This is a genomic window from Nocardioides cavernae (assembly GCF_016907475.1).
GTDB lineage: Bacteria > Actinomycetota > Actinomycetes > Propionibacteriales > Nocardioidaceae > Nocardioides > Nocardioides cavernae.
Genome location: NZ_JAFBCA010000001.1, coordinates 1645727 through 1760604, shown reverse-complemented (window position 1 = coordinate 1760604; position 114878 = coordinate 1645727). Strand labels below are relative to the sequence as shown.

Below are 114878 nucleotides of genomic sequence, written 5' to 3'. Positions count from 1 at the left end.
GTGCTGGTCGGCTCCACGGAGAAGAGCACCGAGCTGTTCGACACCGTGCAGCTCGCGTCGGCCGACGTGACGTGCACGAAGTCGACACCTCCCGATGCGGCCTCCCACTGGCCCACGCCGTCGTTCATCGCGGCCACGACGTTCGCCTTGTCGGCGCCGAAGCGGTCGCTCACGCAGTAGGTGAGTGCCCCCGCCTGGCTCGCCGACCACACGTCGTCGGCGCCGCCGACCGTGTTGACCACCAGCGAGGTCGAGCCCGAGTCCTGCTTCCTGACCATCGAGTCGTAGTAGTCGCGCAGCTTCTTCGTCGACGAGATCGTCTCGTCCCCGTTGACGACGTACTGGCCGCCGACGTCCTGGAAGGTCGCGGCGCGGAACTCCTGGAAGGTCGGTATGTCGTCCTGCGCAAGGACAGCGTTCGCACCTGGCTGCACCGAGAGGGCCAGGGCTGCTGCCCCGATCGTGGCGGTGGCGAGCCGGCTGGTCCTGCTGTTCAACATCGATTCACTTCTTCCGGTTGGGTACGGATTGGCCTGTCCAACCAACCCCGTCGGCACCGGGAGGGGGAAGGTTCGGGCAGGGTCAGGTGTCTGCACTGCATGAACCTGCAGAAGTCGCCCGGCTGCCGCGAGACGACGCGCGACTGCACAAGTCCGCGGACGTCCGGCGCCTCGGGGCGACCTGCAAGACTCCTGCCCATGACTGACGTGGGGGGTACGCCGGTGCTGCGCGAGCCGGCCAACCGGGTCTCGCCGCAGGCGATCCCGTTCTGGACCGTGTCGGCTCTGGTCGGCGACGCCGTGCTCGTGGTCGGCGCCGCGCTCGTCTGGTGGCTGGTCCCGGGCGTCCCGGGCTGGGCCGGTCTGCTGGTGCTCCTGCTCGCGCTCGTCGCGGTGGCACACGTGGTGCTGATGCCCCGGATCCGCTACCGGGTGCACCGGTGGGAGGTCACCGACACGGCGGTCCACACCCGTGAGGGGTGGATCGGCCGGCAGACCCGCATCGCCCCCATCAGCCGGGTGCAGACGGTCGACTCCCGCCAGGGCGCGGTGATGCGGCTGTTCGGGCTCGCCTCGATCACGGTCACGACCGCCTCGGCTGCCGGACCGATCACCGTCGACTGCCTCGACGCCGACACCGCCCGGCACGTGGTCGCACGGCTGACCGCCATCACCGCGGCCACCGAGGACGACGCCACGTGATCCCCGAGCCCGGCGAGGGCTTCGTCCGGCTCAGCCCGCTCAAGCTGCTGCTCGATCCCGTGAAGGCCGTCGCGCAGTTCGTCGTGCCCCTGGTCATCGCGCTGGTCGGGATCAGCCGGAGCGACACGAAGTTCTGGCCAATCATCTTCCCGCTCGTCGTGCTGGGCCCCCTCGTCCTCGGCGCGCTGCCGTGGCTGACCACCCACTACCGCCTGACCGGCACCCAGATCCAGGTGCGCAGCGGCATCCTCAACAAGAAGACCTCGACCGCGCCGCTGGACCGCGTGCGCAGCGTCGACCTCGAGGCGTCCCTGCTCCACCGCATCCTCGGCCTGCAGAAGGTGCAGATCGGCACGGGGGTCGACGACGACCGCATCACGCTCGACGCCCTCGCCGCTGCCGACGCCCAGGCACTGCGTACGACGCTGCTGACGCGGCGCGCCGTCGCGGAGCAGCAGGCCGCTCCGGCAGCCGTGGGCCAGAACGACGACCTGTCGTTCGACCAGCCCGACCAGCCCATTGCGCCGCCCCCTCCCCCGGCCGCACCGGCGGTGCCGCTCGCGAACATCGACTGGTCCTGGCTGCGCTTCGCACCCTTCAGCCTCGGCCGGCTGGTGCTGCTGTTCGGCGGGCTCGGGGTGCTGTCGCAGTTCGCCGACGACCTCCCGATCTGGAACGAGGAGACGGCCACCTCGGCGTGGCAGTGGCTCACCCAGTTCGCCGTCGCCGCCATCGTGCTCGTGCTCTCCGTCAGCGCGCTGGCCCTGTGGCTGGTGGTCTCCGTCGCCGGCTACGTCCTGCAGTGGTGGGGCTTCCGGCTCGTGCGCGAGCACGGTTCGCTCCACCTCACCTCCGGGCTGGTGACGACGCGGTCCATCTCGGTGGAGGAGGCCAAGGTCCGTGGCGTCGAGATGACCGAGCCGGTGCTCCTGCGACTCGTCGGTGGCGCCGAGCTCTCCACGCTGGCCACCGGCGTCGAGGACGGCGTCACGCAGGTGCTGCCGCCGTGCCCCCGCGGGGTCGCCGTCGCGGTCGGCGAGGCCGTCCTCGAACGTCCCGGCCCGCTGACCGGCCGCCTCGTGGAGCACGGCCCGAAGGCCCGGCGCCGCGCGTGGTTCCGCCAGCTCCGCAACGCGCTCGACGTCATCGTGCTGCTCGCGGTCGCCTGGTGGTGGTTCGACCTCACCTGGTGGTGGCTCGCCGTCATCGGTGCCGCGCTCCTCGCCCTCGGCGCGGCGGCGGGCGAGGCGTCGTACCGCCACCTCGGTCACGACCTCGCCGGCGACCACCTCGTCGCCGGGGGCGGCACCTTCGCCCGCATCCGCACCGTGCTCGAGACCGACGGCATCATCGGCTGGGTCGTCTCGCAGTCGTGGTGGCAGCGCCGCGTCGGGCTCGTCGACCTGACGGCCACGACGGCCGCGGGCACCGAGCGGGTGCTGGTGCGCGACGTACGCCTCGACGTGGCCGTGGCGCTGGCCGACCGGGCGACGCCCGGGCTGCTGACCGACTTCGTGGACCGGGTCTAGAACCAGGCGTCGCGCATCTCCAGCGTGGTGGTGTCGCCGGAGGCGAGCAGGTCGAGCATCGGGCCCACCTTGGGCAGCTCCCAGCGGAAGAAGTAGCGCGCCGCGGCCCGCTTGCCGTCGTAGAAGTCGCCCGTCCGGTCCCCGACCGCGACGAGCTGCTCGAGCCACATCCACGCGACCACGACGTGCCCCGCGGCCTCGAGGTAGACGGTGGCGTTGGCCATCGTCCGCTCCGGGTCGCCGAGCCCGGCCAGCGCGAGCGTCACCTCGCCCAGCCGGTCGACCGCCGACTGCAGCGCGTCGGCGTGGGCGGCGGGCTCCCCGCCGAGGTCGCGGGCCCGGGCGACGGTCTCGCCGATCCGGGCGGCCAGCGCCACGAGCGAGGCGCCACCGCCGCCGAGGACCTTGCGACCGAGGAGGTCGAGCGCCTGGATGCCGTGGGTGCCCTCGTGGATGGGGTTGAGCCGCTGGTCGCGCCAGTGGGCCTCGACGTCGTAGTCGCGGGTGTAGCCCGAGCCGCCGAGCACCTGGATCGCCAGGCTGTTGCTCTCCTGCCCCCACTGCGACGGCCAGGACTTCGCGATCGGCGTCAGAAGGTCGAGCAGCCGACCGGTCCCGGTGCGCTCCTCCTCGTCGCGCGCGGTCGCCTGGACGTCGAGCAGCCGCGAGCAGTAGAGGTTGAGCGCCAGCGCGCCCTCGACGTACGACTTCTGCGCCAGCAGCATGCGGCGCACGTCGGCGTGCTCGATGATCGGCACCTGCGGCGCGCTCGGGTCGGCCGCCCCGAGCCGGCGGCCCTGCGGGCGGGAGCGGGCGTACTCCAACGCCTTGAGGTAGGCGGTGTAGGCCGTGGTGGTCGCGGACATCCCGACCCCGAGGCGCGCCGCGTTCATCATGTGGAACATGTAGGACAGGCCCTTGCCGGGCTCGCCGACGAGGTGGCCGACGGCGCCCGCTGCGCCACCGGGGGTGAACGCCCCGCCGCCGAAGACGGGTGCGGTGTTGACCGTCCCCCGGCTGCCGAGCTTGTGGTTGATGCCGGCGAGGGCGACGTCGTTGCGCTCGCCGATGGAGCCGTCCTCGCCGACGAGGTGCTTGGGGACCACGAAGAGCGAGATGCCGCGCGTCCCCGGCGCCGCGTCGGGCAGCTTGGCCAGGACGAGGTGGACGATGTTGTCGCCCATCTCGTGGTCGCCGCCCGAGATCCACATCTTGCTGCCGAAGATCCGGTAGGTGCCGTCGTCGGCCGGGACGGCCCGCGTGACCACGTCGCCGAGGCTGGAGCCGGCGTGCGGCTCGGACAATGTCATCGTCCCGAAGAAGCGCCCCTCGAGCATCGGCGTCACGAAGCGCTCGACCTGCTCGGGAGTGCCGTGGGCGAGCAGCAGCCCGGCGTTCGCGACGGTGAGGAACGAGTACGCCGCGGTACCGATGTTGGCGGCGGTGAACCACGCCATGCACGCCGACGCCACCACGTGCGGGACCTGCTGCCCGCCGACCTCCTCGTCGAGGGTCAGCGTGAGCAGGTCGGCCTTGGCGAACGCCTCCAGCGCCGTGGCGATCTCCGGGATGAGCCGCACCTTCTCACCGTCGAAGACCGGTTCCTCGGTGTCGCTGCGGCGGTAGTGCGGGGCGAAGTGCTCGGTGGCCAGCTGCTCGCACAGCGCCAGCAGCGCGTCGTACGTCTCGCGGTCGTGCTCGGCGAACCGCGGCCTCTCGGCCAGCTGCTCCACGTCGAGCCACTCGAAGAGCATGAACTGCAGGTCGCGCGCGGAGAGGATCGTCGACGGCGAGGCGGTGGTGGACACGCGCCGACGCTACCCGGACGTGACCGGGGATCCGGGGCGGCGGTCCGCACAGGCCGAACGCCCCCTCCGCTCGGGACAGAAGGGGCGCTCGGGGCTGTTCCCAGACTAGGCGATCAGGAGCCGTAGAGGGTGACTGCGCCCTGGCGGTCGGTCGCCGTCATGCTGAGGTTGCTCGAGGTGCCGTTGCACTGGGGGTAGTGCATGATCGAGGACGAGTCGTACGGCGTCAGCGGGCGCCAGTTGTTGTCCTCGAAGCAGGTGCCGGCCTCGGGCCGCGTGTGCTCGTGCCGGAAGCCGAGCGTGTGGCCCAGCTCGTGGCCCAGGATGTTGGTCGGGGTCCACGATCCGGAGGTCCAGATCGAGTCGTCGACCAGCACGTTGCGCGAGCGCTTGGGCGAGCTGGGGAAGAACGCGCGGGCGATGTACTGCGAGGTCTGCACCGGCTCGACCGAGAAGAGCACGTTGTTGTTGCGCGTCGTGCAGCTGGCGTCCTGCGACGGCACGTGCACGAAGTTGATGCGCGAGGACGCGGCCTCCCACAGGCCCGCACCGCTGGTCATGGCGTTGACGACGTCGGTGTAGCGCGAGCCGAACTTGGTGCTCACGCAGTAGGTCAGGTTGCCGACCTGCGAGGTCGACCACTTGTCGTCGATGCCGCCGACGGTGTTGACGACGAGGCCGTTCTCCATGGCCTCCTCGGAGCCGTGGACCATCCGGTCGTAGTAGCCCTTGAGCTCGCCGGTGCCGGCGATGGGCTCGTCACCGTTGACGATGTACTGCTGGTCGGCGTCCTTGAAGGTGGATGCGTGGAACTCCTGGAACGTCGGGATCTCCGAGTCCGTGGCGGCCAGTGCCGGTGAGGCGAGGGCCGCGCCGAGGAGTGCTGCGGAGCTGAGGGCGATCACCCCGAGTCGACTGCGCTGCATGTGTGTTCTTCTCTCCTGATGGGGGGATTGGCACACGCCATCTCGGAGTCCTGAGCAGCGCCGGACGTGACCTGGAGCTGGTGTGGTCAGCGTCCGACAAGGGTGGAGCAGGGTTTGCACGAGTTCCCGAGACAGGTGCGTGCCGACGAACTTCGCGCACGAGGCCCCGATCTGTAAAGAGTTTCCTGTGCAAAGAGTTCCTCGCCCCACGGAATGCGTGGCGAACAGCCTTCCTTAGGGTGGACGGGTGCGCATCGCGACCTGGAACGTCAACTCCCTCCGCTCCCGCATCGACCGAGTCGAGGCGTTCGTGCAGCGGCACGACATCGACGTGCTCGCCCTCCAGGAGACCAAGGCCCGCGAGGACCAGCTGCCGCTGATGGGCCTGCAGGCCCTCGGCTACGACATCGCCGTCGCCGGGCTCAACCAGTGGAACGGCGTCGCGCTGCTGTCGCGCGTCGGCCTCGAGGACGTCGAGGTCGGCTTCTCCGACATGCCCGGGTGGGGCGACCCCGTGGCCGCCGAGTCCCGCGCGATCGGCGCCACCTGCGGCGGGGTGCGCATCTGGTCGCTCTACGTCCCCAACGGCCGCAAGCCCGACGACCCGCACTACACCTACAAGCTCGACTGGCTGGCCCGACTGCGCGCGACCGCGAGCGGCTGGCTCGACGGCGAGACCGCGCTCGTCGGCGACTGGAACATCTGCCCCACCGACGACGACGTCTTCGACGTCAAGCAGTTCGCGAAGTCGACGCACGTGACGCCGCCCGAGCGGGCCGCCTTCCAGGGGTTCCTCGACGACGGCTACGCCGAGGTGACCCGCGCCCACGACGCCGGCTACACCTACTGGGACTACTACCGCCAGCGCTTCGAGCGCGACCGCGGCCTCAAGATCGACTTCGTCCTCGCCTCCCCCACGCTCGCCTCGCGGGTCACCGGCGCCTTCATCGACCGCGACGAGCGCGACCCCGCGCAGGGCACGGGCTCGCCGTCGGACCACGCGCCGGTCGTCGTCGACCTCGGCTGAGGGCTCACATCACGGCGGCGGTCGGCGGTGCCACGGCGGGCTGCGGCGTGCGCCGGATGGCGTACGACATCACGGCGGCGAGGGCGCACAGACCGGCCGCGGCGTAGAAGGCGGGGTCGTAGCCGCCGGTGACGTCGCGGACCACCCCGGCGCCCGTGGCGGCCACGGCCGCACCCACCTGGTGGCTGGCGAAGACCCAGCCGAAGACGATCGGGCCGGCCGCCGCGCCGAACCACTCCCGGCACAGCGCGACGGTGGGCGGCACGGTCGCGACCCAGTCGAGGCCGTAGACGATGATGAAGACCCACATGCTGGGCGCGACGTGAGGCGACATCAGCGCCGGGAGCGTCATGAGGCCCACGCCGCGCAGCACGTAGTAGCCCACCAGCAGCAGCCGCGGGTCGACCTTGTCCGTGAGCCAGCCCGAGGCGATCGTGCCGACGACGTCGAAGATGCCGACGACCGCGAGCAGGGAGGCGGCGGTGGTGGCCGGCATGCCGTGGTCGTGGGCCGCCGGGACGAAGTGGGTGGCGATGAGGCCGTTGGTCGTCATCCCGCAGATGGCGAACCCGCCGGAGAGGAGCCAGAAGGTCCGGCTGCGGGCGGCGTCGCGCAGCACGGCGAGGGCACGCCCTGCGCTGGAGCCGACGTGCTGGTGAGGTGGCGGGCCGGGGTCGGCGGCGGTGGCGCCGAACGCCTGCAGCCCGAGGTCGGCCGGGTGGTTGCGCAGGAGCAGGAGCACCAGCGGTACGACGGCGAGGGCGGCCGCGGCGGCCAGCAGTGCCGCCGTACGCCAGCCGTGGTGGGTCGCGAGCCAGGCCACGACGGGCAGGAAGATCAGCTGGCCGGTCGCGTTGCCGGCGGTCAGGATGCCGCTGACCAGGCCGCGGCGTGCCACGAACCAGCGGCTGGTGATCGTGGCGACGAACGCCATCGACATCGAGCCGGTGCCGATGCCGACGAGCAGGCCCCAGCACAGGATCAGCTGCCACGGCTCGGTCATGAAGACCGTCAGGCCGCTACCGACGGCGACCATCAGCAGGGCGAACGTGACGACCGGCCGGACGCCGAAGCGATCCATCAGGGCCGCCGCGAACGGCGAGATCAGTCCGAAGAGCATGAGGTTGAGCGAGACCGCGGAGCCGATCAGTCCGTGCGACCAGCCGAACTCCTCGTGCAGCGGCTCGATCAGCACGCCCGGCACGGAACGGAAGGCGGCCGCGCCGACGAGCGTCACGAAGGACACCGCGGCCACCACCCACGCCCAGTGCAGCCGCTGCGGCCGCCCGAGGGTCGGCTCGGAAGGAGTCGTCATCGTCACCGGCACAGTCTCCCGTCGACCGGCGCCGTCCGACGAGTGGCCGAAACGCCAACATGTGCAAGAATTCGGCCATGTCGTCGTCGCCCTCCTCCCCGTCGGCCGAGCCGCACCGCGTGGTGGTCCTCGCCGTCGCGCCGGTCATCGGCTACGACCTGACCATCCCGCCGCAGGTGCTCGGCGAGGCCCGCGACGCCGACGGCGGCCCGCTCTACGACGTGGCGGTGGTGACCCTCGACGGGCAGCCCGTTGAGGCGACCCGCGGCTATGCCATCGCCCCGTCGGCCGGCCCCGAGGCGCTCGCCCGGGCGCAGACCGTGATCGTCCCCGGCACCCAGGTCGCCGGCCCGCGGCGTGACGGGACGATCGACGACGACCTCCGTGCCGCCCTGGCCTCCGTCCCCGCCGACGCCCGCTGGGTCTCGATCTGCACCGGCGCCTTCGTGCTCGCGGCGGCCGGGATCCTCGACGGCCACCGCGCGACGACCCACTGGAAGTACGCCGACGACTTCCGCCGCCTCTACCCCGACATCGCCGTCGACGAGGACGTCCTCTTCACCGACGACGGCCGGGTGCTCACCTCGGCCGGTCTCAGCGCCGGAATCGACCTGAGCCTCCACCTCGTGCGCAGCGACCACGGCACAGCGGTCGCCAACGCGGTCGCCCGCCACATGGTGGTGCCACCGTGGCGCGACGGCGGGCAGGCGCAGTTCATCGAGCGACACGTCCCGCGTCGCACCGACGAGACCACCAGCGACGTACGCGCGTGGGCGCAGGCCCACCTCGACCGGCCCCTCGACGTCGCGACCCTCGCCCGGCAGGCCTCGATGAGCGTGCGCACCTTCACCCGGCGCTTCCGTGAGGAGACCGGCCAGTCCCCCGGCGCGTGGGTCACCCAGCAGCGGGTCCGGCACGCCCAGCACCTCCTCGAGGCGACCGACCTGACCGTCGACGACGTCGCGACCCGCGCCGGGATGGGCACCGCCGCCTCGCTGCGCCAGCACCTGCATGCATCCCTCGGCGTCTCGCCCTCGGCCTACCGGCGCACGTTCCGCGGCACCGGCGCCGACCCGGGTCGAGTGCGCTCGCGGTAGCAGTCGCCACGGGGCTGCGCACTCGACCGGCTCCGAGGCGCTGTCGGTGGCCGCCGCCATGCTGGATCCATGGACACCTTCCCCCTCGTGCTGACCCTGGCGGCCGTCCTCGCCGTCGGGCTGGCCCTCGGTGCCGTGATCGGCGCGCTGTGGGCACGCAGCCGCCCGGCCGACGACACCGCGATCGCCGCGCTGCAGCAGCGGGTCGCCGACCACGCGGTCGTCCAGGACGGGCTCGAGCGGCTGCAGGACCAGCTGAGCGACCTGGCCCACGACCGCACGGCCTGGCAGGCCCAGCTCCACCAGCAGGTGGCCGACGTACGCCAGTCGACCGACGTGCTGCGCCACGAGACCCACACGCTCGCGACCGCCCTGCGCAAGCCGCAGGTGCGCGGGCAGTGGGGCGAGCTCCACCTGCGCCGGACCGTCGAGCTCGCGGGGCTGGTCGACCACTGCGACTTCGCCGAGCAGACGCGCCTCGACGACGGCCGGCTGCGCCCCGACCTCGTCGTCACCCTCGCCGGCGGACGCACCATCGCTGTCGACGCGAAGGCTCCGCTCGCCGCCTTCCTCGACCTGACCGGCGCCGACGACCCCGCCGAGCACGAGCGGGCGCTGACCCGGCTCGGCGAGCACGTGCGCAAGCACGTCGCCGACCTGGGCTCCCGGCGCTACTGGGAGGCGTTGGCCGGCACCCCCGAGTTCGTGGTGCTGTTCCTCCCCGGCGAGGCGATCCTCCAGGCCGCGCTCCAGGCGGTGCCCGACCTCGTCGAGCAGGCCGCGGCCCGCAACGTCGTCCTGGCCACCCCCTCCACGCTGATCGCGCTGCTGCGCACGGTCGCCCAGGGGTGGCAGCACGAGGTGCTCAACGCCCAGGCGCAGGAGGTGCAGCGGCTCGGGCAGGAGCTGCACGCCCGGCTGGGCTCGATGGCCGGCCACCTCGACAAGGTGGGTCGCTCGCTCAACGCCAGCGTCGTCGCCTACAACCAGGCGATGGGCTCGCTCGAGGGACGCGTGCTGGTGTCCGCGCGCCGCTTCGTCGACCTCGGCGTCACCAACGACCAGCTCGAGGGACCTCGGCAGGTCGAGACGGTGCCCCGCTCGGCTGCCGCGTCCGAGCTGGATGTCCTCGACGACGTCCCGGGCGCGACGGGCGACCCGACGCTCGACGACCTGCTCGACCAGCACCCCGGCTCGGCGCCCGCAGCGGCGCGCCGCGCGCGGGGCGCCTGAGTTCGGTCCTAGGTTGAGCCTCGTGACACGGGCCGACACGTGGTGGCAGGTCGGGCAGGAGCCGGCCCGTCAGGTCGTGTCCCTGGGCGTCGCCCTCACGCTGACCGCCGTCGCCCTCGACGTGCTGCTGGTCGGCAGCCTCACGCTGTTCTTCGACCTCTGCTTCGTGGCGTTGTGCCTGGGTCTGGCGGCGCTGGTGCGGCGCCAGGACTTCTACCTCGTCGCGCTGCTGCCACCGGTCCTGATGGTCGTGGTCTTCGGCTTCGTCGCCGTCGTCGCGCGCGACGCGATCGCCGACCCGCGTGACAGCCTGCTCCAGGCCGTCGTCTCCGGGGTCGCCACCCACGGCGTCGCCCTCTTCGTCGGCTACGCGCTGTGCCTGGGCTGGCTCGGCTGGCGCCTGCGCCGCAAGGGCGACCTCGCGTCCGAGCTCGGGCGCGAGCTGGGTCAGCCGGCCGACTGACCCCGGTCGGTCACTCCTCGAAGCGAGACACGTCGCCCGCCCCACGGCGTACGACGACCGGCTCGGCGTCGGACCAGTCGATCACCGACGTGGGCTCGGCGGTGACCTCGCCCGACTCGACCACGATGTCGACGACGTGGTCGAGGTCCTCCTTGATCTCCCAGCCCATCGTCCGCGCCTCGGTCTCGCCGGGGAGGATCAGGGTGCTGGTGAGGATCGGCTCGCCGAGCTCCTCGAGCAGCGCGCACACCAGCAGGTGGTCGGGGATCCGGACGCCGACGGTGCGCTTCTTCGGGTGCATCAGCCGCTTCGGCACCTCGCCGGTCGCGGGGAGGATGAACGTGTAGGGGCCGGGCGTGGTGGCCTTGATGGCGCGGAACGCGTTGTTGTCGACGTGGACGAACTGCCCGAGCTGGGAGAAGTCCTTGCACATCAGCGTGAAGTGGTGGCGGTCGTCGAGCTCGCGGATCTTGAGGATCCGGTCGCGGCCCTCCCGGTTGCCGAGCTGGGCGCCGAGCGCATAGCCGGAGTCGGTCGGGTAGGCGATGAGCTGGTCGTCACGCAGCGCCTCGACGACCTGGGAGACGAGCCGCGGCTGCGGGTTGTCCGGGTGGATGTCGAGGTAGCGGGCCACTGCTCAGGCCTTCTGTGCGGCGCGGAGGTCGCGGCGCAGCTCCGGCGGCAGCGCGAAGATCAGCGACTCCTCGGCCGAGTGCACGGCACGGGCGTCGGGGTAGCCACGCTCGGAGAGGAAGGCGAGCACGCCCTCGACGAGGTCCTCGGGCACCGACGCGCCGGAGGTGACCGACACGGTCTCGACGCCGTCGAGCCAGGCCTCGTCGATCTCGGTGTGGTCGTCGACGAGGTACGACGCCTTGGCGCCGGCCTCGAGGGCCACCTCGACCAGCCGCACGGAGTTGGAGGAGTTGCGCGAGCCGACCACGATCACCAGGTCGGCGGCCGAGGAGATCTCCTTGACCGCGAGCTGGCGGTTCTGGGTGGCGTAGCAGATGTCGTCGCTCGGCGGGTCGAGGAGCAGCGGGAACTTCTCCCGGATCGCCGCGACCGTCTCGAGGGTCTCGTCGACGCTGAGCGTGGTCTGCGAGAGCCAGGCCACCTTGGCGGGGTCGCGGACCTCGATGCGCGCGACGTCGGCCGGGCTCTCGACGAGCTGGATGTGGTCGGGCGCCTCACCCGCCGTGCCCTCGACCTCCTCGTGGCCGGCGTGGCCGATGAGGAGGATGTCGTAGTCGTCGGAGGCGAAGCGCTTCGCCTCGTGGTGGACCTTCGTCACCAGCGGGCAGGTGGCGTCGATGGTCTTGAGACCGCGCTCGGACGCCTGCGCGTGGACCGCCGGCGAGACGCCGTGGGCGGAGAAGACCACCGTCCGCCCCTCGGGCACCTCGTCGAGCTCCTCGACGAAGATCGCCCCGCGCGACTCGAGGTTGGCCACCACGTGCTTGTTGTGCACGATCTGCTTGCGGACGTAGACCGGGGCGCCGTAGAGGTCGAGTGCCTTCTCGACCGTGATCACGGCGCGGTCCACGCCGGCGCAGTAGCCGCGGGGGGCCGCGAGCAGGACGTTCTTGGCGGTCTCGGGGTCGAGGACCTGAGGAAGGCCGAGGTCGGTGCTCATGGGCCCGAGTCTACGGGCGTGTCCGCGCCCTCCCCTATCCTCGCCGCGTGCCCTCACTCCGCGATGCCACGGCCGAGTCGCCGGCCCCGGTGCGGGCCGTCGCCAACGCCGTCTCGCAGTGGATCGACAAGCTCGGCGGCGTCTGGGTCGAGGGACAGATCGCGCAGGTCAACCGGCGCCCCGGGATGCAGACCGTCTTCATGACGCTCCGCGACACGGTCGCCGACATCTCGGTCACCCTGACGTGCTCCCGCTCGCTCGTCGACTCGATGAACCCGCCCCTCGTCGAGGGGGCCAGTGTCGTCGTGCACGCCCGGCCCAGCTTCTACGCCAACCGCGGGTCGTTCTCGCTGGCTGCCCGCGAGATCCGCATGGTCGGGCTCGGCGAGCTGCTCGCACGGCTCGAGCGCCGCCGCCAGCTGCTCGCCGCGGAGGGCCTGTTCGCCCCCGAGCTCAAGCGCGACCTGCCGTTCCTCCCCGGCCGGGTCGGCCTGGTGACCGCGCCCAACAGCGCCGCCGAGCGCGATGTCCTCGACAACGCGCGCCGCCGGTGGCCTGCCGTGCAGTTCGAGGTGGCCTACGCCGCCATGCAGGGCACCCGCTCGGCGAGCGAGGTGATGGAGGCCCTCGACCGGCTCGAGCGCAACGCCGACGTCGACGTCGTCGTGGTCGCGCGTGGCGGCGGCTCGATCGAGGACCTGCTGCCGTTCTCCGACGAGGCGCTCATCAGGGCGGTGCACCAGATGCGTACGCCGGTCGTGTCCGCGATCGGCCACGAGCCCGACCAGCCGCTGCTCGACCTCGTCGCCGACGTCCGCGCCTCCACCCCCACCGACGCCGCCAAGCTCGTCGTGCCCGACATGGCCGAGGAGGTCCAGGGCGTGACGTGGGCGCGCGACCGGCTCCGCCAGGTCATCACGCAGCGCATCGCGCGCGAGCAGGAGTGGCTGGCCCAGGTGCGCTCACGCCCGGCCATGGCCGACCCCCGCAACCTGCTCGGCGCCCGCTCCGACGAGCTCGACGACCTGCTCGCGCGCGCCCGTCGTACGCTCTCGCACCGCCTCGACCGGGCCGCCGACGACATCGGCCACCAGCGCGCCCGGGCGCAGGCGCTCTCGCCGCTCGCCACGCTGCAGCGTGGCTACGCCGTGCTCCAGGACGCCGACGGCCACGTCGTCACGTCCGTCGCCCAGGCTGCGGCGGGCGCCGCCGTCTCCGTCCGGGTCGCCGACGGACGCATCCACGCCACGACAGACCGCATCGAAGAAGCCACCCTGGTCGAGGAGGACCCCGATGAGTGACGCCACAACGGAGCAGCCCAGCTACGAAGAGGCCCGCGAGGAGCTCATCGAGGTCGTCCGCACCCTCGAGGCCGGCGGCACCACCCTCGAGGAGTCGCTCGCGCTCTGGGAGCGGGGCGAGGCGCTCGCCAAGGTCTGCCAGCAGTGGCTCGACGGTGCCCGCAAGCGCCTCGACGACGCGATGGGCGCCGACGCCGACGCCGACGACTGACCGGCCCTCGCTCCCCGAGCGGTGGCCCACCCACATTCCGTCGACGACGAATGTGGGTCACGCACCGCTCGCGCCCGCGCCACGCCGTACGAGCCGGGCAGCGGTGACCCACCCACATTCCGAATCCTTGGAATGTGGCTCCGCCACCGCTCGAGTCGGTGCAGCTATCGCGTCAGCAGCCCGAGGTACGTCTCGATGTCCTCGGCCGGGGCCGAGCCGTAGACGAGGAGCGCCTCGTCGCCGAGCTCGGTGGAGTAGCCCACGTCGCCACCGTCGTCGGACCAGGTCTGCCAGGTGTCGGTGATGTCGGACGCCACGGTGGCGTCGGGGCCGGCCTCGGCGTCCTCGTCGACGTAGAGCTCGACCAGGTCGGTGACCGACGTGTCCTGCTGCCGGATCCCGACGAAGCGACCGTCGTCGGTGAGCACGCCGAGGCTCCACCGCGGGTCGTCGCCGGCAGCGAGCTCGGTGCTGGTGGCCGTCCACCCGGCCGGCAGCTCGCGGGGGTGGACGACCCGGAGGTCTGCCTGCTGCGCGAGCTCGACGCGCGCCTGCCAGTCCACGGCCTCCGGCTCGTTGTCCACGTCGCTGCGCCACAGCCCGCGCCACGCGACGAACGCCAGCACCGCCAGCACCGTGACGATCAGGGCGCCGGTCATCCCGTTGAACGAGCGCGTGTAACGGCTCGGCTGTCCCTGCCCACTCACGCGGGCCATCCTCCCAGCCGTCCCGAAGCGCTGTAACGCCGGGTTAGGGGCACTACCCACGGTGGTGCACCCCAGTGGGTAGTCGCACTAACCCGGCGTTACAACCGGCTCGAATCCGCGACAAGCAACCGCAGGTGCGGGACAATCGGGCGCAACCAGCCGCAGGTGCGGCATACTCCAGGCGTGATCACCTACCGAATCGCGGAGGCGGCTGAGATCCTGGCCGTCAGCGACGACACCGTACGCCGCTGGGTGGACGCCGGCCGGCTGCCCGCGACCCACGACGGGGGGCGTACGACGGTGGCGGGACGCGACCTGGCCGAGCTGGCCGAGCACCTCGTGGAGTCGGGCGAGATCGCCGAGCGGGACCGCACCCGAGCCGGGACGGTCAGCGCGCGCAACCGGATGAGCGGCATCGTCACCCGCGTCAAGCGCGACCCCGTGATGGCCCAGGTGGAGATGATCTGCGGCCCCTACCGGGTGGTGTCGCTGATGAGCACCGACGCCGCCGACGAGCTCGGCCTCGAGCCGGGCGTGCGTGCCATCGCGAGCGTGAAGTCCACCAACGTCGTCGTGGAGGTACCGAAGTGAAGAAGCTCGCCGTCCTGGTGCTGCTGCTCCCCCTCGCCGCATGCGGGGGTGGTGACGACGGGGAGGCCGCGGAAGGTGGCGGTGGAGGTGGCGAGCTCACCGTGCTCGCCGCCGCCTCGTTGACCGACGTCTTCGACGAGCTCGCCACGCCGTTCGAGGAGGAGCACGACACCGACGTCGTCTTCTCCTTCGGCTCGAGCACCGATCTCGCCGAGCAGGTCGCCGACGGCGCACCCGGTGACGTCCTGGCCACCGCCGACGAAGCCTCGATGCAGCTGGCCGAGGACGCGGGCGTCACCGGTGACGTGGAGACCTTCGCGACCAACGTCCTGACGATCGTGGTGCCGAAGGGCAACCCCGCCGGCATCGAGTCGCTCGATGACCTCGCCGACACCACGTGGGTGCGGTGCTCGGACGAGGTGCCGTGCGGCAAGGTCGCCCTCGCCGTGCTCGACGCCAACGGCGTCACCGCCGAGCCGGTCAGCCTCGAGGAGGACGTCCGCGCCACCCTCGACAAGGTCGTCTCCGGCGAGGCCGACGCCGGCCTGGTCTATGCGACCGACGCAGTCGCCGCGGCCGACGAGGTCGACGCCGTGGAGATCCCCGGTGCCGAGGACGAGCTGACCTCCTACTTCGTCACGACGCTCGAGCAGTCCGAGGACGCCGATCTCGCCGCCGACTGGGTCGCGTGGGTCACGTCGGAGGAGGGGCAGGCGATCCTCGGGGACGCCGGCTTCGGCAGCCCGTGACCGACCGCCTCGGGCGACCACCGGCACTCCTGATGGTGCCGGCGGTCCTCGCCACGCTCCTCCTGCTCGTACCGCTGGTCGCCATGGTGGCGGCCGCCGACTGGCAGGCGCTGCCGGGCCACCTGTCCTCCCCGGCCGCGCGCGACGCGCTCAGGTTGTCGCTGGTCACCTCGACGGTGGCCATCGCGTTCTGCCTGCTCCTGGGGCTGCCACTCGCCTGGCTGCTGGCCCGGGTCGACTTCCGCGGCCGCGGCGCCGTCCGCGCCCTCGTCACCGTGCCGCTGGTGCTGCCACCGGTCGTCGCCGGCGTCGCCCTGCGCAGCGCCTTCGGACGCACCGGGGTCATCGGTGAGCCGCTCCTCGAGTGGACGGGCTTCGCCTTCCCCTTCACGACGTACGGCGTCGTGCTGGCGCACGTCTTCGTGTCGATGCCCTTCGTGGTGATCGCCATCGAGGGCGCGCTGCGCTCCGCCGACCCGAGGTACGACGAGGCTGCCGCGACGCTCGGCGCGACCCGCTGGACGACGTTCCGCCGGGTCACGGTCCCGCTGGCCATGCCGGGCGTCATCGCCGGGACGGTCCTCGGGTGGGCGCGGTCGCTCGGCGAGTTCGGCGCGACCATCACCTTCAACGGCAACTACCCCGGCACCACCCAGACGATGCCGACGCTGATCTACGTGACGCGCCAGTCCGACCAGGCTGCCGCCATCTCGCTGAGCCTTCTCATGCTGCTCGTCTCGGTCGGCATCCTCGTCGCCCTGCGCGACCACTGGCTGGGCACGCCATGAGCACGGCTCCGGGACGACAGCTCGTGGCCGACCTGCGGGTCGCCGACCGCGTCGACGCCACGTTCACCGCCGAGCCGGGCGAGGTCCTGGCCATCATCGGGCCCAACGGCGCGGGCAAGAGCTCCCTGCTCCACGCCGTCGCCGGCCTCGTCGACGTCGAGGGCAGCGCGCACCTCGGCGACACCGACCTGCTCGCCCTGCCGGTCCGCGAGCGCCGGGTCGGGCTGGTGTTCCAGGGACAGCTGCTCTTCCCGCACCTCTCCGCCCTGGACAACGTCGCCTTCGGACTGCGAGCCCGCGGCGAGGGCCGGGCAGCGGCGGAGTCCGTCGCGAGCGACTGGCTCGAGCGCTTCGGCATCGCCGACCTCGCGGGGCGCAAGCCGCGCGAGCTCTCAGGCGGTCAAGCACAGCGCGTCGCCATCGCCCGGGCCCTGGCGACCGGGCCCGACGTGCTGCTGCTCGACGAGCCCTTCACCGGTCTCGACGTGTCGGTGCAGATGGCCTTGCGGATCGAGCTGGGACGGCACCTGCGCGACTTCCCGGGTATCACCCTCCTCGTCACCCACGACGCGATCGACGCCCTGACGCTGGCCGACAAGGTCCTCGTCCTCGACGACGGACAGGTGGCGCAGGTCGGTCCACCCGCCGAGGTCGCGGCCGAGCCGCGGACTCCCCACGTCGCCCGTCTCGTGGGGCTCAACCTCGTGCCCGACGGCGACGACCTGATCTCCTTCACCCCCGACTCGGTCGTGGTGTCGCTGCACGAGCCGGAGGGGTCCACGCGCCTGCGCTGGCACGGACCGATCGCGACGCTCGCACCCCACGGCGACGCCGTACGCCTGCTGGTGCACGCCTCCCCCGACCTGCTCGCCGACCTGACGCCCGCCGCCGCGACCGAGCTCGAGCTCGTGCCGGGCCGCGAGGTGTGGTTGTCGGCCAAGGCGACCGCGGTGAGCCGCTACGCCGCCCGCCGATAACATGCGCGACATGAGCTCCAGCGCCCCGCAGCCCGAACGCAACCTCGCCCTCGAGCTGGTGCGCGTCACCGAGGCGGCCGCCATGGCGGCCGGGCGCTGGGTCGGCCGCGGCGACAAGAACGACGCCGACGGCGTCGCGGTCGAGGCGATGCGCTACATGATCTCCACCGTCGAGATGCGCGGCACCGTGGTGATCGGCGAGGGCGAGAAGGACAACGCCCCGATGCTCTTCAACGGCGAGGAGGTGGGCGACGGCTCCGGCCCTGAGTGCGACGTCGCCGTGGACCCGATCGACGGCACGACGCTGACCGCCAAGGGCATGAGCAACGCCGTCTCGGTGCTGGCGGTCTCACCGCGCGGCTCGATGTACGACCCGAGCGCGGTCTTCTACATGGACAAGCTCGCCACCGGCCCCGAGGCCGCCGACCACGTCGACATCCGGCTGCCGGTCAAGGAGAACATCGCCCGCGTCGCCAAGGCGAAGGGCATCTCCATCCACGACGTCACCGTGGTGCTGCTCGACCGGCCGCGCCACGCCCAGCTGGTCGAGGACATCCGCGCGACCGGCGCTCGCATCAAGTACATCACCGACGGCGACGTCGCCGGCGCGATCATGGCGGCCCGCCCCGACACCGGCGTCGACCTGATGCTCGGCGTCGGCGGCACCCCTGAGGGGATCATCGCGGCCTGCGCGATGAAGTGCATCGGCGGCAAGATCCAGGGCCAGCTCTGGCCGCAGGACGACGACGAGCGGCAGCGCGCCCTCGACGCCGGTCACGACCTCGACCGCGACTTCGTGCTCGGCACCGACGACCTGGTCACCGGTGACGACGCGTTCTTCGTCGCCACCGGCATCACCGACGGCGAGCTCATGCGGGGCGTGCGCTACCGCGGCGACGGCGTGACCACGCACTCGCTGGTGATGCGCTCGCGCAGCGGCACCGTCCGCTCGATCACCGCCGAGCACCGGCTCTCGAAGCTACGCAATCTCTCCACGATCGACTTCGACAACTGACGGCGGCACCGGCGGCCGCAGCGCCGCCGAGACCGCGGTGATGACGAGGGGGTCGAACGCCATCCCCACGTGCGACGAGCGCACCTCCACCGGCCGCGCGGCCGGGTCGACGCACGCGCGCCAGTCCACGATGCCGTCGCGCCGCGAGAAGATCGCAGTGAAGTCGACGCCCTCGGGGAGCGGCGCGCGGGCCTGGTCGAAGCTCTCCTGGGCGCAGCGGCCGGCGACGCAGTCCTCGGCCATCAGGCCGCGCATCCCGGCGCGGTTGAGCCGGACGAGCAGGTCGACGCTGCGGGTCAGCGAGACGTGGTGGGCTCCCGGCGCGAGCATCGGGCTGCCCATCGTGACGATGCCCGCGACGAGGTCGGGACGTCGGGCGGCGACGCCGCGGGCCAGCATCCCGCCGAGGCTGTGGCCCACGATGCGCACGCGCGACCCGCGTCGCTGCGAGATCTCCTCCAGCCGCTCCTCGAGCTGGGCGGCGGCCGACAGCGTGCAGCCGACGTTGGCGCGGATGTCGGCGCGGTAGGTCCGGAAGCCCTGGTGGCGCAGCGTCCGGCTCATCGGCCCCAGCGACGAGTCACCGGCGAGGAATCCGGGCACCAGCAGCACCGGCTCGCCCACCCGCATCGGGCGCGCGCCCAGCGGCGTACGACGTCGCGCGCCACGCGAGCCGAGGGCCGAGACGGCGTATCGGCCGGCCTCGGTGAGGACCGAACCTTCGCGCAGCACCGCCACCACGGAGGGCTGTGAAAAGCCCTCCGGAGTCAGGAATGCGGCCATTGTGCGCTGCGTCACAATCATCGAACCTAGCCCAGAACCCGCTTCCCACCGGGGATGTGGGCCACTTTGCGTTTATTTGGGGACGACTGTCGTGTTCACTGGCGACATGCCCGCGTCCCACCGAGACAGCACCCAGCCGCCCGTCGCGTCCGACGAGCTCCGCGCCCCGGTCGGCAACCACGTCGAGCTCTGCTACCAGACGTTCGGCGACCCCGACGACGAGCCGCTGCTCCTCGTGATGGGGCTGAGCGGCCCGATGACCTGGTGGGACCAGGCGTTCTGCGAGCAGCTCGCAGGCGCCGGCTTCCACGTCGTGCGCTACGACAACCGCGACACCGGCCGGTCGTCCCGGGTGGCGGCACCGGTCCGGCGCGACCAGCTGGTGCGCGCCTTCGCGACCGGTCGCGCGCGGACGCCGTACACCATGTCCGACCTGGCCGGCGACGCCGTCGCGCTGCTCGACCACCTCGGCCTGGAGTCCGCGCACCTCGTCGGCGTGTCGATGGGAGGCATGATCGCGCAGACGATCGCCGTCGAGCACCCGACGCGGGTGCGGTCGCTGACCAGCATCAGCTCGACGACCGGACGCCGCACCGTCGGCTGGCAGCACCCCTCCCTCCTGCCGCGGCTGATCGGGCCGCGCAAGGCCGGACGGGACGCCTACATCGACAGCAGCGTTGCCATGTGGGCGTTGATCGGCTCCGCCGCCTACCCCTCCGCCCCCGAGGCCCTGCGCACCCGCGCCGGCGAGACGTTCGACCGCGGCGTCAGCGCCAGCGGCGTGGTGCGCCAGATGCTCGCCATCCTCACGCAGGGCGACCGCACCCCGCGGCTGCGCAGCCTCCGCATCCCCGCGCTCGTCATCCACGGCAACGCCGACAAGATGGTCCACGTCAGCGGCGGGCGCTCGACCGCCGCCGCCATCCCCGGCGCCGAGCTGGTCACCATCGACGGCATGGGCCACGACCTGCCGCCCGAGCTCTTCGACACCTTCGTCGACGCGATCCGGCGCACGGCCGACCGCGCCTCCTAGCCGCTGGACGGACCTGTCAGCCGCTGCCGCTCGCGTCGAAGTCCCCGCACGTGCGGGGACTTCGTCACCGGTAGGCGGTTGCAACGGCCTACGGCCGACAGACTCGCCCTCCAAGTCGGAGCTGAGTCTGTCGGAGACTCAAGCGCCAGTGACGGAGTGGGCGCCCTGCGACGGCGCGGCCGTGAAGAGGTCGGGCTCGCCGAAGCCGGCGTCAGCGAAGGCACGGCGTACGGCGTCACCCGCCGCGTCCAGGGTCCGCTCGGGCACCAGCCCGATGACGCAGCCGCCGAAGCCGCCGCCGGTCATCCGGGCACCCAGCGCCCCCGCCTCGAGCAGCGCGTCGACGGCGGTGTCGACCTCCGGCACGGTGATCCGGAAGTCGTCGCGCATCGAGCGGTGCGACGCGGTCAGCAGCGGTCCGATGTCGGCGAGACCGCCCCCGTCGAGCAGCCGCACCACCGTGAGCACGCGGTCGTCCTCGGTGACGACGTGTCGCACGTAGCGGGTCAGCTCCTCGTCGTCGAGACGCTCGAGCGCGGCGTCGAGGTCGTCGGCGGTCACGTCGCGCAGTGCGGGAACGCCCAGGCGGCGAGCCGCCTCCTCGCAGCCGCGGCGCCTGGCGCCGTACTCGCCGTCTGAGTGACGGTGGGGGGCGCGGGTGTCGGCCACCAGCACCGCCAGCCCGCTGCCACCCAGATCGAGCGGGACCGACCGGGTCTCGTGGCTGCGCATGTCGCAGAACAGCGCGTGGCCGGCCTCGCCGCGCAGGCTGACCAGCTGGTCCATACCACCGGTCGGAGCGCCCACGGCGTCGTTCTCGACGTCGCGGGTCAGCGCGAAGAGGGCGTCGTCGTCGAGCCCGAGACCGAGGTGGGCGTCGACGGCCCGCGCGACCGAGCAGACCAGCGCGGCCGACGACGACAACCCGGCGCCCGACGGCACGTCGGAGTCGACCTCGATCTCGAGGGGCGGGACGACGATGCCGCGGTCGGTGAGCAGCCACAGGGCACCCAGCACGTAGCGCGACCACTCGGGCACGTCCGGCAGGTCGGTGGCCCGCAGCCCCGAGCGTCGTACGACGACCGGGTCCGGCTGCTGGACGGATCGCACCGTCCAGGCGTCGGAGCCCTCGGCGCTGCCGGCCGAGCCCGCCCCCGCGGCCGAGACCGTCGTCGTGCACCCGACAGCCAGGGCGAAGGGAAGGACGAAACCGTCGTTGTAGTCCGTGTGCTCGCCGATCAGGTTGATGCGACCGGGCGCGAACCAGCTCGTCACAGGGGCCTCTCTCGTCACGGTCTTCCTCTGGGTGAGGCGCTGTTGCCAAACATAGCCGCAGCCGATAGACCAGTGATCCGAGTCATACTTAGGAGGGCGCATGGCACCACGTTCATCGACCCGACCACGCGGTCGTCCGCGGTCTCGTCGCATCGCCGGCTCGGTGGCCTCGCTGGCGCTCGCCAGCAGCCTGCTCGCCGCGTGCAGCGGGGACAGCGGCAAGCCCGAGCTGGTCTGGTACATCAACCCCGACGCCGGCGGCCAGGCCGCGGTGGCGGAGAAGTGCTCGACCGACGAGTACACGGTCACCACCCAGGTGCTCCCCCAGGACGCGAGCCAGCAGCGCATCCAGCTGTCGCGACGCCTCGCGGCGGAAGACCCCTCGATCGACCTCATGTCCCTCGACCCACCGTTCACCGCCGAGTTCGCCGACGCCGGCTTCCTCGCCGACGTCCCGCAGGACGCCAGGGCGCAGCTCGAGGAGCAGGGCACCTTCCAGGGTGCGATGGACGCAGCCACGTGGGAGGACAAGCTGGTCGTCTTCCCGTTCTGGTCCAACACGCAGGTGCTCTGGTACCGCAAGTCCTTCGTCGACAAGACCGACCTGGACATGTCCCAGCCGGTCACGTGGGACCAGATCATCCAGACCGCCGCGGACAACGGTGGAAAGCTCGGCGTGCAGGCCAACAAGTACGAGGGCTACAGCGTCTGGATCAACGCGCTCGTCTCGGGCGCGGGCGGGCAGCTGGTGGAGAACGCCGACAAGGGCGTGGACCTCGACCTGACCATCGACAGCGCTCAGGGCGAGGACGCGGCCAAGGTCATCGAGGACCTCGCGAGCTCCGAGGCGGCTCCCGCCGACCTCAGCGTCTCCAACGAGGGCACCGCGGGCTCGACCTTCGGCGGGGACGCCGGCTCGTTCATGGTCAACTGGACCTACATCTTCCACAACTACGACGAGACCGACCCCGACGTCGCCGACGACATCGGCTACACCCGTTACCCGCAGACGGTCGAGGGCGAGGAGTCGCGGCCGCCCTACGGAGGCATCGGCATCGGCGTCAGCGCGTTCTCCGACAACAAGGACCTCGCGCTGGAGGCCGCGGCCTGTCTGGTGGAGCCGGAGAACCAGGGCATCAACGCCGAGATGACCGGCAACATGCCGGCCAGCACAGCCGGCTACGACTATCCCGCGCTGGCCGAGCTCTACCCCGACGACCTCAGGCAGCTCTTCCAGGAGAGCGTCGACGCGGCGGCTCCGCGCTCGGTGACGCCCTACTGGAGCGACATCTCGAGCTCGCTGCAGAGCACCTGGCACCCGCCGGCGAGCGTCAACCAGGACACGCCCCCGGAGTCGCAGGACTTCACTCAGCAGGTACTGGAAGGAGGGAGATTGCTGTGAGCACCACTCTGCAACGCCCACCCGCCGACGTGTCTGCCAAGCCTGCGGTGAGCGACCGGTCCAAGGCCGAGAACAAGCTCGGCCTCACACTGGTGGCACCCGCCGTGGTGATGATGCTGCTGGTCACCGCCTGGCCGATGGGCCAGGCGCTCTACCTGTCGCTCTTTCGCTACCGGCTGACGGCACCGGACGACCGCGAGTTCATCGGCATCGACAACTACGTCACCGTCCTCACCGACAGCCTCTTCTGGCGGGACACGTGGAACACCGTCCTGATCATGGTCGTGACGGTCGCGGTCGAGCTGGTCATCGGCTTCGCGTTCGCGATGGTCATGCACCGCATCATCTTCGCCCGAGGCCTGATGCGGACCTCCATCCTGATCCCGTACGGCATCATCACCGTCGTCTCGGCATTCGCGTGGCAGTTCGCGTTCTCCCTCAACAACGGCTTCGTCAACGCGTGGTTCAGCTGGCTGCCGTGGATCGCCGAGGACACCAACTGGTTCGGCGACCACTGGCACGCCATGTTCGCGATCATGGTCTCCGAGATCTGGAAGACCACGCCCTTCATGGCGCTCCTGCTGCTCGCCGGTCTGTCCCAGGTGAGCGAGGACATGCTCGAGGCGGCCCAGGTCGACGGAGCCACGTGGTGGCAGCGGCTGTGGAAGGTGATCCTGCCCAACATGCGGGCCGCGATCATGGTCGCGGTCCTCTTCCGTGCGCTCGACGCCTACCGCATCTTCGACAACATCTACATCATGACCAGAGGGGCCCAGGACACCGAGTCGATCTCGTTCCTGACCTACCGGCAGGTCATCGAGCAGATGCAGCTCGGCCTCGGGTCGGCGCTCTCGGTGCTGCTGTTCCTGTCGGTGCTGCTGCTCGCGTGGCTGATCGTGAAGCTGTTCCGGGTCGACCTGGCGTCTGCGAGAGGTGAGGGCTGATGAAGGGCAAGAACGCGATCGGCACCTGGGTCGGCTTCCTGCTGATCCTGCTGTGGTGCCTGTTCCCGGTGGCGTGGATCATCTCGCTGTCGTTCAAGTCCGTGGGCGAGACGTCGGTCGGCAGTCCGCAGTTCCTGCCCGAGGACGCCACGTTCGACAACTACAAGGCGCTCTGGGACTGGCCGTTCATCGGCGCTGACCCGACCGGTGTGGAGGAGGACTTCCAGAAGGCCCTGCTCAACTCGTTCGGCATCTCGATCATCGCCACCGTGCTCTCGGTGATCCTCGCGACCCTCGCGGCCTACGCCATCGCCCGGCTGGAGTTCAAGGGGAAGCGGCTGGTCCTCTCGCTCGCGCTGGCGATCGCGATGTTCCCGGTCGTAGCGCTGGTGGGCCCGCTGTTCGACCTGTGGACCAGGTTCGGCCTCTTCAACACCTGGCCCGGCCTGATCATCCCCTACATGTCCTTCACGCTCCCGCTGGCGATCTGGACCCTGTCGGCCTTCTTCCGCGAGATCCCGTGGGAGATGGAGCAGGCGGCCCAGGTCGACGGCGCGACGTCGTGGCAGGCCTTCCGCAAGGTGATCGTCCCGCTCGCCGCACCCGGTGTCTTCACCGCGGCGATCCTGACCTTCTTCTTCGCGTGGAACGAGTTCGTGCTCGCGATCTCGCTGACCTCGACCACCGCCTCGAGGACGGTCCCGGCGCAGATGTCGTTCTTCGTCGGACCTGACCCGTTCAACCCACCGTACGCACAGCTGGCGACCGCCTCGGTCATCGTCACGCTGCCGGTGATCATCATCGTCCTGTTGTTCCAGCGCAAGATCGTCGCCGGCCTGACCTCCGGCGCAGTGAAGGGGTGAGGCCGCCATGGCTGCCATCGAGATGAAGAACATCGTCAAGCAGTACGGCGACGGCTTCCCTGCCGTCAACGACATCAGCATCGACGTCGCAGACGGGGAGTTCCTGATCCTGGTCGGGCCCTCCGGCTGCGGGAAGTCGACGCTGCTACGGATGATCGTGGGGCTGGAGGACATCACCAGCGGCGACATGGTGATCGGCGGGAAGAAGGTCAACGACCTCGCCCCGCGCGACCGCAACCTGGCCATGGTCTTCCAGAACTACGCGCTCTACCCCCACCTCACCGTCTACGAGAACATCGCCTTCCCGCTGCGGCTGGCCGGCGCGTCGGACTCCGAGGTCGACGAGAAGGTGCGCGACGCGTCGAAGACCCTCGAGCTCGACGAGCACCTCGAGCGCAAGCCGGGCAACCTCTCGGGAGGCCAGCGGCAGCGGGTCGCCATGGGGCGTGCGATCGTCCGCCAGGCCGAGGCGTTCCTCTTCGACGAGCCGCTGTCCAACCTCGACGCCAAGCTGCGCGGACAGATGCGCACGGAGATCTCCCGCCTGCAGAAGCGCCTCGGCATCACCACGGTCTACGTCACCCACGACCAGACAGAGGCGATGACGCTCGGCGACCGGGTCGCGGTGCTGAAGCGGGGCATCCTGCAGCAGCTCGCCAGCCCCCGCGAGCTCTACGAGAACCCGGCCAACCTCTTCGTCGCCGGCTTCATCGGCTCCCCGCCGATGAACTTCCTGCCGGCAGAGGTGAAGGGCAACCAGGTGGAGCTGCCGTTCGGGACCGTCACGATCCCGGAGGACAAGGCGGCCAAGGCACAGGGCAAGGGCCTGCTGATCGCGGGCATCCGGCCCGAGCACTTCGAGGACGCAAGCGTCGTCGACGAGGACAAGGTGAGCGACGAGGCCACCTTCCACGCCACGGTCGACGTCGTGGAGTGGCTGGGCAACGAGGCCTACGCCTACATCCCCTTCGAGGCGCCGCCCGAGGTCGAGAAGCAGCTCCAGCAGCTCGAGCGGGACCTCGACGGCGAGTCGCTGCGCACGCAGCTGGTGGTCTCGCTCGACGGTGCCAGCCGGATCAGCGAGGGCGACGACGCCACCATCTGGGTCGACGCCCGCAAGATCCACCTCTTCGACCCCGCGACGGGCGACAACCTCACGATGGACGCCGAGCGCGCGGGCGTCGTGCCGGACGGCAACGCCATGGCGAAGGCCGAGGAGGTCGGGCGCGAGCAGGACGAGGTGCAGCCGGGCTCGGACACCGCCACCACCTGACCGACGGTCGTCCGGCCCCTCAGGTCGGCGTGGAACGAGGCCCCGGGAGCGTTGCTCCCGGGGCCTCGCCGCGTCCTGGGCACCCTCGCGACGGCCTCAGGCGGGCGTCGGGGGCGACGCGTGCAGCCACACCGACGCGTACGGCTCGAGCCGCACCGCGCCGTCGTGGAGGTCCGGCGCGACGCCGGTGAGGGCATCGACCAGGTCGTCGGAGTGCAGGCCCAGCCAGTGCAGGACGTCGGCGGCCACCCACGCCTCCCGGTCGGTGACGTTGGCGGCGGCGAGGAGCGGGCCGTCGGGGTGCCGCCTGACCACGAGCAGCACGCCGGGGTCGCGCGGGTCCCAGACCTCGGTGGGCGAGGCCGCGTGCAGGTGCGGCAGCGAGCGTCGTACGTCGAGCAGGTGCCGCAGGCCTGACGTGATGCCGTGCGGGTCGGGGTCGGCCTCGACGTCGGCCCACGGCATCCGCGGCCGGTGCACCCACCGGTTGTCGGCGGCATGCTCGGGGTCGTCGGCCCACCCGTGGTCGTTGAGCAGCCCGACCTCGTCGCCCATCCAGATCACCGGCAGGCCGCCGAAGGACAGGATGATCGCGTGCGCGAGCAGGATGCGCGAGACGGCGTGCCGGTCGCCCACCTCGAGCCCCGCGAGCGAGGCGAGCGAGCCGGAGATCCGCCGGTCCCCCGTCTGCTCGTTGTGCTGGAAGACCAGCCCCCGCGCCCACGACCCGGGGAAGGACCCGGCGTAGAAGTCGGACAGGAAGCGTCGGTGCGCGACCGCGTCGAGGCCCACCGCGCGGGCGTCCTCGTCGGAGATGGCCCACCCGATGTCGTCGTGGCAGCGGACGTAGGTGATCCAGGCCGTCGTCGACGGCGGCTGCGGCAGCTGCTGGAGGGCGTACGTCGCCAGGCGGGCGTCGCGCGAGGCGAGCATCGACCAGACCTGCACCATCAGGCCGTTGTGGTAGGCGAGGTCGCTGACCCGGCCCGCGTGCTCACCCACGCCGAGGTAGGCCGGCAGGTCCGCGGGGCCGACGATCGCCTCGGCCTTGAACAGCACCGCGGGGGCCGCGATGCGGGCGACCGTGCGGAGCGCGCGGGTGAGGTCGTGCACCTCGGGCTGGTTCTGGCAGTTGGTGCCGAGACGCTTCCAGATGAACGCGATCGCGTCGAGGCGGAACACCTCCACGCCCACGTTGGCCAGCGACAGGATGATGTCGGCGAACTCGCGGAGGACGGCGGGGTTCGACCAGTCGAGGTCCCACTGGTAGTCGTTGAACGTCGTCCAGACCCAGCCCGACAGCTCCTCGTCCCAGGTGAAGCTGCCCGGTGCGAAGTCGGGGAACACCTCCGGCAGCGTCGCCTCGTAGGCGTCGGGCACCTCGCGGTCGGGGTGCACGTGGAAGAAGGCCCGCCTGTCCGGGTCGCCTGCCCGCGCCGCGAGGGCCCACTCGTGCTCGCGCGCGACGTGGTTGAGCACGAGGTCGAGGCACAGGCTGATGCCCTCGCCGCGCAGACTGGTCGCGAGGTCGCGCAGGTCGTCGACCGTGCCGAGGTCGGGCCGCACGGAGCGGTAGTCCATGACCGCGTAGCCGCCGTCGTTGGGAGCCGGCCGCGGCGTCAGGAGCGGCATCAGGTGGAGGTAGCCGACACCCAGTCCGCGCAGGTGCGCCGCGCGCTCCCCCACCCCGCGCAGCGTCCCGGCGAAGCGGTCCGCGTAGGCGGCGTAGCCCACCATCGAGGACCGCTGGAACCAGTCGGGCTCGCGCAGCCTCCGTTCGTCGAGCGCGCGCAGCTCGGGCGGACGGGCCGCGTGCGCGGCCCGGGCGACCTCGACCAGGGACCGGGTGACCTCGGGCGCGGCGTCGGCGCCGTAGACCCGGGACAGGGTGGCGCGCAGGTCGGGCTCCAGGACGGCCAGCCGCTGCTCGAGACCGGTGTCGGACGCCGGGGAGGACTCCGGGGAGGACTCCGGGGAGGACTCCGTCTCGGTGCGGCTCACGCGCCCAGTATGGCGAAGTGTCGCCGTGGACGGCTGAACCCCCGGGAGCAGGGCTCCCGGGGGCTCAGGCCGTGCTGGGCGGTGCGGCTGGAGGACGTCAGTCGGAGAGGCGCTCGCCCGTCTCGGTGTCGAAGACGTGGACGTTCTCGGGGTCGGTGGTGACGTAGAGCGTCTCGCCCTTCTGCGGGTGGTTGCGGCCGGCGACGCGCACGATCACGTTGGAGGGCGTGCCCTCCACGTCGCAGGTGCCGTAGACGAAGCTGTCGGCGCCGAGCTCCTCGACGACGGTGACCTTGACGGGCAGGCCACCCTCCTCGGCGGTGACCATCCGCCAGTTCTCCGGACGGACGCCGACGGTGACCTTGCCCGACATCTTGCGCTCGGCGGTCGGGTCGACCGGCACCGTGAACGTGCCGAGCTTGACGTCGCCGTCGACCGCCGTGCCCTCCATGAGGTTCATCTGCGGCGAACCGATGAAGCCGGCGACGAAGAGGTTGGCGGGCTTGTCGTAGAGCTTGAGCGGGGTGTCGACCTGCTGCAGCACGCCGAGCTTCATCACCGCGACCCGGTCGCCCATCGTCATCGCCTCGACCTGGTCGTGCGTGACGTAGACGGTCGTGACGCCGAGGTCCTGCTGGAGGCGCGCGATGTCCGTGCGGGTCTGGACGCGCATCTTGGCGTCGAGGTTGGACAGCGGCTCGTCCATGCAGAAGACCTGCGGTGCGCGGACGATCGCTCGACCCATCGCCACGCGCTGACGCTGACCGCCCGAGAGTGCCTTGGGCTTGCGCTCGAGGTACTCGGTGAGGCCCAGGATCTCCGCGGCCTTGGCCACCCGTTCCTTGCGCTCGGCCGCGGGCACCTTGGCCATCTTGAGCGAGAACGCCATGTTCTCCTCGACCGACATGTGCGGGTAGAGCGCGTAGTTCTGGAAGACCATCGCGATGTCGCGGTCCTTGGGCGGCACGTTGGTGACCTCCCGGTCACCGATGTAGATGCGCCCGCCGTTGACCTCCTCGAGCCCCGCGAGCATCCGCAGGGTCGTGGACTTGCCGCAGCCGGAGGGCCCGACGAGCACCATGAACTCGCCGTCCTTGATCTCCAGGTCGATGCCGGGCACTGCCGGCTCGTCGGTGCCGGGATACCACCGCTGCGCCTTCTCGAAAGTGACTGATGCCATGTTCTGCTCCTTCACCGGCAGGTACGTGCCGGACGATCCGTAGTGAAGTGACCCGGGTCACAGTAGGGCCCCGGGGTGGGCGCAGCAATCACGGCTCGACCCGTGGTCGTGCGTCGACGGTGCGGGCTCGACCGACCTGCCGGTGGCGCGTACGTCAGTAGGTGCCGAGGTACTTCTTCGGCGTGCCCGGCGCGGGCTGGCGCTGCACCGTGACCGAACCCATCAGGGCCATCCCGCGGATGCGGACGACCGGGGAGCCGGGGCCGACCTCGGCCGGCACCTTGTCCTTGGCCTGGCTGAACTCGCCCATGATCGGGGTGCCGTCCATGACGACGTGCATGTCAGCCGGGACGATCACCTTGACCTCGCCCATGATCGCGCTGGCGTTGAGGAGCGTCTCGTGGGCCGAGAGCTGTGCCTGGCGGAGGTCGATGACCACTCCGCCCATCATCGCGAAGGCGCTGTGGTGCTCAGGCACCGACCAGACGCCCTGGCGCTTGCACTCGCTCATGATCGCGACGGACGAGTTGTGCCCGACCGCGGGCACCGCTGACGGCGTACGACGCACCGGTGGGCTGGCATGGGGGGCAGCAGGGCCCGGCGCCTGCAGGTCGAGCGTGATCGGCACCAGCTCGCCGTAGGTCTTGGCCTGCCAGGTCAGCTCCAGCCGCTCCTCGAGCTCGTCGAGGTCGATGCGGCCCTCCCCAGCAGCGTCTCGCAGCACGTCGGCGACGCGCTGGCGGTCGGCGTCGGAGATGCGCATCTGCGACGGGTCGTGCGGGCGGTTCTCGATCTCCCCCATGGCTCCAGCCTAGCGAGCGGCGGGAGTCCCCGCCCGTGACGGGCGTCAGGACCCGGACACCTTGGACGCTCCTTGACCACATGACGGGAAATGCGTGGACACGGCGCCACGCTCACCGGATTCTGGAGTAGGTCTCGGGCACTGCACCAGCGGCTGTCGGAGGTGACATGGGCGCACTCCCGAGCCCGGTCCTGCCGCCGGGCGCCCACCAGGACCTGGTCCGGGCCCTGCACGAGCTGCACCACGAGGCTGGCTGGCCAAGCCTCCGTTTCCTCGCGCGCCACACCGGGGTCTCGCACACGACGGTCTCCAAGGTCTTCTCCAGCAGCGTCCTCCCGCCCTGGGGGACCGTGGAGCTCCTCGTGGAGGCGATGGGCGGGAGCCGCGCGGAGTTCCACGCCCTCTGGCTCGCCGCGTCGTCGGCCGACCGCGACGCGGCTCCCCCGCCGTCTCCCGGGATCGCCGGCCGCCGCGCCGAGCTCGCCGTCCTGCGAGACCACCTGGCCGGGCGCGGCGGCCTCCTGGTGGTCACCGGCGAGGCGGGCATCGGCAAGTCGACGCTCGTCGACGCGGCTGCGGCGCTCACCGAGACCCGCGTGGCTGTCGGGCGCTGCCTGCCCTTCTCCACCGAGGTCCCGCTCATGCCTGTGGTGGAGCTGCTCCGGTCGATCCACGACGCGGACGACGGTCGGTGGATCGGCGAGGCGTTGTCCGACTGCCCGGCCTACGCGCGTGAGGCGCTCGCCCGGCTCCTGCCCGAGCTGAGTGCGGCCGCGGCGTCGACCGACGACGTCGACTTCGCCCAGCAGCACCTCTACGCCGCCGTCGCGGCGGTGCTCGCCCGGCTCGCTGCCACCCGCCCCCTCGCCGTGGTGGTCGAGGACCTGCACGTGTCGGACGCGACCACCCTCGACCTGCTGGAGTACGTCCTGTCCCGCGACGTGGACGTGCCCATCACGGTGACGTGGCGCCTGGACGACCAGAGGGTGCAGCGGTGGCGCAGCGAGTGGCTCGCACGTGTGCAGGCGCTGCCCCGGGTCCGGACGATGACCCTGGGGCCGCTCACGCTCGCGGAGACGCGCGACCAGCTCCGGCTGGCCGGGTGGCTCGACGGCACCACGGACCGCGCCCGGCGAATCCACGAGAGGTCGCGCGGGCACCCCCTCTTCACCGCGCACCTCGCCATCCAGGGGGACGACCCGACGCTCCCACCGCTGCTGGCCGACCTCCTGGACCGGCGCCTCGGCGACCTCTCACCGGACCAGGACCGGGTGGCCATCGCGCTCGGCGTGGCCGACGGCCCGGTCGACGTCGGCCTGGTGGCGGCCGCCACCGGCCTCGACGACGACGCCGTGCTCGACGCGTTGCGACACCTCGCCGCGCGGCACCTGGTGAGCGTGGGCGCCACGGACACGGTGCGGCTGGCGCACCCCCTCCTCGCCGACGCTGCTCGTCGACGGTTGCTCCCCGGTGAGGTACGCCGGCTGCACCGCACGTACGCCGAGCTGCTCGGCCGTGGCGGCGGCGCTGACCCGGCCGTGGTCGCCGAGCACTGGCGGCTCTCGGGTGAGACCGCGGAGGAGGCCCGGTGGCGAGCCGCCGCCGCCCGCCAGGCACGCCGTCGCACCGACCCGCGCTCGGAGGCCGAGCACTGGTTGCGGATTCTCGACCTGGGCCGCGAGCACGTCGTCGCGCCCGAGGGCCTGGTCACCGCATGGCTGTCCGCGTTCGATGCCCTGCAGCTGTCGGGCCGGCTCGAGGCATGCGCGGCGCTGGTCGACGAGGCGCAACCCGACGTCGACGCGCTCCCCGACGAGCAGGCAGCCAAGGTGATCCGCCGCGCGGCGCAGGTCGCCTGGCTGGTCGGGGACGACCCGGAAGCCGCCGTCGTGCTGGCCGACCGCGCGCTCGACCGCCTTTCCGGCCACCCCGTCGGCGCCGGCCTCGTCCACGTCCTCGACCAGCGCGCCAACGCCCTGATGGACCTGGCCCGCTACGACGAGGCGACGCGCGACCTGCAAGGGGCTCTCGACGCGTGCGCGGAGCTGGACGACGACGCCTTGTACTTCCAGACCGCCGCCACCCTGGCCTGGCACGTGGGCCACCTCGGCGACCTCGCCGCGGCGCTCGACCTGTTCCGCCGGGCGCGCAGCCGGGTGGCCGGCACGGCCGGACCGTGGCGGGAGGCCAACCTGGCGATGATGCACACCGACGTGCTCCTGCGTCACCACCGCCCGCCCCACGAGGTCGAGGAGGCCGCCCAGCGGGTGCTCGACCTCGGGCGCGAGTGGCAGCTCGACTTCCACCTCCTCACGCTGGTGAAGGCCAACGTGGTCGAGGCCTACCTCGACGCAGGCCGGACCGGCGACGCTGCTGCCCGCCTGGTCGACGTGCCCCGGTCGCACAGCTACGACGACTGGCCGGGGCAGTGGGTCTCGGCGCGCCTTGACATCGTCCAGGGCCGCACGGACGACGCGATCAGGACCATGCGCGGACTGGTGAAGGTCGGCGGCAGCACGCGCAACAGGCTGAACCGTGCGGTGTGGGAGGCCACGGCGCTGTTGTGGCAGGAGGAGCCGGAGCAGGCGTGGGCCGCCCTGCGCGACCCGCTCGAGGCGTTCCTCGACTCCCCCGGGATCGTCGACTACTGGATGGCTTTCCTGGTGCTCGCCCGTGCCGCGGCCGACATGCGGACGCCTGCGGCAGCCCGCCCGTCCGACGCGGACACAGCGGCGCTCGAGGATCTGGAGGACCTGCGCCGGCGGGCCCGGCTGGACCCGCTGGACCCGCAGCGGTCCTCGGCCGGGGTCGCGGCCGGCGTGACCTGGGAGGCCGAGCTCGTCCGGGCACGCGGCACCGACACGGTGGACCAGTGGTCACGCGCCGCGGTCGCCTGGGGTCACCTCGGCCGACCGCACGCGGCGGCGTACTGCCGGTGGCGCGCAGCGCAGGTCGCGCTCCGGGAGGGCCGGGGAGCCGTCGCCGAGCGGCTGCTGCGGCGGGCCGCCGCCGACGCCCGTGAGCACGTCCCCCTGTCCCGGGTGATCGCGGAGTCGTCAGGCCGACGGACGGCAGCAGGCGGCCGACGATGAGGAAGGACTGACACGTGGATGGATCCCTGCTCCGGGAGGGGCAGGGATCCATCGGGCGGGCGCGGCCAAGGGACGAGGACCGGACGCCCCCCGACGGCGCCCGGTCTGCCTCGCTCACAGGGCGTTGTCCCGGAAGTCCAGCCGGTTGAGGCTGCGCCCTTCGTCCTGGTTGGGCGTGGGCTTGGGCTTCGCGCGCTTGCCGTACTCGTCACCGAAGTCCTTGCGGTTGCCCGAGTTGTGGTCGGGCGCGGGGGCCTTGGTGTCCTTGTCGACCTTGCCGCGGTTGATGTTCTGGGCGGGCGGGTCGAGGTCGGCCCCGCAGGCGGCGAAGCCCGGCAGGACGAGGGCCGCGACCGCACAGGCGGCGATGCGCCGACGGACGGCATGGGTGTTGGTGTTCATGGTGTGTCCCTTCGTGGTGCCGGACCCGGATGGACCGGCCGTTCCTCCACGGTGGGACCGCCGCCACGACGGTTGACAAGGGTTGACGAAGGCTGACAAGGCGCCCGGGAGCGGTCTGGACCAGGTGCTGTCCAAGGTTGCGATCGGCGATCCTTGTCCGATGGGCGCGCTACCGCGACCGGAGGTGCCCCCCGGACCCCACCGGGAGCTCGTCGACATGCTCCGCGACCTGCACCACCGAGCGGGTTGGCCCAGCCTGCGACGGCTCGCCGAGCAGACAGGGGTCTCGCACACCACGGTCTCGAAGGCGCTGTCGTCGACGGCGCTGCCCAGCTGGGGGACGGTCGAGCTGTTGGTCGAGGCGTTGGGCGGCGACGTCTCGCGGGCGCGCGAGCTGTGGGTGGCCGCCTCGACGCCGTCGGCCGATCCCGAGACCAAAAGCGGCGCCGCCCGGATCGCGGGGCGCGTCGCCGAGCTGAGGGTCGTACGACACCACCTCACGTCGGGCACCGGGCTGCTGCTGGTCACCGGCGAGGCAGGCATCGGCAAGTCGGCCCTCGTGGGAGCGGCCGTGGCCTCGACAGACGTGTTCGTCGCCGTCGGCCGCTGCCTGCACCTCTCCCGCGAGATGCCCCTCATGCCGGTGGCCGATGCCCTCCGCGCCGTGCTCGAGCACGACGGTCGGTGGATGGCGGCGGCCCTGACGGCGTGCCCCAGCTTCGTGGCCGCCTCCCTGGCCAGGCTCCTGCCCGAGCTCGACGACGGCTCGGGCACTCGAGCACCTGACGACCTCTGGGGCCACGAGCGGCTCTTCGCGGCGGTGGGCAGCACCCTGCGCGCACTGGCGGACGAGCGTCCGCTCGCCGTGCACCTCGAGGACTGCCACTGGGCCGACCGGAGCACCCTCGACCTGCTCACGCACGTCATCAGCAAGCCGTCACGACCACCCATCGTGGCGACGTGGCGCTTGGACGACCCCGACGTGTCGGACGTCCACGAGGACTGGCTCGCCCGCACGCGCCGGACCGACGGGGTCGCTGCCGTGGACGTGCCACCGCTCACCCCTGCCGAGACGGCGGAGCAGCTGCGGCTGCTCCTGGGAAGCGGCGCCGACGACCTCGCCCGACGCATCCACCCGCGGAGCCAGGGCCTGCCGCTGTACACCGCCGAGCTCGCCGCGGGTCCGGACGCGGTCGCGCTGCCCCGCGCCCTCGCCGACCTCCTCGACCGGCGCATCGGAGACCTCGACGACGTGCCGTGGCGGGTGGCGCGGACCTTGGGCGTCGCCCAACGCAGGATGCCGCCCGGCGTGCTCCGTGCCGCCACGGGACTCCCGCCGGAGGCGATGGACCGGGCTTTGCACCAGCTCGCGCGGCGTCGCCTGCTCCGATCGGGCACCGGGGACGACGCCGAGCTCGCCCATCCACTCTTCGTGGAGGCCGTCGCGCGACGGCTGGTGCCGGGGGAGGCCGCGGAGGTGCACGCCCGCCTCGCCGAGACCCTGGGCGGGGCGCCCGGCGTCGAGCCGGCCGAGGTCGCGGACCACTGGCTGGCCGCCGGACGTCCCGACCAGGAGGTCTCCGCACGCATCGATGCGGCCATCGTGGCGGGCGCCCGCTTCGCCTTCCCGAAGGAGCTCGCGACGTGGTTGCGGGTGCTGGCCCTGTGGGACGCGGGCCACACGACGGAGGACGTCGACCTGTGGGAGGTGCTCGTGCGGGCGATCGACGCCGCCGTCGAGACGGGCGAGATCGAGACAGGCCACGCCCTGGCCGACCGCGCGGCCCGGCTACCGCTCGACCAGCTCAGCGACAGCGCGCGCGCCCAGGTCCTGCACCGGTTGGGGTCCCAGCTCTACGAGGAGGGCGACGGCGTCGGCGCGGAGGAGCTGCTGGACCAGGCGCTGCGGCTGCTCGAACCGCTGCCGCCCTCGCCGGAGCTCTTCCGGCTGCTCGAGGACCGCACCGGGCTCCTCCTCCAGATGGGCCGGCACAGGGAGGCACTCGACGCGCTCAACCGGTCCGCCGAGCTCCTCGAGGTCGCCGATGCCCGGTTCCGCGGTCGTCATCGGGCATCGGTGCTCTGGAGGGCGATCCTGGCCACCGGGGACGCCGAGGCGGCGGTCGAGGAGGCCCTGCGGGAACTCGAGGACGACGCCGACCCCGACCCGGTCGCCCAGCTGATGATCGCCGCCAACGCGACGGACGCCCTGCTCAGCACCTCGGCACCAGCGGCCCGCGTCGAGGAGCTCGCCCGCGCCCCGCTCGCGACGGCGGAAGCCTGGGAGCTCGAGCTGTCCTACCCGGGAGCCCTCATCCGCACGAACGTGTGCTGGGCGCACCTCCTCGAGGGCAACACCCACGCGGCAAGGGCGTGGATCGAGCCGATCACACGCTCGAGCCCCGCCACCAACACCGCGTTCGCCCATCTCATGCTCGCAGCCGTCGAGCTGCGTGAGGGGCACGCGGCTGCCGCACTCCGGCGCAGTCGCGAGGCGGACGAGCACATCCGCATCCACGACCAGAACTGGACGCTGTGCCTGCCGTGGGCGGCGGAGATCGAGCTCTGGGCGGGACGGGCGTCCGACACGTGCCCGCGGCTCGCGGACGTGCTGGCGCGGGACCTGGCCGGGGAGCCGGCCGCCGCGGCCGCTCCTCTGCTCGTCGCGCTGGCCCGGGCACACGCAGAGGTCATGGACGAGACGGCGGCGTCGTCGAGCCTGCGACGATCGGCGTCCACCTCCCTCCGTGCGCAGGTCGCCGGCGCCTCGACCGACCCGTTCGGACCGGGCGTCCCGGACGTCGCCACGGCGGCCAACGCGCTGCTGTGGGAGGCCGAGCTGGGCCGGCTGGAGGACCGCGCCACCGTCGAGGTCTGGGTCCGTGCCGCGTCCCAGTGGGACCTCCTGGGACGCCCGCACGAGTCCGCCTACTGCCGGTGGCGTGCCGCGCAGGTGGCCCTCCGCGATGGCCGGGGCGCCGTGGCGACCCGGTTGGCCGTCCGGGCCCGTGCGGACGCCCGTCAGCACGTGCCCCTTGCCGATGCGGCGACGGCGACGATCGAGCGCGCCGGGACCGCCTGACGGGATCTGGACAACCCCCCACCGCGGGTCGATCCTGAGGAGGAACCCCTGGGAGGGCCGATGGGCCTGCTGCACCAGCCCGAGCTCGAGCCCGGACCGCACTTCGACCTCGTCGATGCGCTGCACCGTCTGCACGACCAAGCCGGGCAGCCCAGCCTCCGCGCCATCGCCCGCCGGGCGGGGTGCTCGCACACCACCGTGCACCACCTCTTCACACACCCACGACTGCCCGCGTGGTCGCTCCTCGAGGCGGTCGTGACGGCGATCGGCGGCGACCCGTCCGACTTCCGGGACCTCTGGCTCGCCGCGACGGCGGACGGCGCCCGGCACCTGCCCCCTCCCGCGCGGACCATCGCCGGTCGCCGCGCCGAGCTCCTCGTCGTACGCCGCCACCTCGAGGCCGGCGGCGGGCTGCTGGTCGTCACCGGCGAGCCCGGCATCGGCAAGACGACGCTGCTGGCCGCAGCGTCGCAGCAGGTGTCGACGTTCGTGGCCCGGGCAGGCGGGCTGCCGATCCTGGCCGACGCGCCCTTCGCGCTCGTGTCCGACGTGCTGCGCCGGGTCTGGCTCGACGACGGGGGTCGGTGGTTCGGCGAGGCGCTGGGCCGCTGCCCGGGCTTCGTGGCACCGGCGCTGTCCCGGATCCTGCCGGAGATCGGGCTGTCGGGTCGCGACCTCGAGGACCGCTTCGCGTCCGCTCGCCTCTTCGCTGCCATCGAGTCCACCCTCGCCGCGCTGTCCTCGCTCCGTCCGCTGGCGCTCGTGCTCGAGGACCTGCACTGGTCCGATCCCAGCTCGCGCGGCTTCATCGAGCGACACGTCGTCGGTGGCCGGGGCGTCCCGATCGTCGGCAGCCTGTGCAGCGGCGGGTCCGCGGAGGCCGACGCGTGGCTCACGCGCGTGCGTCGCGAGGCGGCGCTGGTGCTCAACCTGGCGCCGCTCACCCACAAGGAGACACGGGAGCAGCTGCGGCTGCTCATCGGGCCCCGGTTGCGACGCGGCGACGTCGAGCGCGTCCACGCGCAGAGCCGAGGGGTGCCGCTGTTCACCGAGGAGCTGGCCCGCTCGATGACCGCGAACGCGGAGCCGGAGCCGCTGGCCGACCTGCTGGCCCGGCAGCTAGACCACCTGAGCCCGAGTGCCAGGTCGGTGCTCCTCGTCGCAGCACTCGCGGACCGCCCCCTCCCCCCGCCGGTCGTCGCCGACGCGACGTCGATGGGCCGGGCCGAGCTCGCCGACGCCCGCCGTGAGCTGGTGTCCCGGCACCTGCTCGCCGACCCGTACGCCGCGACCGACGTCACCGTCCGCCACCCACTGACGGCCACCGCGGTGCGGGCCGGGCTCGTGCCGCGAGAGGCCGTACCGACCCACCGGAGGTTGGCCGCCGTCCTGGCCGCGACGTCGCACCCGTCGCCGGCCGAGGTCGCGGAGCACTGGCGCGGCGCCGGAGATCCTCGTGAGGAGCTGCGGTGGCGGGTTGCTGCCGGGCGGGCGGCCTGCGATGGGCTGTCCCGCGACGAGGAGGCGGTCCACTGGGAGCGCGCCCTGGCCCTCTGGCCCGCCGACGGCCCGGCCCCGGCCGACGCCGGGATCACCCGGTGCGAGCTGCTGCTGGAGCTCGTGCACTCCGCGATCGGCCCGGGGCGCGCCGAACAGGCGAGGTCGTGGGTGGAGGAGGCCCTGGCCCTCGCCCCGGCGCCGCCCGACCACGACCACGCCCGCGCGCTGCGCAGGGCCAGCCAGGTGCTCGCGCAGGTCGACCCGGAGACGTCCGTGCGCCTCGCTGACGAGGCGATCGCGGTGCTCGACGCGCTCGACGACCGCGACTCACTGGTCCGGGCCATGGGCGACAAGTCGGGAGCGCTGCGCGGAGCCGGTCGCAACGACGAGGCCGACCTCGTGATCGACCGGATGCTCGCGATCAGCGCCCGGCTCGACGATCCGGCGCTGCACCGCGATGCCTTGGTCGAGCGCGCCTGGCACGACATCGTCCTGGGGCGCACGGCCCACGGGCTGCGCGCAGCCCGGGAGGCGAGGACCATCCTCGTCGAGGGCAACCCCTTCAGCGACGTCTGGCTCGGGACCTACCACACCGATCTGTTGCTGATGCTGTGCGCGCCGGCCGACGACGTGGCCGACGCTGCGGACCCCGGGCTGGCTGCCGTGCGCGCCGCCGGGATCGACTCGTTCCTCCTCAGCACGATGCTCCTCTGCAACGTCGCCGAGGCCCGCCTGCACGCCGGAGCCACCGGAGCCGCGTCCCGGCTGGTCCGTCCGCGCACCAAGGACGAGCCCCGGCAGGCGACCCGCTTCCTGCACCTCACCCGGGCGTGGGTCGAGGTGGCGCACGGCGACCTGGAGGCGGCTGACCGCCGCCTGGAGGCGATCGCGGCCCTCGACTTCGACGTCAGCGCGCACCGGCAGGCGGTGGTGACCGTCCAGGCGCTGTGCGACCTGTGGCGCGGCCTGCCGGCGCAGGCCCTCGACCGGATCGGTGACGGCATCGCCGGCGAGACGGCCACCTCGTGGTCGCCCTACACCGGGTCGCTGCTGTGCCTCGCCGCCCGCGCAGGGGCCGACGTCACCGAGGCCGACCCCGCCCGCCGTGCCGTCCTCGCCGCTCGTCTCTCGGCCTGGCAGCGCCAGTGGGCCATCGACCCGCTCGCCCCGGAGGCAGCACACGCCGCCGCCCCTGCGACCCGCAGCACGTGGCGCGCCGAGCTCGCCCGGCTCCACGGCGTCGCGCAGCTGCAGCACTGGATCGGTGCGGCCGAGCAGTGGGACCTCGTCGGTCGCCCGCACGAGGCGGCGTACTCCCGCTGGCGGGCGGGCGAGCTCGCGCTGCACGAAGGCCGCGACACGCTCGCCCGCCGGCTGCTGCGTCGTGCCCATGCGCAGGCACGCGGGCACGTGCCGCTCCTCGCAGTGATCGACCGGTCCCGGGCGGCGGTGCCGGACACGGTCTCCTCGGCCACGCTGGGAGGGCCGAGGGTCCCGAAGCCGCGGGCGGCCGTCCGGGAGCGCGGCTGACCCGGGTCCGCTCAGCGTCCCCGCGGCGCCGCGACGTGCTGGTAGTCCTTCGTCGACACCCAGGCGCCGCCCCACTCCCAGCCGATGCGGGCGAACGCCGCGACCGGGATGTCGCCGGCGCGGACGACACCGGGCCGCGCGGGTGCCGACCGGTCCCGGGCGATCCCGACGAACGGCCGACCGGCCGGAGGGTCGACGCCTCCCCGCGTGACGTAGGGATTCTGCACGGGGTTGATGTCGATCGCCGCGCCGTATGCGTGCTGCGACCAGCTGCGCTGCCCCGCGACCCGTCGACAGTTGAAGCCGGAGGTGTTGTTGGCTGCCATGGAGCGGTCGTCGTCGGCCCCGTAGTCGTCCACGAGCCGCATCCGGGCGATCGGGAAGCCGGCGTCGTACAGGCGTCCGAACGCGTCCGCCACCTGCCGCGCCCACCGCCGGTGCACGACCAGCTCGCCGGTCCGCGCCCGGCCGTCGAAGTCGCGGTGCGTCATTCGCAGGTGGCGCAGGTCACGGAGCGCGACGGGACAGCCGGGTCGGTGGCTGCGGCGCATCCGGTCGGCGAGGCTCGCGTCGATGCGGCTCACCGACGAGCCGTACGCCGGATCGTCGGCCTGCGCGCCGCCGCGGTCGGCGGCCAGTCCGGTGCATCGCTGCCGGGCACGCCAGTCGGCCACGGCGCCGTTGCGCGCGGCTCCCGTGACGGGGACGGGCCGCCCGTCGGTCGGCGAGATCCTGGCCGGCGTCCACGACTTCCGCACGGCACCCCCGGCGTCGAGCGTGACCGACAGGACCCCCGTCCGGGCCTGGCGGGCGTGGTACCAGACGAAGTTGCCCAGCCCGTAGGCCACCACCGCGTCGCCGGCCCATCCCCCGCCGCCGAGGACGTGGGAGTGGCTCCCCACCACGACGTCGGCCCCGGCGTCGGCGAGGTCACGGGCGAGCAGTCGCTGCGACTGCGTCGGGCAGGACTGGTACTCGCGGCCCCAGTGCACGTAGACCACGACGAGCTGGTCGCGCGCCGACGCCGCCTCGACCGCGGCGACCAGGCCCGCGGCGTTGCTCCCCCGCGCCGACGCCGTACCGACGCGCCCGGTGCTCGCCGACCACACGTCGCTCGCGCCCTCCCGCTGGACGCCGTCGGCCGCGAGGAAGGCGACCTCGAGGTCGCCGACCTCGACCACGTGGGGGTCGTAGGCCGCCTCGCCCCGGCCTGCGCCGACCATCGCGACGCCACGCTCCCGACCGGCGGCCAGCGTGTCCTGCAGGCCGACGGCGCCGTAGTCGCCCGCGTGGTTGTTGGCCACGCTCACCACGTCGACGCCGGCGTCGGCCAGCACGCCGACGGCGGCAGGTCGGGTGCGGAACCAGTAGCGGTCGCCGGCGTTCTCGAGCTCCTTGGGGTCACGTCGTCCGCTCCGCGTCACCGGCGTCTCGAGGTTGACCATGGCGACGTCGGCGGCGCGCAGCGTGCGGGCGATGCTCCCCAGCCCGCCGGGACGGTCCAGCAGCCGAGCCGCGTGGCCCTCGAAGTGCACGTCGCCGCCGAAGGCCAGGGTCACCTGCCCGTCCCGGGCCGGCGGCGTCGTCGAGGTGCTGCCGACACCCGGGCCGGCGGGCGGCTCCTCGGAGGGCGACGGCGAGGTGCAGGCGGACACGACCAGCGCGCAGGCGACGAGTGCCGCGAGGTGCCGAGCCCGTCCCTCCATCCCTCGATTGTGCCGGGGCGGGAGAAGCGGGTGTCCGGACCGTCGACGGACGGCCGCGAGATTCCGCGCAACTCCGTGGACATGACGGCCGAGCGGGTCGATGCTGAGGACCAGGACCACGGCCGAGGGAGGGATCCCACGTGAGCCCACTCCCCCGCCCGGACCTGCCGCCTGGTCCCCACCGGGACCTCGTCACCGCCTTGCACGACTTGCACCACCGCGACGGGTGGCGGAGCCTGCGCGCGCTCGCTCGCGAGACGGGCGTCTCCCACACCACCGTGTCCAAGGCCTTCTCCTCGCCGACGCTGCCGTCCTGGGGTGTCCTCGAGCTCCTCGTCGAGGCCATGGGCGGCGACCCCGCCACGTTCCACGCGTCGTGGCTGGCTGCCTCGGCGCCCGTCGCCGACACAGACGCCCCGGCCACTGCGATCGCGGGTAGGCGGGCGGAGCTCGACGTCGTACGACGACACCTCGAGGCCGGCCGGGGGCTGCTCCTGGTCACGGGAGAGGCCGGGATGGGAAAGACCACGGTGGTCGACGCCGGGTGCGCCGCCGTGCGTGGAAGTGTCCTTGTCGCCGTGGGTCGGTGCCTCCCGCTCTCGACCGAGGTCCCCCTCCTCCCGGTGGCCGAGGCCCTGCGCCACGTGGTCCGCGTCGATGACGGGCAGGTGGTCGCGGCCGCTCTTCAGCGGTGCCCGACCTACGTCCGCGAGGCGCTGGCGACGGTGCTCCCCGAGTGGTCGACCGACGCGCCGCCTGCGGACCCGGACGACAGGTGGCTGCGCCAGCGGCTGTTCTCGGGTGTCGCGGAGCTGTGCCGAGCCCTGTCGACGGAGCAGCCCTTCGCGCTCGTGCTCGAGGACCTGCACTGGGCGGACGAGCTGACCCTGGACGTCGTCGAGCACCTGGTCCGCCACGCGGGCTCGAGCGTCGTCGGCTCCTGGCGCACCGAGGACCCTGCGGTCTCCGCGGAACACCGGGAGTGGTTCAGCCGGGTGCGGCGGGATGCCGCGGTCCTGCCCCTCGGACCTCTGACCGAGGAGGAGACAGTGGAGCAGGTCCGGCTGATCCGACCCGGCACGACGACAGCGGACGCCGCCCGCATCCACGCGCGCAGCCTGGGACAGCCTCTCTTCACCGAGCAGCTCGCCCACGCTGACGCGGGTGACCCGACCTTCCTGGGCGACCTGCTCGACGGCCGGGTGGCTCGACTCGACGGACTGGACTGGGCTGTCGTCTCCGTGCTGGGCATCGCCGACCGACCCTTGACGGAGGGCGAGATCGCACGCGCCGCTGGTCTGGAGGCCGACGGGCTCTCCGACACCCTGCGCACGCTGCTGGCCCAGCGGATCCTCGACGTCGACGGCGGTGGCGTCCAGCTCCGCCACCCGCTCCTCGCGGAGGCCGTACGGCGCCGGATGATGCCCGCTGAGGCCGCCGCGATGCACCGGTCGGTGGCCGGCGTGCTGGCGGCCAGCGACGACGCCGAGCCCGCCGAGGTCGCCCGGCACTGGGAGGACGCCGGTGACGCTGACGAGGAGCGCGGCTGGCAGGTGCGGGCCGCGCGTGCGGCTTCCGAGCGGTACGCGGGACTGCAGGCGGCCGAGCACTGGCGACGCGCGCTGGCGCTGTGGCCGCCTGACGTGGCGGAGGTCGACGATCCACCCACCCGCAGGCACGAGGTCGTCGCCGGCATCGCCGGCCAGTGCGACCTCGCCGGCCGGCCGCGTGACGCGGTGCCCGTGCTCGAGTCCGAGCTGGCGCTGCCCGACCCGCCCCACCTGTACGACACCGCCGAACGCGCGGACCTGTTGCGCTACCTGGCCCGCTTCAACTCGTCGCAGTTCGTCTCCGGCGACCTCGGCCTGCAGCTGGTCGAGCAGGCCATCGCGCTCTACCGGACGCTGCCGCCCTCTCCAGGCCTTGCTGCGGCGCTGACGTGGCGGGGATCCGAGCTCGAGTGGCACGGCCGGCGCATCGACGCGACCCTCGTCCTGGCCGAGGCCGCCCAGGTGGCGGCGGAGGCGGGGGACCGCCAGCTCGAACGCACGGTCCGTGCCCAGTGGGCCTGGCAGCTCGGCACGCTGGGTCACCTCGGGAGCGTCGACGAGATCGAGCGCGTGGTCCGCGAGTTCGGCCCTGACAGCAGCCTGCCGCGCAACCTGACCGTCGCAGTCCGCCACACGGACATCCTCCTGATGGCGTGCCGGCCTGCGGAGGACGTGCTGCGGGCGGCGGGGCCGGCGCTCGAGCAGGCAGCCAGGTGGCAGATCACCACCAGCCACGCCAACGTGCTCATGACCAACGTGGCGCAGGCGCTCCGCCGGGCCGGACGGATCGCTGACGCCTTGCAGGGCCTCCGGGTCGAGACCCAGGGCGAGGAGCCGGCGGACCTGCCGCTCCTCCACCTCGAGCGCGCCATCCTGGAGGTGCTGCTCGGCCACGTCGATGCCGCCGGCCGGCGCCTCGCAGGCTTCGAGCCGGGCGCGCACGAGGTGATCGACACCTTCATCCTCGAGGCGCGGCTGCACCACGCCGTCTGGACGGGTTGCCCCGTGGAGGGAGTCGAGCTCGCGAAGAGGGTGCTGGTGTCGCGCCACGACGAGGTCGCCCCGGGCACCGCGGGCGAGCTCCTCGCGCTGACGGCCAGGGCGGCTGTCGATGCGACGATCGTCGACCCCACGCTCGACCGGCAGGACGTCGGCCGCAGCCTCGACGAGCTGTGGGTGGGGCTGCACCACGACCCGTTCGAGGGACAAGCAGTCCTCGCCGACCGGTCGTACCGGCCCCAGTGGAGGGCGGAGAAGCGGCGCCTGTTCGGCCGGGACACCGTTGAGGCGTGGGCCGAAGCAGCCACCACCTGGCGCGACCTCGACCGACCGCACGACGAGGCGTACTGCCGGTGGCGGGCCGCCCAGGTCGCGCTCCGTGACGGGCACGGCACGGTGGCCGCGCGACTGCTCAGGCAGGCCGCGACACGTGCTCGGGAGCACGTGCCGCTCGCGCAGGCGATCGCTGCGACCGCCGCGTCCGCCTGAGCCGGGAGCCGCGTCAGGCGGCCAGGGCAGCGAGGTGCCGCGACACCGCGAGGGCGGCCTGTCGACCCGCGCGTGATGCGCCGACCGTGCTGGCCGAGGGGCCGTAGCCCACGAGCTGCACGCGCGGGTCGCCCACGGCCGTGGTCGCGCCCTGCACGTTGCCCGGCACCGGGACGAGGGCGATGCCGCCCTGCGGGGAGCGCAGGCCGAGGGGCGCGAGGTGCTCGACGGCGGGGCGGAAGCCGGTGGCCCAGAGGATCACGTCGACCGGTTCGAAGCGGCCGTCGGCCCACCGCACGCCGTCGGGCTCGATCCGCTCGAACATCGGGAGGCGCCGCTCGTAGGCGCCCTGCCGGGCCGCCTCCTGCTCCTGGGGCCGCAGCGCCAGGCCGGTGACGCTGACGACGCTCGCCGGCGGCAGTCCCTGTCGTACGCGCTCCTCGACGGCCGTGACCGCGGCGAGGCCGGCGGCGGAGTCGAAGTCGTCGTCGCGCCACACCGGCGGGCGGCGGGTCACCCAGAGCGTGTCGGTGACGGGCGCGAGCTCGCCGATGAACTGCACCGCGGAGGCGCCGCCGCCGACCACGAGCACGCGCTTGCCGCGGAAGTGCTCGGCCCCCGGGTAGCCGGCCGTGTGCAGCTGCTCGCCGACGAAGGACGCGATGCCCGGGTAGTGCGGCACGAAGGGGCGCGTCCAGGTGCCGGTCGCGTTCACCAACGTCCGGGTGCGCCAGACGCGGTCGCCCGCGCGCACGACGAGGAGGTCGCCCTCGCTCTCGACGCGGTCCACCTGCACCGGACGCACGATCGGCAGGCCGTGCCACCGCTCGTAGCCGTCGAAGTAGTCGGGCACGACCAGGTTGGCCGCCCGGTCGCTGCCGTCGGGGGCGGTGGACGCCGGCAGGTCGGCGACCCCGTGGACGTCGCCCATGCTGAGTGACGCCCACCGGTGCTGCCACGCCCCGCCTGGGCCCGGGTTGGCGTCGAGGACGAGGTGGTCGATGCCGCGCTGGCGGAGGAAGTACGACGCCGCGAGACCGGCCTGCCCGGCGCCGATCACGACCGAGTCGAGAACGGAGTCGAGGACGGACTCCAGCCCGGGGCCGGGCGCTGCCTCGTGGACCTGCATGCCGGTGCAACGCACGTCCGCGCGGTCCTATGCCCCGCGGCCCTGTGCTCCGGGCCTCGCGCGTGGCAGCCTCGACGCATGACCACCTCCGTCGCCGCCCTCGCCACCCGGCTCCTCGACCTCCACCACACCGGCTCCACGCTGGTCCTGCCGAACGTGTGGGACGCCTGGTCCGCGAAGGTCGTCGCCGAGGCCGGCTTCGGCGCGCTCAGCATCGGCAGCCACCCGCTGGCCGACTCCCGCGGCCAGGGCGACAACGAGGACATGTCGCTCGACGACGCCCTCGACGGCGTACGACGCATCTGCTCGGCCGTGCCGGAGGTCCCGGTGACCGCCGACATGGAGGCCGGCTACGGCGCCACGCCCCAGGAGCTCGTCGAGCGGCTGCTCGAGGCCGGCGCCGCCGGCCTCAACATCGAGGACACCGTGCACTCCGAGGGAGGGCGGATGCGCTCGGCGGCAGAGCACGCCGACTACATCGGCGCGATCCGCCAGGCGGCGGACGCGGCCGGCGTCGACCTGGTGGTCAACGCGCGCACCGACGTGTTCCTCAAGAAGGACCAGTTCGCGGACCCGGTCGGTGAGGCCGCCACCCGCCTGCGCGCATGCGAGGAGGCGGGCGCGCGGTGCGTCTACCCCGTCGGCGTACCGGACGCGGCTGCCTTGCAGGCCCTCCTCGACGCGCTGTCCGGTCCGGTCAACGTGATCGCCAACCCGCGCACCGGCAGCGCCGCGGGGTCGCTGGAGGACCTGCAGGTGATGGGCGTGCACCGCGTGACCTTCGGCCCCAAGCTGATGCAGGAACTCGCGCCCGACCTCACGGCCCTGGTCACACCCTGGCGCTGACGCCTCAGGCCACGACGAGGACCGGCGAGGGCGCGACCTCGAGGCGCACGGCGTCGCCGGGCACCAGTCGCAACGCGTCCGAGCTCGCCAGCTGGGCGACGACGTCCGTGCCGTCGGCGAGGGTGCAGGTCACCCGCGAGAGCGGTCCGAGGAACATCACCGTCGTGACGGTCGCAGCGCCCTCGGCGTCCTTGACGACCGAGACCGACTCGGGACGCACGAGCGCCCGACCCGGTCCCGTGGTCGAGCCGGGGAGGACGGGCACCTCGCGGCCGAGGACGGCGGCCACCCCGTCGCGGACGTCGGCCGGCAGCCGGTTGCTGAGGCCGACGAACTCGCCGACGAACCGGGTGGCCGGGGCCGAGTAGAGCTCGGCGGGCGGCGCGAGCTGCTCGAGGCGACCGGCGTTCATCACACCGACCCGGTCGGCGACGGCGAGCGCCTCCTCCTGGTCGTGGGTGACGAACAACGTCGTCGTGCCGACCTCGAGCTGCACCCGGCGGATCTCGTCGCGCAGCTGCACGCGCACCTTGGCGTCGAGCGCCGAGAGCGGCTCGTCGAGCAGCAGCACCGACGGCTCGACGGCCAGGGCCCGCGCCAGCGCGACGCGCTGCTGCTGGCCACCGGACAGCTGGTGGGCGTAGCGGTCGGCGTGCTCGCTGAGGCCGACCAGGTCCAGCATGTCGCCGGCCCGCTTGCGGCGCGCCGCGCTGTCGCTCCCCCGCAGCTTGAGGCCGAAGGCGACGTTGTCGATCACCGTCATGTGCGGGAACAGGCTGTAGGCCTGGAACACCATGCCCATGTCGCGCTTGTTGGCCGGCACCCTGGTCAGGTCCTTGCCCCCGACCGACACCGAGCCGGAGGTCGCCTGGTCGAGACCGGCCAGGATGCGCAGCGCCGTCGTCTTCCCACACCCCGACGGGCCGAGCAGCGCTACCAGCTCGCCGGGCTCGATGTGCAGGGTCAGTCCGTCGAGGGCGCGGACCTCTCCGTAGACGCGGGTGAGGTCGGAGAGCTCGACGGCCAGCCCACGCTCGGTCGAGAGGTCGGTCATGAAGACGCTCCTTGCTTGTGCCGGTCACGGCTGAGGAAGGTGAGGCCGACGAGCAGGACGGCCACGAGGATCATCGAGGCGAGGGCAGCGGCCATGGCGGCGGGACCGTTGCTCTTGTAGAGCGCCGCCATCGCCACCGGCAGGGTGTCGAAGTGCAGCAGCGAGGCGACGACGTACTCGCCCAGCACGAGCGCCACTGCGATGAACGCGGCTCCGAGGATGCCGCTGGTGATGTTCGGCATGATGATGCGCACGATCACGGTGAACCACCCGGCGCCCAGCGAGCGAGCGGCCTCTGCCAGCGTGGCGGCATCGATCGCGGACAGCGCGGCGTCGATCGCCCGGTAGGAGTACGGCAGCACGATCACGACGTAGACGAACGTCAGAACCAGGGCGCTGTCCCCCAGCAGGTAGGTCACCCACGAGTAGACGTTGCTGATCCCCACGACGATGACCAGCACGGGGATCGTCAGCGGCAGCAGGCACAGGAACTCGATCAGCCCGCGTGCCCGGGGGACCCGCAGCCGCACCCACACCATCGTGGGCACGAGCAGGGCCACCATCAGCACGACGGTGAAGAGCGCCAGCAGCAGCGACGCGATGATCGAGGAGCGGAGGTCCTCGTCGGTGACCATGAAGGACCAGTTGGCCCCGGTGCGGCCGGGCGCGCTCCCCCGGGCCTGGGTGGAGAAGTCGAGCATCGCCAGCAGCGGCACGAAGAAGTACGTCGCGAACAGCAGGAGGCCGACCGCGCGGAAGACCTTGAAGCCCCGGGACTGGGTCATCGCATCCACCTCGCCGCACGCCGGAGGAGGAGGCTGTAGCCCACCATCACGACCGTCACCACGACGATCATCTCGAACGCGAGCGCATAGCCCACGTTGGCCTGGCCGAGCAGGACCTCGCTGGTGATGGCCTGGCGGATCAGGAGCGGGACGATGGGCTGTCCCTGGCTGACCAGCACGGCCGCAGTGGCGTACGCCGCGAACGCGTTGGCGAACAGCAGCAGCAGCGCGCCGAGGAAGGGCGGTGTGAGCAGCGGCAGGGCTACGTAGCGCCAGTAGGTCCAGGTGCTCGCGCCGAGGTTGACCGCGGCCTCCCGCCACTGCGGTCGCAGGCCGTCGAAGGCTGGGGTGAAGACGATCACCATCAAGGGGATCTGGAAGTAGGAGTAGACGACGACCAGACCGGGCAGGCCGAACAGCCAGCCGTCGCCGTAGAGGTCGGCGCCAAGGAGGTCGGCCACCGCCTGGGTGACGACACCGACCGGGCCGATGGTCGCGATCCACGCGAACGCCAGCACGACCCCGCCGAACTGGGCCAGCACTCCGCTCACCGCGAGCGTCGCCCGGCGCAGCAGGCTCTGGGCCGGCATCGAGACGATGAGGTACGCCAGCACGGCGCCCAGCACGGCGCCGATCACCGCCGTCGACGCGGACAGGACGAGCGAGCCACGAAGGGCGGTCAACGCGGCCTCGCTGGTCAGCGCGTCGAGGTTGCCCAGCGTCGGGCGACCGTCCTCGTCCTGGAAGGCGCCCAGCACCACGGTCAGGGTGGGGACGACCAGGAAGACGAGGACGAAGAGCAGGAACGGCAGGAGCGGGAGGGCCGGGCCGACGGCGAACCGCCGGCCCGGACCCCCGCTCACGCGGGTCGGCGTGCTCAGCGGATGGCCTTGGACCAGTTCGCTGCGAGGTACTCCCCGGCCGTCACCGTCTGCTCGTCGGTCGGGATGACCGGCTCGCCGGTGACCTCGGGCAGGGCTCCCCAGAGCTCCTCGTCGATGGTGCCGGCCTCGGCCATCGCGTCGCCGCGGACCGGACGGGCACCGCCCTTGAGCCAGAGGTTCTGGCCCTCGTCGCTGTAGAGGAACTCCTGCCACAGCCGCGCGGCGGCCGGGTGCGGCGCGTCGGCGTTGATCGCCTGGAAGTAGTAGCCCGCGACGACGGCCTCCTCGGGGACGACCGTCTTCCACGTGTCGACGTTGGCCGCCGCGGCCGCGCCGAGGTAGTCCCAGTCGATGACGACCGGCGTGGTGCCCTGCTCGATCGTCGTGGAGTCGGGATCGACGGTGAGGAAGTTGCCGGCCTTCTTCAGGTCGGCGAAGAAGTCGACGCCGGGCGCGATGTCGTCGGCCGACCCGCCATTGGCGATCGCCGCCATCATGACGCCGCTGAACGCCGCACCGGCCTGCGTCGGGTCACCGTTGAGCGCCACCTTGCCCTTGAACTCCGGCTTCATCAGGTCGGCCACCGAGGTGACGTCGGGCACGACGGACGAGTCGTAGCCGATCGACATGTAGCCGCCGTAGTCGTTGACCCAGGTGCCGTCCGGGTCCTTGAACTCGTCGGGGATGTCGTCCCACGTCTCGACCTGGTAGGGCGCGAACAGGTCGGTGTTGGCCAGCGCCACGGACTGACCGAGGTCGAAGACGTCGGGCGCGCGGTCGGTGCCCTTGAGGTCGTTGGCCGCGTTGATCTCGTCCTGGGAGGCAGCATCGGGCTGGTCGGAGCTGACCTCGATGTCGTACTTGTCCTCGAACGTGGAGATGACCTCGCCGTAGTTGGCCCAGTCCGGCGGCAGGGCGATGACGTTGAGCGTGCCCTCGTCCTGGGCGGCCTTCACGAGCTCGTCCATCCCGCCGAAGTCCTCCGCGGACGTGGCGGATGCGGCGTCGACGCCGCTCTCGGTGGTGGTGTCGGACTCCTTCTCGGGAGCCGCGCAGCCGGCAGCGGCTGCCAGGGTCGCCATCGCGGCGAGGGACACGAGTGATGTGCGGACCTTCAACTTCGACCTCCAGGGGTGCTGGCCGGCCGCAGCCGGTGGAATGTGCCGCGCGGAGCCTCGTCGGGCCCGTCTGCTCGGAGGTTACTCCCGCGTGACGCTTATGGGTACGACCGACGAACTCGCCGCTCCGGCCTCTAGGTCGGCGGCCCACGACACCGGAGGGCGAGTCCGGCGCGGAGCCCGGCCCGGCGTAGCATCGGCAGCCGTGACGACCGCTGCCGCTGGCCCTGAGTTCCACTACTCCGACCTCCTCCCGACCGCCGGTTCCAACGGCGCTCCGGAGACGCCCTACCGCCTCGTCACGACCGAGGGCGTGTCGACCGTGGAGGTCGGCGGTCGCACGTTCCTGCAGGTCGAGCCCGAGGCCATCCGGCGGCTCACCGAGGAGGCAATGCACGACATCAGCCACTACCTCCGCCCCGGTCACCTCGCGCAGCTGCGCCGGATCATCGACGACCCCGAGGCCTCGGGCAACGACCGCTTCGTCGCGCTCGACCTGCTCAAGAACGTCAACATCTCCGCCGGTGGCGTGCTGCCGATGTGCCAGGACACCGGCACCGCGATCGTCATGGGCAAGAAGTCCGAGGGTGTCCTGACCGGCACCGACGACGGCGAGGCGATCAGCCGTGGCGTGTACGACGCCTACACCCGGCTCAACCTCCGCTACTCGCAGCTCGCGCCGCTGACGACGTTCGAGGAGAAGAACACCGGCACCAACCTGCCCGCGCAGATCGAGCTCTACTCGACGCCCGCGAAGGACGTCCCCGAGTACAAGTTCCTGTTCATGGCCAAGGGCGGCGGCTCGGCCAACAAGTCGTTCCTCTTCCAGGAGACCAAGGCCGTCCTGAACCCGACGCGGCTGATGGAGTTCCTCGACGAGAAGATCCGCTCCCTCGGCACCGCCGCCTGCCCGCCGTACCACCTCGCCGTCGTCATCGGCGGCACGAGCGCGGAGTTCGCCCTCAAGACCGCCAAGTACGCCTCCGCGCACTACCTCGACGACCTGCCGACGGAGGGCTCGATGGCCGCCCACGGCATCCGCGACGTCGAGCTGGAGGAGCAGGTCTTCGAGCTCACGCAGTCCTTCGGGATCGGTGCGCAGTTCGGCGGCAAGTACTTCTGCCACGACGTGCGCGTCGTCCGCCTCCCCCGCCACGGCGCCTCGTGCCCCGTCGCGATCGCCGTCTCCTGCTCGGCGGACCGGCAGGCGCTCGGCAAGATCACGCCGGAGGGCGTCTTCCTCGAGCAGCTCGAGACCGATCCGGCCCACTACATGCCCGACGCCGGCATGGCCCACGACATCGAGGGCGGCGCGGTCGTCCCGATCGACCTCAACCAGCCGATGGCCGACATCCTCGCCGAGCTCTCGAGGCACCCGGTCAAGACGCGGCTCTCGCTCACCGGACCGCTCGTCGTCGCCCGCGACATCGCGCACGCCAAGATCAAGGAGCGCCTCGACGCCGGCGAGGAGATGCCCGACTACCTGCGCAACCACCCGGTCTACTACGCCGGTCCGGCCAAGACCCCGGAGGGCATGCCGTCCGGGTCGTTCGGCCCGACCACGGCCGGTCGCATGGACTCCTACGTCGAGCAGTTCCAGGCCGCGGGCGGATCGATGGTCATGCTCGCCAAGGGCAACCGCTCGAAGGCCGTGACCGAGGCGTGCGACTCCCACGGTGGGTTCTACCTCGGCTCGATCGGCGGCCCGGCCGCCCGCCTCGCGCAGGACTGCATCAGGTCCGTCGAGGTCGTCGAGTACGAGGAGCTCGGCATGGAGGCCGTGTGGAAGATCGAGGTAGAAGACTTCCCGGCCTTCATCGTCGTCGACGACAAGGGCAACGACTTCTTCACCGACCCGTCGGGCGCGGTGACGGTACCGATCTCGGGCATCCGGGTCCGCTCGGCGCAGTAGCCGACGTAGCCGCAGCAGCCGCTGTCAGGCCGCGGTGAGGCGCGCGGCGAGGTCGGCCGCCGCCTCGCCGATCTGGTGGCCGAGGGCCTCGGCCCCCTCGACCCGACCCTGGTGGGCGCCGCCGAGGAGGACGGTGGTGATCGGCGTGATCGCCTGCACGGCCTCGCGCACCGCCGGGAGGTCCTCGACGGTCGGGACCGCGAGCACCACGGCCTCGGGCAGCAGCGCGCGGACGGTGTCGACCCAGCTCTCCACGGGCAGGTCGGCGCCGAGGTAGGTGACGTTGATACCGCGGCTGCGCAGCACCATCGCGAAGGCCATGACGCCCAGCTCGTGGCGCGAGCCACGGGCCAGCCCGACCATCACCTGGGGTGCCCCGGGCAGGGCGTGCGGGAGCTGGTGGAACGCCTGCGCGAGCCGGCGCAGGACGGCGGCGCTGACGAAGTGCTCGCCCGCGACGCTCACCGTCCCCTGCTGCCAGGCCTCGCCGAGGCGTACGAGGGACGGCATCAGCCACTCGTCGACCGCGATCGCCAGGTCGGCCTCGGCGAACGCCTTGTCGAGCATGCTCTCCAGCCGTACGACGTCGAAGTCCTCGCCGCACCCGGCGAGGTCGTCGAGCCGCGCCAGCGGCGACCCCGGCCGGGGCAGGTCCGCGGATCGCGTCGGCTCGTCCAGCACCTTCCGCGCCGCCTCGCGCGGCGCCCATCCCGAGTCGACGAGGTCGCGCATCACCGACAGGCGTCTGACCGCCTCGTCGTCGTAGAGGCGGTAGTTGCCCTCGGTGCGGGCCGGCGACACCACGCCGTACCTCTGCTCCCACTTGCGCAGGGTCTCGCGCGGCACTCCGGTGAGCTGTGCGGTGCGTCCGACGGTGTACACACCCGCAAGGGTAGCGAACTTTGGACAAAGCGTGGACAACAGTCCTACTGTCCCGGTTGTCCACCAACGGTGGACAAACTGTGGACAAGCCACAGGAATGCTTCCCGAGGAGGACCCATGTCGATCACGGCGCAGCCGTTCATGGCGGTCACGGCACGGCCGGTGGCGGACCTCGAGGAGCGCACCAACCGCCGGCTCCGGGTGGCCGGCGTCGCCGTGCTCGCCGCAGCCGCGCTGGGCTCCGTGCTCGGCACGTCGCCCGCGACGACCGACCTGCCGTCGACCGACAGCCACTGCCGCGTGGACATCGTGGGCGGCCACTGGTCCAGCAGCGGTTGCACCGAGGGGCCGACCGCACCGACGGCCCGCTGAGCACCTGCGGGCGGGCGCCCGGCGTCAGCTGACGGCGCCGAGGCGGGTGGCGAGGGCGTCTGCCGCCGCACCGGCGTGGTGCCCGAGGTGCACGGGACCCTCGACGCGGTCCTGGTGGGCGCCGCCGAGCAGCACCTCGGTGAGCGGCATGAGCGCCTCGGTCACCTCGCGCACCGCCGGCAGGTCCTCGATCGTCGGAGCGGCGAGCACCACGGCCCGGGGCTCGATGAGACGCACGGCTCCGACCCAGGCCTCGAGCGGCAGGTCGCCGCCGAGGTAGGTCACCGCGACCCCGCGCGACCTCAGCACCAGCGCGAACGCCAGCACGCCTATCTCGTGGCGGGAGCCGCGCGCGAGTCCCACGACGACGCGCGGGCCGCCACTCGGGGCGGGCGGAAGCGACTGGAACGTCAGGGCCAGCCTGCGGTGCACCGCGCCGGTCACGAAGTGCTCGCCCGCGACCGAGACGAGCCCGCGCTGCCAGGCCTTGCCGAGGTGGACCATGGACGGCAGGAGCCAGTCGTCGATCACGGACACCACGTCGATGTCGCCGAACCCCTCGCCCAGCAGCCGCTCGAGCTGGGGGACGTCGAAGTCCTGGGCACACGCGACGAGGGTCTCGAAGCGTGCCTCGTAGGCGGGCTCCTCCGGTCGCGCGACCTGGGCCTCCGCGGCCGCGACGTCCTCGGTGACGTGGCGAGCCGCCTCCTGCGCCGTCCAGCCCGCCTCGACCAGGCTGCGCATCACGACGAGCCGGCGCACCGCCTCGTCGTCGTACAGCCGGTAGTTGCCCGACGAGCGCTGCGGGACGACCACGCCGTAGCGCTGCTCCCACTTGCGGAGGGTCCCGGAGGGCACGCCGGTGAGCTCAGCTGTGCGGCCGACGGTGTACACGAGTTCACGGTAGTCGGACGCGCCGGGTCTGGGCAGCCATTTGGCGCCACCATCCGTCGCGCGGCGACCTTGGACGAAGGCTGCCCACCGGCGACGGCGTGGGCAGCGTCGGGTCCGACAGCGGTGGTTGGCAGGATGGCGACATGGTGAGCCCCGAGAGCGTCCAGAGCGTGGAGATCGCCCGGGCCGAGAGCACCCGCGGCGAGGTGGTGCTGCGGCGGCGTACGAACGGCACCGGCGCCGACGTGCTCGAGCTCCGCGTCAACGGGGTGTTCGTGATGGACACCCTCGAGACCACGAGCGAGATCGAGCTGGCCGCGCAGGCGCTCGAGCTGGTCGAGGATCCGTCCACCGTGCTCGTCGGCGGGCTCGGGCTGGGCTTCACCCTGCAGCGGGTGCTCGCCGATCCCCGCGTCGAGCGGGCGGTCGTGGTCGAGATCGAGGAGACCCTGGTGCAGTGGATGCGCGACGGGACGGTGCCGCACGGGCCCGCCCTGCTGGCCGACACGCGCGCCACCGTCGTCAACGCCGACATCGCCATGGCGATCGCCGAGGCCCGCTCGACCTACGACCTGGTGCTCCTCGACGTCGACAACGGTCCTGGCTACCTGGTGCACCAGCGCAACGAGGCGGTCTACCAGGAGGAGTTCCTCCGCCGGTGCCGCGACGTCCTCGGTCCGGGTGGCGTGCTCGTGGTGTGGTCGGCCAACGCCGCGCCGGACCTGCTCGCGGCGCTCCGCACTGTGTTCGGCGCCGCGGAGGAGCAGGCCCACGACGTGCTGCTGCAGGACCGGCCGGAGGAGTACTTCCTCTACCTCGCCCGCCGCTGAGGACCTGCCGCCCTCAGCGCAGGAACGCCTCGAGCACCGGGCCCGCGGTCTGCGACCCCGAGACGCCGGTCTCGACGAACACCGCGACGGCGAGGTCGCCCCGCGTCGCGATCATCCACGTGTGCGTCGGGAGCGCCCCTGAGGCGTCGGGCTGGCCGAACTCCGCGGTGCCGGTCTTCGCGCCCACCTCGCCCGGCACGTCCTGGAGGAAGCGGCCCGACCCGGTGGTGACCACGGCGCGCATCAGCCCGCGGAGGGTGCCCGACTCGGGACCCGTGAGCGGCATGCCCGGAACCACCTGCTCGACCTGGTGGTCCGGCAGCAGCACCGGCAGCACGGCCCGGCCGGCCCGTACCGACGCGGCGACCGTGGCCATCGCGAAGGGGCTGGCGAGCACGGTGCCCTGGCCGATCATGTCGGCCGCCGCGCCCGTCGCGGTCTCCGGCGGCGGGACCTGGCCGAAGTAGACCGGGAAGCCGAGGTCGTGGTCGGTGCCGAGCCCGAGGGCCTGGGCGGCCGCCGCCAGGTCGCCGTCGGCGAGGCGGTCGGCGTTGCCGATCAGGGCGGTGTTGCAGGACTGGGCGATGGCCTGGGTCAGGGTGATGTCGCCGAGCGCGGAGGCCGGGTAGTCGTCGTAGTTCTTGAACGACCGGCCGTCGACGACCGTCGTTGCGGGGCACGACACGACGTCGTCCACCCCCATCCCACTGCGCAGCAGCGCGAGCGACGTGACCACCTTGAACGTCGAGCCGGGGGCGTACTGCCCCGTCATGGCGAGGTCGGCGCCCTCCGCACCGGCACCGTTGGCGCTCGCCAGGACCGCGCCGTCGGAGGGCCGGATCGCCACGAGGGCCGCCGCCGGCGCACCCTCGCCGAGGGTGGCCAGCACGTCCTCGCCCTTCTGCTGAAGCGCCGGGTCGAGGGTGGTCACGAGGTCGGCCCCGTCGGTGGCCGGGACCTCGGCAAGGGTGCGCAGCTGGTCGTCGGCGTCGCGGGCGACGACGGACGCACCGGGCACGCCCCGCAGCTGCTCGTCGTAGCGGGCCTGCAGGCCGGAGAGTCCGACCTCGTCGCCGGCGACGATGCGACCCTCCGAGGCCTCGACGACCTCAGCCGTCGCAGGGCCGACGCGGCCGAGCAGCGCCGCGGCGAACTCGCGCGTCGAGGCGAGCGGCATGGTGTCGCGCACGGCCAGTGCGCCGCGGATCTTCGCGAAGCCGGGCAGCACGTCGAGCGCGTCGTCCTCGCGCAGCACGAGCGCCTCGACGAAGGCCTCGGCGCCCATCACCTCCGCGCGCTCGACGTACGACGCCACGTCGACGTCGAGGACCCGCGCGATCCGTCGGGCGCTCCGGGCGACCTGCGGCCCCTGGACCTTGGTCTTGTCGAGCCCGTAGCGCAGCACCGGCCGCTCGGTCACCAGCACCGCGCCGTCGGCCCCGGTGATGTCACCGCGCACCGGCGGGAGCGTGCGCAGGCCGAGGGTGTCGCCGTCGGCGAGGTCGGGCGCCAGCGCGTCGGGCGCCCAGTCGACCTTCCAGCCGTCCTCGTCCTGCGACAGCCGGACTGTCGTCTCGTACTCCCACGGGGTGGTGTCGGTGACGTCCCACCTCCAGGCGAGCGTGGCGTCCGCCCGGCCCTCCTCCTCGACCTGCTGGACGTCGGTGACCTCGACGGCGACGGGCACCTCCTCGAGGGGCTCGACCAGGTCGGCGAAGGCGGCGCGGGCGTCCTCGCTCGTCAGCGGGACCTCGCCGAGGGAGTGCCCCGAGAGCGCGACGGCGAGTTCGTCGGCGGTGTCGGCGGCCTGCGGTCCCTCGTCGCCACCCAGCAGCGAGCACGCCGAGGTGGTCACCATGACCACCGACAGACCGACACCGACCCCGAGACGCAGCAACCCCATGCGTCCCATGCTCCCCAATGGGCCATGACGGGACCAAGTGGCCACGCCGCTGCGGTCAGGCGAGCTCGGCCCGGTAGTGGTCCTTGAACGCCGGGTAGTAGTCGTCGAAGTCGATCGCGGCGAGGTCCTGGCCGGCCTCCGCGGCGACCATGCGGTCGAGGTAGTAGTCCCAGCCCGGCCCGACGCTCTCGGCGAGCTCCACGTCGGTGACGCCCTGGGCGAAGGAGAGGGTCGTGGTGCCGTCGGCCTCGACGAGGTCGATCTCCCAGGCCCACAGCAGGTCGGGCTCCACGGGCTGCGCGGACCGCATCACGAGACGTCGAGGTGGGACGCACTCGTCGATCCAGATCGTCTCGTCGGCCACGTCGTCGCCCTCGGCCGTCATCCTGAAGGTGACCGACCCGCTCGCCGGGTCGCCGCTCCACTCCCCGATCCAGCGGACGAGACGGTCGGACTCGGTCACGGCCGCCCACACGTCCTCGATCGGGGCGCGGAACGTCCGGTCGAAGACGAGGAACGTCTCGCCGTGCCGCTCCTCGCGGCGACCGGTGGGGCGGGGGCTGGTGGTGGTCATGCGGTCTCCTCCTGGGGATCGGGTCGGGCATCGGCGGCCGCGCGGATGTCCCGCGCACGGTCGCGGGTCGTACGGCGGACCTCGAGGTCGAGCCCGTCGAGCACGGACTCGTCGAAGCGGAGGTGCGGATCCAGGGCAGCGAGCCAGTCGGCGAGCACCGACAGCCCGGTGCGCTCGAGCCGGTAGTGCCGCTCCCGACCGCGGTCCTCCGCCGTCACCAGGCCGGCCTCGGCGAGCAGGCGCAGGTGCCGGCTGATGGCCGGGCGGCTGATCGCGTGCTCGGCGGTGAGGTCCACGACCCGGGCCGGTCCGCGCGCGAGCCGGGCGACGAGGTCACGTCGTACGGGGTCGGCGAGGGCAGCGAACGGGTCCACCCCCTATTGGTAACCAATACGTTACCTATCTGTCAAGGACTAACGTCGACCGCATGAGCGATGGGAGCCCGACCCGCACCGAGCACGACTCCATGGGCGAGGTCGAGGTACCTCGCGACGCCCTCTGGCGGGCCCAGACCCAGCGCGCGATCGAGAACTTCCCGATCAGCGGCCTCACGCTGCAGCCCCGGCACGTCCAGGCGCTGGCCCACGTCAAGGCGGCCGCCGCGACCGCCAACGCCGCACTGGGCGTCGTACGCCACGAGCAGGCGCAGGCCATCGTCTCCGCCGCCGACGCCATCGTCGACGGGGCGCACGACGGGGAGTTCCCCATCGACGTCTTCCAGACGGGGTCCGGCACCAGCTCCAACATGAACGCCAACGAGGTCATCGCGACCCTGGCCGCGCAGGCCGGCGTCGAGGTCCACCCCAACGACCACGTCAACGCCTCGCAGAGCAGCAACGACACCTTCCCGACCAGCATCCACGTCGCGGCGACGCTCGCGGTCGTCGACGACCTCCTGCCCGCGCTCGACCGGCTGGCCACGTCGTTCGAGGGCAAGGCCGAGGAGTTCGCCGACACGGTGAAGTCGGGGCGCACCCACCTGATGGACGCCACGCCCGTGACGCTCGGGCAGGAGATGGGGGCTTACGCCGCCACGCTGCGCCTCGGCGTCGAGCGGCTCGAGGCGGTGCTGCCGCGCGTGCGCGAGCTCCCCCTTGGCGGCACCGCCGTCGGCACCGGCATCAACACCCCGGCCGCCTTCGCGGAGCGGGCGATCGCCGCGCTCTCCGAGCGGACCGGGCAGCCCTTCACCGAGGCGCGCAACCACTTCGAGGCGCAGGGCACCCGCGACTCGCTGGTCGAGCTGTCCGGCGTCCTGCGCACCATCGCCGTCGGGCTCACCAAGGCGTGCAACGACCTGCGCTGGATGTCGTCGGGACCCACGACGGGGCTCGCCGAGATCCGCCTGCCCGACCTCCAGCCGGGGTCGAGCATCATGCCCGGCAAGGTCAACCCGGTGCTGCCCGAGGCGACCCTGATGGTGTGCGCCCGGGTCGTCGGCAACGACGCGACGATCGCCTGGGCCGGCGCGTCCGGCAGCTTCGAGCTCAACGTGATGATGCCGGTCATGGCGCACGCCCTGCTCGAGTCGATCCACGTGCTGTCCACCTCCTCGGTCCTGCTCGCCGAGAGGTGCGTGGACGGGATCACCGCCGACGCCGATCGGATGCGGCGCTACGCCGAGTCCTCCCCCTCGGTGGTCACCCCGCTCAACGCCCACATCGGCTACGAGCAGGCCGCCAAGGTCGCCAAGAAGGCCCTCGCCGACGGGGCCACGATCCGCGAGACCGTGATCGGCATGGGCTACGTCGAGCGCGGAGACCTGACCGAGGAACAGCTCGACGCCGCCCTCGACGTCGACTCGATGACGGGTCGTCTGACCTCGGGGTAACCGGTAGCCGCTCGTCCGGTTCCGGTCGTACGGTCGCCGCATGAGCGAGACGTCGTACGACATCAAGCCCCTCACGCCCGAGACCTGGCCGGCCTTCGACGACCTCGTCATCCGGCACAACGGGATCTTCGGCGGCTGCTACTGCATCTGGTTCCACCCCGACAGCCCCGAGCGGGGCCAGGGCAGGGAGGGCAACCGCGCACTCAAGAAGTCGTACGTCGAGAGGGGCGAGGCGCACGCCGCGCTGGTCCTCGACGGCGACGAGGCGATCGCGTGGGCGGAGTACGGCACGCCCGTGGAGCTCCCCACGCTCCACCACCGCAAGCAGTACGACGCCGAGAAGGACGCCGACCCCGACTGGCGGATCACCTGCGTCTTCGTCGACAAGCGATACCGCCGCAGCGGGGTCACCGAGCTCGCGATCCGCGGCGCGCTCGACCTGATCGCGGAGTCGGGTGGCGGGGTGGTCGAGTCCTACCCGCACGACCTGACCGACCAGACCAAGAAGGTGTCGTCGTCGTTCCTCTACAACGGCACCCGCCGCCTCTACGAACGTCTCGGCTTCACCTACGTGCGCCCCAAGGGACTGAAGAACTGCGTGATGACGACGACCGTCCCCGGCCGTTGACGTTAATACCCCCCGGGGGTATGTTCGAGCCATGGACCAAGGCACTCTCCCCGGAGCCGGGCACGGCTCCCACCACGACACGGGCAGCAGCAACGCCATGGCGGTGTCCGCCACCCTCCACTGCCTGACCGGCTGCGCCATCGGCGAGATCCTCGGCCTGATGATCGGCACCGCACTGGGACTGGGCAACCTCGCGACCATCGCCGTCGCGATCGGGCTGGCGTTCCTCTTCGGCTACGCCCTGTCGACCCTGCCGCTGCTGCGGGCGGGTCTCGGGCTCGGGGCCGCCCTGACCGTCGTCCTCGCGGCCGACACGCTCTCGATCGCCACCATGGAGCTCGTCGACAACCTGGTCATGGCCGTCATCCCGGGCGCCATGGAGGCGGGCCTCGTCAACCCGGTGTTCTGGCTCTCGATGATGCTCGCGCTGACGGTGGCCTTCTTCGCAGCCTGGCCGGTCAACCGCCACCTCCTCGCGCGCGGCAAGGGCCACGCCCTGACCCACCACTTCCACGGCGCCGAGCCGGAGGGCGCGCGGCGCTACATCCCGGACCTCGCCACCTCGACGCTCGTCGCCGCCATCGTCGCCTTCATGCTCGGCGGGCTGGTCGTCTCCGTCGCCGACGAGCTCGAGGGGCCCCCCTCCGACACCGCGCACGCCGTCCCCCGCGACGGATCGGGGACTCGCGAGTTCAGCGCGCCGCCGCGATAGCGGCGCAACCTCTGGCGTCGCTGGCGCGTACCCTCCTGCCTGTTCCGCCCACCCCTTCTGGAGTTCTCGTGGCCCGTGTCTCGTCCTTGTCCGCCTCGATCGTGCTGCTGGCGTCGTCCGCCGTGATGGCGCTGCAGGGTGTTGCGGCCGCCGACGTCCCGACGTGTCAGGGCAGGCCGGCCACGATCGTGGGACCGACCTCGGGGAACAGCACCGTGGGGACGCCCGGTGACGACGTCATCGTCACGACGGCGGAGGGCGCGTCCGGCCGGGGCACCATCGACGCAGGCGACGGGAACGACGTCCTCTGCGTCGTCCCGGGCGCCGGCACCATCCCGCACCCCAACGTGGACTCGACGTTCGACGTCATGATGGGCGCCGGGAACGACACGGTCGTCGTGGAGGAGACCCGTCACACCAGCTACCTGCGCGTCACCCTCGGCGGCGGCGACGACACGTTCCTCGGCTCGAGCCGACCTGAGACCGTCTTCGCGGGGGACGCCCAGCTGGCGTACCCCCACCTCGGCGGAGACTCCGGCCGCGACCACATCGACGCCGGCCTCGGCTCGGACACCGTCTACAGCGGCTCGCCGTCCCCGGACATCCCGAACGACGACACCGTGATCTCGGGCGCCGGCGGTGACTCGCTCTACATCGGCGGAAGAGGCGCGGTGCTCGACAACGGCGGCACGGCCGGCGACGGGACGGGCGACAACCTCGCCATCATCCACCGGGGCTGGCTGCAGCGACGGGTCACGGTCGACAACGCATCCCGTGTCGCCACGTCGGACGCGGGCGAGCTCATGCGGTGGAGCAACGTGCAGTTCTTCCACGTGTACGTCGACTCGCCGCTCACCTTCACGGGGTCGGATGCTGCCGAGGTCCTGACCGTGTCGACGAGCCTGGCGCCGGAGCACCGGTATGCCACGACCGTCGACGCCGCCATGGGTACCGGTGACGACGCGGTCCGGTACGCCACCGGCCCGATGAGCGGAACGCTCGACGGAGGTGAGGGCGACGACTCGATCGAGATGCCTCACTGCTCCACGATCGAGTACCGGCTCGGGAGGCAGTTCCGGTGCAGCGACACGACCGACGACGGGGGCCGCTTCTCGTTCGTGACCGAGGCCCGTCGGTTCGAGGGCAGGACGCTGGTGACTGCCGGCCGCCGGGCGGACATCGTCGGCACGCGGAGCAGGGACGCGATCGTGGTCCGCGCCCCGCGCATCTTCGTGGACGCTCGCGGCGGTGACGACCGCGTGACGGTCGCTCCCTACGCGAAGACGAAGACCTCGACGCTGGTCGGCGGGACCGGTGACGACGTCCTGCTCGGCGGGAAGCGCAACGACCGGCTCGTGGGTGGGGCGGGGCGTGACCTCCTGGTCGGTCGCGCCGACGACGACGTCCTCACCGGCGGCACGGGGCGCGACACGGCCCGCGGCGGGGCCGGGAAGGACCGCTGCTACGCGGAGACCGCCCGGCGGTGCGAGGTCCCGCGCACCTGACCGACCAGATCAGATCGCGCCGGGGCTCAGTACCAGCCGTTGCCCTGCTTGAAGCTCCACGCGCTGCACGGGGTGCCGTAGGTGTCCTGGATGTACTCCAGGCCCCACCGGATCTGCGACTCGGCGGAGGTCATGTAGTCCGCCGGCAGCTCGTGGAGCTCGGTGAGGGCCTGCGGGATGCCGTACGCCGACGAGGTCGGGTTGTCGGCGTCGATGCGCCAGTCGGACTCGCTGACGTAGAGCGAGTCGAGGCAGGAGAACTGGTCGGAGGAGAAGCCGTACGCCGGCAGCAGCGCGCGGGCGATGTCGCGCGGGTCGCCCTCGGACAGCTTCTCCGAGCGCGTCACGGCGGAGCCGCCGGACATCGCGAGCGTCGTGGCCTTGGCCTTGTCGGTGCGCCGCGCGGAGCGCGAGGCGACCTGCCGCGACGACCCCTCGAGCGTGGTCGCTTCGTCGGTCGAGCCAGCAGCTTCCGGCGTGGCATCGGCGGACGGGCTCGGGGTGGCGGTCGCCACGTCGGCGGCGGCGGGGGTCAGCCCGTCGGGGTCGCTCGCGGCGAGGCCGCCGGTGACGCTCACGCCGGTCGCGGCGGCTGCCAGTCCGGTCAGGACGACGCCGGTGCGCAGGGCTCGACGGGGCGCGCGGACGGCCTTGTGCTTGCCGGGGACGCGGTGTTTCGGGACGTACTTGTCTGGCTTCGGCACAGGGGCTCACGGGGGTTGACGACAGGGGGTGTCACGCCGGGTCGTGCACGGAGGCGCGGGGGCGACCACGAAGACCTGGTCCGGCGGGACGGGGCGGTGGTGCGGGGGATCCCGGCGCCCTGCCGACGACCGAGGTCACGGAACGGCCACGAGCCACCATGCATGAGGGTTCAACCACGTGCAAACCGAACGGCACAATTGGAGCCGTCCCTTGCGTCACAACAGGCTGCCTGCGTCTCGTACGCCACACGCGTCACGCCCGCGTGACGACCGCCACCGCCGTCCGCCGCCCCGATCGCCGCTGTAACGCCGGGTTAGGTGCGGTACCCCATGTGGTGCTCGGGGGTGGGTAGTCGCACCAACCCGGCGTTACAGCGCGACGGGCGGCAGGTCGCGCCCCCTCGTCAGAGGGTGACGTCCTCCAGCATCTCGGTCACGAGCGCGGCGATCGGCGAGCGCTCGGAGCGGGTGAGTGTGACGTGCGAGAAGAGCGGGTGGCCCTTGAGCTTGTCCACCACCGCGACGATGCCGTCGTGTCGGCCCACGCGGAGGTTGTCGCGCTGGGCGACGTCGTGGGTGAGGACCACCTTGGAGTTCGCGCCGATGCGCGACAGCACCGTCAGCAGCACGTTGCGCTCCAGCGACTGGGCCTCGTCCACGATGACGAAGGCGTCGTGGAGGGAACGGCCGCGGATGTGCGTGAGCGGCAGCACCTCGAGCATCCCGCGGTCCATCACCTCGTCGACGACGTCGCGCGAGACCAGGGCACCGAGGGTGTCGAAGACCGCCTGGGCCCAGGGAGACATCTTCTCGTTCTCCGAGCCGGGCAGGTAGCCGAGCTCCTGGCCACCGACGGCGAACAGCGGCCGGAAGACCACCACCTTCTTGTGGTGGCGGCGCTCCATCACGGCCTCGAGGCCCGCGCAGAGCGCCATCGCCGACTTGCCGGTGCCGGCGCGGCCGCCCAGGGAGACGATGCCGACCTCGGGGTCGAGGAGCATCTCGAGCGCCACCCGCTGCTCGGCCGACCGGCCGTGGATGCCGAAGGCATCGCGGTCGCCGCGGACGAGGTGCACGCGCTTGTCCGCCCCCACGCGGCCCAGCGCCGTACCCCGGTCCGAGAGCAGCACGAGCCCGTTGTGGCACGGGAGGTCGCGAGCCTCGGCGAGGTCGATGACACCGTCCTCGTAGAGCTCGTCGAGGTCGCTGGCGAGCACCTCGAGCTCGGCCATCCCGGTGTAGCCGGTGTCGGAGCTGCTGATGGCCTCGGCGCGGTACTCCTCGGCGTCCAGCCCGACGGCCGAGGCCTTGATCCGGAGCGGGAGGTCCTTGCTGACCAGGGTGACCCGGTGGCCCTCGTTGGCCAGGTTGCGGGCCACGGCGAGGATCCGCGTGTCGTTGTCGCCCAGCCGGAAGCCCGACGGCAGCGACTCCGGGTCGGTGTGGTTGAGCTCGACGCGGACCGTGCCGCCCTCGCTCCCCACAGGGACGGGCTGGTCGAGGCGCCCGTTGACCATGCGCAGCTCGTCGAGGGCCCGCAGGGCGGAGCGCGCGAAGAACCCGAGCTCCGGGTGGTTGCGCTTGCCCTCGAGCTCGGTGATCACCACCACCGGGAGCACGACCTCGTGCTCGGCGAAGCGTTTGGTCGCGGCCGGGTCGGCGAGCAGGACGCTGGTGTCGAGGACGTACGTGCGGCGGGTGCTGCTGGGCGGAACGGAGCTGTGCGATGCGGAGCTGGGTGAGGTCTTGCTGCTGGCCACGACTAACCCCTTGCTGCGGGTCGGCGCGCGCACTCCTCGCCCGGCCCGATGTCATTCAACGGACCGGAGAGCTCCCATCTGAGTGCCCAAGGTGTGCCTCCCGGTTCAGCCGGCTTCCCCACCTGCTGATGTCGCCGAAAGTACGCCCGTGGATCGCCCGATCCGGGGCGACACGCCCGAACGCGAGGTGACGGTCGGGTGACGTCTGCGAGCCGCGGGTCAGCCGCCGAAGCGGCGCTCGCGCTCGGCGTACGCGCGGATGGCGCGCAGGAAGTCGACGCGCCGGAAGTCGGGCCACAGGGCCTCGCAGAAGTAGAACTCCGAGTTGGCCGACTGCCACAGCAGGAAGCCGCCAAGGCGCTGCTCGCCGGACGTGCGGATCACCAGGTCGGGGTCGGGCTGGCCCTTGGTGTAGAGGTGCTCGGCGATGTGCTCGACGTCGATGATGTCGGCGAGCTCCTCCAGCGAGGTGCCCTTGGAGGCGTGGTCGGCGAGCAGGGCACGCACGGCGTCGGCGATCTCGCGGCGGCCGCCGTAGCCCACCGCGACGTTGACGAGCACGCCGTCGATGTCGCGGGTGCTCTCCTCGGCGGCCTTGAGCCGCTCGGCGGTCTCGGTCGGCAGCAGGTCGAGCGCCCCCACGGGGTGGATCCGCCAGCGGCCCGCCTCGGCGAGCGACTCCACGGCGCCCTCGATGATCTTCAGCAGGCCGGTGAGCTGCTCGGGCGGGCGGTTGGTGAGGTTGTCGCTGGAGAGGAGCCACAGCGTGACCACCTCGACGCCGACCTCCTCGCACCAGCCCAGCAGCGGACGGATGTTGTCGGCGCCGGCCTGGTAGCCCTCAGCGGTGTTGAGCCCGACCGCCTTGGCCCACCGGCGGTTGCCGTCGAGCATCACGCCCACGTGCTTCGGGATCTGGTCGTGGGGAAGGAACTTCACCACCCGGGACTCGTAGGCCGGGTAGAGCACCCGACGCACGGCGTCCTTCACGTTGACCACCAGCCGATGGTAACGCCGTCACGCCGTGTGACCGGGCACTCGGTGCACTCGGCTGCGCTTCTCACACCACTCCGAGTAGTTTCGTGCACATGGAGAACGCCGCATGACCCCTCGCGACCGCGTCGAGCACGCCGTGGAGCGTGCCGGCGAAGTGATGGCCGACAAGATGGCCGAGATCAAGCCGCACCTGCGCGGCTGGCTGCACGCCGGCACCGCGCCGATCGCGCTCGCCGCCGGCATCGTGCTCGTCGCGCTCTCCCCGACGGCGTCCACGCGGGTCGGCTCGGCCGCCTTCGCGCTGTCCGCGCTCCTCGTCTTCACGGTCTCGGCGATCTACCACCGCGGCACCTGGTCGCCGCGCACGTGGGCGTTCCTGCGCCGTTTCGACCACGCCAACATCTTCGTGCTCATCGCAGGCACCTACACGCCCTACGCCCTGCTCTTCCTCGACGGCACCGCGCGTACGACGCTGCTGCTCGTCGTCTGGCTCGCGGCGATCGCCGGCGTGTTCTTCCGCGTGTTCTGGACCGACGCGCCGCGCTGGCTCTACACCCCGATGTACATCGCCCTCGGCTGGGCGGCGGTGTTCTTCATCCCCCAGTTCATGGAGGGCGCCAACCGCTTCAGCAGCGGCATCGCGGCTGCCACGCTGGTGCTCGTGGCGGTCGGCGGCGTGCTCTACACGCTCGGCGGCGTGGTCTACGGCCTCAAGCGCCCCAACCCCTCGCCCCGCTGGTTCGGCTTCCACGAGGTGTTCCACTCGTTCACCATCCTGGCCTTCGCCGCGCACTACGTCGGCGTCTCGCTGGCGACGTACTCGCTGCGCTGACCGGGCACGCGGTGCCGGTCCCACCGTGAGGGTGCTCACGTCGGGCAACGATCGGCCGCGCCCGGTCGTCGTACAGGGGAAGCCCTGTCCCCGAACCCCCCTCGCGAGATGCCTGACTCCCCCATCGACACGACCGACCGGACCGACCGGACCGACCGCCAGCCCTTCCTCGACCTCAGCCTCCCGCAGCTCGTCGCCGGCGCCACCGCCGCCGCGACGTCGGCGATCCTCATCAGCCACCTGAACCTCCTCGGCACGGTGCTCGGGGCCGCCTTCGCCAGCATCGTCTCCGCCGTCGTCACCGCCGGTCTCGTCGGCGGTTGGCACCGCGTACGCACGGTGCCGAGCCGCTTCCCACGCAACGTCCACGGCATGGTGGTGACCGCCGTGGCGCTCGGACTGGTCGTCCTGGCGGCGCGAGAGGGCCTCTCCCTCGTCACCCAGGACCTGCCGCGCGACACGTTCGCCGCGCGCTGGCTCGCCGAGGTCGGCCTCAGCCGAGGCTGAGCACCGCGAAGACGACCAGCGAGGCGGCGACGACGACGCCTGCCAGCGCCCAGGCCGCGAGGGGCGCGCGTCGGGCCAGCCGCTCGAGGGCGAGGTAGCTCGCCCCGATGACGGCGAGGCCGACGGTGACGTGCAGCAGCACGGCGAGCATCACCCCGGCGATCGCGCCCGCCATCCGCAGCCGGCCCCAGAGCAGGCTCAGCGCCAGCGGCAGCACGACCGCCCCCGCGAACCCGCCCGCCAGCTCCGCCCACCACGGCCGGTCGCCCATCCACGGCACGTCGACGGCACCGACCCACGAGACGTCGAACAGGTCGGCGGTGGCGCTGTAGCCGAGGTAGACGATGGCGGCGATCGTGACGCCCGCCGCCACCCGGTAGGACCAGTGCTTGAGCGGCGACCACGGCACGGCCCGGCCGACGAAGATCGTCGCCACGGTGACGGCCGACCAGACGATCCAGCGCCGGATCACTCCGGTGCCGGTGTCGGCCATCGCGTCGCGGAAGACCCGGTCGGCCTCGACCCGGTCGACCTCGTGCCCCTCGGTGGAGACGTAGGACGCGGGGTCGCCGCGACCGGCCACGAGGGCGTCGTGCAGCAGCGCGGCGGGCAGGTGGGCCCCGGTCTTGGGCACCAGCCACGTGAACAGGGCGGGAACCGAGGTCAGGTCGGTGCGGAAGTCGGCGTCCGCCGGGACCAGCAGCTCACCGAGGTGGCGGTCGCGGTAGGCCAGTCGACGCTCCAGGGCGAACGTCTCGACGCCCTCCTCGGAGTGCCGCTCGAGCACGATGCGCGGATCGGACCCGGGGTCGGGCGGCTGCCCCGGACCCGCCGCGGTCGGCAGCGTGCCGCCGTCGTAGAACCGGCGCGGCTCCACCGCCACCTGTCTCCCGATCGATCCGACGCGCTCCCGAGCCTTCATGGCTCCAGTCTGGCGCTGCGGACCGACAGCCTCCACCCTCCGCGCGAGCGTCAGGCGGGCATCTGGTCGAGCGCGGAGCGGATCGCCTTGAGCGCGTCGTTCGAGGAATTCACCCGCCAGTCGCGCTCCTTGTTGCCCTGGAACCAGCACACGGCCCGGACCCGCGGGAAGGTGGTCGCGGCGAACATGTCGGTGATCCAGCGTCCCTTGGAGGCGGACTTGATGCGGGGTGCACCGTCGTCGTACGACGGCTCCTTGCAGCCGACCTCGCAGATCCACACCGGAGCGGTGGGGTGCAGGGCGGCGAGCCGGTCGTACTGCTCGCGGTAGATGTCCTCGAAGGTGCGCCACGGTCCCCAGTCGAGGCCGGTGTTGCCCCAGTTGTAGCCGTCGAGGCCGAGGACGTCGACGTAGTCGTCACCGGGGTAGATGGTGCGGATGTCGGTCGTGCCCTCGTAGGTGTCGGTCGTCGGGTTGAACACCCAGCGCAGGTTGGTGGCGCCCCGGTCGCGCAGGTAGGTCACGAGGTAGCGCCAGGCTGCGATGAACTCCTCCGGCGTGCCGCCGTGCTCCTTCTCGCCGGCGGGGGTCGGCTGGAACGACGTCCAGTCGCCGTTCATCTCCGGCCAGGGGCGCACGTACATGACGTACGGGAAGGCGCGCGCCGCCGCGGCGATCTGGTCGAGGTAGGCGTCGTGCACGCCGGCCGGCCACTCGCTGTAGCGGAACTTCCCGATCTCCCACGCGACCAGCAGGTCGCGCACGCCACCTCGAGCGGTGTCGAGGTCCTGCTGGGCGGGGAAGACGACGTCGGGTCCGTAGAAGTAGGACGCGATCGAGACCGGCGCCTGGACGGTCCGCTGGAGGTCGTCGAGGACGCCGGGGGTCCACGGCACGTCCCACGCGTAGGCGCCGAACCGGACCTGCCGCCCCAGCGGGGTGCCCGACGCGGCATACGCCCTGCCGGGCGCGAGGGACAGCGTTGCGGCGACGGGGCCGAGGAGGGAGGTGACCACGAGGGCGCGACGAGACGGGGTGGGGCCGAGGAACGACACGGAGACTCCGAGGGTCGAGAACGTCTGCCAGCGGCCGCGACGACCGGTGGGACTCACAGAGTAAAGGCGGGCGGGGCACCCGTCCGGCGAATCCGGGCACTCCTGCGCCGCGGCCGCCGCCTAGGGTGCGCCCATGACCACCGCGCGGACCGTGCCCGTCACCACCGAGATGGACGGTGACGAGCTGGACGCGCTCGATGCCTGGCACCTCGCACGCCACCACGGGCTGGGGAAGATCGCAGTCGAGTCCTTCGTGCGCTTCCGCTACGGCGACGGGTTCACCAACTCGCGCGCGCTCGCCCTGCAGGCCTGCCTCGCCGTCGTCCCCTTCCTCCTCGCCCTGACCGGCCTCGCCTCCGACATCGACCACGAGCGGCCCGCCGCGGTCGTGGCGCACGTCGTCGACTCGCTCTCCCCCGGCTCGGGCGACGGTGACGCGCTCGCCTCGGCGGTCGACGGGTCGGACGCGTCCGAGCGGGCCGGCGAGATCGCCCTCGTGCTCGGCCTCGGCTTCGCGCTCCTGTCGATGACCACGGCGATGGCGCAGGTCGAGCGCGGCGCCAACCGCATCTACGGCATCCGGCGCGACCGCAAGGCGCTCCAGAAGTACGGCCGGGCGGCGGTGCTGACCGCCGTGCTCGCCGCGCCGGTCGGCGTCGGGTTCGTGATGATCGTCGGCGGCGGGGCGCTCGGCGAGGCGATGGCGGACAACTACGGGTGGTCCGACACGGCCGTCGACTGGTGGAACGGGCTGCGGTGGCCGGTCGGCCTCGCCCTGCTCGTCTTCGCGATCGCCGTGCTCCTCGACCACGCGCCGCGCCGCCGGCAGCCGGCCCTGTCGTGGCTCGCCCTCGGATCGGGGATCGCCGTGGTGCTCAGTGCCGTCGCCACAGCCGGTCTCGCGGCGTACGTCTCGCTCAGCGGGTCGTTCGGCAGCGTGTACGGGCCCCTCGCCGGCGTGTTCGCCCTGCTGCTGTGGGCGCTGCTGTCGTCCGTGGCGTTCTTCTACGGCACGGCCGTGTGCGCCCAGCTCGAGGCGCTCCGGGCGGGCCAGGTCGCGCCGGCGCTCGACGACCCGGGCCGCCCGCACGCCACGACCGTCGGGGACCAGGTAGCCGGCTGAGCCCTGTGTCCCGGCGTCGGGTCACGCCCGCAGGAGCGGGAGCAGCGGCCGGAGGTCACCGTGGACCTCGACCGCGCCGGCGTCGAGGAGCACCTCGCGCGGGTGGGACGTGCCGATGCCGTGCACCTGGCGCACGCCGGCACCGAGCGCCGCGCGGACACCCGCCGGCGAGTCCTCCGCCGCCAGCGCGGCCGCGGGGTCGGCGTCCAGCCTCCGGCAGGCGAGCGCGAAGCCGGCCGGGTGCGGCTTGCCGTCCTCGACGTCACGGGCGGTGACGACGAGGTCGACGCTGTCGACCTCGAGGGTGAGCGACTCGACCAGCGACCGCTGGACCCAGTCCGGCCCGGCCGAGGTGACGATCGCGACCGGTGTGCCGCCCGCGCGGGCCGCCTCGATCAGCTCCCGGGCGCCCGGCACGGCGCGCGCCGCCTCGTCCGGCACGTGCTCGAGCACCTCCGCGAGCACGGCCTCGGGGTCGAGCCCGTCCCAGGGGCCGTGCTCGGTCGCGAAGACGTCGACCGCCCGGCGTCCGGTGAAGACGGAGAGGTCGGGGACCTCCCAGCCCTTGTGGGCGAAGAACGACTCGTAGCCGCGCCGGTGCAGCGGCTCGGAGTCGACCAGCGTCCCGTCGAGGTCGAGCAGGAGCGCGGAGACCGCTGTCGTCGCCCCCGTCATGCGGTCGCGAAGAGCACGTCGCCGGCAGCCACGGACCCGCCGATGGCGTCGCTCGCGACCGACCCCTTCGGTGCGTCCATCAGCACGACCGGGACGATCGGCGAGACGTCCTGGCCGCCGGCCCTGGGCGGCAGCGAGGACGGGTCCCACGTGATCATCGGGTCGCCCGCGGCGACCTCGCTCCCCTGGGTGGCGAGGATCTCGAAGCCCTCCCCTTCCAGACGGACGGTGTTGATGCCGAGGTGCACCAGGACGCCGACGCCGTCGCCGAGGACGACGAAGGCGTGCGGCAGGACCTTGACGACCTTGCCGGCGATCGGCGACACCACGGTGGTGCGGCCGGGTTCGGGCTCGATGGCCACCCCGGGGCCGACCATCTCCTCGGCGAAGACGGGGTCGGGCACGTCCGACATCGCGACGACCCGTCCCGGGCAGGGGGCGAGGACCTGGACGGCACCGCTCACATCAGGTCCTCGATGTCGTCGGCGAGGTTGTCCGCCTCGGGCCCGACGACGACCTGGACGACGGTGCCGCTCGCCATCACGCCGTGGGCCCCGGCGGCCTTGAGGGCGGCCTGGTCGACGAGCGAGCCGTCCTTGACCTCGGTGCGGAGGCGGGTGATGCACGCCTCGATCTCGACGACGTTGTCGGCGCCGCCGAGGCCGGCCAGGATCTGCTCTGCCTTGCTGCTCATCTCAGGTTCCTTTCGTGGGTGGATCCACTGTCGCGTACGCCGACGGGGTGCGGCGCAACGGTCGTAGGGGTCAGCGGTCGGTCTGGGTGACCTTCTTGAGGCCGCGCGGGTTGTCGGGGTCGAGGGCCAGCCGACGGGCCATCTGCTCGATCATCAGCTGCGCAGGCACGATCGACGCGATGGGCTCGACCGTCTCGGGCAGGTCCGGACCCGCCAGGTGGAGGTCGCACTCGTCCGCGAAGTCGGACGTGCCACCGAGCCCGAGGACGCGCGCCCCGCGATCGTGCAGGTCACGCACCAGGTCGACCATCGGCTCGGCGAGCGGGCCCTCGGCCGCGCCGACCAGCACGGCCAGCAGCCCCTCGCTCACCACGGAGATCGGGCCGTGGCGCAGGTCGGCGTACGAGTAGCCGCGCACCGGGCGCAGGCACGTCTCCTCCATCTTCAGCGCCGTCTCCAGCGCGGTGCCGAGGAGCAGCCCGCGCCCCGACACCACCACGCGGTCGGTGGTGGCCAGCGCCTCGGCAGCCGCGCCGACGTCGGTGTGCAGGAGCTCCTCGACGGCAGCGGGCACGCGGTCGAGCGCGTCTCCCCGCGGCGCCTCCCCCAGCGCGTCGGCGAGGACGGCGAGGGCCACCAGCTGGGTGAGGTAGGACTTGGTCGCCGGCACCGCGAGCTCCGGACCGGCCCGGGTCACGAGCGCGACGTCGGCGGCATCGGCGAGCGGCGACCCCTCGACGTTGGTCACGCCCACGGTGGCGGCCCCGCAGGCTCGCGCCCACTCCTGGGTCTCGACGATCTCGGCGGTCGCACCGGACTGCGACACCGAGATCACCATGGTGTCCGAGAGGTCGAGGCGAGCGCCGTAGTGGGTGGCGACGCTGGGCGCTGCCAGCCCCGCGGGGACGCCGGCGGCCACCTCGAGCAGGTAGCGGCCGTAGATGGCGGCGTTGTCGCTCGACCCACGCGCCACGAGCAGCACGCGGCGGCGCCCGGCGGCGAGCTCGCGCAGTCGCGGCTGCTCGGGCAGCAGCGCGTCGAGGGTGCGGCGGGCGGCCGCGGGCTGCTCGGCGATCTCGGACGCCATCTGCGTCGTGAGTGCGGCTGGGGGTGAGGTGTCCATCGGTGGTCCTTGACAACGTCGACGTGTCGGAGCCATGCTCTCCAACTGGTACGTACCAGACCGTACCAATGGATCCATCAGGCGTCGAGAGGACGACATGTCCCCCAGGATCGAGGACGGCCCGCGGCCCAAGCACGTGCAGCTGAGCGACGTGCTGGCCGAGCTGGCGACCCGCGACCTCGGGCCCGGCGCCTCGATCCCCTCGGAGCGCGAGCTCATGACGACGTACGACGTCTCCCGCGCCACGGTGCGCAAGGCCATCGACAGCCTGGTGGTCGGTGGCCTGCTGGAGAAGATCCACGGCAAGGGCACCTTCGTCGCGCGACCCCGCGTGCAGACGAGCCTGCACCTGGCGTCGTTCTCCGAGGACATGCGCCGCCGCGGCCTGGTCCCGGCGACCCGCCTCATGCGCGTCGACGAGGAGCGGCCGCCGCCGGAGGTCGTCAAGGCGCTGCGGCTGGGCGCGCGCGGCACTGCCTGGCGGATCGACCGCGTGCGGCTCGCCGACGGCCAGCCGATGGCGATCGAGCAGGGGTGGTACCCGTGCTCCCTCCTCCCCGGCCTCGACACCGCGGACCTCACCGGCTCGCTCTACACGCTCTTCGCGAGCAGCTACGACCTCGTCATCGACGGGGCCGAGCAGACCCTGTGGGGCGAGGCGGCGGAGGGTGCGACCGCGCGCCGCCTCGAGGCACCCGTACACACGCCACTCCTGGTCTTCCGCCGCGTCTCGACCGCGGCGGGGCGACCGGTCGAGTACGTCGTCTCCCGCTACCGGGGCGACCGCTACCAGGTCCACATGAGCCTCGGCGCCGAGCAGCGCGCCGCCAGGAAGAAGAGCACCAGAAGGGATCCATCGTGACCACACAGGACGCCGTCTCGGGCGGCACCACGGAGAAGCGCAGGCTCAACCTCGCGCCGGTCCAGAAGTTCGGGCGCAGCCTCATGCTGCCGATCGCGGCACTCCCGGTGGCAGCCCTGCTGCTCCGTCTCGGGCAGCCCGACCTCCTCGGCGCCGACGGCCTCGGCTGGGACAACGTCGCGGCCGTCGTCGGCGCGGCCGGCAACGCGCTGTTCGCCAACCTGCCGCTGCTCTTCGCCGTCGGCATCGCGATCGGCATGGCCAGGAAGTCGGACGGTTCGACGGCGCTCGCAGCGGTCGTGGGCTACCTGGTCTTCAAGGGCGTCGGTGACGCGATGTCCCCGGTCGTGCTCGGCCTGCCTGAGGGTGACGCTGAGCAGGAGCTCATCAACTACGGCGTCCTCGGCGGCATCGTGACGGGCCTGGTGAGCGCCTGGCTGTGGCAGAGGTACCACCGGATCTCGCTGCCGCCCTACCTCGCCTTCTTCGGCGGGCGCCGCTTCGTCCCGATCATCACCTCGTTCGCGATGCTGGTGATCGCGGTGCTGATGAGCTTCGTCTACCCGGCCTTCGACACCGGCATCAACTCCCTCGGCGAGTGGGTCACCGACAACTCCGTGCTCGGCGCCTTCGTCTACGGCACCCTCAACCGGTTGCTGATCCCGCTCGGCCTGCACCACATCCTCAACAACCCGCCGTGGTTCGTCTTCGGGTCCTACACCGATGCCAACGGCGAAGTCTGGACCGGCGACATCGCGCGCTTCCTCCACGGCGACCCGACCGCGGGCGCCTTCATGACCGGCTTCTTCCCGATCATGATGTTCGCCCTCCCGGCCGCGGCCCTCGCCATCTGGCACGAGGCCAAGCCGCAGAACAAGAAGCTCGTCGGCGGCATCATGCTGTCCGCGGCGCTCACCGCCTTCCTCACCGGCGTCACCGAGCCGCTCGAGTTCGCGTTCATGTTCGTCGCGTTCCCGCTCTACGTCATCCACGCGCTGCTCACCGGCTCGTCGATGGCGCTGACCAACGCACTCGGCATCAAGGACGGCTTCGGCTTCTCCGCCGGGCTGTTCGACTACGTGCTCAACTTCAACATCGCCACCAAGCCGCTGCTGATCATCCCGATCGGCCTGGCCTACGCGGCGCTCTACTACTTCCTGTTCCGGTTCGTGATCCGTAGGTGGAACCTCAGGACGCCCGGTCGCGAGGACGACGACGAGACCGGCGCCGCCAACCCGATGCTCGAGCAGGACAACAAGGCCTGACGTGATCCTCGTTGCACGACAGGTGGTCACCCCGGCGCGGATCCTCGCGCCGGGGTGGCTGCACCTCGACGGTGACCGCATCGTCGAGGTCGGCGAGGGGGCGCCACCACGCGAGCCCGACGCGGACCTCGGCGAGGCGACCGTCGTCCCGGGGTTCGTCGACCTCCACGTGCACGGCGGCGGGGGCGCGTCCTTCGACCTCGGTACGGCGGACGCGGCTGCGGTCGTCGCCGACACCCACCTCGCCCACGGGACGACGTCGATGGCGGCCAGCCTGGTCACCGACACCCCGCAGCGGATGGCCGACGCCGTCCGCGAGCTCGCCCTGCTCGTGCAGGACGGCCGCCTCGCCGGCATCCACCTCGAGGGACCCTGGCTGAGCCCTCAGCGCTCCGGCGCCCACCGGCCGGGTTCGCTCACGCACCCGGACCCGGCCGCGGTCCGGGCCCTCCTCGCCGCGGGGGACGGCGCCGTACGCATGGTCACCCTCGCACCCGAGCTGCCCGGAGGCATCGAGGCCGTCCGCCAGCTCACCGACGCCGGCGTCGTCGCCGCGATCGGCCACACCGACGCGACGTACGACGAGTCGCGGGCCGCCCTCGACGCGGGTGCCCGCCTCGGCACGCACCTCTTCAACGCGATGCGCCCGCTCCACCACCGTGACCCCGGCCCCGTCGGTGCCCTGCTGGACTCCCCCGTCGACGTCGAGCTGATCGCCGACGGCGTGCACCTGCACCCGGCCGTGCTCCGCATGGTGTTCGCTGCCGCGCCCGGCCGCTGCGTCCTCGTCACCGACGCGATGGCCGCCGCGGGCGCTCCGGACGGCGACTACCGGCTCGGCCCGATGGCGATCGAGGTGCGCGACGGCGTGGCACGCCTGGCCGACGGAACCGGGACCGGCGCGATCGCCGGCTCCACCCTCACCATGGACGCGGCAGTCCGCTTCGCCGTGCGCACCGCAGGGCTGCCCCTGCTCGACGTGGCCCACGCGGCGAGCACCGCGCCGGCCCGGGCGTGGGGCCTGGCCGACGTGGGCGCGCTCGAAGCAGACCGCCGCGCCGACCTCGTCGTCCTCGACGAGGACCTGTGCGTGGTCCGGACGATGCGCGCCGGCGCCTGGGTCAGCCCTTCGTCGTTGGCCGTGGGCTGAGCCTGCCGGACGGGCCTACCCTGCTGGGCATGGACGCACACGCCTGGGACGAGAGGTACGCCGCCACCGACCTGGTCTGGTCGCGTGAGCCCAACCAGTTCGTGGCCGCCGAGCTCGCCGACCTGCCTCCGGGCACGGCGGTGGACCTCGCGGCCGGCGAGGGACGCAACGCCATCTGGCTCGCCTCGCGCGGGTGGTCTGCCGTCGCCGTCGACTTCTCGCAGGTCGCCCTCGACAAGGGCGCCCGCCTGGCCGCGGACGACCCCCGCGGCCTCGACGTGACGTGGGTCCGCGCGGACGCGACCGCCTGGCAGCCCGCGGAGCCCGTCGACCTCGTCGTGGTGGCCTACCTGCAGGTGCCCGCGGGCGATCGGCGGCGTGCGGTGCGCAACGCCGTCGGGATGCTGCGCACCGGCGGGACGTTCCTGCTGGTCGCCCACGACTCGACCAACCTCACCGACGGGACCGGCGGGCCGCAGGACCCGGCGGTGCTGATGACCGCCCAGGACGTCGTCGGCGACCTGACGAGCACGGCCGACCTCGACGTCGAGGTGCTGCGCGCCGAGCGCGTCGCCCGCGAGGTCACCGCGGCCGACGGCCACGGCGGTGAGGAACGACGTACGGCGTGGGACTGCCTGGTCCGGATGGTCAGGCGCTGACCCGGCTTCGGGTGCCGGGGCAGCGTCATGCGGATCTGCACCCACAGGTGCCGGTTCGTATGACGTTGCGGTAGCCACCGCCGACAGCGTCATACCGATTCGGACCGATAGGTGCCGGTTCGTATGACGCGGCGGCGGGCGATCCGTCGGACCGGACGAACGACGACGGCCCGCCCTCCGGTGGGAGGACGGGCCGTCGGGGGGTGTCCGGGGGTCAGACGTTGATGCGCGCCTGACCACCCGGGAACCGGGTCAGCGCTTGAGGCGGACCTTCACGCGCTGCGTGGTGCCGTCCTCGTGGCGGACGACCAGCACCGCCTTGAGCGACGCCTTCTTGCCGAGGAGGGCGCGCGCCTTCCTGTTGAGCTTGAGCACCACGGCACCGTTGTCCCGCGCGTCCATGTCGAACGCGCCGGCGCCGAGCCGCTTGCCCTTCGCGCCGCGGGTCCGCAGCACGACCTTGCCCTCACAGGCGACCGAGCCGCAGCTCAGGACCAGCTTGGCCTTGCGCCGGTTCTTCGTCGCGTCGACCTTCCCGCCCTTGACGACCGTCACCGCAGGCGTCGACGGGGTCGTCGGCGGCGTGGTGGGAGGCGTGGTGGGAGGGGTCGTCGGCGGGGTCGTCGGCGGCGTGGTGGGCGGCGTCGTCGGCGGGGTCGTCGGCGGGGTCGTCGACGGCTCCACCACCTTCAGCTGCGCACTCCCCTGACCCGGGTCGGTCGCCACGTCGCCGGCGTAGTCAGCCACCAGCTCCACGGTCCCCGCCTCGGCGAACGGACCGACCTCGAAGGTCGCCTTGCCGTCCTCGAGCTCCACCGCCGGCAGGTCGGTGCCGTCCACGGACAGCACCACCTCACCGGTCGGTGCCGCCTCGGCAGCCGAGCCGACCTCGACGACGACGTCGCCCTTCGCACCCGTCTCGAGCTCCTCCGGCGCGGTGACCGTCACGTCGGACGCGACGTTCTCCGGGTCGGCGAGGTCCATGACCTGCACGTCGCGGTAGAAGACGTTCTCACCACCGCCGTGGTTCTGCAGGCCGATGTGTGACGGCCACCGGATCCGCTTGGGGTCGGCACTGGTGAAGTCGTTCACCAGCACGTCGTTGAGGTAGACCCGGATGCGCATGCCCTCCACGCGAATCTCGTAGTGGTTCCACTGGCCCTGGGGGTTCAAGGCGCCGTCACGAGCCGGCAGGTCGGCGGACTGCGAGTTGTAGATCGCTCCCGTCGTGCTGTCCGGATCGTCCGACGCGTCGATCTGGATCTCGTAGCCCTGCTCGACCGCCACCCACGGGTCACCGGCCGGGTTGGGGGTGCCGCCTTCCTGGCGCGGAGTCGTCTCCGGGTTCGGGAACCCGACGAAGACACCGCCGTTGTGGTCGGCGACCAGCTTCCAGTCCAGCTGCAGCGAGTAGTCGCCCTCGAGCGGCTCGGAGTGCCACAGCAGGCCCAGGCCGCCGTTGGTCTTCAGCGTGCAGTCGGCCTCACGGGTGAACACGCCGGGACCGGCCATGTTCCAGTCCTCGAGGCTCTCCGCGGTGCCGTCGAACAGCGTCCGGTAGCCGGGGTCGGCCTCGATCGCCTCGCAGGTGTCCGGCGCGACGACCGGGTCACCGCTCACCTTGAACCAGTCGAACGCGCCGACCTGGCTGCCGGTGCCGTTGTAGGCGGCGACGCCGATCTTGGGTGCGACCAGCCCCGTGGAGGGGTAGCCCGCGCCCATCGAGGTCCACGTCGCGCCCTGGTCGACCGACCAGAGGCCCTGGACGGCGGTGCCGGTCGAGACCATCTGCAGCTGCAGGTCGTCAGGAGCGGCGCCCTCGGGCAGGTCCGTGTTCGTGTAGACCATGTCGCCGTTGATCCGACGACCCAGCTCGAGCACCCAGTCGCCGTTCGGCTTCTCCATCGCGACGAACTTGGCGTAGTTGCTCGCGTCGGTCCAGGCGACCAGACCACCCTGGAGGTAGTCGTCGGCGCCCGTCATCGTGAGCTGCGTGGTGGCCGCCCAGGTGCCGTCGGCGGGCGCGTCCTGCAGGACCATGTTCTTCGCGTCGACCGCACCGCCGGACAGGTCACCGGCCTGGGCGTTGATGCGCAGCTGCCCATCGGCCACCGTGACGCCGGTCGGCGTCTTGTTGAGGATGGTGCTCCACCGGCAGGTGTCGAGCGTGGTGCCCTCGAACTCGTCGTCGGCACCCGGCGTCTCGCCCGGCGCGCAGGCCGAGCGGGCACCGAGGTCGAGGTAGTCGAGGTTGACGTTGCCGTTGTCGCCGGCGTCGCGCTGGATCTTGACGACGTTGAGGCCGGCCTGCAGCTCGAGCTGGTCGGTGACCGAGCCCCACTCCTTCCAGGTGGCGAACGGCGGCAGCGAGAGGTGCTTGACGAAGACGTCGTTGACGTAGACCGACATGCGCTTGGTCTGGTTCGCCTGCGGGTTGGGTCCGTTGGCGTAGCCGAGCTTGACCTCGTGGAAGCCGGCCTGCGTCGCGGTCACGTCGAACGTCACCGCGGTGCCGTCGTTCTCGAAGCCACCGACGTAGCCGGTGCCGCTGTAGCCAGCGTGCTCGGTCTGGACGCGGTTGCCCTCACCCGTGACGGTGCCGTCCTCGGCCTCGGTGCGACCGGCGGTCGGGTCGACGACCTTCACGTGGTCGAGGTTGACGTTGCCGTCGTCGCCCTGCTCGTAGACGATCCCGACGCGGGTGACCCCGGCCGGCAGGGTGACCCGGGCGGTGTAGGTGCCCCACGTCTTCCAGTCCGCGAACGGCGGCATCAGGATCTCCTGACGCTCGTCACCGATGTAGAGGCTCATCTTCTTGGTCTGGTTCGGCTGCGGGTTCGGGCCGTTGGCGTAGCGGATCTGCAGGTCGTAGGTGCCTGCCTTGGGCGCCACCACCTCGACCGTGGTGCCCGAGCCGACGGACTGGATGCCGTCGACGAAGCCCGACCCGGTGTAGCCGGCGTGCTCGGTGTCGATGCCGGCGGTGCCGGTCAGCTCGCCGTCCTCGAGCTCGTAGATGCCGTCCGGAGCGGGCTCCGGGTCGGTCTCGACGTAGCCGGGGTAGCTGTTGAGCGTGTACCAGACCTCGGTGCTCCAGAGCGTCTCGTTCGAGGCGGACTCGAACGGGCGCGGGGAGCGCAGGTGCACGACGCGGTCGGGCTTCATGCCGTCGACCTGCAGGGTGACCGTACGGCCGTCCTCGCTGGCGGTCGCACTCGTGACCTGGAGGTCTTCCTCGTCGAGCTTGGGGCCGCCGTACTGGGCGGTGGCCCGGTAGCGCCACTGGTCGACCTGGTACTTGGACGCGAGGTCCTCGAGGGTCGTGGCCGAGAGCGGCTGGGTGTACTCGATCTCGAAGCCACCCTCGACGACGTCCATGGACGCCATGTCGAAGGGAACGGTCTCGTTGAGGTCGAGCTTCTGCAGGCCGTAGCGGAGCTTTCCGTTCTGGCCCCAGTTGCCGCCGGCGCCGAGGCCACCGACGATCAGCGAGCCGTCGGGACCAGTGAGCACGCGGCTGACACCGGCCTCGAGGCCCTGGGTCATCCGGAAGAGCGCGCCCTGCTTCTTGCCGTCGACGACCTCGAGGTCGGCGCGCTGCAGGCCGCCGTAGGTCACGTCACCGATGAACAGCTGTCCGGCGTACGGGCCCTCCTCGACGACGACGGGGGTGCTCGGGGAGTTGGCGATCTCGTTCTGCGGCATCCACAGGACCGGCTTGGTCACCGGCTGGTCGTCGAAGCGACCGGGGGTGTTGTCCTTCTCGGTCGTGTAGTGGTTGTAGAACTCGCCCGGCTTGATCTCGAGGAGCTTGGAGGCCGGGAGCCAGCCGCCCTGGTTGTCGGTCACGAAGATCTCGCCCTCGGGACCCCAGCCCATGCCGTGCGGGGTGCGCAGGCCGCCGGCGACGTAGTCGATGACGCCGGTGTCCTTGTCGATGGTGATGTGCGTGCCGCGGTCCTGCGAGCCCTGCGGCACGGTGGTCGCGCCGCCGAGGTTGATGGAGACGGACAGGTTCACGTGGAACTTGCCGTCCTTGTAGAGCATGCCGAAGCCGAACTCGTGGAAGTTGCCGTCGAACGGGTAGGTGGCGATGTCCTCCCTGCCCGCGTAGACACCGTCAGCGCCCTCGCCCGTCAGCTTGATCAGGCCGGTCTTCTCGGAGATGTAGATCTCGCCGTCGACGACCGAGATGCCCTGCGGCTCCTTGAGCCCGCCGGCGATCTTGGTGCTGGTGACGTCGTCGGGCGAGGCGGCGGCCTTCACGCCGCTGAGGCGGTAGAGCTCGCCGAGCTCGACGTTGCCCTGGTCGTTGCCGTTGCCGCCCCAGGTCAGGACGAGGAGGTCGTCGCCGTCCCACTCGAGCCCGGTGACCTGCGGCTCGAAGCCGTCAGGGCGCAGGTCGACGAGGTCGTACGCCGGGTTGACCCCGTCGAGCTGGAGGCCGTCGCCGGCGGAGTCGTCCTGGCCCTCGCACTGCTTGAAGCCGGGGGCGGTGACGCGGGTGACGTTGGCCTCGGTGCTGAGTGCGGACGTCGGCACCACCGCGAACGTGCTCGTGCCGGGCGGCATCCACTCAAGGGTCAGGCGCTCGCCGCCGCCGGCCTCGAAGTAGTCGACGCGCAGCTGGTGCACCGTGTCGGCGGTCAGCGTGACGCTGCCCTCCATGGCGGTGTCGCCGTGCAGCCCGTCGTGGTCGACGACGACCTGGTCGTTGATGGTCAGCCGGGACCCGTCGTCGCTGGTGAGGCGGAACCGGTAGGTGCCGGCTGTCTCGACGCTGAGGTTGGCCAGCGCCTCGACGACGAAGTTGTCCGCGAGTCCACCGAAGTCGGAGGGCGCCCGGTAGTCGATCGTCTGCTTGAGCAGGTCGACGTTGGGCGTCTGGCCGCCCTTGAGGGTGCACAGCTCCGAGATCGACTGGCCGAGCTGGAAGGCACGCATGGTGACGCCGGGCTCGTCGCCCGCGGGGACCGCGGACGCGCTGGGCGTGATGGCGGCCAGGCTGGCCGCCACGGCGGTGGCCAGTGCCGCGGCGGTCCAGCGTGACCGGCGGCGAGACCGGGCGCCGGTGGCGCGCGGTCGGGGTTGGACAGGGGACAACGACACCGGAACCTCCTGGGACCCCGGACGGCACGACGCACGCCGGGACGGTTGTGACGTCGCTCACCCTAGGACCGATCCGACAGTTTGTGAACAACTTTTGACTGGCAATCGCCATAAGGGGTGCTGCCCGTTACAGTCACGCTCGTGCTGGAGGACCTCGGACGGCTGCTGCACCGCTGGCGACGCCCGGTCCTCGCGACCTGGGCGGTGGTCGTCGTGCTCGGCGCCGTGCTCGGCGGCTCGGTCTTCGACCTGGCCGAGGCACCCGACCCGCTGCGCGACGACAGCGACTCGGCCCAGGTGAAGGAGCGGCTGGAGGCCGCCGACCCCGAGGGCGAGCTGGTGGTCGCCGTCCTGTCCGGGGCGGACATCTACGGCATCGACCTGATCGACCAGGCCACGCGCACGCTGCACGACGTACGCGCCCTGCCGGACGTCGTCGAGGTGCGCGACCCGTGGACCACCGGCGCGCAGGACCTCGTCCGGCCCGACCGGTTCGGCACGGTCGTCACCGTCGAGATCGATCACACCGTCGACCGCGACCGAGCCCTCGCCGCCGCCGTGGAGGTCGAGAAGACCCTGCAGCAGGTCGGCATGCCCGAGGTGCTGGTGGGCGGCCCGCTGCTCGCCGAGGAGGCCTTCGGCGAGCAGGCGGTGCAGGACGCCGCGCGCGGCGAGGGCGTCGCGATCCTCGTGCTGGTCGCCGTCCTCGCGCTCGCCCTGGGCGGGCTCGTCGTCGGCCTGCTGCCCGTGGCGACCGCGCTCGGCTCGGTCTGTGTGGCCCTCCTGGCGCTGGCGGGTCTGGCCCGCCTGACCCCGGTGAGCGACTACGCCGTCAACGTCGTCACGCTGCTGGGCCTCGGACTGGCGGTGGACTACGCACTGCTGGTCCTCGGACGCTTCCGGGAGGAACGGGCGGCGGGCACCGACGTCGCGGCAGCGCTCGGGCGCACCCTGGCCACCTCCGGGCGCACGGTCCTCGTCTCGGGCCTCACTGTCGCGACGGCGCTGGCCGGCTTGCTCGTGCTGCGCGACCCGGTGCTCTCCCCGATGGCTGTCGGAGGCCTCGTCGCGGTGGCCGGCGCCACTCTCACCGGCCTCACCCTCACCCCCGCGCTGGTCGCCGTGTCACACGACCGGATCCCCGCACCTGCGTCGGGCGGCCGCTTCCTGGGCGGCACCCCCAGCGCCCACGCGCTGCTGCCGCGCCTCGCGCGGTTCGCGCAGCGCCGCCCGTGGCCGGTGATGCTCGGGGGCACCGCGCTGCTGCTCCTGCTCAGCACTCCCCTGCTGTCCCTCGACCTCCGCAACTCCGACGCCCGCTCCCTCCCCCGCGACAGCGAGCCGCGGCTGACGCAGGCCGCGATCGAGGACGGCTACCCCGACCAGGTCGCCACCCCGATCACCGTGCTGGTCGAGGCGGAGTTCACCTCGCAGGAGACCGCGGACGCCATGGCCGGGCTGGCCGGCATCCCCGGAGTGGTCGACGTGCTGCTGTTCGACCCCGTGCCCGGCGACGTCAGCCAGCTCCTCGTGGAGCCCGAGCCGGACGCTGCCGGCGACTACGACGGCCCGAAGGTGCAGGACCTCGTACGCCGACTGCGGGCCGCCGACCTCGGGGCCGACGTCCTGGTCGGCGGGCCCACGGCCGAGCTGGTCGACACCCGCGACGCCCTCGCCGACCGGGCGCCCATCGCGGTGCTGGTCGTCGCGCTGCTCACCGCCGTGCTGCTGGGCCGGCTGACCCGGTCCGTCGTCGTACCCATCAAGGCCGTGGCGCTCAACCTGCTCTCCCTCGGCGCGACGCTCGGCGTGGTGGTGGCGATCTTCCAGCGCGGCTGGGGGTCGTCCCTGCTCGGCTTCGACTCGTGGGGCGCCCTCGACGTCACCACTCCCCTGCTGCTGTTCATGTTCGCGTTCGGGTTGTCGATGGACTACCACGTCTTCCTGGTCGCCCGGATCCGCGAGGCGTGGGACGAGGCCCTGGCCCGGCCGATACGCAAGCGGGATCGGGGCAGGGACCTCCGGGCGCTCAACGACGAGGCCGTCCTCACCGGCATCACCGCCTCGGGACCGGTGGTGACGCTCGCTGCGGTCGCGATCGGGATCGTGTTCCTCGGCTTCGCGCTCGGCGAGCTGATCGCGGTCAAGGAGATCGGCGTCGGGATGACCGTGGCCGTGCTGCTCGACGTGACCGTCGTGCGCGGCCTGCTGCTGCCGGCGTCGATGACGCTGCTGGGTCGGTGGAACTGGTGGCTGCCCGGGCAGGGGCGGCAGGGCTGAGGGAGCCTCAGCGCTCGTCGGTCGTGGCGGTGGTGCCCGGGGTGCCCGAGCCGCCTTGGGCGTCCGGCTCCTCGGAGTGCTGCACCGGCTCGTCGCCGTAGACGCCTGCGTCCTTGGCCGCCTGCGCCTTGCGCAGCTGCTTGACCAGGCTGAACGCGATGATGACGACCGCGATGATCATGAAGATCCACACGGCGAAGCCCAGCGGGCCCGCCTTCACCTCGGTGTCCTTCGGCGTCGGGTCGTCCACGAGCGCGATGATCAGCAGGTCGAGCATGCCTCTAGTGTCCCACTTCCCGCTCAGGGAGCGGGGGTCGGGATCCCTGCGAAGAGATCGTCCTCGGGCAGCGTGGTCTCGACCGTCGACTCGACCAGCTCGTAGTCCTCGGTGGGCCAGGTCTTCTGCTGGATCTCACGCGGGATCGCGAACCACATGCCGTCAGGGTCGATCTGCGTGGCATGGGCGAGAAGTGCCTGGTCGCGGACGCCGAAGTAGTCGCCGCACGGCACCCGCGTGGTGATCCGGTCGTCCCACTCCGGCTCGCGCTCCCACTTCTCGAGCCGCTCGGCGTAGGGCGACTCGAGGTCGTGGGCGAGCATCGCCTCGTGGAGGGCGTTGGTCTTCGCCCAGCTCCAGCCGTGGTGGTAGTAGAGCTTCATCGGCTGCCACGGCTCACCCGCGTCGGGGAAGCGCTCCGGGTCGCCGGCCGCGTGGTAGGCGGCGACGGAGACCTCGTGGCAGCGGATGTGGTCGGGGTGCGGGTAGCCGCCGCGCTCGTCGTACGTCGTCAGCACGTGGGGCCGGAACCCGCGGATCAGCCGTACGAGGCGCTCGGTGGCCTCCTCGAGCGGCACGAGTGCGAAGCAGCCCTCCGGGAGCGGCGGCAGCGGGTCACCCTCGGGCCAGCCGGAGTCAACGAAGCCGAGCCAGTCCTGCCGGATGCCGAGGATGTCGCGGGCGCGGTGCATCTCTTCACGGCGGATCTCGGTGATGTTCTCCCAGACCTCCGGGCGGTCCATCTTGGCGTTGAGCACGGAGCCGCGCTCGCCGCCGGTGCAGGTGACGACGTGGACGTCGACGCCCTCGGTGACGTACTTCGCCGTCGACGCGGCCCCCTTGCTCGACTCGTCGTCGGGGTGGGCGTGGACGTGCATGAGTCGGAGCCCGGTGCGCGACCGGTCCGCGGGGGGCTGGGCCATGGTCTGGAGTCTAGGAGGAGGGACTTACGCTTCTGTGCGTGACCACCGACCTCGCCGACCGCTACGGCGCCCCCGCCCGGTGGCGGCGTCCCGCAGTCGTCGGGCTCGCGGTCGTCCTCGCCGTCGTCGGACTGACCTGGCTGGGCTGGACGGCGTGGTTCCACGGCAGCCCCGACGTCCGCTCCGAGGTCGTCACCTTCGACGTCACGAGCGACCACCAGGTCGAGGCGCGCGTCGACGTCCAGCTGGAGGACGGCGTGGCGGCAAGCTGCCGCGTACGCGCCCTGGCCGAGGACAAGACGGCCGTCGGCGAGCTCGCCTTCACCCCGGTCGACGGGGTCAACGAGGTCGTCATCCGCACCGAGCGCCGCGCCACCTCCGTGGAGAAGCTCGGGTGCACCTCGCCCGACCAGCCGCGTCCGCGCTGAGCCGTCGGCCTGCACTTTTCAGCCCGGCTTGGTAACCTGATGTCCTGCCCGTCCGGCAGCGCTGGCCCACGTCTGCTGCCGCGCTGACTCTGACCGGACGGAAGAAGAGATCCACCGACCAGATGCGGTCGCGCTGAGGCACACCCGCATCCAGTACCACGCGAAGCAGGAGTACCGACATGACCGACCAGGGCACCGTCTGGCTGACCCAGGAGGCCTACGACAAGCTGCAGGCCGAGCTCGACGACCTCAAGGGCCCCAGGCGCCAGGAGATCATCGAGAAGATCGCCGCCGCGCGCGACGAGGGCGACCTCAAGGAGAACAGCGGCTACCACGCCGCCAAGGACGACCAGGGCAAGCAGGAGGCCCGGATCCGTCAGCTCGAGGACATGCTGCGCAAGGCCGAGGTCGGCGAGACGCCGCCCAACGACGGCGTCGTCGAGCCCGGGATGGTCGTGACCGCCCGCATCGACGGCGGCGACGAGGAGAAGTTCCTCCTCGGCGCCCGCGAGAACCTCTCCGAGGGCGACGTCCTCGACGTCTACTCGCCGCAGACCGCCCTCGGGTCCGCGATCAACGGCAAGAGCAAGGGCGACACGGTCACCTACACCGCGCCCACCGGCAAGGAGTTCTCGGTCGAGATCGTCGACGCGGAGCCCTACAAGGCCTGAGCGCCACCCTGATCACCGCCGGAGCGGTGAGTGAGACAGCTCTTCTGCCCGCAGAACCTGTCTCACTCACCGCTCCGCGGCGTTTGACGGCGTACGAGCTCAGCTGTCGATGCGGTAGCCGCGCTCGCGCAGCCGGGCCATCAGGTGCTCGGCGTGCGCCTCGCCGCGGGTCTCGAGCTGGATGCGCACCTCGACCTCGTTGAGGGTCAGCGACGGCGAGATCCGCTCGTGGGCGACCTCGAGCACGTTGGCGCCCTCCGCACCGACCTCGGCGAGCAGGGAGGCCAGGCCGCCGGGCAGGTCGGGGATGCACACGCGGAGGTAGAGGTAGCGACCGGCCGCGGCGAGGCCGTGGCGGATGACCTTGCTGAGCAGGAGCGGGTCGATGTTGCCGCCGGACAGCACCGCGACGGCCGGGGTCTCGAAGCCCGTCGGGTTGTCGAGCAGCGCCGCCACGGCGGCCGCGCCGGCGGGCTCCACGACCTGCTTGGCCCGCTCGATCAGGGCGAGCAGCGCGCGGGACAGCGACTCCTCCGAGACGGTCACGATCTCGTCGACGTGGTCGCGCACCGCCGCGAAGGTGATGTCACCGGGCCGGCCGACCGCGATGCCGTCGGCCATCGTGCTCATCGACTCCAGCGGCACCGGCTCGCCGGCCGCCAGCGAGCCCGGGTAGGCCGCGGCACCCTCCGCCTGCACCCCCACCACGCGTACGTCGGGGCGCAGCGCCTTGACCGCGATCGCCACCCCGGCGAGCAGGCCGCCACCGCCGGTGGGCACCAGCACCGTGCGTACGTCCGGTGCCTGCTCGAGGACCTCGAGCCCGAGCGTGCCCTGCCCCGCGACGATGTCGACGTGGTCGAAGGGGTGGATCAGCACCGCGCCGGTCTCGTCCGCGAACTCGCGGGCCCGGGCGAGCGAGTCCTCGAGGTAGCGGCCGTGGAAGACGACGTGGGCGCCGTAGCCGCGCGTCGCCTTCTCCTTGGGGATCGGCGCCCCCTCGGGCATGAAGACGGTCGAGCTGATGCCGAGCGTCGAGGCGGCGAGCGCAACGCCCTGGGCGTGGTTGCCGGCGGACGCCGCGACGACGCCCCTGGCTCGCTCCTCGGCGGACAGGCGCGCGATGCGGACGAAGGCGCCCCGGGACTTGAAGGAGCCGGTGCGCTGGAGGTTCTCGCACTTCAGCGACACCGGTCCACCGACGAGCGCGGAGAGCCAGCGCGACTCCTCCATCGGCGTGGTCACCGTCACGCCCTCGAGCATCTCGCGCGCGGCGACGATGTCGGCCAGGGAGCATTCGTCGGTCATGCCCGGTCCTCGTCCTTGTTGTCGTCGTCGGGGGCGTCCGGACCCGCGAGCGGGCCGTCGTCGTGGACCTCGTCGCCCTCGTTGGGAGGTGGCCCGATGTCGTCCTCGAGCGCGTCGTCGGGATCGTCCTCACCGACGTCGGTGTAGGAGGAGAGGTGCTGGGCGACGGCGTTGCCGGCCGCGGCGAGCGGTACGGCGACCAGCGCGCCCGCGATGCCGGCCACGAGCACCCCGCAGCCGATCGCCACGATCACGCCGAGCGGGTGCAGCGAGACGAAGCGGCCCATGAGGAACGGCTGCAGCACGTGCCCCTCGATCTGCTGGACCAGGATCACCCCGCCCAGCATCAGCAGCGCCGTCCACGGCCCCTGGTCGACCAGGGCGACCAGGATCGCGACGACGCCGGCCACGGTCGCACCGATCATGGGGACGAACGCGCCGAGGAAGACCAGCACGCCGATGGCCACCACGAACGGCACGCCGAGGAACCAGGCCACCAGCATGATCCCGATCGCGTCGACGATCGCCACGAGGACCGTGGCCCGCACGAACTGGGTGAGCGACACCCACGCGACGCGGCCCGAGGCGTCGACGCGCTCGCGCGCGGCCCGGGGGGCGATGCGCACCAGCCACGACCAGATGCGCTCGCCGTCGGCGAGGAAGAAGTAGGTGGAGAACAGCACGATGAAGAAGCCGGCGACCACGTGGCCGACGGCGGTGCCGACCTCGGTGGCGCGGGTGAAGATGCCGTCGGCGCCCGTGCTCCCGGAGACGGCGGCCTGCACCTGCTTGATGTAGCCGTCGAGCTGGGAGTCCGAGACGTGGAACGGCCCGGTGCGCAGCCACTCCCGCACCTGCTCGAGGCCGGTGACCACCGAGTCGGAGAGGTCGCTCGCCCCCTGGGCGACCTGCTGGCCGACGAAGGTGAGCAGCAGCGCGACCGTGCCGAGGCCGAGGAGCAACACGACGCCGGCCGCGAGGCCGCGCGGCACCCCGACCCGGCGCAACCAGATGACCACGGGCGAGGCCAGTGCGGTGATCAGCAGCGAGATGGCGATCGGCAGGGTGATGACGGCGAAGAAGCGCAGGGTCCACAGCAGGCCGAGCATCGCGATCGCGATGGCGATGAGCCGCCACGACCAGGCGGCGGCGAGGTCGAGGCCCCACGGCACCTGGGCGCGGCTGAAGTTGGAGGGCCCGGTGGTGAACGCCGGCTCGGTCCGCCGCTCGGCACGACTCTGCGCCCACTGGGCAGCGATGCGTTCGGCAAGCCCCTCCTCCTCGCGGGCGAGGGCGGCGAACAGCCGCCGCCGCCCCGACTCCACCTCAGGGTCGCCCGGGGGGTCGGCCGAGGGGCTGCTCTGCTCGCTCACGTCGCTCACGCTACCGATCCCCCACAGCCCTGAGGCCACCTAGCAGACGGTGTGCCGCCACCGGGTGCTCCTCGGCGAGCAGCCCGGCGGCGGCGAGCACGTAGTCGTGGTCGACGACCACGCGCGGGTCGCGCGGCAGCTGCCAACCTCCCTCGAAGGCGTCACCCGTGGCCGGCGCCAGCACCCGGCGTACGGCGTCGGGGCCGCCGTGGCGCAGCACGCCACCCGAGCCGACCAGGAGGTCGACCTCGCGGAGGTCCTTGCCGCTGCGCTCGACCACGCGGCCCTCGGGGCTCACCACGACCTTGCTCCGACCGGCGTGACGCTCGAGGGCGATCCGTACGGCGGCTGCGGCGATGTCGAGGTCGGCGTCCTGCTCGGCAGCCGGGTCGGGGCAGCTGTCCGGGAGGAGGTCGGGCCGCTCACGGCGGCGTACGGCGGCGGCGTGCAGGTCGTCGCGGCCCGCGGCCTCGACCGTCGAGACGGCCGACCAGCGCATGCCGAGGTCGCCCTCGACCGTGCGGGTGACCGGCGTGGTGGCGACGACCTCACGGGCCAGACCGCTGTCCTCGGGGTCGAGCTCGACGACGCTGTGCACGTCGGTGGTCGCACCGCCGACGTCGACGACCACGACGTCACCGGCCCCGCGGTGCTGGTCGTCGAGGCCCCGCGCGAGCAGCTCGACGCCGGTCAGCACGACGTCAGGCGTCGCCCCGCGCACCATCGAGGTGAACGTGCGGCCGCGGGCGTCGGTGCGGCTGCTGAGGTGCTTGCCGCCGATGACGTGGCTCAGGAAGATCTCGCGGATCGCCCGGCGCGCGCTGCCTGGCGCGAGCACGCCGATGCGCGGCACCACGTTGTCGGCGAGCACGTGCGGCGTCCCCGAGCCGGCGAGCAGCTCCGCGACCAGGGGCTGCGTCTCGACGTTGCCGGCCACCACGACGGGCCCCGGCCACGGCTGGTCGGCCAGGAACCGGGCGTCACCCTCGAGCACCTCGGCGTTGCCCCCATCGGTGCCGCCGACGAGCAGCACCACGTCGGGGTCGGCCGCCCGGAGCCCGGCCAGCTTGGTGTCGTCGAGCCCGCCGTGCAGCACCAGCACGACCTTGCCGCCGCTGGAGAGCGCAACCCGGCGGCCGGCCTCGGCGGTGACCAGCTCCTCGTTGCCGACGACCGCGATGCGCAGCCCGCCACCGGCACTGGAGCAGGCGAGCACGTCGGCGTCGACCGCGTGCGGGTCCTGCTCGGCGAGCGCGGCCACGCAGGCGTCGTACCCGTCGAGGACGTCACCGGTGCCGGTCGCGTCCGGAAGCGTGGTCGGGTGGCTCGCGGTGGCGAGGAGCTCGCCGGTCGTGCGGTCCACCAGCACGGCCTTGGTGAACGTCGAGCCGAAGTCGACGCAGACGACCGCGCTCACACCAGCACCGTCAGGGCGACCACCACGATGATCGCGATCACGGCGAGGACGACGACCTGCACGCCGAACCCTGGGGGGATGTCTGTGCCCGCCCGGATCGCCCGCTCGGCCTGGCGGTAGCGGTGCCAGCCGACGCCGGCGGTCATCGCCGACGCGGCCAGGAGGGCGATGCCCAGGGCGACGTTGGGCCAGGTCCCGTCCAGCAGGTTGAGGGCGCCGACGGCCGCCACGACGAGACCGATCGCGGTCCGTTCGTAGGCGAGGAGGGTCCGCTCGTTCGCGAGGAGGTAGCGGGGGTCGGGTGCCTCGTCCACGTCTCAGCCCAGGGAGCGGTCGAGGTCGGCGACGAGGTCGTCGACGGTCTCGATGCCGACGCTGAGCCGGATGAGGTCGTCCGGCACCTCGAGGTCGGTGCCCGCGACGCTCGCGTGGGTCATCTTCCCGGGGTGCTCGATGAGCGACTCGACACCGCCGAGCGACTCCCCGAGGGTGAACACCTCGGCGCGCTCGCAGACGGCGAGGGCCTGCTCGAGCCCGCCCGCGACGCGGAACGAGATCATCCCGCCGAAGCGCTTCATCTGGCGGGCCGCGACCTCGTGGCCGGGGTGGGCCGCGAGACCGGGATAGATCACCTCGGTGACCCGCGGGTCGACGTCGAGGAACTCCACGATCCGCTCCGCGTTGTCGCAGTGGCGGTCCATGCGTACGCCGAGCGTCTTGAGGCCGCGGTGCGTCAGGAAGGCGTCGAACGGTCCCGCCACCGCGCCCATGGCGTTCTGGTGGTATCCGACCTTCTCGGCGAGCTCGAGGTCGCGCACCACGACCGCTCCCCCGACGACGTCGCTGTGCCCGCCGACGTACTTGGTCGTCGAGTGCACCACCACGTCCGCACCGAGCGTGAGCGGCTGCTGGAGGTAGGGCGAGGCGAAGGTGTTGTCGACGACGAGCAGGGCGCCGGCGTCGTGCGCGACGGTGGCCAGCGCCTCGATGTCGCCGATGGTGAGCATCGGGTTGGTGGGCGTCTCGACCCACACCAGCTTGGTCCGGCCGGGCTCGATCGCCGCGGCGACGGCGTCGGTGTCGGCGACCGACGCCGAGCTGTGGTCGGTGCCCCAGACCTTCGCGACCTTGTCGAAGAGGCGGTGCGTGCCGCCGTAGGCGTCGTCGGGGATCACCACGTGGTCGCCCGGCCGTGTCAGCGCCCGGATGATGGTGTCCTCGGCGGCGAGGCCGGAGGCGAAGGCGAACCCCTTCTCGCCGTCCTCGACGGCCGCGAGCGCGCCCTCCAGCGCCGTACGCGTCGGGTTGGCGGAGCGGCTGTACTCGTAGCCGCCGCGCAGCCCGCCGACACCGTCCTGCTTGTAGGTGCTGCTGGCGTAGATGGGCGGGTTGACCGCCCCGGTCATCGCGTCGGGCTCGTAGCCGGCGTGGATCGCACGCGTGTCGAAACCGGACTTGTTGCGGTGCTCCTGGGTCACATGGCGAGGGTAGACCCCGCGGCTCTCGGCCCGGACAGGGGAACGGCCGCCGCACCCCCAGTGCGGCGGCCGTTCGCGGCTTGATCTTTCGAGCGGCGACCCGCTCCTCACGGCGCGCTGACGATGGCAGCCGGGCGAAGGGCCCACGTGCCGAAGACGACCGTCTCCCCCGCGGCGGTGCCGGTCACGTGCACGATCGCTCCGAAGACGCTCGCTCCAGCGGCACCGGTGCCCGCGTTGACGATGGTGCGCACTGCTGCGTTGGTGTTCGACACCTCGTAGAGGCACAGCTGGCCCGCGGCGGCGTTCGGGGCGGCGGCGGTCCCGGGGCAGTTGGCGGTCGGCGCAGCCCCGGCGTTGAGGTAGTTGACCCCTGGGGCTGCCGACAGCGTCACGCCGAAGGTGATGTTGTCGCCAACCCGGGCACCCATTGCCCCCGTGCCGATGGCGGCGTACTGGCCCCGGATGAGTGCCTGCTTCGGGAGGTACTTCCCGTCGGACTCGGCCTTCGTGTACGACGAACCCTTGAGCGCGTACTTCGCGTCGGAGTCCCACTTGGCGTAGTACCTCTCGTTGCTCTTGCTCTTGGTGTAGTACCTCTTGTCGCTCTTCTTCTTGGTGTAGTACCGCTTGTCTGCCTGCGGCTGGAGCTCTTGCTTCCAGATCTTTTTCCAGTTGGTGGCCACGGCGCTGCTGACCTCGGCCCCGGCCGGGGTGAGGACCATGAGGCCACCCCCCACCAGGACCCCCACGAGGGTGGCTATGAGGAGCTGCCGACCCGTTCGACGTGAAGACATGATGATTCCTTTCGACGGTGTTGCTGATCGCTTCACCGTCCTCCCGCCGTGGCGGTCCCACATCAGCCAGAGCGCGAACGTCTAGACCGCGAAGTTCCACCGGTGCCGCGCACCCCCGGCGAGACGCGGGCGCGTCCCTTGCCCGGCGCGCGACAATGGAGGCATGTTCGGATTCGGCAAGCCCACCACCCTGCCCACCCCCGACCAGGCGCTCCCGGGGCGCGAGCAGCAGATGTGGACCCTGGGCGAGCACCTGGTCCTGCACACCCCCGTCGTCAGCGACGACGTGCCGGACGGCCTCGAGGTCGCCGTCCTCGGCCTCGGCTGCTTCTGGGGCGCGGAGGAGGTCTACTGGCAGCTCCCCGGCGTCTGGTCGACGTCGGTCGGCTACGCCGGCGGCAGCACCCCCAACCCGACGTACGACGAGGTGTGCAGCGGGCACACCGGCCACACCGAGGCCATCCGCGTCGTCTTCGACCCCGCGAAGGTGTCGTACGCCGACCTGCTGAAGAGGTTCTTCGAGATCCACGACCCGACCCAGGGCATGCGCCAGGGCAACGACGTCGGCACCCAGTACCGCTCGGCGATCTACTGGACCACGCCCGAGCAGGAGCAGACCGCCCGCGAGCTGACCAAGGTGTACGGGGAGGAGCTCGCCCGCCGCGGCCTCGGCGAGATCACCACCGAGATCCGCCCCGCCGGCGAGACGCCGTACTACTACGCCGAGGACGCCCACCAGCAGTACCTCGCGAAGAACCCCTTCGGCTACCGCTGCCACGCCAACACCGGCGTGAAGTTCCCCGAGACGTCCTGACCGGTCCGCTTCAGTGGGTCGGGAGGTCTCGGGACCTGCCCAGCGTGCGATGCACGGAGGCCACCGCGCTGGCTCCCTCGCCCACGGCGGAGGCCACACGTTTCATCGAGCCCGCCCGGACGTCGCCGGCGGCGAACACCCCAGGCAGGCTCGTCTGGTAGGGCAGGAGGGCCATGCCGGGGTCCGCGGCATCGGCCGCGGCCAGGGCGACGTCCGTCATGACGAAGCCGTCTCCGTCACGGGTCACCCCGTTCATCCAGGCGGTGTCGGGTTCGGCACCGATGAAGCAGAAGAGCGCCCGGGAGTCGCGCACCAACAAGGCGCCGCCGTCGGCCCTGATGACCACCCCGTCGAGGTCCTCCTCGCCGCACAGCTCCAGGAGATGGGCGTTCGTCCAGACAGTCACCATGGAGTGGGCCTCCAGACGGTCGACCAGATAGCTGGACATCGACTTCGCGATGCGGTCCCCGCGCACGAGGACATCGACGCGGCATCCCCGTGAGGCCAGGAACAGCGCTGCCTGGCCCGCTGAGTTGGCACCACCGACGACCGTGACGGGACTGGACTCGCAGCCCGCCACGTCGAGCTCGGTCGCTGAGTACCGGATGGCCCCTCGCCGCTCGAACTCGTCCCAGCGCGCCACGGCGAGGCGCCGGTAGCGCGCGCCGGTGGCGACGATGACGGCGCGAGCGCGCACCTCGCTGCCGTCCGCGAGGCTCAGGACCGGGCCCCTCGGCTCGCCGCGCAGGCCCACGACATGGCAAGGCGCGTAGACCTGCGCGCCGAACTTCAACGCCTGCACCAACGCCAGCCGCGTCAGGTCGTCGCCGCTGATCCCGCCGGGGAACCCCAGGTAGTTCTCGATGCGCGACGTGGTCGCGGCCTGGCCACCGGGACCCTGGGCATCCAGCAGCACGGTGACCAGACCCTCCGACGCGCCGTACACGGCCGCGGCGAGCCCAGCCGGCCCCGCGCCGACCACGACGAGGTCGACGTCGCGGTCCGACGGCTCGAAGGTGAGCCCGACGGCCCGGGCCACGTCCTGGGGCGTCGCCCTGACCAGGACGCGGTCGAACAGGACAGCGGCGGGCAGGTCCTCATCGACAAGGCCGTAGGCGGCCATGAGGGACTGACCGGCCACCGAGTCCGCGTCGAAGGGTGAGTGCGGGAGCTGCAGGCGCGCCGCGTAGGTCCGCAACGCACGATTGCTGGCCGTGTCCGGCCGACCGACGATCTCGAGCGCGCTGCCCGCCGAGTCGAGCATGATGCGACGCCTCAGCCTGAACGCCTCGATCAGCACGTCCGCGATGTCGACCTGCTCAGCGAGTGAGGTGCGGAACGCACGAGCCCCGATCTGCACGACCAGGCCCGGCTCCCGAACCCTGGCCGTGACATAGACCGTCTGCCCGGTGAGGATGCTGAGCTCACCCATGAAGTCGCCCGCGGTCCGCGTGTAGACGACGTGCTCATGTTCGCTGACGCTCGCCTCACGCACCACGTCGACCGCGGCGGACTCGATCAGGAACAGGTCGTACGAGCTGTCCCCCGTGGCGTACAGGACCTGGCCCGCCTGCACCGTCCTGCGCACTCCGTAGGAAGCCAGACGTTGGAACTGCTCAGCTGTGAGCCTCGGCTCCCCACCACTCGCACCTGGAGCGCCGTCGACGTTGGTGGTCACCTCGCGCGCCGCTTCGGGACCGGGCGACCGAGGATCGAGCGCGTCGCCCGGTGGCTCAGGATCGAGCTGCTGCTCACCCGGCAGAGGATGGAGCAGTTGCTGCGATGGCTGAGCACCGAGCAGTTGCTCTGGCTCGAGAGCATGGACATCACCGACAGGACCGAGCCGATCGAGCCGATCGAGAACGCCGACCCGATCGAGCCGACCGAGCACACCGACCCGATCGACCCGACGGAGAGGATCGACCCGTCGGAGCAGATGGACAGGAAGGATCCGCGGGAGCGCAACGACAACATCGCCGCCACCTCGTCAGGCCACGGCCGGCGTGGGCTCGGTCATCGCAGGAGGCGCCGCTCGCGGGACGGTGACGGCGAAGAGGAGCAGGCCCGCGGCTGTCAACGCGAGTCCCGCCCACGCCGTCGAGAGCGTGCCCCATCCGGCGCCCAGCGCCAGGGCGCCCCCCACTGCGCCGAGCGCGTTGGCCAGGTTGAGGGCGGCGAGGTTGACGGCACCCATCAGCGTCGGAGCCTCGGGCGCGTACCTCGTCAGGAGCACCTGGATGGTGGGGATGGCCATCATGGTGGTCGCCCCCACCCCGAACAGACACGGAAGCAGGACCGCCAGCTGGTCGCCGCGCAGCCCGATGACGACGAGGAACACCAGCACCCCGGCGTACCCCGTCACCAGGCCCCGGTGCTCGTACTGGTCGGCCAGCCGTCCGCCGACCCAGTTTCCGACCGCCATCCCGAGGCCGAACACGGCGAGTGCGACCGGGATCCACGACTCGTCAGCCCCCACCGCATCGGTGATGTACGGCCCGATGAAGGTGTAGACGGCGAAGATGCTCGAGATCCCGAGGGCGGCGATGGCCGTGGTCACCCACACCATCGGCCGGCGCAGCGCACCGAGCTCGGTCGTCACCGAGCCTCCGTCGAGGGCGGGGGTACGGGGGACGAAGAACCAGATCGCGACACCGGCCACGAGGCCCGTGGCGGCGACCACGAGGTAGAGGGCCTGCCACCCGACCCGCTGGCCGATGAAGGTCCCGAGGGGCGAACCGAAGATCGTCGCCACGGTGAGACCGGCCATCACCGTCGCGAACGCCTTGCCACCCTTGCCCGGACCGTAGGCGTACGCCGCGACCACTGCCCCGGCACCGAAGTACGCACCCTGCACGGTGCCGGTGACGAACCGGGCGATCGCCAGCAGGCCGAGGTCGGAGGCCAGCGCCGAGAGGATGTTGCCGACGAGGAACAGGCCGACGAGGAACAGCAGCAGTGTGCGGCGGTTGAGGCGCGCGGCGACGATCGTCAGGACCGGAGAACCGACGACGACACCCAGTGCGTACGCCGTCACCGCGTTGGTGGCCGTCGGCACCGACACGTCCAGGTCGGTCGCGATCAGCTGGACGACCCCGTTGCTGCCGAACTCACCGGTCCCGATGGCGAAGGTGCCGAGCGCGAGCGCGAACAGCGTCAGCGCGACCCTCCGCTCGGCTGCCTGCGCCTGGTGCCGCCTCTCCTCCAGGTCACACTGGGCCTTGTAGGCGTGCTCGTGCATCCGGGCCTCCTCCCGACTCGCCCCGCCTCACCGGACGGTCCGCGCGGCGGCCAGGACGAGGGCCGCCGTCGACTCCGGGTGGGACTGCATCGCCACGTGGGACGACCGCACCCTGACGATCGTCGACCCCGCGCGCGCCGCCATGAACTGCTGGGTGGCGGGCGGGATGGTCCGGTCCTGCGTGGCCAGGAGGTACCACGACGGGATGGTCCGCCACGCCGGCGTGCCCGACGGCTCACCCAGCGCCGCCGCCGACAGGGGACGTTGGGTCATCTGCATGAGGCGGGCCGTGCGTGCCGGGAGGTCGGCCGCGAACGCCTCGCGGAAGATCTCGGGACGGATGTACAGGTCGGCCCCTCCCCCCGTGCCGGTCGAGAACGGTCGGACGATGAGTGCCTGCTCGTTGATCAGGCTGCCCGGGTTCAGCTCGTTGAGGGCACCGACCGGCTCACCCTCGTCCGGCACGAAGGCGGCGACGTACACCAGTGCCTTGACGTTGGGCAGGCCCGTGGCCGCGCCGGTGACGACCGCACCGCCGTAGGAGTGGGCCACGACGACGACAGGGCCCTCGATGGTCTCCAGTGCGCTGCGGACGTACGCCGTGTCGGAGGCCAGTCCGCGCAGCGGGTTGGCCAGTGCGATGACGTCGAGCCCGCGCGAGCGCAGGATCTCGGCGGACTCGTACCAGCCCGACGAGTCAGCCCAGGCGCCGTGGACCATCACCACAGTCGGCCGTCCGGATCCCGGATCCGGGTGGGCCACCCGGGGTGGCCAGGCCGACGGTGCCCCAGCCTGCGAGGTGGACGTGAGGAGCGTGGCGGCGAGGACGGCCACCAGGATGGTGCCGAGCGCAGCGAGGAGCCGGCGGCTGGAGCGGAACATGGGTGTCTCCTTGGGTGGGATGGTGGGGGCAGTCCCGGCGGGCTCCACTGCACTGTGGAACCGCGCCCTGGGCCCGCGTCACTCGGTGACGGAGGTGACGGCCTTCCTGATCAGGTCGCTGACCACCGTCGGCTGGGCGAACATGACGAGGTGCGAGCTGTCGACCTCGATCGCCGAGACACCCGCTCGCTGGTAGCCGTAGCGCTGGACATCGGGGTTGATCGCGTGGTCCTGCGCGGCCACGACGCCCCACGCCGGCTTGGTCCTCCACGCCGCGGCGCCAGCAGGGTCGCCGAACGCCGCTCCGGACAGCGGCCGCTGGGTCACGGCCAGGACCGCAGCGGTCGAGGCGTCGACGTCGGCGGCGAACACCGCGGGGAACTTCTCGACGTCGACCGTGAGGTCGACGCCGCCGGCGATCGGCGTCGGGACCAGTGCCGTCGCCAGGTCCGACGGTGCGAAGCGGTCCTGCAGCTCACCCAGGGCCTCCCCCGCGTCGGGCACGAAGCCTGCGAGGTAGACGAGGCTCTTCACGTTGTCCGCGATGCCGGCGACGGTCGCCACGGCGCACCCGTAGGAGTGGCCGACGAGCACGACCGGGCTCTCGACGGTCGCGAGGACCGCCGAGACCGCTGCCGCGTCGTCGTTGAGGCCACGGTTCGGCACCGCGGGCGCGAGCACCCTGATCCCCTCGCCCAGCAGCTGGCGGATGACGGGACCGTAGCTCGAGGCGTCGGCGAAGGCGCCGTGGACCAGGACGACAGTGGGTTGCGACATGGGTGGCCTTCCGGGTCGGGACTGCGGGAAGCCCACCTCACCAACGAGTTGTGGACGATCCGTGCACGGCGAAGGGGACGGCGTTCAGCCGAAATCCAGTCGCGCGAGCGTTCGTCGGCCGGCCCGCGACCGTGGTCGGGCGGGGTGCGCCTCGCCTACGATTCCCGCATCACCCTTCGGTCAGCGCTCGAGGACGGGATGCTCGTGTTCAGCACGCACGCAGACGAGCCCGGCCAGGTCCGCCTTCAGGTCCTCGGCCCGCTGCGAGTCTGGCGTGACGACACGGAGCTGGCCCTCGGGCCGCGCCAGCAGGAGTACCTGCTCGCGCTGTTGCTCGCGCGGGTCGGCAGGCCAACGAGCGTGTCGGAGCTCATCGACCTGCTGTGGGACGACGACGTCCCGAGGTCGGCCATCAACATCCTGCAGAAGTATGTCGGCGCCATCCGGCGCGTGCTGGAGCCGGCGCTCGCGGTACGCGAGTCCGGGGCCTTCGTCCAGCGCCGCGGTGGCGGTTACATCCTGTCCGCGGTCCCCGGCGCCGTGGACCTGGTCGACTTCCGACTCCACGTGGAGGGCGCGCGCCGTCACGTGGCGTCCGGCCGCCCGGACGACGCCTCGGACGACTACGCCCGTGCGCTCGCGCTGTGGCACGGACCCGCCGGGGACGGACTCACCCACAGCAGGACCGCGGTGCCGCTGTTCGCCGGCCTCGACAACGAGTTCTTCGACGCGTGCGTCTCGGCGGCTGCACTCGCCCGGACGCAGGGGCACTCCGAACGGGTGGTGCAGCCACTTCGGCTTGCTGCCTGGATGGCACCGCTGCACGAACCCGTGCAAGCCAGCCTCGTCGACGCACTCGCCGCGTCGGGCCGACAGGCAGAGGCGCTCTCGGTCCTGGACGGCGTCCGCACCCGGCTCGTCGAGGAGCTGGGCGTCTCCCCGGGTCACGACCTGCGTGCCGCGCACGCCCGTGCCCTCGGAGAGGCTGCCGACTCGGCGGGGACGGCGAGTCGCTCGTCCTCGACGTCGACGGCGGTCGGCCCGACTCCTCCACACCCGCGGTCGCCGTCCGACGCCGACGGAGCGGGCCCAAGCAGCCTCGTGGGCCGCGCCGAGGAGCTCGGGACGCTGATGCAGTCCCTCGATCGGGCGATCGATGCGCACGCGTCTCTGGTCCTCGTGGAGGGAGAGCCGGGCGCAGGCAAGACCTCGCTGCTCGAGGAGCTCGGCAAGGCGGCGTCCCAGCACGGCGCCACCGTGGCGTGGGGGCGCTGCCTGAGCCATGAAGGCATCCCCGCACTGTGGCCGTGGACGCAGGTCCTGACCGAGCTGCGCCGCGACCAGCCCCCCGACGTGCAGGCCGCGGCGGGCGTGGGCGAGCTGGGGCGCCTGCTCGAACCCGGCGACGACAGCGTGCTGGGCGGCGCGGTCCTGCCGGACAGCGGAGCACAGTTCCGGCTGTTCGAGCAGGCCGTCTCCCTCGTGGCACGCGCGTCTGCCGGGCGTCCCCTCGTGCTCGTCCTCGACGACATGCAGTGGGCCGACCTCGCGTCCTTGCAGATGTTCAAGCACGTCGCCTCGCAGCAACCTTCGCGCGTGCTGCTCGTGGGCATCCTGCGTGATCGAGCACCCCGCCCCGGAGTCGACCTGAGCCGCACGCTGGCAGCCGTGGGCCGGCTCGCCCACCACCAGCGGATCCACCTCGGCCCGCTGCAGCCGGCGGAGGTGGCAGAGCTCGTCCGACGGGAGACGGGCCGCGCACCCACTGCGGCGATCGCCCGCAGCATCCAGGCACGCACGGAGGGCAACCCGTTCTTCGTACGCGAGCTCGCCCGTCTGATGGCCGACGGCAACCGCGCACACGCCGGTGAGGCCGATCGCGGCGTCCCGTCGACCGTGCGGGACATCGTGCGTGACCGGATGAGCACCCTCGATGAGGTCACGCAAGTGGTGATCCAGCGCGCCGCCCTGATGGGCCGGGAGGTCGACCTGCGCCTCCTGGCCCGGGCGTCGGGACTGGACGTCGAGGCGTGCATCGCGTTGCTCGATCCCGCGGACGCCCTGGCGCTGCTCACGACCAACGGCACGCCGTTCAACCTGGCCTTCGCCCACGACCTGGTGCGCGAGTCGGTCATCCAGTCCACCTCACCGGTCGAGCTGGGGCGCTTCCACCTGCAGATCGCAGGTGCGCTGGAGACCGCGCCCTCGCGGGACGAGTCCGACGACGAGCGGCTGGCCCATCACCTCAGGTTGGCCGGACCGCTCGCGGACGCCGAGCGCACCACCACCGCGCTGCTCCGCGCCGGCCGCCGGGCCATCTCGCGATCGGCGTTCGACTCCGCCGCCACTCACCTCCAGGGCGCCGCAGCCATCAGCCGGGAGGCCGGGCTGCTCGAGCTCGAGCTGTCGGCACTGTCGCAGCTCGTCGCGGTGATCGGCATGCAGTCCGGGTACATGGGAGACGCGGACTCGACCTCGGCCCTCCTCGAGCGCGCCGAGACGGTCGCCCGCGCGCTCGGTCGTGAGCGCGCGGCCGCCGACTTCCTCTTCACCCACTGGGCTGCCCACTCCCAGGCGATCCAGCTCGACCGCAGCGGCGACCTGGCGCGGCGGCTCCTCGTCGAGGGCGAGCGGTCCGAGGACCCCGTGGTCCAGGCGTACGGACGGCACGCATGGGGCATCCACCAGTGGGACGTGGGCAACGTGGGTGACGCGTACCGCTTCCTGAGCGAGTCCAACGCGGTCGTGCGCACGCGATCGCGCTCGTGGGACGACGACGAGCCGCTGCGGCACGACCTCCAGCTCCTGTCCCCGGCCATGCTGGCGCTCAACACCGTGCTGCACGGGAAGGTCACGGAGGGACGCGCGCTCTTCGGGTCGATCGAGGCGGATGCCGGAGACCACTCCTACGACGTCACGGTGTGGTCGTCGTTCGCCGTCACCGCCGCGGCCCTGGTGTCCGACACGCACTGGGCCGCGCGGGCGGCCGACCGGGGCATCGCCGCAGACCCGGAGCACGCCTACGTCTTCCTCGGCGCCTACCAGCGGCTCGGCAGGTGCTGGAGCCGCGCCCTGACGGGCCAGGATGCCGAGCAGGCGACGGCCGAGGCCGAGGCCCTCATCGACGCCCACCTGCGCGAACCCACGCGGTCCGGACTCACCACCTGGTTGGCCCTGCTTGCCGAGATGTACCTGGTGTGCGGTCGCCCCGCCGTCGCGGAGGACGCCCTCGACCGGGCCTTCGACTCCATCGACACCTACGGCCAGCGCTACGCCGAGGGCTTCGTCCGGCTCATGCAGGCTCGGTTGATGCATGCCACCGGCACGTCGACGTCCCGCGTGCGGATGGCGGCCGAGGAAGCGCGATCGCTCGCACGTGCGCGCGAGGTCCACCTGTTCGAGAGCCAGGCCGCAGACTTCATCGCGCGTCTGCAGGACTCTCACAGGATCAACGTGTGAGCGTGGTCGGCACGTTCGCGATCACCGCTGCGGGGGTGTCGATCCGGACCCTGCTCGTCCGTCAGAGTGGTGACGGGCCGCACGGGGCGGCCGCACAGGAGGAGTGACATGACGATGTACGCCATCTACTTCAACCAGCAGTGGGTGGGCGACCACCCCGCCGAGTGGTACCAGACCCGTGTGGAGCCGAGCAGCGCGGTGGTGAGGGAGATCGACGCCGCCGGCGCCCTCGTGTTCGCCGGCGGGCTCGTGGAGGACCGCTCCGAGGCCTTCAGCGCCGACGCCACGAGCGGCACGATCACGATCACCGACGGCCCCTACGTCGAGACCACGGAGTACCTCGGCGGGATCACGATCGTCGACGTCCCCGACCTCGAGACGGCGAAGATGTGGGCGGGCAAGATCGCCGAGGGGTGCGGATGGCCGCAGGAGGTCCGTGAGATCAAGTAGGTCGCCGTCCACGTCGCCCGCCGCAACGGGCTCCGGACGGCCTACTGCGCGACCCAGTCGGTGAAGCTGCGCGGCTTGCCCAGCCAGTCGGTGGGGGTGTTGGTGCCGTCCGGACGCGTGCCGGCGACGCGCACGGCGACCCGGACCTCCTCGGGCGACCCGAGTGCCTCGCGGGAGATCCGGAACCGGACCTGCTCGGCGTCGTAGTCGACCCGCATCCGGTAGGAGCCCTCGACGGGCTCGGGCGAGGAGTCCGAGAAGCCGTCGACCTTGAGCAGGTTGTAGTCGGTGCCGAGGAAGAAGCCGCCGGCGAAGAGGTACTCCGGGCCGCGGTCGTCGGGGTCGGTGTCGAGGAAGACCGAGCCCGACGAGCCCGTCTTGTACGACGGCCTCAGGTCGGTGTGGGTCGTGGTGACGACGATGTTGGCGTTCTTGTGCTCGACCTCCACCGACCGGAGGTCGACCCCGTGGCCGAGGTCCTTCGGGTCGGAGACCCCGATGCCGTCGGCGTTGGCCGGAAGGGCCTGGGTCAGGGCGAGGGCAGAGACCGCCAGGGTCGCGGCGCTCAGGAAGGTCCTACGCATGGTGTTGGTCCATTCTGTCGTCGGGCCCCGGGACGGGGACATACATGGAGACGCGGCAACGCGCGCCGAGGTTGTCCCTGATCGCACCTGGGACTGGCATGATCCGCTTCTCATGCACGATTCGCCCTACCCGAGGAGTCGCGTGGCTGCCCTGACGCAGCGTCGACACACCGTCGCCGCCTGGCTGGTGCACGCCTACACCGCCTCCGGTGTCGTGCTGGCGTTCCTGATGTTCGTCGCCGTCATGGAGGGCGACACCGTCCGGGCGCTGTGGCTCTTCCTGGTCGCCATGGTCGTCGACGGCACGGACGGGATGCTCGCGCGGTACGTCCAGGTGAAGCGGCACGCCCCGTCGTTCGACGGCGCGCTCCTGGACAACATCGTCGACTACATCACCTACGCCTTCATGCCGATGCTGCTGCTGTGGAGCGCGGGGTACCTGGGCGAGGGCCCCTCGGCGACGGTCCTCGCGGTGATCCCGCTGCTCGCTTCGGCCTACCAGTTCTGCCGGGTCGACGCCAAGACTGACGACCACCTGTTCCTCGGCTTCCCGAGCTACTGGAACATCGCCGCGTTCTACGTCGTGGTCCTCGACCTGCAGACCACCGCGGTCGCCGCCGTCCTGCTGGTCTGCGCGGTCCTCGTCTTCGTCCCGGTCGGCTACGTCTACCCGTCCCGCACCTCCACGCTGCAGTCGACCACGCTCGTCCTCACCTGCATCTGGCTGATCGGGTACGCCGTCCTGGTCGCCCAGCTCCCCGACCCCAGCCCGGTCTGGCTGGCGATCTCGGTGGCCTACGTCGCCTACTACGTCGCCCTCAGCCTCCACCTGACCCTCCGACGCGGTCGCCCCGTGCCGGCCACCGGGTGACTACCGACCGACCTGCATCCGGACGTCGACGACCTGGCCGAGGTCGACGTCCTCGGCGCGACGAACGGCGACCTTGAGCGGCAGGAACCACGTGTCCTCCCGGGGGAACATCGCGGTGGTGAACTCCGTGTCGCCGATCCACGCACGGACCGGAACCACGCCCCAGTAGACGACGTCGGCCTTCACATCGTCGACGAGGTCGGCCGCGTCCGGCGGGAGGGCGACGAAGAAGAACGGCGCCGGCCCGCGCCACTCGACCACCTCGCCGGCGAACTCGATCTCCATGGCCCCACCTTCCCAGCAAACCGATCGCGGGCGGGCAGACACCGAGGCGGGCGGAAGACCCCACGGCCTCCGCCCGCCTCGCACCGCCGCACCCCTGTCGCGCGACGGCCATCCCTGGAGGGGTCTGGTTTCAGCCCCGAGCCGGGCCCGTGCTCAGCCCAGGGCCGCGACTGCCGCCACGACGTCGACGAGGCCGTGGCCCTTGTCGTACGACGTCGTGCCGACCGGACCGGACTGGTAGGCCGCTCCGTCGGTGAACTTGTGCGCCGAGACCTTCAGCGCCCGCTCGATCTCGGCGGGCGTCGCGGTCGGGTCGGCCTGGAACAGCTGGGCGACGATCCCGGCGATGTGCGGTGCCGCCATCGACGTACCGCTGATGGTGTTGAAGGTGCCGATGTCGAGCGCGCCGGGACCGTTGCGGAAGTCCAGGCCCGTCGAGCAGATCGCCAGGTACAGGCGGCACGACGAGGTGATGTTCTCACCGGGCGCCGAGACGTCGGGCCACGTCGAGGAGTCGGTGGCGAGGCCGCGCGAGCTGAACTCGGAGACGACGCCGTCGCGGGTGCCGGTGTCCTGGTCGTAGTAGGAGGCCACCGAGAGGATGCCGCCGGTGGGATCCTGCCCGGGCGGGTTGGTCAGGCTCGTCGAGCCGTCGCCGCCGTCGTTGCCCGCAGCCCAGACCGTGACGACGCCCTCGGCCGCAAGCGCGCGCTGGAGCTTGACCGTGGCCGACTCGGGGTCGAACTCGCCGCCGCCGCTCGGGCCGTAGGAGTTGTTGGTGACCTTGATCGGGGGGCAGGTCGACGCAGGTACGCCGGCGCCGCACGGCGCCTCGTGGTTCTCGAGCACCCAGTTGAGCGCGGAGTCGGCACCGAGGATCACGATGCCCGCGCCGGTCGAGATCGACACCAGCTTGGCGCCGGGGGCAGCGCCCTGCAGCTTGCCGCCGTCGGTCAGCGTGGTCGGGCGGCCGGCGACGATGCCGCTGACGTGGGTGCCGTGGCCGCCGACGGAGAGGGTGTCGGTGTCGACGAAGGCGGGCACGCGCTGCACCGAGCAGGTCTCGGTCAGCGGCTCGCACAGCGCCTTGAGGTTGGCGACGACGGCGCTCGAGCCGTCGGCCTCCTTGAAGTAGGGGTGGGTCGGGTCAACGCCGGAGTCGATGACCGCGACGCTCACGCCCCTGCCGGTCAGCGGCGTGCCGTCGGCGCCGGTGAGGGTGGCGGCTGCCTCCGCACCGCGGGTCGCGGTGTTGGAGGTCTCTTGAAAGAAGTCGATCGGCTGGGCTCCGCCCTCGACGTACGTCACTCCGCCCTGGCTGCGGACGGCGTCGACCTGGCTGCGGGTGGCGTCGGCGATGACGACGCCGATCCTGGTGAACTCGCCGGTCTTCCGCATCCCGGTGGCCGCGACGGCCTCGCGGGCAGCTGTGATCGAGGTGCCGTGCACCATCACCGTCGTCCGCCCGGTCAGCCCGCTCAGCTGCCCGGCGAGGAAGTCGGAGACGTTGGCCCGGTCGGCGGCCGGGGCGGTGGCCTGTCCAGCGGCCGGCGCGGTCGCGCCGACGCCGAAGGTGGCGGTGGCGGCGAGCACGCTCGCTGCACAGGCGAGCAGGGTCTTGGGTCGCACGTTGTCCTCCCGAGGGGTCGAGGTCGTCCAGTCCTCCAACGAGCGGACCTGCCCCGGGTCACGCCCCACTTTCCAGGGAATCACCGCGGGTGGCGCGCCGCGTCGGAACGGGTGTGGCAACCCGATTGCGTCGACCGGGACAATGGAGGCATGACCGAGCTCCCCCGCAAGGCTGCCGCGCGCACGGCCCGACTCGCTGCGCTCCCGCTCGGCTATGCCGGCCGTCAGGCGATGGGGCTGGGCAAGCGGCTCGGGGGCAAGCCCGCCGACGCGGTGCTCACCGAGGTGCAGCAGCGCACCGCCGAGCAGCTCTTCCGCACCCTGGGTGAGCTCAAGGGCGGTGCGATGAAGTTCGGCCAGGCCCTCAGCGTGCTGGAGTCAGCCCTGCCCGAGGAGGTCAGCGCGCCCTACCGGGAGCACCTCACCGCTCTGCAGGACTCCGCTCCCCCGATGCCGACGGCGACCGTGCGCGAGCAGCTGACCGCGCACCTCGGCGACGACTGGTCCGAACGGCTCGTCTGGCTCGACGGCGCCCCGACGGCGGCCGCGTCGATCGGGCAGGTCCACCGCGGCCGCTGGCGCGACCACGCGGGCGGCTCGGAGTCGACGGAGGACCGTGAGGTCGCCGTGAAGGTGCAGTACCCCGGCGCCGGCGAGGCGCTGATGTCCGACCTCCGCCAGATCGCCCGCGTCGCGCGCGGGGTCGCGCCGGTCTTCCCCGGCATCGACCTGAAGCCGCTCGTCGCGGAGCTGCAGGACCGCGCGGCCGACGAGCTCGACTACCACCTCGAGGCGGAGGCGCAGGCGGCGTACGCCGAGGCCTTCGCCGACCACCCCGACATCGTCGTTCCCGCGGTCGTCACCGTCGGCACCGAGGTGCTCGTGACCGAGTGGCTCGACTCCGCCTACTCCCTCGCGCAGGTCATCCGCGACGGCACCCAGGAGGAGCGCGACCACTACGGCGAGCTCTTCGTCCGGTTCCTCTTCGAGGGGCCGCGACGCACCGGCATGCTCCACGCCGACCCGCACCCGGGCAACTACCGCGTCATCCCGGGGCCCGACGGCGGCCTCGGCCGGCTCGGCGTCCTGGACTTCGGTGCCGTCGCCCGGTTGCCGCAGGGGCAGCTCCCCGAGGCGATGGGCCGGCTGATCCGCATCGCGCTGGAGTCCGACGAGGAGTCGCTGGTCGCCGGTCTCCGCGAGGAGGGGTTCATCAAGGACCGCATCGAGGTCGATCCCGCGATGCTGCTCGCCTACCTCGCGCCGTTCGTCGAGCCGGCCGACCAGGAACGCTTCACCTTCACCCGCGAGTGGATGCGCACGCAGTTCGAGCGCATCAACGACCCCCGCGCCGAGACCTTCACCCTCGCCACCAAGCTCAACCTGCCGACGTCCTACCTCCTCATCCACCGCACCTGGCTCGGCGCTCTCGGCCTGCTCAGCCAGCTCGGGGCCGCTGTGCCGTTCCGGGAGATCCTCGAGGAGTCGCTCCCGGGCTTCGCCGACTGAGGCTCTCGACGCGCCGGGCGAGCAGCACGAAGGCCGCTGCGGCCATCGCGACCGTAGCCATCAGCGGCCACAGCAGCGCGGGCGCGGCGGCGTACACCGCTGTCCCGACGGGGGCTGCGAGCAGCGTGCCGCTGGTCGCGGCGCCCGTGTAGAGGCCCTGGTACTGCCCGACGAGGTGGTCGGGCGCCTGGTCGAGGACGTGGGCGGTCGCGGTGGTCTTGTAGAGGATCTCGCCGACGGTGAGCACCACCATCGCGAGCAGCACCGACGTGAGCGTGACTGGCAGGGCGAACATCGCGGTGCCGACCCCGACCAGGGCGTAGCCCGTCGCCACGATTCCGAGTGCGCCGCGACCGCTGAGCCACTGGGTCACCGGGATCTCGAGCACGAGGATCAGGGCCGAGCCGGCCGCGATGACCGTGGCGTACAGCCACACCGGCTGACCCTGGTCGCGCAGGTGCAGCGGGAGCGTCGAGTAGAGCTGGCGGTAGACCAGGTCGACGAGCACCACGCCGACCAGCAGCACCAGCAGCGCGCGGTCGGCACGCACCGACCGCCACAGCCCACCGTCCGTCGGCGCGGCCGCGGGGGTCGACGTGTCGGGCGGGAGAACCCGACTGAGAACGAGCCGGATCAGCACCACCACGAGGCCGTCGACGACGAACATGGCCTCGTAGCTCCACGACACCAGGAGTGCACCGAGCGGCGGCCCAACGACGAAGCCGGCGTTGGACGACGCGCGCGCCACCGCGACCGCCGTACGACGTTCACCGCGCGGCACGGCCGTTGCCGAGAGGGCTCCCGCCGAGAGGGACCCGGTCGCGAGGAGGTACGCGCACACGGGCAGCACGACGGGGAGCAGCCAGACCGGCAGAAGCGGGACCGCCATCAGCAGCAGGCCGCCCGAGCTCGACGCAGCGAGCAGCACCCGCCGGTGCCCGAGCCGGTCGCCCCACCGCCCTCCGGTGAAGTTGCCGGCGAGCGCCCCGACCCCGACGCAGCCGGCTAGGAGCCCCGCCGTTGCCGTCCCGACGTCGCGGGGTCCGGTGAGGTAGAGGGTGAGGAACAGCATCGTGAAGGACGCCGCCGAGGAGACGAAGCGCGCCGCTGCGAGCGCCCACACGATGCGGGGCAGGTCACGGAGGTGCACGGGGTGACCCTGTCAGACCGCGGGTGCCCGGTGGCACGATGACGCGCATGTCCCGACCCACCGAGGCCACCCCCATGTCAGAGGCGGCGCTCGCGCGCTGGCACGCCGTCGTCGAGAGCCGCGACCCCGCCGGGCTGCGCGACCTCATCGCCGAGGAAGCGGTCTTCCGCAGCCCGGCCGTGCACACCCCCCAGGAGGGCCGCGAGACCGTCGTCGGCTACCTCACCGCCGCCTTCACCGTCCTGGGGCCGGGGCTGGCCTACGAGCGGGAGTGGCTCGGCGCGGACTCGGCGGTGCTGCAGTTCCGCACCGAGGTCGGCGGCCTGCAGGTGTCGGGCGTCGACATGATCACCTGGGACACCGAGGGCCGGATCGTCGACTTCACCGTGATGGTGCGTCCGGCCAAGGCGCTCCAGGCGGTCATCGAGCACATGGGGGCCGAGCTGCTGAGGATGCTGGAGGCGGCCGACCCCCGCTGACGCATCAGCGCCGGCGCTGCTCGACGAGACCGACGGTGCTGCCCTCGGGGTCGGTGAAGAACGCCATCCACTCGTCGGTGCCGGCGGGGCCGAGCGTGTCGTCGTCGTGGCGGAAGATCACGTGCGGCTCACCCGTGATCTCGACGCCCTTCTCCCGCAGGCCCGCGACGGCCGCGTCGATGTCGTCGACGGGCAGGTAGATCAGCGCCGACGGCGCGCCCCGGTCCATCAGCAGGCGGACGCCGTCGAGGTCGAAGAAGGCGAGCCCCGGCGGGTCGAACGTGGCGACCGGCGCCACGCCGAGCAGGTCGGCGTAGAAGGCGGTCGTGGCGGCGAAGTCCGTGGCGCGCTGCGCCACCTGCACGAGTCGGGGCATCTCGCCAGTCTCCGGCGACCGAGTCGGGGACGCCAGCCTCCCGCCCGGACTGCCGTGGTGGCGGCACATTGCTCCGAAAGCCACTCGTCAGTTGCGATCTGCCGCCACCTCGACCCCCGCGAGCCCAGAGGTGGCGGCACATTGCTCCGCAAGCCGCTCATCGCGTGCAACCTGCCGCCACCTTCAACGACGCGGACCGACCCACACCAGACCTCAGACCCAGAACCCCCGGCCGCCGCCGTACCAGTCGCCGAAGTGCTCGCGGTACGACGACGCCGGCCCACGCGAGCCGAGGTAGGACCCGACGACCGCGGCACCGAGGTCGTCGAGCTCGGGACTGACCATGCGTCCGTCGACCCGGCGCGCCATCGAGTCGATGAAGCGCGCCAGTCCGGGGTCCTCGCCGAGCCGGAAGAACGTGGTCTGCGCTCCCAGCCGCGCGGCGGCGTCGAGCTCGCGCACCGAGTGGGCGATCGTCAGGGGGTGCGGGGGGTAGGAGAACCACACCTCACCGTCGGGCTCGAGGTGCGCCGTCGGCTCGCCGTCCGTGACCACCAGCAGCACGGGCTGGGCGTTGGGGTGCTTGCGGAAGAACCGGTTGGCGAGCAGCAGGCCGTGGTGGAGGTTGGTGCCCTTGTCCCACCGCGCGTCGAGGGCGGTCAGCTCCTCGATCTCCATCACCTGCGCGTGGCGGCCGAAGGCGATCAGCTGGATGTCGTCGCCACGGAAGCGGGACCGGACCAGCTGGTGCAGCGCCAGCGCCGTGCGCTTCATCGGCACCCACCGGCCGTCCATCGCCATCGAGAAGGACGTGTCGACCAGCAGCGCGACCGCGGCCTGCGTGCGGGCCTCGGTCTCGACCACCTCGATGTCGTCGACCTGGATGCGCACCGGTGAGGCGCCGCCGTCCCGGAGCACGGCGTTGGTGATCGTGCGCGGCACGTCCCAGGGCTCGGTGGAGCCGAACTCCCAGCGCCGGGTCGCCCCGGACCGCTCGCCCGCGAGTCCCGTCGTACGCGTCTCCCGTGCTCCGGACCGGCCACTCATCCGCTCCGCGACGTCGCGCAGCAGCGCCTTGCCGAGCTGGCGCATCGCCTTGGGCGAGAGCCGCAGCTCGCCGTCGGAGCCACGCTTGAGGTAGCCGCTGTCGCGCAGCGCCCGCTCGAGCTCCTGCAGGGTCTTTGCCGCCACGGCAGCGTCCGGGCCGAGCTGCCCGGCGAGCGCGTCGAGGTCGACGTCGTCCATCCGCGCGCCGTGGTGCGACTGCGCGAGCTGGTCGGCGAGGGCGTCGAGCTGGGCGAGGTCCTGCAGCGCGCCGGTGCCGTCGCCGAGGCCCATCCCCTGATCGCCCTCGAAGCCCTCCGAGCCCGACCAGTCCTCCCCGGGACGCAGGGCCTGGAGCTTGGCGTCCATCCGCGAGAGCTGCTCCATCAGCTGCGGCGACCCGAAGGCCTGCTGCGAGAGCTCCATCAGCTCCTGGCGCTGCTCGGGCGTCATCGAGTTGAGCATCCGCTGGGCAGCGGCCGCGCGCTGGGCGAGCGAGTCGAGCAGCTCGTCCATGTCCTGCGGGTCGTCGGGGAAGAAGTCGCCGTGCTTGTCCATGAAGTCACGGAACTCCTCGTCCGTGACGCCGCCTTCGGCGTGCTTCTCCAGCAGGTCGTTGAGGTCGGAGAGCATCTCCTGGACGGCCTGCCGGTCCTCCTCGGTGGCGCCCTCGAGCGCCTCCTTCATGCCGGCGAAGCGCTGGTCGAGGAGCTCGCGGCCGAGCAGGTCCTTGATCTCCTCGTAGGCCTCGCGCGCCTCCGAGGACTTCCAGTCGTACGACGACAGCTCGCCCACCGCGGCCGGGGTGGAGGACGGCAGGTTGTCGAGCATGAGCTCCCGGAACGCGCGGTCGCCGTCGTCCAGCGTGATGTCGCGGGCCAGCTGCCCGCGCTCGGCCAGGACGGCCTTGTCGAGGAGCTCCCTGACCTCGCGCATCGTGCCGTCGAGGTCGTTGCGCTCCAGGATCTCGCGCCGCCGCTCGGCGACGCGGCGGGCGAGCTCGTCGAGGCCGGCCTGGTCGGTGCCCCCGCGCCGCAGGAACTCGCGCATCGCGCGCTCCGGCGAGTAGCCGGCCATGACGTCCTGGCCGATGGCGTCGAGCGCCTCGGCGAGGTCGACGGGCGGGGCGAGCGGGTCGCCGCCGTCGTACTTGCGGAACCGGCTCACCGCGGCCTCGTCCCCGACTGCTCGCGCATCCACACCGGGTCAGCCATAGACGGTCTCCCCGGCGTCGGTGTCCTTGCCGATGCGGCGGGCGAGGTAGAGCCCCTCGAGGGCGAGCTCGATCGCGGCCGCCCGCTCGCCGTCGTTGGTGGCGCCGAGCCGGTCGCAGACCTCGTCGTAGAGGTCGGACTCCCCCAGCACCGGCAGCCCGGCGAGGAAGTCGCGGGCGCCGACGCGGGCGCCGGTGCTGACCATGGCGCCCTCCTCGATGGCCTCCACGAGCAGGCGCAGGTCGATGCCGGCGAGGTGCGCGCGCACGGTCTCGGCGACCGCGGTGCGGAGCAGGTGGGTGAGGATCTCGGTCTCGCGACCCTCCTCGCCGGTCTCGAACTCGATCTTGCCGCCGAGGACGTCGACGGCGGTCTCCAGGTCGACGACCCGCGCCACCGGCTCGACCTCGCCCTGCGTGGTGGCGCGGTGCAGCGCGGCCGCGGCGATGGTCTCGGCGCCGGCGATCGCGAAGCGGGCGCTGACGCCCGAGCGCTGGTCGACCGACTGGGAGTCGCGCAGGTGACGCGTGAACCGCGCCAGCACCTCCAGCAGGTAGTCGGGCACCTCGGCGACGAGGTGGGCCTCCTGCTCGATGACCGCGATCTCCTGCTCGACCTCGCGCGGGTAGTGGGTGCGGATCTCGGCCCCGAAGCGGTCCTTGAGCGGGGTGATGATGCGTCCGCGGTTGGTGTAGTCCTCGGGGTTGGCGCTGGCCACGACGAGGACGTCGAGCGGGAGCCGCAGCACGTAGCCGCGGATCTGGATGTCGCGCTCCTCCATCACGTTGAGCATCGCGACCTGAATGCGCTCGGCGAGGTCGGGCAGCTCGTTGATCGCCACGATTCCCCGGTGGCTGCGCGGGATCAGGCCGAAGTGGATCGTCTCCGGGTCGCCGAGGTGTCGCCCCTCAGCCACCTTCATCGGGTCCACGTCGCCGATCAGGTCGGCGACCGACGTGTCCGGCGTCGCGAGCTTCTCGGCGTACCGCTCGTCGCGGTGCCGCCACGAGATCCGCAGGTCGTCGCCGTACGTCGCCGCCGCCTGCTGGGAGGTGACGGTGACGGGCTCGTAGGGGTGCTCGCCGAGCTCGGAGCCGGAGATGACCGGGGTCCACTCGTCGAGCAGCGCGACCAGCGAGCGCAGGAGCCGGGTCTTGCCCTGGCCGCGCTCGCCGAGCAGCACGATGTCGTGGCCCGCGAGCAGCGCCCGCTCGACCTGCGGGATGACGGTGTCGGCGAAGCCGTGCAGTCCCGGCCACGGATCCACCCCGTCGCGCAGCCGCGCGAGCAGGTTGTCGCGGAGCTCCTGGCGCAGGGGCTTGAGCTGGTGACCGCTCTCGCGGAGCTGGCCGAGGGTGCTGGGGGCGGGGTGCCCGCCCTGCTGGATCGCTTCAGTCACGTCCTCCACGCTAGACCCGTCCGACAACGTCGAGTGCGCTCGAAGTCCATGCCGATCGCCGACTCCGGACCCGGGTGGCGCGGGACCTTCGGCCCTGCTGACGGGCCTGCGCGCGAGCGAGGCTGGGAGTCCAGCTGAAGGAGGCTCCCATGCACACCACCCACGACCTGTCCCGCGAGGACTGCGCGCGCCTGCTCAAGGCCGGCGTCGCGGGCCGGGTGGCGGTCGGCACGCCGACCGGGCCCCACATCGTGCCGGTGAACTACGCCGTGGACGGGGAGTCGATCCTCATCCGCACGACCGCCTACAGCCTGCTCGGGACCTACGGCCGCGGCGCGCAGCTGTGCTTCGAGGTCGACCAGTTCGACTACGAGCTCAAGCGCGGCTGGAGCGTCGTGGTGCGCGGCCGCGGCAGCTTCGTCGACGACCAGGACGAGCTCGCGGAGATCGCCCGGTCCTGGGAACCGCACCCGTGGGCGACCGGGCAGCGCAACCTCGTCGTCCGCATCCCGTGGACCGAGGTGACCGGCCGCCAGCTCGGCGGCGGCTGGGACCCGTGGCAGCACCTCCCCGTGCGCCGGCTCGCCTGACGGGGTCTCGGTACGGACCTCGTTCCTCGGCCCGCTCGACCACCGACAGTGGACGAACACGTCAAGATGGTGCGCGTGCCCCACACTCCCGCCTCCGACCTCGGCGCCGACGCCCGCTCGCTGCTCGAGGCCGTCACGGCGATCTCCAGCGACCTCGACCTCACCAGCGTGCTGACGCGGATCGTGGAGGCGGCGACCGCGCTGACCGGTGCGAGGTACGGCGCGCTGGGCGTGCTGGGCAGCGACGGTGAGCTGGTCGAGTTCGTCACGACCGGCATCGACGAGCGCACCCGCGCGCTCATCGGCGACCTGCCCCGAGGTCGCGGCATCCTGGGCGTGATCATCGAGGACCCGTCGGGCCTGCGGCTCACCGACCTCAGCGCCCACCCGTCGTCGGTGGGCTTCCCGCCCAACCACCCGCCGATGACGTCGTTCCTCGGCATGCCGGTGCGCATCCGCGGGACCGTCTTCGGCAACCTCTACCTCACCGAGAAGGCCGGCGGCGGGCCGTTCAGCGAGGCCGATGAGGGTCTCGTCGAGGAGCTCGCCCGCACGGCCGGCTACGTCATCAGCAACGCGCGTTCATTCGCGCTCAGCGAGCGCCGACGGCAGTGGCTCGAGGCGTCAGCCGAGCTCGCCGAGATGCTCCAGCCGCCGGTCGACCTCGACGCCGTGCTGCCCCAGATCGTGTCCGCCGCCCGGCAGGTCGCCCGGGCACGCGCCGTGGCGCTGTGGTCCTCGCTCGGACCCGAGCACGACACGGTCAGCGTCGCCCCCGACGTCGCGGCGGACGACGGCCGGGTGGCCGCCCTGCTGGCCGAGGCCCGGGCCGACGTCGAGCCCGGCGGCAGCGTCGCGGTGACGACGACCGCGGGCGGCGCGGACGGCGTACCCACTGTCGTCGTCGTGCCGCTGCGGTCCCACCTCGCGCCCGTCACGACCCTCGTCGCGATCGTGCAACCCGGGTCGGGGCTGCTCGACGTCGAGGAGCGGGAGCTGTTCGCCGGTTTCGCCGACCAGCTCGCGCTGTCCCTCGACCGCACGCAGGCGCTGGCCGAGCGCCAGGAGCTGGCGCTGATCTCCGACCGCGAGCGCATCGCCCGCGACCTCCACGACATCGTCATCCAGCGGCTCTTCGCGACCGGCCTGCAGCTGCAGGGCGTCGCGGCGATGACCGGTGGGAGCGCGATCGCGGAGCGGCTCGACAAGTCCGTGGCCGACCTCGACGACACGATCAAGGCGATCCGCGGCACGATCTTCGAGCTCCAGGACCGCCGCGGCGACTCCCTGCGCGCCGCCGTCCGCCAGCTCGTCAAGGAGTACGTGCCGGTGCTGGGGTTCACGCCGGTCGTACGCACCTCCGGCCCCGTCGACACCGCCGTGTCGCACGTGCTCGGCGC

The 114878-nt window shown here is 72.2% G+C and carries 102 protein-coding genes (2 of these 102 running past the window's edge); 48 read left to right on the top strand and 54 right to left on the bottom strand.

The features are described from left to right. On the bottom strand, nucleotides 1-500 hold the 5' portion of the coding sequence (locus tag JOD65_RS08145; RefSeq protein ID WP_191192908.1) for a M57 family metalloprotease. The gene continues 322 nt to the left of window position 1, outside the view; the window shows 500 of its 822 coding nt (coding positions 1-500); the start codon lies at nucleotides 498-500; its stop codon lies off the left edge, out of view. Between the two features lie 198 nt (nucleotides 501-698). Here JOD65_RS08145 and JOD65_RS08140 point away from each other — a divergent pair, with 198 nt between their 5' ends. Both JOD65_RS08140 and JOD65_RS08135 read left to right on the top strand, forming a co-directional pair. Beyond that, nucleotides 699-1202, top strand: coding sequence for a PH domain-containing protein (locus JOD65_RS08140; RefSeq protein WP_191192909.1), 504 nt, complete (start codon nucleotides 699-701; stop codon nucleotides 1200-1202). Continuing rightward, nucleotides 1199-2731 (top strand): PH domain-containing protein, encoded by a 1533-nt coding sequence (locus tag JOD65_RS08135; RefSeq protein WP_191192910.1) that lies wholly within the window; start codon nucleotides 1199-1201, stop codon nucleotides 2729-2731. Before JOD65_RS08140 ends, JOD65_RS08135 begins: the two co-directional genes overlap by 4 nt. Here the strand turns inward: JOD65_RS08135 and JOD65_RS08130 are convergent. Together JOD65_RS08130 and JOD65_RS08125 are read right to left on the bottom strand one after the other, a co-directional pair. Further along, entirely contained in the window at nucleotides 2728-4539 is a 1812-nt protein-coding gene (locus JOD65_RS08130; RefSeq protein WP_307821020.1) for an acyl-CoA dehydrogenase, read from the bottom strand. The genes JOD65_RS08135 and JOD65_RS08130 overlap by 4 nt on opposite strands. A 113-nt stretch (nucleotides 4540-4652) precedes the next feature. Next, nucleotides 4653-5465, bottom strand: a complete 813-nt coding sequence (locus JOD65_RS08125; protein ID WP_191192911.1) for a M57 family metalloprotease — start codon at nucleotides 5463-5465, stop codon at nucleotides 4653-4655. A gap of 247 nt (nucleotides 5466-5712) precedes the next feature. Here JOD65_RS08125 and JOD65_RS08120 point away from each other — a divergent pair, with 247 nt between their 5' ends. Then, nucleotides 5713-6492 (top strand): exodeoxyribonuclease III, encoded by a 780-nt coding sequence (locus tag JOD65_RS08120; protein ID WP_191192912.1) that lies wholly within the window; start codon nucleotides 5713-5715, stop codon nucleotides 6490-6492. A gap of 4 nt (nucleotides 6493-6496) precedes the next feature. Here the strand turns inward: JOD65_RS08120 and JOD65_RS08115 are convergent, their stop codons facing one another. After that, nucleotides 6497-7807: an MFS transporter gene (locus tag JOD65_RS08115; protein WP_191192913.1), complete on the bottom strand. Its 1311-nt coding sequence runs from the start codon at nucleotides 7805-7807 to the stop codon at nucleotides 6497-6499. 77 nt (nucleotides 7808-7884) lie between these two features. Between JOD65_RS08115 and JOD65_RS08110 the strand changes: the two genes are divergently transcribed. The 3 genes from JOD65_RS08110 to JOD65_RS08100 all read left to right on the top strand — a co-directional run bounded on the left by JOD65_RS08110 (nucleotide 7885) and on the right by JOD65_RS08100 (nucleotide 10600). Continuing rightward, the gene (locus tag JOD65_RS08110; RefSeq protein WP_191192914.1) at nucleotides 7885-8904 is read left to right on the top strand and encodes a GlxA family transcriptional regulator; all 1020 of its coding nucleotides are present in this window, start codon (nucleotides 7885-7887) and stop codon (nucleotides 8902-8904) included. A gap of 69 nt (nucleotides 8905-8973) precedes the next feature. Next, complete coding sequence (locus tag JOD65_RS08105) at nucleotides 8974-10137, top strand: DNA recombination protein RmuC (protein WP_191192915.1); 1164 nt, start codon at nucleotides 8974-8976, stop codon at nucleotides 10135-10137. A gap of 22 nt (nucleotides 10138-10159) precedes the next feature. After that, nucleotides 10160-10600, top strand: coding sequence for a DUF6542 domain-containing protein (locus JOD65_RS08100; RefSeq protein WP_191192916.1), 441 nt, complete (start codon nucleotides 10160-10162; stop codon nucleotides 10598-10600). 10 nt (nucleotides 10601-10610) lie between these two features. Here JOD65_RS08100 and JOD65_RS08095 read toward each other — a convergent pair whose 3' ends face one another. Further along, nucleotides 10611-11234, bottom strand: coding sequence for an L-threonylcarbamoyladenylate synthase (locus JOD65_RS08095; protein WP_191192917.1), 624 nt, complete (start codon nucleotides 11232-11234; stop codon nucleotides 10611-10613). Between the two features lie 3 nt (nucleotides 11235-11237). After that, nucleotides 11238-12236, bottom strand: coding sequence for a 4-hydroxy-3-methylbut-2-enyl diphosphate reductase (locus JOD65_RS08090; protein ID WP_191192918.1), 999 nt, complete (start codon nucleotides 12234-12236; stop codon nucleotides 11238-11240). A 47-nt stretch (nucleotides 12237-12283) separates the two neighbouring features. Here JOD65_RS08090 and xseA point away from each other — a divergent pair, with 47 nt between their 5' ends. After that, nucleotides 12284-13537, top strand: coding sequence for an exodeoxyribonuclease VII large subunit (gene xseA / locus JOD65_RS08085; RefSeq protein ID WP_191192919.1), 1254 nt, complete (start codon nucleotides 12284-12286; stop codon nucleotides 13535-13537). Then, the gene (locus JOD65_RS08080; RefSeq protein ID WP_191192920.1) at nucleotides 13530-13748 is read left to right on the top strand and encodes an exodeoxyribonuclease VII small subunit; all 219 of its coding nucleotides are present in this window, start codon (nucleotides 13530-13532) and stop codon (nucleotides 13746-13748) included. The genes xseA and JOD65_RS08080 overlap by 8 nt, the downstream gene beginning before the upstream one ends. A 164-nt stretch (nucleotides 13749-13912) precedes the next feature. Here JOD65_RS08080 and JOD65_RS08075 read toward each other — a convergent pair whose 3' ends face one another. Then, nucleotides 13913-14455: a DUF4245 domain-containing protein gene (locus tag JOD65_RS08075; RefSeq protein WP_191192921.1), complete on the bottom strand. Its 543-nt coding sequence runs from the start codon at nucleotides 14453-14455 to the stop codon at nucleotides 13913-13915. Nucleotides 14456-14638: 183 nt separating this feature from the next. Here JOD65_RS08075 and JOD65_RS08070 point away from each other — a divergent pair, with 183 nt between their 5' ends. The 5 genes from JOD65_RS08070 to glpX are packed head-to-tail and all read left to right on the top strand — an operon-like array spanning nucleotide 14639 to nucleotide 18575. Next, complete coding sequence (locus JOD65_RS08070; RefSeq protein WP_191192922.1) at nucleotides 14639-15046, top strand: TOBE domain-containing protein; 408 nt, start codon at nucleotides 14639-14641, stop codon at nucleotides 15044-15046. Then, complete coding sequence (modA, locus tag JOD65_RS08065) at nucleotides 15043-15795, top strand: molybdate ABC transporter substrate-binding protein (RefSeq protein WP_191192923.1); 753 nt, start codon at nucleotides 15043-15045, stop codon at nucleotides 15793-15795. Before JOD65_RS08070 ends, modA begins: the two co-directional genes overlap by 4 nt. After that, nucleotides 15792-16583, top strand: a complete 792-nt coding sequence (locus JOD65_RS08060) for an ABC transporter permease (RefSeq protein WP_307821017.1) — start codon at nucleotides 15792-15794, stop codon at nucleotides 16581-16583. The genes modA and JOD65_RS08060 overlap by 4 nt, the downstream gene beginning before the upstream one ends. Then, nucleotides 16580-17560 carry a sulfate/molybdate ABC transporter ATP-binding protein gene (locus JOD65_RS08055; protein ID WP_191192924.1) on the top strand — a complete coding sequence of 327 codons (981 nt, stop codon included), beginning with the start codon at nucleotides 16580-16582 and terminating at the stop codon, nucleotides 17558-17560. Before JOD65_RS08060 ends, JOD65_RS08055 begins: the two co-directional genes overlap by 4 nt. Before the next feature lies 1 nt (nucleotide 17561). Then, nucleotides 17562-18575 carry a class II fructose-bisphosphatase gene (gene glpX, locus JOD65_RS08050; protein WP_191192925.1) on the top strand — a complete coding sequence of 338 codons (1014 nt, stop codon included), beginning with the start codon at nucleotides 17562-17564 and terminating at the stop codon, nucleotides 18573-18575. Here glpX and JOD65_RS08045 read toward each other — a convergent pair. Continuing rightward, nucleotides 18540-19373 carry an esterase/lipase family protein gene (locus JOD65_RS08045; RefSeq protein WP_191192926.1) on the bottom strand — a complete coding sequence of 278 codons (834 nt, stop codon included), beginning with the start codon at nucleotides 19371-19373 and terminating at the stop codon, nucleotides 18540-18542. The two genes, glpX and JOD65_RS08045, sit on opposite strands and share 36 nt — an antisense overlap. 91 nt (nucleotides 19374-19464) lie before the next feature. Here JOD65_RS08045 and JOD65_RS08040 point away from each other — a divergent pair, with 91 nt between their 5' ends. Further along, the gene (locus JOD65_RS08040) at nucleotides 19465-20391 is read left to right on the top strand and encodes an alpha/beta fold hydrolase (RefSeq protein ID WP_191192927.1); all 927 of its coding nucleotides are present in this window, start codon (nucleotides 19465-19467) and stop codon (nucleotides 20389-20391) included. A 138-nt stretch (nucleotides 20392-20529) separates the two neighbouring features. On the opposite strand, the gene galK is transcribed toward JOD65_RS08040, so the two are convergent. Then, nucleotides 20530-21666 carry a galactokinase gene (gene galK, locus JOD65_RS08035; protein ID WP_204811015.1) on the bottom strand — a complete coding sequence of 379 codons (1137 nt, stop codon included), beginning with the start codon at nucleotides 21664-21666 and terminating at the stop codon, nucleotides 20530-20532. Between the two features lie 100 nt (nucleotides 21667-21766). On the opposite strand from galK, the gene JOD65_RS08030 reads away from it, so the two are divergent. From JOD65_RS08030 to JOD65_RS08015, 4 genes are read left to right on the top strand one after another with little or no spacing between them, the layout of a single operon-like run. Further along, nucleotides 21767-23068 (top strand): extracellular solute-binding protein, encoded by a 1302-nt coding sequence (locus tag JOD65_RS08030; RefSeq protein ID WP_191192929.1) that lies wholly within the window; start codon nucleotides 21767-21769, stop codon nucleotides 23066-23068. Next, nucleotides 23065-24012 carry a carbohydrate ABC transporter permease gene (locus tag JOD65_RS08025; protein WP_191192930.1) on the top strand — a complete coding sequence of 316 codons (948 nt, stop codon included), beginning with the start codon at nucleotides 23065-23067 and terminating at the stop codon, nucleotides 24010-24012. Before JOD65_RS08030 ends, JOD65_RS08025 begins: the two co-directional genes overlap by 4 nt. Further along, nucleotides 24012-24875, top strand: a complete 864-nt coding sequence (locus JOD65_RS08020) for a carbohydrate ABC transporter permease (protein ID WP_191192931.1) — start codon at nucleotides 24012-24014, stop codon at nucleotides 24873-24875. Before JOD65_RS08025 ends, JOD65_RS08020 begins: the two co-directional genes overlap by 1 nt. Nucleotides 24876-24882: 7 nt before the next feature. After that, nucleotides 24883-26148, top strand: coding sequence for an ABC transporter ATP-binding protein (locus JOD65_RS08015; protein WP_191192932.1), 1266 nt, complete (start codon nucleotides 24883-24885; stop codon nucleotides 26146-26148). Between the two features lie 96 nt (nucleotides 26149-26244). On the opposite strand, the gene JOD65_RS08010 is transcribed toward JOD65_RS08015, so the two are convergent. The 3 genes from JOD65_RS08010 to JOD65_RS08000 form a co-directional block, all read right to left on the bottom strand. Beyond that, the gene (locus JOD65_RS08010) at nucleotides 26245-28149 is read right to left on the bottom strand and encodes an alpha-amylase family protein (RefSeq protein ID WP_191192933.1); all 1905 of its coding nucleotides are present in this window, start codon (nucleotides 28147-28149) and stop codon (nucleotides 26245-26247) included. A gap of 97 nt (nucleotides 28150-28246) precedes the next feature. Next, entirely contained in the window at nucleotides 28247-29329 is a 1083-nt protein-coding gene (locus tag JOD65_RS08005; protein ID WP_191192934.1) for an ABC transporter ATP-binding protein, read from the bottom strand. Nucleotides 29330-29483: 154 nt separating this feature from the next. Further along, nucleotides 29484-30131 (bottom strand): DUF1707 SHOCT-like domain-containing protein, encoded by a 648-nt coding sequence (locus JOD65_RS08000; RefSeq protein WP_191192935.1) that lies wholly within the window; start codon nucleotides 30129-30131, stop codon nucleotides 29484-29486. A 167-nt stretch (nucleotides 30132-30298) separates the two neighbouring features. On the opposite strand from JOD65_RS08000, the gene JOD65_RS07995 reads away from it, so the two are divergent. Further along, nucleotides 30299-33223, top strand: a complete 2925-nt coding sequence (locus tag JOD65_RS07995; RefSeq protein WP_191192936.1) for an ATP-binding protein — start codon at nucleotides 30299-30301, stop codon at nucleotides 33221-33223. A gap of 114 nt (nucleotides 33224-33337) precedes the next feature. On the opposite strand, the gene JOD65_RS07990 is transcribed toward JOD65_RS07995, so the two are convergent. Continuing rightward, entirely contained in the window at nucleotides 33338-33625 is a 288-nt protein-coding gene (locus JOD65_RS07990) for a hypothetical protein (protein WP_191192937.1), read from the bottom strand. Nucleotides 33626-33809: 184 nt separating this feature from the next. On the opposite strand from JOD65_RS07990, the gene JOD65_RS07985 reads away from it, so the two are divergent. Together JOD65_RS07985 and JOD65_RS07980 are read left to right on the top strand one after the other, a co-directional pair. Further along, nucleotides 33810-36707, top strand: coding sequence for an AAA family ATPase (locus tag JOD65_RS07985; RefSeq protein WP_191192938.1), 2898 nt, complete (start codon nucleotides 33810-33812; stop codon nucleotides 36705-36707). 60 nt (nucleotides 36708-36767) lie between these two features. Then, complete coding sequence (locus JOD65_RS07980; protein ID WP_191192939.1) at nucleotides 36768-39737, top strand: ATP-binding protein; 2970 nt, start codon at nucleotides 36768-36770, stop codon at nucleotides 39735-39737. A gap of 11 nt (nucleotides 39738-39748) precedes the next feature. Here JOD65_RS07980 and JOD65_RS07975 read toward each other — a convergent pair whose 3' ends face one another. Next, nucleotides 39749-41443, bottom strand: coding sequence for a CapA family protein (locus JOD65_RS07975; RefSeq protein WP_191192940.1), 1695 nt, complete (start codon nucleotides 41441-41443; stop codon nucleotides 39749-39751). A 140-nt stretch (nucleotides 41444-41583) separates the two neighbouring features. Between JOD65_RS07975 and JOD65_RS07970 the strand changes: the two genes are divergently transcribed. Continuing rightward, nucleotides 41584-44481, top strand: coding sequence for an ATP-binding protein (locus JOD65_RS07970; RefSeq protein WP_191192941.1), 2898 nt, complete (start codon nucleotides 41584-41586; stop codon nucleotides 44479-44481). A 13-nt stretch (nucleotides 44482-44494) separates the two neighbouring features. Here the strand turns inward: JOD65_RS07970 and JOD65_RS07965 are convergent, their stop codons facing one another. Beyond that, nucleotides 44495-45610 (bottom strand): NAD(P)-binding domain-containing protein, encoded by a 1116-nt coding sequence (locus JOD65_RS07965; protein WP_191192942.1) that lies wholly within the window; start codon nucleotides 45608-45610, stop codon nucleotides 44495-44497. A 78-nt stretch (nucleotides 45611-45688) separates the two neighbouring features. On the opposite strand from JOD65_RS07965, the gene JOD65_RS07960 reads away from it, so the two are divergent. Further along, nucleotides 45689-46456, top strand: a complete 768-nt coding sequence (locus tag JOD65_RS07960; RefSeq protein WP_191192943.1) for an isocitrate lyase/PEP mutase family protein — start codon at nucleotides 45689-45691, stop codon at nucleotides 46454-46456. Between the two features lie 4 nt (nucleotides 46457-46460). On the opposite strand, the gene JOD65_RS07955 is transcribed toward JOD65_RS07960, so the two are convergent. The 4 genes from JOD65_RS07955 to JOD65_RS07940 are packed head-to-tail and all read right to left on the bottom strand — an operon-like array spanning nucleotide 46461 to nucleotide 50261. After that, the gene (locus JOD65_RS07955; protein WP_191192944.1) at nucleotides 46461-47510 is read right to left on the bottom strand and encodes an ABC transporter ATP-binding protein; all 1050 of its coding nucleotides are present in this window, start codon (nucleotides 47508-47510) and stop codon (nucleotides 46461-46463) included. Then, complete coding sequence (locus JOD65_RS07950) at nucleotides 47507-48295, bottom strand: ABC transporter permease (RefSeq protein WP_191192945.1); 789 nt, start codon at nucleotides 48293-48295, stop codon at nucleotides 47507-47509. Before JOD65_RS07950 ends, JOD65_RS07955 begins: the two co-directional genes overlap by 4 nt. Continuing rightward, nucleotides 48292-49158, bottom strand: a complete 867-nt coding sequence (locus tag JOD65_RS23690) for an ABC transporter permease (RefSeq protein WP_191192946.1) — start codon at nucleotides 49156-49158, stop codon at nucleotides 48292-48294. The genes JOD65_RS07950 and JOD65_RS23690 overlap by 4 nt, the downstream gene beginning before the upstream one ends. 14 nt (nucleotides 49159-49172) lie before the next feature. Next, nucleotides 49173-50261: an ABC transporter substrate-binding protein gene (locus tag JOD65_RS07940; RefSeq protein ID WP_191192947.1), complete on the bottom strand. Its 1089-nt coding sequence runs from the start codon at nucleotides 50259-50261 to the stop codon at nucleotides 49173-49175. Nucleotides 50262-50502: 241 nt separating this feature from the next. On the opposite strand from JOD65_RS07940, the gene JOD65_RS07935 reads away from it, so the two are divergent. After that, entirely contained in the window at nucleotides 50503-52209 is a 1707-nt protein-coding gene (locus tag JOD65_RS07935; protein WP_307821016.1) for a fumarate hydratase, read from the top strand. A 24-nt stretch (nucleotides 52210-52233) separates the two neighbouring features. Here JOD65_RS07935 and JOD65_RS07930 read toward each other — a convergent pair whose 3' ends face one another. Then, nucleotides 52234-53091 (bottom strand): MerR family transcriptional regulator, encoded by an 858-nt coding sequence (locus JOD65_RS07930; RefSeq protein WP_191192948.1) that lies wholly within the window; start codon nucleotides 53089-53091, stop codon nucleotides 52234-52236. Nucleotides 53092-53208: 117 nt separating this feature from the next. Between JOD65_RS07930 and JOD65_RS07925 the strand changes: the two genes are divergently transcribed. Continuing rightward, nucleotides 53209-53463: a hypothetical protein gene (locus JOD65_RS07925; protein WP_191192949.1), complete on the top strand. Its 255-nt coding sequence runs from the start codon at nucleotides 53209-53211 to the stop codon at nucleotides 53461-53463. Between the two features lie 24 nt (nucleotides 53464-53487). On the opposite strand, the gene JOD65_RS07920 is transcribed toward JOD65_RS07925, so the two are convergent. Then, on the bottom strand, nucleotides 53488-54357 hold the full coding sequence (locus tag JOD65_RS07920) for a MerR family transcriptional regulator (protein ID WP_191192950.1): 870 nt from the start codon (nucleotides 54355-54357) through the stop codon (nucleotides 53488-53490). Between the two features lie 143 nt (nucleotides 54358-54500). On the opposite strand from JOD65_RS07920, the gene JOD65_RS07915 reads away from it, so the two are divergent. After that, nucleotides 54501-55187, top strand: a complete 687-nt coding sequence (locus tag JOD65_RS07915; protein WP_191192951.1) for a spermidine synthase — start codon at nucleotides 54501-54503, stop codon at nucleotides 55185-55187. A gap of 13 nt (nucleotides 55188-55200) precedes the next feature. Here the strand turns inward: JOD65_RS07915 and JOD65_RS07910 are convergent, their stop codons facing one another. Genes JOD65_RS07910 through JOD65_RS07900 form a run of 3 tightly spaced genes read right to left on the bottom strand, consistent with a single transcriptional unit; the run spans nucleotide 55201 to nucleotide 58038 of the window. Beyond that, nucleotides 55201-57090, bottom strand: coding sequence for a penicillin-binding transpeptidase domain-containing protein (locus JOD65_RS07910; protein ID WP_191192952.1), 1890 nt, complete (start codon nucleotides 57088-57090; stop codon nucleotides 55201-55203). 55 nt (nucleotides 57091-57145) lie between these two features. Continuing rightward, nucleotides 57146-57664 (bottom strand): SRPBCC family protein, encoded by a 519-nt coding sequence (locus JOD65_RS07905; protein ID WP_191192953.1) that lies wholly within the window; start codon nucleotides 57662-57664, stop codon nucleotides 57146-57148. Beyond that, nucleotides 57661-58038 (bottom strand): ArsR/SmtB family transcription factor, encoded by a 378-nt coding sequence (locus JOD65_RS07900; RefSeq protein ID WP_191192954.1) that lies wholly within the window; start codon nucleotides 58036-58038, stop codon nucleotides 57661-57663. Before JOD65_RS07900 ends, JOD65_RS07905 begins: the two co-directional genes overlap by 4 nt. A gap of 53 nt (nucleotides 58039-58091) precedes the next feature. Here JOD65_RS07900 and JOD65_RS07895 point away from each other — a divergent pair, with 53 nt between their 5' ends. From JOD65_RS07895 to JOD65_RS23955, 4 genes are all read left to right on the top strand, one after another. Further along, a complete protein-coding gene (locus tag JOD65_RS07895; RefSeq protein ID WP_191192955.1) occupies nucleotides 58092-59495 on the top strand; it encodes a class II fumarate hydratase in 1404 nt (467 codons plus the stop codon). A 40-nt stretch (nucleotides 59496-59535) separates the two neighbouring features. After that, a complete protein-coding gene (locus JOD65_RS07890) occupies nucleotides 59536-60123 on the top strand; it encodes an N-acetyltransferase (protein WP_191192956.1) in 588 nt (195 codons plus the stop codon). Nucleotides 60124-60154: 31 nt separating this feature from the next. Next, entirely contained in the window at nucleotides 60155-60835 is a 681-nt protein-coding gene (locus JOD65_RS07885) for a DUF4396 domain-containing protein (RefSeq protein ID WP_224747105.1), read from the top strand. Nucleotides 60836-60903: 68 nt separating this feature from the next. Then, nucleotides 60904-62340 (top strand): calcium-binding protein, encoded by a 1437-nt coding sequence (locus JOD65_RS23955; RefSeq protein WP_191192957.1) that lies wholly within the window; start codon nucleotides 60904-60906, stop codon nucleotides 62338-62340. A gap of 26 nt (nucleotides 62341-62366) precedes the next feature. On the opposite strand, the gene JOD65_RS07875 is transcribed toward JOD65_RS23955, so the two are convergent. The 3 genes from JOD65_RS07875 to JOD65_RS07865 form a co-directional block, all read right to left on the bottom strand. After that, nucleotides 62367-63044, bottom strand: coding sequence for an aggregation-promoting factor C-terminal-like domain-containing protein (locus tag JOD65_RS07875; RefSeq protein ID WP_191192958.1), 678 nt, complete (start codon nucleotides 63042-63044; stop codon nucleotides 62367-62369). Nucleotides 63045-63448: 404 nt separating this feature from the next. After that, nucleotides 63449-64804, bottom strand: coding sequence for an RNA 5'-3' helicase PhoH2 (gene phoH2 / locus JOD65_RS07870; RefSeq protein WP_191192959.1), 1356 nt, complete (start codon nucleotides 64802-64804; stop codon nucleotides 63449-63451). Nucleotides 64805-65023: 219 nt separating this feature from the next. Beyond that, nucleotides 65024-65803 (bottom strand): isoprenyl transferase, encoded by a 780-nt coding sequence (locus tag JOD65_RS07865; RefSeq protein WP_191192960.1) that lies wholly within the window; start codon nucleotides 65801-65803, stop codon nucleotides 65024-65026. 103 nt (nucleotides 65804-65906) lie between these two features. Between JOD65_RS07865 and trhA the strand changes: the two genes are divergently transcribed. Together trhA and JOD65_RS07855 are read left to right on the top strand one after the other, a co-directional pair. After that, a complete protein-coding gene (gene trhA / locus JOD65_RS07860) occupies nucleotides 65907-66632 on the top strand; it encodes a PAQR family membrane homeostasis protein TrhA (RefSeq protein WP_191192961.1) in 726 nt (241 codons plus the stop codon). A 108-nt stretch (nucleotides 66633-66740) separates the two neighbouring features. Continuing rightward, nucleotides 66741-67139 carry a hypothetical protein gene (locus JOD65_RS07855; protein WP_191192962.1) on the top strand — a complete coding sequence of 133 codons (399 nt, stop codon included), beginning with the start codon at nucleotides 66741-66743 and terminating at the stop codon, nucleotides 67137-67139. On the opposite strand, the gene JOD65_RS07850 is transcribed toward JOD65_RS07855, so the two are convergent. Both JOD65_RS07850 and JOD65_RS23175 read right to left on the bottom strand, forming a co-directional pair. Then, nucleotides 67126-68061 (bottom strand): DUF1353 domain-containing protein, encoded by a 936-nt coding sequence (locus JOD65_RS07850; protein WP_191192963.1) that lies wholly within the window; start codon nucleotides 68059-68061, stop codon nucleotides 67126-67128. The genes JOD65_RS07855 and JOD65_RS07850 overlap by 14 nt on opposite strands. A 50-nt stretch (nucleotides 68062-68111) precedes the next feature. After that, the gene (locus JOD65_RS23175) at nucleotides 68112-69173 is read right to left on the bottom strand and encodes a glycoside hydrolase family 26 protein (RefSeq protein WP_191192964.1); all 1062 of its coding nucleotides are present in this window, start codon (nucleotides 69171-69173) and stop codon (nucleotides 68112-68114) included. 76 nt (nucleotides 69174-69249) lie between these two features. On the opposite strand from JOD65_RS23175, the gene JOD65_RS07840 reads away from it, so the two are divergent. Then, nucleotides 69250-70239 (top strand): YihY/virulence factor BrkB family protein, encoded by a 990-nt coding sequence (locus JOD65_RS07840; RefSeq protein WP_191192965.1) that lies wholly within the window; start codon nucleotides 69250-69252, stop codon nucleotides 70237-70239. Between the two features lie 21 nt (nucleotides 70240-70260). On the opposite strand, the gene JOD65_RS07835 is transcribed toward JOD65_RS07840, so the two are convergent. Genes JOD65_RS07835 through JOD65_RS07820 form a run of 4 tightly spaced genes read right to left on the bottom strand, consistent with a single transcriptional unit; the run spans nucleotide 70261 to nucleotide 72731 of the window. Further along, entirely contained in the window at nucleotides 70261-70914 is a 654-nt protein-coding gene (locus tag JOD65_RS07835; RefSeq protein ID WP_191192966.1) for an HAD family hydrolase, read from the bottom strand. Next, nucleotides 70911-71378: a PTS sugar transporter subunit IIA gene (locus tag JOD65_RS07830; protein WP_307821014.1), complete on the bottom strand. Its 468-nt coding sequence runs from the start codon at nucleotides 71376-71378 to the stop codon at nucleotides 70911-70913. Before JOD65_RS07830 ends, JOD65_RS07835 begins: the two co-directional genes overlap by 4 nt. Then, nucleotides 71375-71632: a PTS sugar transporter subunit IIB gene (locus tag JOD65_RS07825; protein ID WP_268112220.1), complete on the bottom strand. Its 258-nt coding sequence runs from the start codon at nucleotides 71630-71632 to the stop codon at nucleotides 71375-71377. Before JOD65_RS07825 ends, JOD65_RS07830 begins: the two co-directional genes overlap by 4 nt. Nucleotides 71633-71678: 46 nt before the next feature. Then, complete coding sequence (locus tag JOD65_RS07820; protein WP_224747106.1) at nucleotides 71679-72731, bottom strand: SIS domain-containing protein; 1053 nt, start codon at nucleotides 72729-72731, stop codon at nucleotides 71679-71681. A 97-nt stretch (nucleotides 72732-72828) separates the two neighbouring features. Here JOD65_RS07820 and JOD65_RS07815 point away from each other — a divergent pair, with 97 nt between their 5' ends. Genes JOD65_RS07815 through JOD65_RS07800 form a run of 4 tightly spaced genes read left to right on the top strand, consistent with a single transcriptional unit; the run spans nucleotide 72829 to nucleotide 76667 of the window. Next, on the top strand, nucleotides 72829-73593 hold the full coding sequence (locus JOD65_RS07815; protein WP_191192967.1) for a GntR family transcriptional regulator: 765 nt from the start codon (nucleotides 72829-72831) through the stop codon (nucleotides 73591-73593). Next, on the top strand, nucleotides 73590-74858 hold the full coding sequence (locus JOD65_RS07810) for a PTS transporter subunit EIIC (protein WP_307821012.1): 1269 nt from the start codon (nucleotides 73590-73592) through the stop codon (nucleotides 74856-74858). The genes JOD65_RS07815 and JOD65_RS07810 overlap by 4 nt, the downstream gene beginning before the upstream one ends. Nucleotide 74859: 1 nt before the next feature. Then, on the top strand, nucleotides 74860-76008 hold the full coding sequence (nagA, locus tag JOD65_RS07805; RefSeq protein ID WP_191192968.1) for an N-acetylglucosamine-6-phosphate deacetylase: 1149 nt from the start codon (nucleotides 74860-74862) through the stop codon (nucleotides 76006-76008). Nucleotides 76009-76037: 29 nt separating this feature from the next. Continuing rightward, the gene (locus JOD65_RS07800) at nucleotides 76038-76667 is read left to right on the top strand and encodes a class I SAM-dependent methyltransferase (protein WP_191192969.1); all 630 of its coding nucleotides are present in this window, start codon (nucleotides 76038-76040) and stop codon (nucleotides 76665-76667) included. A gap of 252 nt (nucleotides 76668-76919) precedes the next feature. On the opposite strand, the gene JOD65_RS07795 is transcribed toward JOD65_RS07800, so the two are convergent. After that, nucleotides 76920-81776, bottom strand: coding sequence for a 3-keto-alpha-glucoside-1,2-lyase-like domain-containing protein (locus JOD65_RS07795; protein ID WP_191192970.1), 4857 nt, complete (start codon nucleotides 81774-81776; stop codon nucleotides 76920-76922). Between the two features lie 141 nt (nucleotides 81777-81917). Here JOD65_RS07795 and JOD65_RS07790 point away from each other — a divergent pair, with 141 nt between their 5' ends. Beyond that, entirely contained in the window at nucleotides 81918-84056 is a 2139-nt protein-coding gene (locus JOD65_RS07790) for an MMPL family transporter (protein WP_191192971.1), read from the top strand. 7 nt (nucleotides 84057-84063) lie between these two features. Here JOD65_RS07790 and JOD65_RS07785 read toward each other — a convergent pair whose 3' ends face one another. Together JOD65_RS07785 and mca are read right to left on the bottom strand one after the other, a co-directional pair. Then, the gene (locus tag JOD65_RS07785; protein WP_191192972.1) at nucleotides 84064-84333 is read right to left on the bottom strand and encodes a hypothetical protein; all 270 of its coding nucleotides are present in this window, start codon (nucleotides 84331-84333) and stop codon (nucleotides 84064-84066) included. Nucleotides 84334-84356: 23 nt separating this feature from the next. Further along, a complete protein-coding gene (mca, locus tag JOD65_RS07780; RefSeq protein WP_191192973.1) occupies nucleotides 84357-85256 on the bottom strand; it encodes a mycothiol conjugate amidase Mca in 900 nt (299 codons plus the stop codon). 38 nt (nucleotides 85257-85294) lie between these two features. Between mca and JOD65_RS07775 the strand changes: the two genes are divergently transcribed. Together JOD65_RS07775 and greA are read left to right on the top strand one after the other, a co-directional pair. After that, entirely contained in the window at nucleotides 85295-85684 is a 390-nt protein-coding gene (locus tag JOD65_RS07775; RefSeq protein ID WP_191192974.1) for a DUF4307 domain-containing protein, read from the top strand. Between the two features lie 179 nt (nucleotides 85685-85863). After that, nucleotides 85864-86355, top strand: a complete 492-nt coding sequence (gene greA / locus JOD65_RS07770; protein WP_191192975.1) for a transcription elongation factor GreA — start codon at nucleotides 85864-85866, stop codon at nucleotides 86353-86355. Nucleotides 86356-86454: 99 nt separating this feature from the next. On the opposite strand, the gene ilvA is transcribed toward greA, so the two are convergent. The 6 genes from ilvA to JOD65_RS07740 form a co-directional block, all read right to left on the bottom strand. After that, entirely contained in the window at nucleotides 86455-87663 is a 1209-nt protein-coding gene (ilvA, locus tag JOD65_RS07765; protein ID WP_191192976.1) for a threonine ammonia-lyase, read from the bottom strand. Further along, the gene (locus tag JOD65_RS07760) at nucleotides 87660-89036 is read right to left on the bottom strand and encodes an AI-2E family transporter (RefSeq protein WP_307821011.1); all 1377 of its coding nucleotides are present in this window, start codon (nucleotides 89034-89036) and stop codon (nucleotides 87660-87662) included. Before JOD65_RS07760 ends, ilvA begins: the two co-directional genes overlap by 4 nt. 10 nt (nucleotides 89037-89046) lie before the next feature. Beyond that, nucleotides 89047-90453: a glutamate mutase L gene (locus tag JOD65_RS07755; RefSeq protein ID WP_191192977.1), complete on the bottom strand. Its 1407-nt coding sequence runs from the start codon at nucleotides 90451-90453 to the stop codon at nucleotides 89047-89049. Continuing rightward, nucleotides 90450-90767: a YidH family protein gene (locus JOD65_RS23950; RefSeq protein ID WP_191192978.1), complete on the bottom strand. Its 318-nt coding sequence runs from the start codon at nucleotides 90765-90767 to the stop codon at nucleotides 90450-90452. Before JOD65_RS23950 ends, JOD65_RS07755 begins: the two co-directional genes overlap by 4 nt. A 3-nt stretch (nucleotides 90768-90770) precedes the next feature. After that, the gene (locus tag JOD65_RS07745) at nucleotides 90771-91931 is read right to left on the bottom strand and encodes a cystathionine gamma-synthase (protein WP_191192979.1); all 1161 of its coding nucleotides are present in this window, start codon (nucleotides 91929-91931) and stop codon (nucleotides 90771-90773) included. Nucleotides 91932-92038: 107 nt separating this feature from the next. Continuing rightward, a complete protein-coding gene (locus JOD65_RS07740) occupies nucleotides 92039-92728 on the bottom strand; it encodes a hypothetical protein (protein WP_191192980.1) in 690 nt (229 codons plus the stop codon). 163 nt (nucleotides 92729-92891) lie between these two features. On the opposite strand from JOD65_RS07740, the gene msrA reads away from it, so the two are divergent. Further along, on the top strand, nucleotides 92892-93542 hold the full coding sequence (msrA, locus tag JOD65_RS07735) for a peptide-methionine (S)-S-oxide reductase MsrA (RefSeq protein WP_191192981.1): 651 nt from the start codon (nucleotides 92892-92894) through the stop codon (nucleotides 93540-93542). A gap of 10 nt (nucleotides 93543-93552) precedes the next feature. Here msrA and JOD65_RS07730 read toward each other — a convergent pair whose 3' ends face one another. The 5 genes from JOD65_RS07730 to JOD65_RS07710 form a co-directional block, all read right to left on the bottom strand. After that, nucleotides 93553-95130: an FAD-dependent oxidoreductase gene (locus JOD65_RS07730; RefSeq protein ID WP_191192982.1), complete on the bottom strand. Its 1578-nt coding sequence runs from the start codon at nucleotides 95128-95130 to the stop codon at nucleotides 93553-93555. A gap of 86 nt (nucleotides 95131-95216) precedes the next feature. Continuing rightward, on the bottom strand, nucleotides 95217-95516 hold the full coding sequence (locus JOD65_RS07725; RefSeq protein WP_191192983.1) for a hypothetical protein: 300 nt from the start codon (nucleotides 95514-95516) through the stop codon (nucleotides 95217-95219). A gap of 13 nt (nucleotides 95517-95529) precedes the next feature. Further along, a complete protein-coding gene (locus tag JOD65_RS07720; RefSeq protein WP_191192984.1) occupies nucleotides 95530-96780 on the bottom strand; it encodes an MFS transporter in 1251 nt (416 codons plus the stop codon). A 27-nt stretch (nucleotides 96781-96807) separates the two neighbouring features. Continuing rightward, nucleotides 96808-97662 carry an alpha/beta fold hydrolase gene (locus JOD65_RS07715; RefSeq protein ID WP_191192985.1) on the bottom strand — a complete coding sequence of 285 codons (855 nt, stop codon included), beginning with the start codon at nucleotides 97660-97662 and terminating at the stop codon, nucleotides 96808-96810. 78 nt (nucleotides 97663-97740) lie between these two features. Further along, nucleotides 97741-98439 carry an alpha/beta fold hydrolase gene (locus JOD65_RS07710; RefSeq protein ID WP_191192986.1) on the bottom strand — a complete coding sequence of 233 codons (699 nt, stop codon included), beginning with the start codon at nucleotides 98437-98439 and terminating at the stop codon, nucleotides 97741-97743. Between the two features lie 204 nt (nucleotides 98440-98643). Here JOD65_RS07710 and JOD65_RS07705 point away from each other — a divergent pair, with 204 nt between their 5' ends. Beyond that, nucleotides 98644-101898 (top strand): ATP-binding protein, encoded by a 3255-nt coding sequence (locus JOD65_RS07705; RefSeq protein ID WP_307821010.1) that lies wholly within the window; start codon nucleotides 98644-98646, stop codon nucleotides 101896-101898. A gap of 108 nt (nucleotides 101899-102006) precedes the next feature. Further along, the gene (locus tag JOD65_RS07700; RefSeq protein ID WP_191192988.1) at nucleotides 102007-102348 is read left to right on the top strand and encodes a YciI family protein; all 342 of its coding nucleotides are present in this window, start codon (nucleotides 102007-102009) and stop codon (nucleotides 102346-102348) included. A 41-nt stretch (nucleotides 102349-102389) separates the two neighbouring features. On the opposite strand, the gene JOD65_RS07695 is transcribed toward JOD65_RS07700, so the two are convergent. After that, complete coding sequence (locus JOD65_RS07695) at nucleotides 102390-102932, bottom strand: hypothetical protein (RefSeq protein WP_191192989.1); 543 nt, start codon at nucleotides 102930-102932, stop codon at nucleotides 102390-102392. Between the two features lie 142 nt (nucleotides 102933-103074). Between JOD65_RS07695 and JOD65_RS07690 the strand changes: the two genes are divergently transcribed. Further along, nucleotides 103075-103803, top strand: coding sequence for a CDP-alcohol phosphatidyltransferase family protein (locus JOD65_RS07690; RefSeq protein WP_307821009.1), 729 nt, complete (start codon nucleotides 103075-103077; stop codon nucleotides 103801-103803). On the opposite strand, the gene JOD65_RS07685 is transcribed toward JOD65_RS07690, so the two are convergent. After that, entirely contained in the window at nucleotides 103804-104088 is a 285-nt protein-coding gene (locus tag JOD65_RS07685; RefSeq protein WP_191192991.1) for a DUF1905 domain-containing protein, read from the bottom strand. A gap of 153 nt (nucleotides 104089-104241) precedes the next feature. After that, on the bottom strand, nucleotides 104242-105717 hold the full coding sequence (locus JOD65_RS07680; RefSeq protein ID WP_307821008.1) for a S8 family serine peptidase: 1476 nt from the start codon (nucleotides 105715-105717) through the stop codon (nucleotides 104242-104244). Nucleotides 105718-105867: 150 nt separating this feature from the next. On the opposite strand from JOD65_RS07680, the gene JOD65_RS07675 reads away from it, so the two are divergent. Then, nucleotides 105868-107226: an ABC1 kinase family protein gene (locus JOD65_RS07675; RefSeq protein ID WP_191192992.1), complete on the top strand. Its 1359-nt coding sequence runs from the start codon at nucleotides 105868-105870 to the stop codon at nucleotides 107224-107226. Here JOD65_RS07675 and JOD65_RS07670 read toward each other — a convergent pair. Next, on the bottom strand, nucleotides 107156-108376 hold the full coding sequence (locus JOD65_RS07670) for an MFS transporter (protein ID WP_204811013.1): 1221 nt from the start codon (nucleotides 108374-108376) through the stop codon (nucleotides 107156-107158). The genes JOD65_RS07675 and JOD65_RS07670 overlap by 71 nt on opposite strands. 47 nt (nucleotides 108377-108423) lie before the next feature. Here JOD65_RS07670 and JOD65_RS07665 point away from each other — a divergent pair, with 47 nt between their 5' ends. Then, nucleotides 108424-108855, top strand: a complete 432-nt coding sequence (locus JOD65_RS07665) for a nuclear transport factor 2 family protein (protein ID WP_224747107.1) — start codon at nucleotides 108424-108426, stop codon at nucleotides 108853-108855. 4 nt (nucleotides 108856-108859) lie between these two features. Here JOD65_RS07665 and JOD65_RS07660 read toward each other — a convergent pair whose 3' ends face one another. The 3 genes from JOD65_RS07660 to JOD65_RS07650 all read right to left on the bottom strand — a co-directional run bounded on the left by JOD65_RS07660 (nucleotide 108860) and on the right by JOD65_RS07650 (nucleotide 112888). Next, a complete protein-coding gene (locus tag JOD65_RS07660) occupies nucleotides 108860-109231 on the bottom strand; it encodes a VOC family protein (RefSeq protein WP_191192993.1) in 372 nt (123 codons plus the stop codon). A gap of 213 nt (nucleotides 109232-109444) precedes the next feature. After that, nucleotides 109445-111442 carry a vWA domain-containing protein gene (locus JOD65_RS07655; RefSeq protein WP_191192994.1) on the bottom strand — a complete coding sequence of 666 codons (1998 nt, stop codon included), beginning with the start codon at nucleotides 111440-111442 and terminating at the stop codon, nucleotides 109445-109447. 39 nt (nucleotides 111443-111481) lie between these two features. Next, entirely contained in the window at nucleotides 111482-112888 is a 1407-nt protein-coding gene (locus JOD65_RS07650; RefSeq protein WP_307821006.1) for a sigma 54-interacting transcriptional regulator, read from the bottom strand. Between the two features lie 149 nt (nucleotides 112889-113037). Here JOD65_RS07650 and JOD65_RS07645 point away from each other — a divergent pair, with 149 nt between their 5' ends. Together JOD65_RS07645 and JOD65_RS07640 are read left to right on the top strand one after the other, a co-directional pair. Next, the gene (locus tag JOD65_RS07645) at nucleotides 113038-113478 is read left to right on the top strand and encodes a pyridoxamine 5'-phosphate oxidase family protein (RefSeq protein ID WP_191192995.1); all 441 of its coding nucleotides are present in this window, start codon (nucleotides 113038-113040) and stop codon (nucleotides 113476-113478) included. Between the two features lie 75 nt (nucleotides 113479-113553). Further along, a protein-coding gene (locus JOD65_RS07640; protein ID WP_191192996.1) for a GAF domain-containing sensor histidine kinase crosses the window boundary here: on the top strand, nucleotides 113554-114878 show its 5' portion. Its footprint extends 262 nt past the window's final position; the window shows 1325 of its 1587 coding nt (coding positions 1-1325); the start codon lies at nucleotides 113554-113556; the stop codon falls past the right edge of the window.

Bases quoted from the DNA above. Each gene is read 5' to 3' on its own strand.
- JOD65_RS08140 (WP_191192909.1), top strand. From the start codon at position 699: ATGACTGACGTGGGGGGTACGCCGGTGCTGCGCGAGCCGGCCAACCGG.
- JOD65_RS08125 (WP_191192911.1), bottom strand. From the start codon at position 5,465: ATGCAGCGCAGTCGACTCGGGGTGATCGCCCTCAGCTCCGCAGCACTC.
- JOD65_RS08115 (WP_191192913.1), bottom strand. From the start codon at position 7,807: ATGACGACTCCTTCCGAGCCGACCCTCGGGCGGCCGCAGCGGCTGCAC.
- JOD65_RS08110 (WP_191192914.1), top strand. From the start codon at position 7,885: ATGTCGTCGTCGCCCTCCTCCCCGTCGGCCGAGCCGCACCGCGTGGTG.
- JOD65_RS08105 (WP_191192915.1), top strand. From the start codon at position 8,974: ATGGACACCTTCCCCCTCGTGCTGACCCTGGCGGCCGTCCTCGCCGTC.
- JOD65_RS08090 (WP_191192918.1), bottom strand. From the start codon at position 12,236: ATGAGCACCGACCTCGGCCTTCCTCAGGTCCTCGACCCCGAGACCGCC.
- JOD65_RS08080 (WP_191192920.1), top strand. From the start codon at position 13,530: ATGAGTGACGCCACAACGGAGCAGCCCAGCTACGAAGAGGCCCGCGAG.
- JOD65_RS08055 (WP_191192924.1), top strand. From the start codon at position 16,580: ATGAGCACGGCTCCGGGACGACAGCTCGTGGCCGACCTGCGGGTCGCC.
- glpX (WP_191192925.1), top strand. From the start codon at position 17,562: ATGCGCGACATGAGCTCCAGCGCCCCGCAGCCCGAACGCAACCTCGCC.
- JOD65_RS08040 (WP_191192927.1), top strand. From the start codon at position 19,465: ATGCCCGCGTCCCACCGAGACAGCACCCAGCCGCCCGTCGCGTCCGAC.
- JOD65_RS08030 (WP_191192929.1), top strand. From the start codon at position 21,767: ATGGCACCACGTTCATCGACCCGACCACGCGGTCGTCCGCGGTCTCGT.
- JOD65_RS08020 (WP_191192931.1), top strand. From the start codon at position 24,012: ATGAAGGGCAAGAACGCGATCGGCACCTGGGTCGGCTTCCTGCTGATC.
- JOD65_RS08015 (WP_191192932.1), top strand. From the start codon at position 24,883: ATGGCTGCCATCGAGATGAAGAACATCGTCAAGCAGTACGGCGACGGC.
- JOD65_RS08005 (WP_191192934.1), bottom strand. From the start codon at position 29,329: ATGGCATCAGTCACTTTCGAGAAGGCGCAGCGGTGGTATCCCGGCACC.
- JOD65_RS08000 (WP_191192935.1), bottom strand. From the start codon at position 30,131: ATGGGGGAGATCGAGAACCGCCCGCACGACCCGTCGCAGATGCGCATC.
- JOD65_RS07995 (WP_191192936.1), top strand. From the start codon at position 30,299: ATGGGCGCACTCCCGAGCCCGGTCCTGCCGCCGGGCGCCCACCAGGAC.
- JOD65_RS07990 (WP_191192937.1), bottom strand. From the start codon at position 33,625: ATGAACACCAACACCCATGCCGTCCGTCGGCGCATCGCCGCCTGTGCG.
- JOD65_RS07980 (WP_191192939.1), top strand. From the start codon at position 36,768: ATGGGCCTGCTGCACCAGCCCGAGCTCGAGCCCGGACCGCACTTCGAC.
- JOD65_RS07975 (WP_191192940.1), bottom strand. From the start codon at position 41,443: ATGGAGGGACGGGCTCGGCACCTCGCGGCACTCGTCGCCTGCGCGCTG.
- JOD65_RS07965 (WP_191192942.1), bottom strand. From the start codon at position 45,610: ATGCAGGTCCACGAGGCAGCGCCCGGCCCCGGGCTGGAGTCCGTCCTC.
- JOD65_RS07960 (WP_191192943.1), top strand. From the start codon at position 45,689: ATGACCACCTCCGTCGCCGCCCTCGCCACCCGGCTCCTCGACCTCCAC.
- JOD65_RS07955 (WP_191192944.1), bottom strand. From the start codon at position 47,510: ATGACCGACCTCTCGACCGAGCGTGGGCTGGCCGTCGAGCTCTCCGAC.
- JOD65_RS07950 (WP_191192945.1), bottom strand. From the start codon at position 48,295: ATGACCCAGTCCCGGGGCTTCAAGGTCTTCCGCGCGGTCGGCCTCCTG.
- JOD65_RS07940 (WP_191192947.1), bottom strand. From the start codon at position 50,261: ATGGCGACCCTGGCAGCCGCTGCCGGCTGCGCGGCTCCCGAGAAGGAG.
- JOD65_RS07925 (WP_191192949.1), top strand. From the start codon at position 53,209: ATGTCGATCACGGCGCAGCCGTTCATGGCGGTCACGGCACGGCCGGTG.
- JOD65_RS07915 (WP_191192951.1), top strand. From the start codon at position 54,501: ATGGTGAGCCCCGAGAGCGTCCAGAGCGTGGAGATCGCCCGGGCCGAG.
- JOD65_RS07910 (WP_191192952.1), bottom strand. From the start codon at position 57,090: ATGGGGTTGCTGCGTCTCGGGGTCGGTGTCGGTCTGTCGGTGGTCATG.
- JOD65_RS07905 (WP_191192953.1), bottom strand. From the start codon at position 57,664: ATGACCACCACCAGCCCCCGCCCCACCGGTCGCCGCGAGGAGCGGCAC.
- JOD65_RS07895 (WP_191192955.1), top strand. From the start codon at position 58,092: ATGAGCGATGGGAGCCCGACCCGCACCGAGCACGACTCCATGGGCGAG.
- JOD65_RS07890 (WP_191192956.1), top strand. From the start codon at position 59,536: ATGAGCGAGACGTCGTACGACATCAAGCCCCTCACGCCCGAGACCTGG.
- JOD65_RS07885 (WP_224747105.1), top strand. From the start codon at position 60,155: ATGGACCAAGGCACTCTCCCCGGAGCCGGGCACGGCTCCCACCACGAC.
- trhA (WP_191192961.1), top strand. From the start codon at position 65,907: ATGACCCCTCGCGACCGCGTCGAGCACGCCGTGGAGCGTGCCGGCGAA.
- JOD65_RS07855 (WP_191192962.1), top strand. From the start codon at position 66,741: ATGCCTGACTCCCCCATCGACACGACCGACCGGACCGACCGGACCGAC.
- JOD65_RS07850 (WP_191192963.1), bottom strand. From the start codon at position 68,061: ATGAAGGCTCGGGAGCGCGTCGGATCGATCGGGAGACAGGTGGCGGTG.
- JOD65_RS07840 (WP_191192965.1), top strand. From the start codon at position 69,250: ATGACCACCGCGCGGACCGTGCCCGTCACCACCGAGATGGACGGTGAC.
- JOD65_RS07835 (WP_191192966.1), bottom strand. From the start codon at position 70,914: ATGACGGGGGCGACGACAGCGGTCTCCGCGCTCCTGCTCGACCTCGAC.
- JOD65_RS07820 (WP_224747106.1), bottom strand. From the start codon at position 72,731: ATGGACACCTCACCCCCAGCCGCACTCACGACGCAGATGGCGTCCGAG.
- JOD65_RS07815 (WP_191192967.1), top strand. From the start codon at position 72,829: ATGTCCCCCAGGATCGAGGACGGCCCGCGGCCCAAGCACGTGCAGCTG.
- JOD65_RS07800 (WP_191192969.1), top strand. From the start codon at position 76,038: ATGGACGCACACGCCTGGGACGAGAGGTACGCCGCCACCGACCTGGTC.
- JOD65_RS07785 (WP_191192972.1), bottom strand. From the start codon at position 84,333: ATGCTCGACCTGCTGATCATCGCGCTCGTGGACGACCCGACGCCGAAG.
- mca (WP_191192973.1), bottom strand. From the start codon at position 85,256: ATGGCCCAGCCCCCCGCGGACCGGTCGCGCACCGGGCTCCGACTCATG.
- greA (WP_191192975.1), top strand. From the start codon at position 85,864: ATGACCGACCAGGGCACCGTCTGGCTGACCCAGGAGGCCTACGACAAG.
- ilvA (WP_191192976.1), bottom strand. From the start codon at position 87,663: ATGACCGACGAATGCTCCCTGGCCGACATCGTCGCCGCGCGCGAGATG.
- JOD65_RS07740 (WP_191192980.1), bottom strand. From the start codon at position 92,728: ATGTCTTCACGTCGAACGGGTCGGCAGCTCCTCATAGCCACCCTCGTG.
- msrA (WP_191192981.1), top strand. From the start codon at position 92,892: ATGTTCGGATTCGGCAAGCCCACCACCCTGCCCACCCCCGACCAGGCG.
- JOD65_RS07725 (WP_191192983.1), bottom strand. From the start codon at position 95,516: ATGTTGTCGTTGCGCTCCCGCGGATCCTTCCTGTCCATCTGCTCCGAC.
- JOD65_RS07720 (WP_191192984.1), bottom strand. From the start codon at position 96,780: ATGCACGAGCACGCCTACAAGGCCCAGTGTGACCTGGAGGAGAGGCGG.
- JOD65_RS07715 (WP_191192985.1), bottom strand. From the start codon at position 97,662: ATGTTCCGCTCCAGCCGCCGGCTCCTCGCTGCGCTCGGCACCATCCTG.
- JOD65_RS07710 (WP_191192986.1), bottom strand. From the start codon at position 98,439: ATGTCGCAACCCACTGTCGTCCTGGTCCACGGCGCCTTCGCCGACGCC.
- JOD65_RS07700 (WP_191192988.1), top strand. From the start codon at position 102,007: ATGACGATGTACGCCATCTACTTCAACCAGCAGTGGGTGGGCGACCAC.
- JOD65_RS07695 (WP_191192989.1), bottom strand. From the start codon at position 102,932: ATGCGTAGGACCTTCCTGAGCGCCGCGACCCTGGCGGTCTCTGCCCTC.
- JOD65_RS07685 (WP_191192991.1), bottom strand. From the start codon at position 104,088: ATGGAGATCGAGTTCGCCGGCGAGGTGGTCGAGTGGCGCGGGCCGGCG.
- JOD65_RS07675 (WP_191192992.1), top strand. From the start codon at position 105,868: ATGACCGAGCTCCCCCGCAAGGCTGCCGCGCGCACGGCCCGACTCGCT.
- JOD65_RS07665 (WP_224747107.1), top strand. From the start codon at position 108,424: ATGTCCCGACCCACCGAGGCCACCCCCATGTCAGAGGCGGCGCTCGCG.
- JOD65_RS07660 (WP_191192993.1), bottom strand. From the start codon at position 109,231: ATGCCCCGACTCGTGCAGGTGGCGCAGCGCGCCACGGACTTCGCCGCC.
- JOD65_RS07645 (WP_191192995.1), top strand. From the start codon at position 113,038: ATGCACACCACCCACGACCTGTCCCGCGAGGACTGCGCGCGCCTGCTC.